Source organism: Mycobacterium sp. NGS59 (assembly GCF_059812345.1).
The window spans coordinates 1-115343 of record NZ_JCALCN010000013.1 but is presented as its reverse complement, the minus strand read 5'-3'; the positions used below and the strand labels follow the sequence as shown (position 1 = coordinate 115343).

The window sequence follows — 115343 nt, the reverse complement described above, 5'->3', positions numbered from 1 at the left end:
CTTACCGACCATCATCAGGAAAAGGATGATGCCGAGCACTGCTATCACTGCCTTCGGAGGCACGCGCGGTTTCGGTGGCTTGTTTGGGTGCTGGTATTGGCTAGTCCATTTGGTCCCGTCGAAGTACCGCTTCCCGCCAGCAACGGCGGGGTCCGGGTACCGGCCCGGACCAGCTTTCGGCGGTAGCGGCTGCGTAGGTGCCATCGCTCCATCCCGAAGGGTCGTTGGTGAAACCGGCAAGGGTGAGGCTATCGCTAAGCATGGAACGAAAAAAGCCCCCGGCTGCCGTCGAGGCACCGGCCGCTTTTTCGTCTTCTTATGTAGCAAGGTGGACCCATGACAAACCGGACTGCGGTTCCGCCGCTACCTGTTGAGATCGTCAACCACACTGACTGGTTGATTCAGTGGCTACCGGCGTTCTCGTCGGTGACTGTCGCACTCGTTGCATTCGGCGGGGTCCTTCTGTCTAACCGCAGGGCAGACAAGCGTGCCGTGCAAGACAGAGAGGATGCACGGCACCGGGCGTTTCTGGACTGGAAGCGTGAGCAGATCCTGCGCGTCGGGAGTGATGCGGTGGCGGCTGCAATGACCGCGACGGACACTTACCGCAAGTACTCCTATACAGGTCAAGAGGTAACGTACGAATTCTTCGTTCCGGCGGAAGAGGCATTGCGCCGAATGCAGATGGCCATATCCAGCTTTGAGTTATTGAAGGCCGAGGACGCCGCCCAGAGGTGCGTCCAGATGCGAGATGCGGTGCACGACACGGAAATGCTTGCGGCGGCAGACAAGTGTCGCGATGCTCGCCACAACGAGCCTGCCAGCCTGGCCGCCGCCGAAGCGAAATTCAAGGGATATAGACGCGCGCGCCCATCCGGCGGCGGCTTCGAGTTCTGCCACGGTGGTGGTAGCGATGATGGTGACCGGCAGGCCGCGGTGGCGGCCCAGTTCGCCGGAGGCCAGCAGTGCGCGTAGCCCGGGAGCCCGCATCCGCTAAGGGGTGGTGAACACATCAAAAGACAACGCGCACAAACGATCCACATCCGCATCGAGTGCGTCGAAGACCTCCACGATCTCTTCCCGCGTGCTCGTCGCCATACCTCAAATTCTAGGAACGGACACCGACAACTCCCCGGCCCCGACGACGCGCCTGTGGATAAACCTTCAACTGTGGACAAATCAACTTGGCCCGACCCGACACGACGCTGAAGTGCTTGCCGCACAGCGCATTTTCCTCGGACACGCTGCCTACGACGACTACTCGGCTTCGCATACTGGCGCACCTGCGCCGCATCACCTTTCGGTGAAAACACGGACACGGCCCGGCGTCACTTTGCTGCGACAGCCGATAAGTCGGGGTCCGCGAGCTAGTGTGCTGCGTGATCGGGAAGGGAAGCCGATTGACGTCGGGTGAGCCAACAAAGGAAACGCCGGAGAGCGGCAGTGCTCCGGCCAGAAGGCGCGCCGGTCGCTTCCTGTCCCGGATACGCTTCCGGGTGAGCATCCAGTCCAAGATCCTGGTGGCGCTGCTGCTTTCGTCCATATTGTCGGTCGCGGTCATCGGCCTCATCGGGGCGCTTTCCGGTCGCAGCGCTCTGCGCGAAGTCGAATCCGAGCGACTGATCGAACTGCGCGAATCCCAGAAGCGCCAGATCGAGGCATTGTTCGCCGAAGTGACGAACTCGCTGGACGTCTACAGCGGCGGCTTCAGCGTCAGCCAGGCTGTCATCGCGCTCACCGCCGGGTTCAACCAGCTGGCTACGTCGACCATCACCCCGGCGCAGCAGCAGGCGATCACCAACTACTACGACAACCAGATGATCAAACCGATCAAGCAGGTGACGGGCGAAGAGATCGATCTCAATGCGGTTCTGCCGAACACCAACGCGCAGAAGTACCTTCAGGCCCATTACACCGCCGTCCAGGCTCCGAACTCCGAGCCGCCACTGGACGCCGGTGACGGCAGCGCGTGGTCGGCAGCCAATGTCCGCTACGACTTCTACATGCGCGACATCGTCAACCGATTCGACTATCGGGATGCGCTGCTGTTCGACATGGACGGCAATGTCGTCTACTCCGTCAAGAAGGGCCCGGATCTCGGCACCAACATCCTGACCGGTCCTTACCGCGAATCCAACCTACGCGATGCATATCGAAAAGCGCTGCGCGCCAACGACGTTGAATATGTATGGATAACCGACTTCCAGGCTTACCAGCCGGCATTGGGAGCTCCGACGGCGTGGGCGGTCTCGCCGATCGGCATCGACGGCAAGGTCGACGGGGTCATGGCCTTGCCGCTGCCGATTGCCAAGATCAACAAGATCATGACCGCCGACAAAAAATGGCAGTCCGCCGGCATGGGTCCCGCGACCGAGACGTATCTGACCGGCACGGACGACTTGATGCGCTCGGACTCAAGGATTTTCCTGGAAGACCCGAAGGCATACCGCCGCGAGGTCATTGCCGCGGGGACCTCGTCGGAAATCCCGGATCGGGCGATGAAGCTGGGCGGCACCACATTGGTGCAGCCGATCAAGAGCGCCGGCGCGCGTGCCGCGCTACGTGGTGAGACCGGCGTCATGGTCGGCACTGATTACACCGGCAACCAAGAGTTGGAAGCGTTCGCGCCGCTGGACATCCCCAACTCCGATCTGCACTGGGCGATTCTGGCCACCCGTGACGATTCTGATGCGTTCGCGCGGTTGGGCCGGTTCAGCAAGACGCTGGCGGTCGCGGTCACCGCGATGATCTTCGTCATCAGTGTGGCTTCGATGCTGATCGCACAGGCCGCCGTTCGGCCGTTGCGGCGCCTGGAAGAAGGCACGCAAAAAATCAGCTCCGGCGACTACGAAGTCAACATCCCGATCACCTCCCGCGACGAAATCGCGGACCTCACTGGCGCTTTCAACGAGATGAGCCGCAACCTGGCGATCAAAGAGGAGCTGCTCAACGAGCAACGCAGAGAGAATGACCGGTTACTGCTGGCCCTGATGCCGGAGTCGGTGGTCCAGCGCTATCGCGAAGGCGGGACCACGGTCGCGCAGATGCACCAGGATGTCGCCATTGTCTTCGCCGATATCGTCGGCGTAGACGAGATTTCCAACGAGTTGTCCGGACAGGAACTGGTCGAGATCGTCGACGACCTGTTCCGTCAGTTCGACGCGGCCGCCGAAGCTCGTGGCGTGGAACGGATCCGGACGTTCCACAACGGCTATCTCGCCAGTTGCGGCGTGATCACACCACGACTCGACAGCATCCACCGCAGCATCGAGTTCGCGCTCGAAATGCGCCGCATCATCGATCGTTTCAACAACAAGAGCAGACACGTTCTCGGTCTGCGGGTCGGCATCAACACCGGAAACGTCGTCAGCGGGCTGGTCGGCCAGTCCGGCCTCGTCTACGACATGTGGGGCGCTGCAGTCAGCCTGGCCTACCAAATGCACAGCGGCGCACCACAACCGGGTATCTACGTGGCGGCGCAAGTGTATGAGGCGATGCGTGACACCCGCAATTTCACACCGGCGGGAACCATCCTGGTCGGCGGCGCCGAACAAACCATCTACCGGTTGGTGGAGCGGCAATGAACCCGCTGCACTCCTCGTGGTTCTACTGGGCTCTCGCGGTGGCGATCGGGTTCCCGGTCGGTCTGATCCTGTTGACCGAACTGCAGCATTCACTCGTCCGGCGCAGGAGCCGCCTGGCCCGGCAGGTCAGCATGCTGCGCAACTGGCTGCTGCCGCTCGGAGCGCTGTTGCTGCTGCTGGTCAAGGCATCACAGGTCCCGGCCGGTGACGTCCCGGTGCGCCTGCTCACGACCGTCTTCGGCTTCTTGGTCCTGGTGCTGTTGCTGTCCGGACTGAATGCGACGGTCTTCGAGGGGGCTCCCGAAGAAAGCTGGCGCAAACGTGTTCCGGCGATCTTCCTCGACGTCGGCCGCTTCGCGCTGATCGGTGTCGGCCTCGCGGTGATCTTGTCCTACATCTGGGGCGTTCGCGTCGGTGGGGTGTTCACCGCCCTGGGCATCACGTCGGTGGTCATCGGCCTGATGTTGCAGAACTCCGTCGGCCAGATCGTCTCGGGTCTGTTCATGCTCTTCGAGCAGCCCTTCCGGATCAACGACTGGCTGGACACCCAGACGGCCCGGGGACGCGTCATCGAGGTGAACTGGCGAGCGGTGCACATCCAGACCGGTAGCGGACTTCGGATCACGCCGAACTCGGTGCTGGCCGCCACGGCGTTCACCAACCTCAGCCGCCCGGCGGGCCCGCACAAGTGCACGATCACCACGACGTTCGCCGTTGAGGATCCGCCCGACAAAGTGTGCGCGATGCTGTCGACGGTGGCCGCCGCGCTGCCGCTGATGCGGCCCGGCAGCACGCCGGACTCGGTCGCGCTGGGTGGCGGTGAGTACCGGACGACGATCAGGGTCAGCTCGCCCGCCGACGAAGGAGCCACGCAATCGACGTTCCTGCGTTGGATCTGGTACGCGGCCCGTAGGGAAAAGCTCCACCTGGACGGCGCCCAAGACGACTTTTCGACGCCAGAACGGGTGACGGAGGCGTTGCGCACCGTGGTTGCGGACGAACTGCGACTCACTCTTGTCGACCAGCAGTTCCTCGCCCCGTACGCCAGGATCGTTCGGTACGGCGCCGACGAAGTCGTGCAGTATCCCGGGTCGGTCCCCACGGTGATGACGTTCCTGGTCGCCGGCAGCGTCCGACTGGTCGTGACCGACGACGACGGGGTCATGGTGCCGTTCTCGACCCTGGACGAGGGATCGTTCATCGGCATCACCGCGCTGACTCGGCAACCCAACGTCGCCGGTGCCTACGCCCTCGAGGAAGTGACCGCCCTGGAGATCGACCGCGAACATGTGGAAAAAATCGTGATGAACAAGCCGACGCTGCTACAGGATCTGGGTCGGCTCATCGATGAGCGGCAACGGAAGGCTCGGCGGGTGACCCGCCGCGAGGCGGTGAGCTGACCCGCCCGGTGGGGTGCCGGCAGAGCGGCAAAGCGCGGATGACTCCCCGCGAGCCAGTCCACCGACCCACGTTTGGACTTTTTCCACGAAAACCGTCGCGGTAGACAAGCCGTTGGAGTTACCGTTTGCCACATGGGTCGGCGACCAAGTCGCATGACCTGCTGTACGGGCTTCTATCCGAGCGGAGGTTGTTTGCCATGGTCCAATTCACCCGCGGGGCGAGAGTGTTCGTGATGGTCGCGGTTCTCGGTTGTGGAGCCGCCGTACCGGGGGTTGCGTCGGCCGCGCCAAGCAAATTGATGGGGATGCTGCCCGAGGGTTTCTCGTCGAGTAACTGCGAGGCGCAGACATCGACAGGACTCGCGGTCGAGAAGGTGAACTGCGACCAGAGCACCGTCGCAGGCGGTCCGACCGCGGCTTCGTTCGCGCTTTACCGAAGCGTCGACGACCTGGCGACGGGGTTCAGCAGCGCCAAGATCGATCTGGCATCGAGTTGTCCGGGTGATCAGCAGTCGCCGGGGCCGTGGACCAGCCAAGGTCAGGTCGGCGGGCAGGTTGAGTGCGGGACCGTCGTCGCCGGCAACGGCAAGGTCTCTGTCGTGGCCTGGTCGGACAACGCCAAGCTGCGGGCCGCCGCGGTCCAGGGCAACGACATCAGCAGCCTCTACCAATGGTGGAAGACCAAGTCCGGCTGAGCTGACCCGACCCGACTGAGCAGCGCTAAGCCCGATATCCTGGGCTGATGAGTCTGCCAGCTCCGGCGATGCCCGACCTGCGTCAAGAGGTGCACGACGCCGCTCGGCGTGCCCGGGTCGCCGCTCGCGTCCTGGCCGTGACGCCCACCGCGGTCAAGAACCGCGCACTGCACGCCGCAGCCGACGAGGTACTGGCCCGCGTCGACCAGATTCTGGCCGCCAACTCCGAAGACCTGAACGCCGCGCGGGAGGCCGGCACTCCGGCTGCCATGCTCGACCGGCTGGCGCTGAACCCACAGCGGGTCGACGGCATCGCTGCCGGGCTGCGGCAGGTGGCGGGTCTGCCCGATCCGGTCGGTGAGGTGCTGCGCGGGTCGACGCTGCCCAACGGTCTGCAACTGCGCCAGCAGCGGGTTCCGCTCGGCGTGGTCGGAATGATCTACGAGGGCCGTCCCAACGTCACCGTCGACGCCTTCGGGTTGACGCTCAAGTCCGGCAACGCCGCGCTGCTGCGGGGCAGCTCGTCAGCCGCCAGGTCCAATGAGGCACTGGTCACGGTCCTGCGCGGCGCCCTGGTCGCTCAGGACCTGCCCGCGGACGCCGTCCAGCTGTTGTCATCGGCAGACCGCGCCACCGTCACCCACCTGATCCAGGCGCGTGGCCTGGTGGACGTGGCGATCCCGCGCGGGGGAGCGGGACTGATCGAGGCGGTGGTACGCGACGCACAGATCCCGACCATCGAGACCGGGGTCGGCAACTGTCACGTCTATGTGCACGAAACCGCCGACCTCGACGTGGCCGAGCGGATCCTGCTGAACTCCAAGACCCGCCGGCCGTCCGTCTGCAACGCCGCGGAGACCCTGCTGGTGGACGCCGCGATCGCCGAGCATGCGCTGCCGCGACTGCTGAATGCGTTGCAGAGTGCGGGCGTCGCCGTCCATCTCGACGCCGACGACGACGACCTGCGCCGCGAATACCTCGCGATGGACATCGCGGTGGCGGTGGTCGACGGCGTCGACGGCGCCATCGCGCACATCGACGAGTTCGGCACCGGGCACACCGAAGCCATTGTGACCACGAACCTTGCTGCAGCACAGCGCTTTACCGCACAGGTTGATGCGGCCGCGGTGATGGTGAACGCGTCGACCGCGTTCACCGACGGCGAGCAGTTCGGTTTCGGCGCCGAAATCGGCATCTCCACCCAGAAGCTGCACGCCCGCGGCCCGATGGGGCTGCCGGAACTGACCTCGACCAAATGGATCGTGTGGGGTGACGGCCACACCCGTCCGGCCTGAACTGTATTTTTTTCGAAGGAGACCTCCGATGAGCGTGCCCGCGCGCCCCGTGCCGTTGTTCGCCGACATCGCCGACGTCTCGCGGCGGCTCGCCGAGACCGGCTACCTGCCCGACACCGCCACCGCCACGGCGGTGTTCCTGGCCGACCGACTGGGCAAGCCGTTGCTGGTCGAAGGCCCGGCAGGCGTCGGCAAGACCGAATTGGCCCGCGCGATCGCTCAGGCCACCGATTCCGGTCTGGTTCGGTTGCAGTGCTATGAGGGCGTCGACGAGGCCCGAGCGCTCTACGAGTGGAACCACGCCAAGCAGATCCTGCGCATCCAGGCCGGATCGGGCGACTGGGAAGCGACCAAGGACGACGTGTTCAGCGAAGAATTCCTGCTGCAGCGCCCGCTGCTGACCGCGATCCGGCGCACCGAGCCGACCGTGCTGTTGATCGACGAAACCGACAAGGCCGACATCGAAATCGAGGGTCTGCTGCTGGAGGTGCTCTCTGACTTCGCAGTCACCGTCCCAGAACTCGGCACGATCACCGCGACCCGGACGCCGTTGGTGGTGCTGACTTCCAATGCCACCCGTGAGCTGTCCGAGGCGCTCAAACGTCGTTGTCTGTTCCTGCACATCGACTTTCCGTCGCCAGATCTGGAACGCCGCATCCTGTTGTCCCGGGTGCCGGAGCTTCCGGAGCATCTGGCCGAGGAACTGGTGCGCATCATCGGAGTGCTGCGCGGCATGCAACTCAAGAAGGTGCCGTCGATCGCCGAGACCATCGACTGGGGACGGACGTTGCTCGCCCTGGGGCTGGACACCATCGACGACGCGGTCGTCGCCCAAACGCTCGGCGTCGTTCTCAAACATCAGTCCGACCAGCAGCGCGCGGCCGGAGAGTTAAGGCTCAACTGATGGCCACCCGACGCATCCGACCCAGCCGGCCGCTCGCCCCGCACGGGCTGCCCGGACATCTGGTCGGCTTCGTGGAAGCGCTTCGCGGCAGCGGGATTTCGGTCGGTCCGTCGGAGACGGTGGACGCCGGGCGGGTGATGGCCACGCTGGGTTTGGGCGATCGGAAGGTGCTGCGCGAGGGCCTGGCGTGCGCGGTGTTGCGGCGGCCGGAGCACCGGGACACCTACGACGCGATGTTCGACCTGTGGTTTCCCGCCGCGCTGGGTGCCCGCGCCGTCGTCATCGACGGTGACGGCGCCGAGGACCCCGACTCGCTGCCGCCCGACGACGTCGAGGCGATGCGCCAGATGCTGCTCGATTTGCTCACCGACAATCCCGAGCTCGCCGACATGGACGAGCGCCTCGTGCAGATGATCGCCCGGATCGTCGAGGCGTACGGGAAATACAGTTCCAGCCGCGGCCCGTCGTTCTCGTCGTATCAGGCCCTCAAGGCGATGGCGCTGGACGAACTCGAAGGCAAGCTGCTGGCCGGGTTGCTCGCCCCGTACGGCGACGAGCCCACGCCGACTCAAGAGCAGATCGCCAAAGCACTTGCCGCGCAACGTATCACACAGTTGCGCAAGATGGTGGATGCCGAGACCAAGCGACGCACCGCCGAGCAACTGGGCCGTGAGCATGTCCAGATGTACGGCATTCCACAGCTTTCCGAGAACGTCGAGTTCCTGCGCGCCTCCGGCGATCAACTACGCCAGATGCGCCGCGTGGTCGCTCCGCTGGCGCGCACGCTGGCCACCCGGTTGGCCGCCCGGCGGCGCCGGTCCCGCGCCGGATCGATCGACCTGCGCAAGACGCTGCGCAAGTCCATGTCCACCGGCGGCGTGCCGATCGACGTCGTACTGAAGAAGCCCCGCCCGGCCCGCCCGGAGTTGGTGGTGCTCTGCGATGTGTCCGGTTCGGTCGCCGGGTTCAGTCACTTCACCCTGCTGCTGGTTCACGCTCTGCGGCAACAGTTTTCGCGGGTAAGGGTGTTCGCCTTCATCGACACCACCGACGAGGTGACGCACATGTTCGGCCCCGAGGCCGACCTGGCGGTGGCGATCCAGCGGATCACCCGCGAAGCGGGGGTGTATGCCCGGGACGGCCACTCCGATTACGGCAACGCGTTCATCACGTTCCAGCAGGCCAACCCGAATGTGCTGTCGCCACGCAGTTCGCTGCTGATCCTCGGCGACGGGCGCACCAACTACCGCAACCCGGCCGTCGACGTGCTGGACGACATGGTGACCGCCGCGAGGCATGCGCACTGGCTCAATCCTGAACCCAAACACCTGTGGGGCAGCGGTGATTCGGCGGTGCCGCGCTATCAGGACGTGATCACCATGCACGAATGCCGGTCGGCCAAACAGCTGGCCGCGGTGATCGATCAGCTGCTGCCGGTTTAGCGGCAGCCGTCGGCCCTCAGTGTGAAATTCCCGACGCGTCGTCGGCGAGTCGCGTCGTGAGATTCACACCCGGCAATTGAGGCGGCAATTGACCCGGCAATTGAGCGCTAGGTGCGTCGAGCGTCACGCTAGCGTGACACTCGACGCCGAGCGTCACGCTAGCGTGACAGTCAGCGGGTCTTGCGGAAGACCAGCCAGCGCATCTCGATCGGGCTGTCCTCGCGTTCGACCGGGAACACGTCGAGACCGCTGACCCACGCGGCGTACCAACTGGTCTGCGGCCACGCGCCGGGCGGCAGGTGGGCCTGCTCGTACTCGTACACCGAATCGTCGGAGACCAGTTCCAGCGGTAGTCCGGCCGACGCGTCGGACACCTCTTGCCGCGAGAACATGCCGGTGTACGCCTGCTGGCCGAACTCGCGTGCGGCGTCGTCGATTTCGTAGCCGTGCCGCGGCAGGAAGGTGTTGAACACCAGTCGTGCGCCGGGCGCCAGGCAGTGCGCGGCCAATTCGAACAGGCCACGCAATTGGTCGGTGGTGCGGAAGTCTGGCACCACTTCGGACAGCAGGATCAGCTGGTAGTCCTGGCGCAGGTCGTCTTTGGTCTCGAAGACGTTGCGCACGATGATCCGCACATCGAGCCCGTCGCGCTGCGCCTCAGACCGGATGATCTCGGCGAATTTCGGGGTGAGCTCCACCACGTCGACGGGATGACCGCGGCGCGCGAGCGGCAGCGCGTTTCGACCGGTGCCGGCGCCGATGTCGAGTACCCGGTATGTGGTGGGGTCGGCGGCTTCGTTCGCCAATGCCCACACGCGGGCGTCGGGCTGGGTGCCGAACAGCGGTGGTTCGCGAGTGGCGACCCAGTTCTCGTACGACTCGGCCACGGTGAACCAGCGGGCATTGACCTGGTAGTGCAGGGTCGGGCCGACGGGGGCGTTGTAGGAGATGACGATATTGGAGCGTTGGGATATGGAGTACGCCTCTGCGAGTTGGCCTTCCAGGACCTTGCGCAGGTGCGCGAGTTCCTCGTCGTTGAACTGCCGGCCGACGCTGGCGAAGATGTTGCTGCACATCTCCACGTAATGGTCGAGCATGCTGGGTACGGCCGGAAGCGAGATCTCCCCGGTGACCACCGAGCGGCTGAAGAAACGCCGGGCCATGGCGTCCTTCCACTGTTGCGTCTGATCTACCGAGCCCGTCGTCGGAGTTTCCACAGACTCCTTCTACACGATCGACGGCGCGGGTGGACGGTATCGGGCCAAAAGGACGTTGATGGCGGTCGCCAGCGCGCGGCGCGAGCGGGAGCGGCTGCTCAAGTAAGCTGGCAAACCATGCAAAAGCAGGTGCGCAGGCTGGGGGTGATGGGCGGGACGTTCGATCCCATCCATTACGGACACCTGGTCGCGGCCAGCGAGGTCGCGCACCAGTTCGAGCTCGACGAGGTGGTGTTCGTGCCCAGCGGCCAGCCCTGGCAGAAGGAACGCGAAGTGTCCCCCGCTGAGGACCGCTATCTGATGACGGTGATCGCCACCGCCTCCAATCCGCGCTTTTCGGTGAGCCGGGTCGACATCGACCGCGGCGGCCCCACCTACACCAAGGACACACTGCGGGAACTGCGCGAGCTCAACCCGGATGCGGAGCTGTACTTCATCACCGGCGCCGATGCGCTGGCCACGATCCTGTCCTGGCAGAGCTGGGAGGAACTCTTCGAGCTCGCCCGGTTCGTCGGGGTCAACCGACCCGGTTACGAACTGCGCCACGACCACATCACCGGCGTCCTGAGCGACCTGCCCGCAGAAGCGTTGAGACTGTTCACGATTCCCGCGCTGGCGATCTCGTCGACCGACTGCCGGCAACGTGCCGCGCAGCGTCGACCGCTGTGGTACCTGATGCCCGACGGGGTCGTGCAGTACGTGTCCAAGCGCCGGCTGTATCGCCAGCCTGCGGCGAGCGTGGCCGCCGGGAACAGCGCATGACCGCGAACCAGGAAGCCATCGACATGGCCACGGTCGCCGCGGCCGCCGCGGCATCCAAACTCGCCGACGACGTGATCGTGATCGACGTCTCCGGGCAGCTGGTGATCACCGACTGCTTCGTGATCGCCTCGGCATCCAACGAACGGCAGGTCAACGCGATCGTCGACGAGGTCGAGGAGAAGATGCGCCGGGCCGGTTACAAACCGGCGCGCCGCGAAGGTGCCCGCGAAGGCCGCTGGACGCTGCTGGACTACCGCGACATCGTCGTGCACATCCAGCACCAGGACGACCGCAACTTCTATGCGCTGGACCGGCTGTGGAGCGACTGCCCGGTGATCCCGGTGGACCTGGACGGCGAGCCCGATGAGGCGGGCACGCCGTGAGGGCGCGCCGGCTGGTGATGTTGCGTCACGGGCAGACCGATTACAACCTGGGCAGCCGGATGCAAGGTCAGCTCGAGACTGATCTGAGCGAGCTGGGCCGCGCCCAAGCGGTTGCCGCGGCCGAGGTGCTGGGCAAATTGCAGCCAGCACTGATCGTGTCGTCGGATCTGCGCCGCGCCTACGACACCGCGGTCAGGCTGGGGGAGCGCACGGGTCTGCCGGTGCGGGTGGACCCGCGGCTGCGGGAGACACACCTGGGTGACTGGCAGGGTATGACCCACGCGCAGATCGACGCCGAGCTGCCGGGCGCCCGATTGGCCTGGCGCGAGGACGCCAGCTGGGCACCGCACGGCGGCGAGAGCAGGGTCGACGTGGCAGCCCGGAGCCTGCCGCTGGTCGCCGAACTGTTGGTCGATGAGCCCGAATGGGGTGCCCCGAGCCAGCCGGAGCGGCCGATCGTGCTGGTGGCGCACGGCGGATTGATCGCCGCACTGTCGGCCGCGCTGTTGGGTCTGCCGGTCGCCAACTGGCCGGTCCTGGGTGGTTTGGGCAATTGCAGCTGGGTGCAGCTCAGTGGTCACTCCGACGACGATGTCGGATTCGGGGCAGGGTTGGACGAGATCCGCTGGCGGCTGGACGTGTGGAACGCTTCGGCGCAGGTTTCCGACGATGTCCTCTGACCACCGGCCCACGTTGCTGATCTTCGCCGACTCGCTGTCCTACTACGGTCCCACCGGCGGGCTGCCCGCCGACGACCCGCGTATCTGGCCCAATATCGTTGCAGCGCAGCTAGATTGGGATGTCGAACTGATCGGCCGGATCGGCTGGACCTGCCGGGACGTGTGGTGGGCGGCGACCCAGGACCCGCGGTCATGGGCGGCGCTGCCCAGGGCCGGTGCGGTGATCTTCGCGACCAGCGGCATGGATTCGTTGCCGTCGGTGTGGCCGACCGCGCTGCGCGAGCTCATCCGCTACGTGCGGCCGCCGTGGCTGCGGCGCTGGGTGCGCGACGGCTACGGGTGGTTGCAGCCGAGGCTGTCGCCGGTCGCCAGGTCAGCACTGCCGCCGCACCTGTCCGCGGAATACTTGGAAATGACCCGTGGCGCAATCGATTTCAACCGACCCGGTATTCCGGTGGTCGCGTCGCTGCCGTCGGTGCACATCGCCGAGACGTACGGCAAGGCACACCACGGCCGCGCGGGCACGGTTGCAGCGATCACCGAATGGGCGCAACAGCATGACGTTCCGCTGGTGGATCTCAAGGCCGCTGTCGCCGACGAGGTGCTCAACGGGCGCGGCAATCCCGACGGCATCCACTGGAACTTCGAGGCCCACCGGGCGGTCGCGGAGTTGATGCTCAAAGCGCTGGCCGAAGCGGGCGTGCCGAGCGAGAAAACCCGCTGACATGCCGGTCGTGGTAGTCACCGACAGCGCGGCGCGGCTACCGGCCGAGGTGCGCGACAAGTGGGCGATACGCGAAGTGCCGCTGCATATCCTGCTCGACGGCGCCGATCTGCGCGACGGCGTCGACGAGGTCCCCGACGACATCCACAAGCGCCACGCCACCACCGCTGCCGCCACCCCCGCCGAGCTGTGCGCGGCTTATCGGGAGGCGTTGGCGGCCAGTGACGGCGATGGCGTTGTGGCAGTCCATATCTCGTCGGATCTGTCCGGGACCTGCCGTGCCGCCGAGTTGAGCGCTGAGGAGTTCGGCTCGGCGGTCAGGGTCGTCGATTCCAGGTCGACGGCGATGGGGACCGGTTTCATCGCGTTGGCCGCTGCCCGGGCGGCGGCCACCGGTGTCGATCTGGATGCCGTCACCGCCGCCGCGGCCGGGGCGGTGGACCGCACGCACGCGTTCATGATCGTGCAGCGACTGGACAACCTGCGCCGCAGTGGACGCATCGGTGGCGCCAAGGCGTGGCTGGGCACGGCGTTGGCACTCAAGCCGCTGCTGCACGTCGACGCCGGAAAACTCGTTCTGGCACAACGAATCCGCACCGCCAAGGGGGCTGTCACCGCGCTGGTCGACCAGGTCTGCGAGGTGGTGGGGGAGCGCGCGGCGTCGCTGGCGGTGCTGCACGTCGCCAATCCCGACGGCGCACGCGAAGTGGCGGCGATGCTGGCCGACCGGCTACCGGCGGCGGAGCCGGCGATCGTCACACCACTGGGTCCAGTGCTGGCGGTGCATGTCGGTGCGGGTGCGCTGGCGGTGTGTCTGCAACTGGCCGAATAGATTTCGCGTCAGATCTGCCGGACGAACACCGTCGTACCCACCGCGTCGTTGTTCCAGATGTAGATGGGCAGTTGTGAGAACGGGTAGGACCCGGTGTTGAAGACGTAGAAATTATTGGGCGTCGCCGACGCGACGACGAACGGGCTGTGGGCCGCGGTGACCGTCTGCGTGTAGAGGGGCACACCGTTGATCGTGGAGACGGTGATGACTGTCCCGGCCGGCAGGTGGTTGCCGACCGCCAGGCCCGGCACCAATGACTGTGGGATCGCGCCCAGCTCGCCCCCGGAATCGATGAATGCGCCCACGGTTTGCGGCAATTCGTTGTTGATCTGCACCTGCACAACGGTTCTCGGGGCACCGTCCATCTCGACCAGCGGGGGCAGCGGATTGGGCCCGAACTCCAGCAGACCGCGGGGCAGATTGATCAGCACGCCCTGATTCATGTTGGCCGGCAAGGCGGCGTTCACGGGGCTGCTGAACGGGAAGTCGTTGTTGGGGCCCACGCCGAGATAGGCCGGCAGCGACGAAACCGGGATCGGGTTTGCAGGAGTGCCGACATACGCCGAGGTGGCGACGCCGACAGTCGTTGGCGCGGTGACGATTCCGTTCCCGAAGTTCACTGTCGTCTGATACGTCTGGTAGCTGACGAAGACGGTCCCACCGTACGTGACATTGCCGGAGGAGATGGGCGTACCAAGCTTGGTCAGATCGACGAATTGCGGCGGTACCACCAGACCGCTGGCGCCGGAGTCGACGGTGACGGGCACACTCGGTCCGCCGCCGACCGAGATGTTCACGATCGGGCTGCCCCACTGGCCGGGATGGATCAGCGTCTGGTTCGGCCCCAGCGCGGTGCTGATTCCGGCGGTGCCGGGCAGTCCCAGCAACCCGCCGCGACCGCCCGCCCCGCCCACGCCGCCCGGCCCACTGGCTCCGCCGGTGCCGCCGATACCGATCAGACCGGCGGACCCGCCGTCGCCACCCGGCATGCCGCCGTAGAGGTTGCGTCCGCCGGTGCCGCCGTTGCCCAACAACAGACCGCCGGCGCCGCCGTCGCCGCCGGCCGCCCCGTATCGGACGCTGACGCCGCCGGTGCCGCCGTTGCCGAACAACCACCCGCCGGGCCCGCCTGGGGTTCCCACGCCTTGTGCGTCGGTGTATCCGTTCGCGCCGTCGCCGAACAGCTGGCGTCCGGTGATCTGCAGGATGGGGTCGTTGACGAAGTGCGACGCGCTGGCGACCAGGTGATTGGCAACGGCGATCTCGGCGTCCGCGTAAGCACGTGCGGTTTCCAGCAGCCTGAGCACGACCTGCTCGTAGGACGTGGCGAACTGCCCGGCCGCCGCCTGGTACTGCCGCCCGTGCTCGGTGAAGAACGTCGCCGCCGCGGCCGAGATCTCGTCGGCGCCGGCGGCCACCAGGCCGGTGGTGGGAACGACCGCCGCGGCGTTGACTGAATGCAGCGACGAACCGATGCGTTCCAAAACAGTTGTCGCCGAACCGAATTGGTCAGGAGAAACCAGCAGAAATGACATGCCCGGCCTCCTCGTCGCGTCAATCACTCAAGAGAGTAACCGGCAACGGCTTACTTGGTGTGCCGAATAGCGCAGCTAGGCCCGCCGGGCATGTACCAGAGCGTTGTCCCCGCGCGGGTGCACCACCATGGGCCACCAGAACCACCGCCCGAGCAGCGTGGCGATCGACGGCATCAACAACGTGCGCACGATCAGGGTGTCGAGCAGCAGACCGATGCACACCGTCGACCCGAACTGACCCAGCACCCGCAGGTCGCTGCCCAGCATCGAGGCCATGGTGAACGCGAAGACCAGACCCGCCGCGGTCACCACACCACCGGTTCCGGCCATCGACCGGATGATCCCGGTTTTGAGCCCGGCGTGGATCTCTTCTTTGAACCGGGACACCAGCAACAGGTTGTAATCGGACCCGACGGCCAACAGGATGATGACCGACAACGCCATCACGATCCAGTGGATCTTGATGCCGAACAGGTCCTGCCAGATCAGCACCGACAACCCGAAGGACGCGGCGATCGAACTGGCCGCGGTGCCCACGATCACCATCGCCGCCACCACGCTGCGAGTGAGCAGCAGCATGATCATGAAGATCAGCGTCAGCGCCGACACCACCGCGATCATCAGGTCGTATTTGGCGCCGTCGTGCATGTCCTTGAATGTCGCGGCGGTGCCGCCGAGGTATACCTTGGCGTCGGACAGCGACGACTGCTTGAGTCCTTCCTGTGCAGCGGTCCGCTCGGCTTCGACGCGCGAAATCCCTTCCGGGGTCATCGGATCGCCCTGGTGGGTGATGAAGAACCGCGCCGACTTCCCGTCCGGCGACAGGAACATCCGCAGGCCGGTCTGGAAGTCCGGGTTGTCGAACGCCTCCGGCGGCAGGTAGAACATGTCGTCGTTCTTGGACTGGTCGAAACTCTGCCCCATCACCACCGCGGTATCGCTCAACGACTTCATCTGGTCCAGCATCGCGGAGAAGGTGGCCTGCATGGTCAGCGTGAGCGCCTTCGTCGTCTTCATCGTCGTGATCATCGGCGGAATCAGCACCAACATCTGGTGCGTGGCCGCGGCGGTGCGCTGAATGTCCTTGGTGAGTTCGTCGAACTGCCCGGCCAGCTGGTCGAATCCGTCCAACGACTCGAACAGCGAGCGCAACGACCAGCAGATCGGAATGTCGAAACAGTGCTTCTCCCAATAGAAGTAGCTGCGGATCGGGCGCCAGAAATCGTCGAAATCGGCGATGTGGTCACGCAACCGGTTGGTGATCTCGGCGGTCTCGGCCGTGGTCCTCGCGCTGTCGTCGGCGGCGCTGGAAAGCTCCTGCGTCACTTTGTACATGCGCTCCATGGTCTCGATCATGAACTGCATCTGGTCGGCCATCTTGGTGATGTCGGCCATCCGGTCCTGCAGGAAAGCCATGTTCTGCATGGTGGTCTGGCTTTGCATGCTGTTCTGAAAAGGTATGGAGCTGTGCTGGATTGGAATGCCCAACGGCCGGGTGATGTCCTGGACCATGGCGATTCCGACCGTGCGCATGACGTTCTTGGCCACTCGGTCCAGCACCAGCATGTCGGCCGGATTGCGCATGTCGTGGTTGGCTTCGACCATCAGCATGTCGGGATTCATCCGGGCCTCGGAGAAGTGCCGGTTGGCAGCTTCTTGTCCCTGATTGGACGGGGCCGAGGTCGGCAGGTAGAAGCGGTCGTTGTAGCTCGTGACAAAGCTCGGCAGCGCGACCATGCCGATCAGCACGATCGCGGTACTGACCGCCAAAATCGGTGCGGGCCAACGCACCACCGCGGTGCCGACCCGCCGCCACAGCCGTCCTTGCCCGGTGGCGCGCTTGGACTCGAACAGGTGCAGCTTGCTGCCCACGAGCACCACTGCGGGGCCCAGCGTCACACCGGCCAGCACCACCACCAGCATCCCGATCGCCACCGGCCAACCCATGGTGTTGAACCACGGCAGCCGGGTAAAGCTCAGGCAATAGGTGGCCCCCGCGATCGTCAGGCCCGACCCCAGCACCACCGGCGCAACCCCGCGAAAGGTCGTGTAGTAGGCGGTTTCCCGGTCCTCGCCGGCGCGTAGCGCTTCCTGATACCGGCCCACCAGAAAGATCCCGTAGTCGGTGCCGGCGGCGATCGCCAGCATGGTGAGGATGTTGGCCGCGAACGTGGTGAGCCCGAAGGCGTTGTTGTACGCCAGCACCGCGACGACTCCGCGCGCCGAAGCCAGCGCGATGAACGTCATGAACAGCTGGATCAGTGTGGTGACGATCGAGCGATAGACCAGCAGCAGCATGATGGCGATCGCGCCCAGGGTGAACAGGGTGATCTTGGCCAGGCTGGCGTTGCCGATCACGTGCATGTCGTCGCTGAGCGCGGCCGGGCCGGTGACGTAAACCTTCAGCCCGGGTGGTGCCGGATTCTTGTCGATGACCTTGCGCACCGCTTCGACCGAATCGTTGGCCTCGGTGGTGCCCTGGTTGCCGGCCAGGTTCAGCATCACGTAAGCGCCCTTGGCGTCGGCGCTTTGGGCTCCGGCGGCCGTCAGCCGGTCGCCCCAGAAGTCCTGGATGTGCTGGACGTGCTTGGGCTGCTCGCGCAGTTGGCGGATCAGGTTGTCGTAGTAGTCGTGCGCCGGCTGACCCAGCGGCGCATCGCCTTCCAGGACGATCATGACCGTGCTGTTGGAGTCGAACTCCTTGAAGTTGTGTCCCAGCCGCATCATCGCCTGCATGGACGGCGCGTCCAACGGGGTCATCGGTGCGGAATGCTGCTCGCCGACGACCTCCAGGGAGGGGACGGCGACGTTCACCAGCACCGTGACGAACACCCAGGCCAGGATGATCGGAATCGCGAAGATGCGGATGAAGTGGGGGATAGCGGGCCGGTGTGGTCGTTCGGCGGGCGGCGGGGCCTCGGCGGGCTGCACAGCGATCGGGCCGGTGGTCGCGTCCCGCGTGTCTTCTGCGCCGCTCATGCGGACTTGACCAGGCAGAAGGTCTGCGGGTTGACGCCGCCAGACTTCTTCTCTTCCTTGACGATTCCGTCGACCGTGATGCGGCAGCCGACGTTGCTGCCGTCGGACTGGGCCATGATGTTGGCGCTTACCGAAGGCAACGTCGTGGAGATCGTGACCGACCACGGCAGTGCTGCCGAGTTCACCTGGTGGGTGTTGGCGTCGGCGTCCCAGTAGTTGATGTTCGCGGTGGCCCCGGACGACCCGAAGATTTCGTAGACCACGACTTTAGGGTTGAACTGCACGATCTCTATCCCGGCACCGGCATTCGCGTTGAGGTCCTCGGAGCCGAAGACCTTGTGCAAGCGCGACACGACCAGACCCGCGACGGCGAGGACAACCACCAGAACCAGCGGTATCCAGATTCGTTTGAGCAGGCGGGTTGCGGTGCCCGTGACCGAACCATTCCTCATCGTCACTGCCTTTCGCACGCCGATACTGGGGTTGCAACACCCAATCGGAGAGCTTGCTTCCCACCCACCCGTCGGCGGCGCGGAAATCTTTGCTCGGCTAAGTACCCTAACCCTTAGTGCACGGAAGCGTTCCTCGGGGTGACCGCAATGTGCCGGACGACACAGTCTCAGCGCGCCAGGCGACCGGTGACCGGCGGAAGGTCGGCCAGCGTCACGATGCCCGGACGAGCGGCGACCACCGCCGGGACCGCGTTGGTCACCGGCATGGCGGTGTAGATCATGCCCAGGCCCATGAACCCTGGTTCCTTCCAGTCCCGGGGCGGCAGGCAGTGCAGGACGGTGCGCATGTTGGGCAGGCCGAACACCTGGATGACATGTCCGTGCTCGAGCGGTTTGGGCGGGACGACGTGATCGCCCATGGTCCAGTTGAATCCGACGCTGACGACGTTGCGGTCACCCTCCCAGCCGCGGTGGTAGCCGTGCACGCCGGCGACGGTTCCCGCCGGGATCGTCATGAAGCCCAGGTCGGAGTCGCCGGTGGCGGCGGTGAAGGTGACGTCGAAAGTCATCCGGTCCAGTCGCGCGCCGATCGCGTCGGCCATCATGGCCGCGGACTCGGCGAACACCTCGCTTTCCCGCCGCACGCTCTCGGCCAGTCCGGGGGTGTCGGGCGACTGCGAGAAGCCCATGGCTGTTTGGGTTTCCGCCGATTCGTAGGTCGAGCAATCCACCGATTCGGTGATCCGGATCTCGTCGACGCGCTCGCAGGCACCGCTGAGCACCATGCCGACCATGTTCGTCATACCGGGGTGCGCGCCGCTGCCGAAGATCGTGGAGTTGCCTTTCGCGCAGGCCGCCAGAATGCGTTCGCGGTCCTGCGGTGTCTGCTTGCCGCCGGTGATCCAGGCCGCGCTGGAACATACGTTGACCCCGGACTCCAACAGCCGCACCAGCTCATCGATGTTGGGCCACAACGGGTTATAGCAACACGCGTCGGCACCCAACGCGATCAGCGCGTCGACGTCACTGGTGGCGTGCACACCCGTCGGCTCCGGCCAGCCGGCCAGATCGGCGGCGTCGAGACCGACCTTGTCAGCACCGTGCGCATACACCCCGACCAGTTCCATGTCCGGCCGTCCGATGATCGCGTGCAGCGACCGTCGCCCGATGTTGCCGGTGGTCCACTGGATGACCCGCAGCCGACGGTCGGCGCTCATCGGGCGCTGACCCGCACTGCGGCAGTGGGTGGCCGCCCCGGCGTCAGTGTTGCCACTGGTTGAAGGCGTACATCGCACCGGACAGGATCTGTGAGATCGGATCCGCGCCGCCGCCGAAGGTGGCCTGAGTGGCCGGGGCGGTGACAGCCGCGGGGTCGTAACCGTTGACCGGGTCCACCTGCACCGGAGCGGTCAGCGGGTCGTCGTTGCGGGAGTAGCCGGCGTTGACCGAGGGCAGCAGCACCGTGTCGAGCTTGTTCAGCGTCCCCTCGTCGACCCCGAGATATTGGAAGGGCAGCACCAGCGGAAGGTGCCGTTCGGGAATCAGAAAAGTGGTGGTCGTCGCACCGCGGGAGTTGACCGTGCTCCGGATGTTCTGCGGCGGCACCACGCTGGGGTTGGTGAACGCGACCGCCGTGTGCCCGGTCATCAGCCCCACCAGGGTATTGGCCAGCGACATCCAGTTGTCCGGCCGGTCGGGGAAGTCGGCGATCGAGTCGTATGCGGAGATGAACATCCTGGTGTCGTACTGGCTCTCGACCGGTGGCGGCACCGGATAGTCGAGCGCGGGGACGATGCTGCCGACCGGGAACATGGCGGTCAGGAAACTCTCGCCGAACGCGTGCCGAGCAACCGGATCACCAAACGTGTTGAATGTCAAGTGATCTGGCGGCGGAGCGTTGGGATCGGTGGCGAGCCGTGCCTGCACTTCGTCGAGCACCAGCGCACCCTCGGACAACCCGATCACGGTGCCGGGACCGCCTCGACCGATCGCCGCAGTGAGATTGTCCGCGCCGACCAGGACCGATTCGCCGACGCTCGGACCGTCCGCGCCCAACCCGGGCATCATCTCGTCCAGCTTGGCGATGCCGGGGAAGAGGCGTCCCAGGACGTGGCCCTGGACCTGGCCTGCGGGGTAGTCGACGATCTGGCGGCGCCGGGTGGGGAGCCAATCAGCCCCCTCGCGACGGATGTATTCGTCGTACGGGATGCCCAGGACGTGCGCGCCGCCCAGGGCGTACGCCAACTCGTCCGTCGGCGTCGGAACCAGCGGCGTTTCGTCGGCTCTGGCAACCGGTGTGCCGAAAGATGCTGCGGCAGAGTCGATTACCAAAGTCATTGCCAGCGCGACAGCCCCCGCGAGTAGTTTCTTCATCCCTACTCCTCGCCTGCTCGATTCGGTTCGTAGTCTGTCACACGTCACGCGTCCGTGCCGACCCGGCGTGGTCTCGGCCGGGATGGCCACCAGCTGGCCTGCCCGATCAGCGCAGCGACCGCCGGGACCAGCACGGTGCGCACCACGAAGGTGTCGAGCAATATGCCGACACCGATGATGAAGCCGCCCTGCACCACGGTGCTGATGGTGGAGAACAACAGACCGCACATCGAAGCGGCGAAGATCAAGCCTGCCGCGGTGATCACGCCCCCGGTCGAGCCCAGCGCGCGGATCACGCCGTACCGCATGCTGCGTGGCGACTCGTCACGCATGCGCGAGACGAAGAGCATGTTGTAGTCGGCACCCACCGCGACCAACACCACGAAGGCCAATGGTGCCACGCTCCAATGCAATTGCTGGTGCAGCAGGTATTGAAAGACCAACACAGCGATACCCAGCGCAGACAGGTACGAGATCACCACGGTGCCGACCAGGTAGAGCGGAGCGATCACGGCTCGCAGCAATGCCATCAACGTCAGCAGTACGACGATGATGGTCACGGCGATGATGAACCGGATGTCATGGTCGTAGTAGTTGCGCGTATCGCGCAGCGTCACAGGGTATCCCGCCATCGAGACCTTGGCGTCCGCCAGTGCGGTATTCGGCTGGGCGCCCCGGGCGGTGGCGGTGATGGTATCCACCTGATCCATCGCCTCGGCGCTGAACGGATTGAGCTTGGTCTGCACCAGATACCGCACCGTGTGCCCGTCCGGGGACACGAACATCTTGGCGGCCTTCTTGAACTCGTCCAGTTGCAGCAACTGAGCCGGGATGTTGAAGCCGGCCATGGACGGTTGTGCCGCCTCGTCTTTCATCGCCAGCAGAAACGCCGACGCCTCACCCAGCCCCGCGCCCAGTTGTTTGACTTGCTCGACGAGCTGCTCCACCCCGTCAGCCAACTGTCGGCTGCCACCCGCGGAGCGGTCGGCGCCCTGTTGGAGTTTGGTCAGGCCGCCCTGGACTCCACCGGGCTGATCCAGTCCCGCCGCATGCACGGCCTTGTTCAACTGGGTGAGCGTTGCGCGCAACCGCGTTACCGTCGCATCGAGGGTCTGCCGATCCTGGAACGTCTGCATCTGTCGGGCCAGATCGTTGATCCGGTCGATGCTTCCGTCGCCGCTCACCTGCATCATGCGCTCGAACTGGGCACGGGTATTGCTGCAGGACGGGTCCGCGTTGCACACCATGTTGTTCTGCAGGGCGGCTAGTACCGGTCCGATCCAGCCGAACATGTCTCGTACGGCCATGAAGTTCAGCCCCATCGCATTGCCCAGCGCGTTGACGCTGTTGACGAGCTTGGCGGCGGTCTCGACTTCCGCAACCAGCCTGTCGCCCCCGTATTGGCTTCGCATCGAGGCGAACTCGTCGATCAATCCTTGGAAGCTGGACACGATCTGGGTCACCTGGCCGCGGGCGTCGCGGAGGTTGGTCGCCAGCAGATCGGCGCCGTTCACCAGGCGATTCAGGTCGTCGGTGTGGTCGCTGATCAAATCTGAGGCACCGCCCAGCCGAGCCCCGATGGCTCCGGCCTGATACGTGGCCCGCAACTGTTCCGGCACGACCCCGGTGGGCCGGGTGACGCCGCTGACCGCAGCGACATTCGGCAGTTGGCTGACACGCTCGGCCAGCTGTTCCAGGTCGGCCAGCGCGCGCGGCGTGCGCAGGTCATGCGGTGAGGAGATCAGGATGAATTCCGGGATGGACTGGTTGACCGGGAAATGATTCTCCAGGGCGGCATAACCGATCGAACTGGGAGCAGAGGCCGGCACGGCCTTGCGGTCGTCGTAGTTGTAGCGCACCAAACCCGCGCAGCCGGCCAGGATCGCCAGGACCAGCACGCTGGCAACCAGGTGCGACGTCGGGCGCCGCACGATGCGAATGCCCGAACGCCGCCACCACCGGGCGGTGAGCTCACGGCGCGGCTTGACCCAGCCGCGCGGACCGGCGATCACCAGGATCGCGGGCAGCAAGGTCAACGCAGCCAGGAATGCCACACCGATCCCGATCGCCGACGCCACCCCGACGGTCGAGAAGATCCCCATCCGCGAGAAGCTGATCCCGAGAAAGGTGATTCCCACCGTGGCGGCGGATGCCGTGATCACCTTCCCGATCGAGACCAGCGCCTTGCGGACCGCATCGTCGCAGTCCGCGCCGGAGCGCACATAGTCGTGATAACGGCTGATCAAGAACACCGCGTAGTCCGTCCCCGCGCCCGCGATCATCGCGCTGAGGAAGACGATCGACTGATTCGACACCCCCAGACCGGTCAACTGCGAGACACCGGCCACCACGGCTTGGGCGATCACCAGCGAACCCCCGATGGCGATCAACGGCAGCAACATGGTCACCGGATTGCGGTAGACCACCAGCAGGACGAGGAGCACCAGGACGCCGATGGCGATCTCGATCGGCAGCCGGTCGTGCTGACCGGCTGCGGTGAGGTCGGCGACGGTGGCCGCGGGTCCGGTGAGATGCACTTTCAGCGAGGTTCCGGCCGGCGTTTGGGCAACGATGTGCCCGACGGTGTCGGAGACCTTGTTAAAGGCGGCGTAGGACTTGGGAGTGCCCAGTTCGCCTGCCAGGCCCACCGGCAGCACCCAGGATTTGCGGTCCTTGCTGGTCAGGGCGGGACGTAAGGCGGGAGTGCTCACGAAATCCTGCACCATCACGACGTTGCGGGTGTCCTGGCGCAGCGCGTCGACCACCTTGCGGTAAACGGCTTCGTCGGCAGGACCGAGGCCGCGCTCGTTGGTCAGCACCACCAGTAGCAGGTCTTCCGAACCCGATTCGTGGAACGCCTCGGTCATCTGCCGGGCGGCGACGCTTGACGGCGCATCCTCGGGCAGGATCGCGATCGGGTGACGCTCGGCCATCTCGTTGAGGGAAGGCAACGTCAGCGGAAGCGCGACCGCGATCGCGACCCACAGTCCGATCACCACCCAGGGCCACCGCACCACCAGATCTGCTAGCCGTCGCATTTCGTCCTCCTATGCAACGCGTCCCCAGTGTCCGCTGTCGGCGACCTGCGCGCACACGGCTCGCATCGCCTCCATGTAGCGGGCTACGGATTTCTGGGCGACCGGATTGTCCGGGTACATCACCGCCATCGCGGTGCCCTCCCCGTATTTGAAGACGTAGATGGTGAGCTGGTAGGAATACCTGCCGTCGCCGTAGATGCCGATGCTGTCCGCATATCCCATGTCGGCCGCGGCGAGGACGGCGTTGAGCGGCGCGGCGTCGGCGTGCAGGAAATTCGTCACGGGGAAGTTAGGGCGGGGCCAACTCAGCCAAGGGGCCAATTCCAGGGCGCGGTAATAGGGCACCCGTGCCATGTCCAGGCCGGAATCGAAGGATGCTTGTGCTGCCCACGCCGCGTCGCCGAACGATGTCGCCGCGATCGGCACGGTGATGGGCACCAACCCGGTGAACCATCCCTGAGTCATGAAATTGTCCGCACCGGTGCGGGAGTCGCGCGGGGTGAGTCCGTAATAGGTGGCCGCACCGGTGAACTCGTGTTCCACCAGCGCGATGCAGGCGAACAGGCCACCGACGAAGCGGGCGCCGGCGGCGGTGCAGGCCGACTCGAACCGGACCGTCTGCTCGGGGTTCATCAGGATCTCGGTGACCATATCGCTGGTGCACGGCGTCGACGGGTCACCCAGCGGCAGCGGGAAGTCGGGGAGGCTGCCGTTGTTGTTCTCGGCGAAGTCGATCCAGGCCTGGACCTGCGGTGCATCGACGGTCAACGTCGAGGTGTACTCGCGCTCCCGCACGCAGAAGTCGTCGTAGCTGCCGGCCTCGGGCAAGGCGAGGGTCTGCCCGCTTGTCGTCAACGTGGTGTACATGCCGTGCGACTCGAGCATGGTGATCCCGATCAGCGTCGCGTCGCCGTGGACGTGGTCGATGCAGGCGTAGAAGGTGAAGTGGTTTTCGCTCTGCACGATGCCAAACGTGAAGCAACCCCATTCGAACGCATTCGGCGTGGCCACCACGTGGTCGTGAATCTGCGAGACGGTCATCTCGCCGTGGTCCACCGGCATGAATTCGATGTCGGCGGGATCGCTGATGGTGCGCCTGACGATGTCGCCGTCCGAGTGGTATTCGAACCAGCTCCGGTAGGTGTCGTGCCGGCGCAGATAGGCGTTGAGCGCACGGTCCATGACGCTGATGTCGCATTCGCCCGGGACCTCGCACGTGGCGATGATCTGGCGCGAGTAGTCGAGCCCGGCGGCGGGACGTTCATAACACCCACGAAGATGCTGCGCCTGCATGTAACTGACCGGCACCGGGCTGACCGGCGCCTGACGCGCCTTCTCGCGCGCCTCCGCGGTCGGGTGCCAGGTGGTGACTACGCCGGGGCGCACCGCCCAATCGTTGATTGAGCCGATCGTGATCTTCCCGATACGCAATGAATTCTCCTTGGTTGGGACCGCTTAGACAGGCCCGCCGGTAGCGACATCAAGATAACCCTTGGCCGTGCGCCGCCGGCGAAATGCGCGGTCACGCGACCGATCGCGAGTGGCCCGGAGCAGGCTCGCGGGGACGGCTAAAGTGTCAACCGGTATGACGTGGATATGAATCGGCACTGCAGCGGGTGCCAATCGCGTGATGCCGACCCGGTACAGCGTCCTTCGTTGTAATACTTGCCGTTGGGAGTAATCCTGCCGCGCAACCAAGCGGCGGTGATGCACTCGGCTACGAACCGTTCGTGGCTACGAAGCCCGGCGCCGAGAGGCCAGCCCAGGGCGCTCGGAGCGATCGCACTCCAGGCAGAGAGGACACATGCATGGCAACCGTCGAGAACCCGGTCGAGCCTGCCTCGGGTTTCGCGATAGTCGGTTACGCGATTCGCGTTCCCGGCGCTGCCGATGCGGACGAGTTCTGGGACGTGTTGCGACAGGGGCGGGACGCGATCTCCGAGGTGCCGCCGGACCGCTGGAGTGTCGAGGAATTCTTCGATTCCGATCCTGACGCGCCGGGCAAGATGGCGACCCGCCGGGCCGGGTTCATCGACGACGTAGCCGGGTTCGACGCACCGTTCTTCGGGCTGTCCGCCCGCGAAGTCCGGCTGATGGACCCCCAGCACCGACTGCTGCTGGAGACGGCCTGGCGCGCCGTGGAGCATTCGGGCACCGCCCCAATGTCGTTGGCCAACACCAAGACCGGTGTGTTCGTGGGTCTGTCCACCCACGACTACCTGGGGATGGCCTCCGCGGAGTTGGACTACCCGGAGATCGAGGCCTACATGGCCATCGGGACAGCGGGTGCCGCCGGCGCGGGACGGATCAGTTATCGGCTGGGGCTGCAGGGCCCGGCCGTCACCGTGGACACCGCGTGCAGTTCGTCGTTGGTCGCGGTCCACCAGGCTTGCCAGGCGTTGCGGCTGGGGGAGTGCGATCTCGCGCTCGCCGGCGGCGCCAACGTGCTGATCAGTCCGGCGACCATGATCACGTTCTCGCAGGCGCACATGCTGGCTCCGGACGGCCGGTGCAAGACCTTCGACGCGGCCGCCGACGGGTACGTACGCGGCGAAGGCTGCGGTGTCGTCGTGGTGAAACGGTTGGCCGACGCGATCCGCGACGGTGACCGGATCCGCGCGGTGATCCGGGGCAGCGCGGTGAACCAGGACGGCGCCTCGGGTGGGTTGACGGTGCCCAACGGTGTCGCCCAGCAGCGCTGCATCAGCGAGGCGCTGCAGCGCGCCGGGGTGGCACCGCGCGACGTCGGATACCTGGAGGCGCACGGAACCGGGACATCGCTGGGTGACCCGATCGAGGTCCAAGCCGCGGGCGCGGTGTTCGGCGACGGACGCGAGGCCGACCGGCCGCTGCTGATCGGATCGGCGAAGACGAACATCGGTCACCTCGAAGCCGCGGCGGGAGTAGCCGGCCTGGTCAAGGTCATCCTGGCCCTCGAGCACGGGGAACTGCCCAAGCACTGCAACTTCCGGAACCCGTCGCCGCACATCCCGTGGGACCGGCTGGCGGTGCGGGTGGTACGAGAGACCATCCCGTGGGAACGCAACGGTACGTCCCGGATTGCCGGAGTCAGTTCGTTCGGGTTCTCCGGAACCAACGCGCACGTCATCCTCGAGGAGGCCCCGGCCCCGGCTCCGGTTGCGGGGCCCGAGTCGGTCGAGCAGCCCGAACACCGCCGGTTCGACGTGCTTCCGTTGTCGGCACGCAGCCCGGCCGCGCTGATCCAGATCGCCGATCAGTACCGCACCTGGTTGGCCAAGCATCCCGGAGCCGCCCTGTCGGACGTGTGCTTCACCGCCGGGGCGGGACGAACTCATTTCGAACACCGGGCCGCGTTGGTGGTGAATTCGAAGGAGTCGGCCGGAGAGTTGCTTGGTGCCCTCGCCGACGACCGCCCGGCCCCGGGGCTGGTGCGCGGTGTGTGCGCCGACGCACCCAAGACGGCCTGGGTGTTCCCGGGTCAGGGCAGCCAATTCGCGGGGATGGCCCGCGAGTTGTTCGAGACCGAACCGGTGTTCGCCGAGACGATGACCCGGTGCGCGGCCGTGGTCGACGACGTACTCGAAAAGCCGTTGCTGGACGTGATATTCGACGTCGACGACGAATCCACCCTGCGCCAGACCAATTACGCCCAGCCCGCCCTGTTCGCGGTGGAGATGGGCCTGGCCCGGTTGTGGCAGTCGTGGGGTTTCGAACCCGACGTGGTGCTGGGCCACAGCGTCGGCCAGTACTCGGCGGCCTGCGTCGCCGGCGTCTTCAGTCTCGAGGACGGCGCGTTGCTACTTGCCGAACGTGGCCGACTCTTCGGCAGCCTGCCGGCGGGCGGTCGGATGGCGGCGGTCTTCGCCGCGGCCGAACGGGTGGAAAGCCTCACCGACGAGTTCCCCCGTCTGTCCGTGGCGGCCTACAACGGAGCGAATACCGTGCTGTCGGGACCCGCGGAGGATCTCGACCAGGCGGTGGCCAGGTTGACAGCCGACGGCGTGCGGTGCGATTGGCTCGATACCAGCCACGCCTTCCACTCGGCGCTGTTGGACCCGGTCCTCGACGAGTTCGAGGCGTTCGCGGGTCGCTTCGAATACAGTGCGCCGCAACGCATTCTGGTGTGCAACCGGACCGGCGCGGCATTGGGCAGGAGCGTGCGACTCGACGGGGCCTACTGGCGCAGGCACGCCCGTCAGCCCGTCGAATTCGCCAAGAGCGTGAGCACGCTGGCGGACCTGGGCTGCGCCCTGCTGTTGGAGGTGGGCCCGCAGCCGGTGCTCACCGCCGCGGCCCTGCGGGCCTGGCCGGACCCGGCCACCGCGCCACGGGCCATCGCGTCGATGCGGCGCAACGGCAACGACCACCGCCAGCTCGCCGAAGCCCTCGCCACCGCCTACACCGCAGGCCACCTACCCGACTTCGCCGCCCTGGCGCAACGTCCGGCGCGCAAACTGGACCTGCCCACCTACCCGTTCCAGCACCGCGAGTACTGGTTCCGGGACAAAAGGGTGGCCGCCGCCGCGTCGCCGCACCAGGTGGACGCCGCGCGCACCGAGGCCGTCCGGCTTCTCGAGGACGGCAAGATCGAGGAACTCGCCGCCCTGCTGGATGGCGCCGGCGGCAACCAGCAGACCGCCGAAGTGTTGAACAAGCTTGCGGCGCAACATAACCGGCAACGTAGTGCGCAGTCCATCGCCGACGCCCGCTATGAGATCCGGTGGGAGAAGGCCGCGGCCACGCAGACCGGTGAGGACTCGTGCTGGCTCCTGGTCGGTGGCGAACCCGACGTCATCGAACCCCTCGTGGCAGCCCTGACCGGGCGCGGGCACCGCCACCGGATTCTCGCTCTGCCGCTCTCGGACGGTGACGAGCAGGTGGCCGAAGCGGCGTTGCGCGCTGCGGCAGCAGAAGAGCCGTCGCTGCGGATCCTGCATCTGGCCGCGCTCGACTCGGACCGGGTCCCGTCGACCCGGTCGCTGTTGCGGATGCAACATCGAGTGCTCAGCGGAACCCGGCGCCTGTTCCGCGCCGCGGCCGCCGCCGAACTGCGCACCCCGATCTGGTTGTTGACGCAGGGTGCGCAGCGGGTCACCGACGCCGACACCGTGTCGCCGGTGCAGAGCTGTCTGTGGGGTTTCGGTCGGGCCGCCTCCCTGGAACATCCGCAGATCTGGGGCGGACTCGCCGATCTGCCCGACGACGGGGTCGACGACTGGACTCGGCTGGTCGACCACATGGCCGTACCCGGTGCGGAAGACCAGCTGGCGCTGCGGGATCAGGCGATCTATGTGCCGCGGTTGACCCGCCGCGCCGGGTTGCCGGTCGCGACACCGCTCGAATTGCGCGCTGACGCAACGTATCTGGTGACCGGAGGGCTGGGGTCGGTCGGTCTGGAGATCGCCGGGTATCTCGCGGCGCACGGTGCCCGGCAACTGGTGCTGACCAGTCGACGCGCACCCGGCGAGGCGGCGCAGTCACGCATCGAAGCCATGCGCGAACAGTTCGGCTGCGAATCCCGGATCGTCACGGCGGACGTCGGCAATCCGCACGACGTGGCCCGTCTGGTGGCCACGCTACAGGCGGAGCTGCCGCCGCTGGCCGGTATCGTCCATGCCGCCGGCGAGATGGGCACCACCCCGCTGCGCGCCCTGGACGACTCCGAAGTCGACCGGGTGTTCGCCGGAAAGGTCTGGGGCGCTTGGAATTTGAGCGAGGCCACCACTGACCTCCGGTTGGACTTCTTCCTCAGCACCTCCTCGATCGCCTCGGTGTGGGGCAGCTTCGGCCAAACCGCCTACAGCGCGGCCAACGCATTCCTGGACGGCCTGTCCTGGCGGCTGCGTGAGCAGGGTGTGCCCGGGGTCAGTGTCAACTTCGGTCCGTGGATGGCGGGGATGGCCGACGAGGACGCCCGCGCGCGGCTGGATCAGCGCGGAGTCAAGACGTTACAGCCCGCTGACGCGCTGGCCGGGATGGCCGAATTCATGGCCGCCGCGGCGGCGCAGGGCGTGGTCGCGCGCATCGACTGGGCGCGCTTCCTGCCGCTCTACCAGCAGGCCGGCAAACGGGCATTCCTGGCCGAGGTGGAACGTGAGGTGCCCGATCAGGTATCGGCACCGACCTCCTCGGGAACCACCCGCCTGGTCGAACAACTCACCGTGGCCCCGGTGCAGCAGCGGAAGAGAATCGTCCTGCAGCATCTGCGCGACACCGTCGCAGAGGTGACCCACACCGACGGTGCCGAAATCCGTGAGGACGCCGGTCTTTTCGATCTCGGCATGGATTCGTTGATGGCCGTCGAGCTGCGGCGCAAGCTCGAGCAGGCCGTCGGTAAAGAGCTGCCGGCGACCTTGGCGATGGACTATCCCCGGATCACCGACGTCGCCGATTATCTGCTCGACCAGGTCCTGGGTCTCAGTGCACCGGCCTCCGCGCCGTCCGGATCCGCGGCCCCGGCGGCCTCGTCGGCTCCGGCGGCGAATGCGTCGGACGAGCCGATCGCCGTTGTCGCGGTGGCGTGCCGTTTCCCCGGTGCGCCCGACCCCGATGCCTACTGGGACCTGCTGTCCGGCGGTGTCGACGCGATCCGCGAGATCCCCGACGACCGCTTCGACATCGACGAGTACTACGACCCGGATCAGGAGACCCCGGGCAAGATCTACACCCGCTCGGGCGGATATCTCGACGCGATCGACGGATTCGACCCGGAATTCTTCGGCATCTCCCCGCGTGAGGCGGTGTGGATGGATCCGCAGCAGCGGCTGATGCTGGAAATCGCCTGGGAAGGCCTGGAACGGGCCGGGTATTCGCCGGCGACGTTGCGCGGCAGCCGGAGCGGCATCTTCGTCGGGGTCGCGGCCAACGAATACTCGCATCTGCTTTCCAGCGACACGGTCGAGACGATCGAGGCCCACTTCATCACCGGCAACGCGCTCAACGCGATCGCGGGTCGGGTCGCTTTCGCGCTCGGCCTGGAAGGACCCGCGGTCGCCGTGGACACCGCGTGCAGTTCGTCGCTGGTGGCCGTGCATCAGGCTTGCCAGGCTCTGCATTCCGGTGACTGCGATCTGGCGCTGGCCGGCGGGGTCAATGTCTTGCTGAGTCCGGCGTCCATCGTGGCCGCATCGCGGGCCAGGATGCTTTCCCCGGACGGCCGGTGCAAGACCTTCGATGCCGCGGCCGACGGCTATGTGCGCAGCGAAGGCTGCGGCATCCTGGTGCTCAAGCGGCTCAGTGACGCGGTGCGGGACGGCGATCGGATCGCCGCGGTCATCCGCGGTACCGCGGTCAACCAGGACGGCGCGTCCAGCGGCTTGACGGTGCCCAACGGCGGTGCGCAGCAACGGCTTATCACCGCCGCGCTGGCGCGTGCCGGTCTCGGTGGCGGTGACGTCGACTACCTGGAGGCGCACGGAACGGGGACCGCGCTGGGCGACCCGATCGAGGTGCAGGCCGCCGCGGCCGTCTACGGGGCGGGCCGGGATCCGAACCGCCCGCTGCTGATGGGGTCGGCGAAGACCAACATCGGGCACCTCGAATCGGCCGCCGGGGTCGCGGGGCTGGTCAAGGTCGTGTTGTCGCTGCAGCACGAAACCCTGCCGCAGAACCTGCATTTCCAGAATCCGTCGCCGCACATTCCGTGGGACAGCCTGCCGGTGCGCGTGGTCGACGAGGCGTTGCCGTGGCAGGCCAACGGCCGGCCGCGCCGGGCCGGAGTCAGTTCGTTCGGCTTCACCGGCACCAACGCCCACGTGCTGATCGAGGAGGCGCCGGCACCGGAACAGCGCCCCGATGACGTTGTCGCCGAACCGGATCCGGCGGTCGAGCCGGAACCGGTCAACGTGTTGCCGTTGTCCGCGCGGTCACCGCAGGCGCTGATCGAATTGGCGCAGCGGTACGAGTCCTGGCTGGCTGCCCACCCAGACGTCGACATCAACGACGTGTGCTTCACCGCCGGGGTCGGCCGTTCGCACTTCGAACACCGGGCGGCACTGGTCTTGGATAAAGACGCCTCGGTTCAGGGTGCCCGTGAGTCCTTGCTGGACCTGGCGGACAACCGGTTGCGTCCGGGGGTGGTGCGCGGCGAGTGCACCGACCCTCCGACGACGGCGTGGCTGTTCACCGGCCAGGGCAGCCAGTATCCGGGGATGGCGCGCGAGTTGTTCGACGCCGAACCCGTTTTCGCCGAGACCCTGACCCGTTGCGCGGAAGCGGTCGACGGGATGCTGCCGCGTCCGCTGCTGCAGGTGCTGTTCGCCACCGATCGGGAAACCGGCGGAGAAGCCGGGAAAACCTTGCGGCACACCTCTTTTGCGCAGCCCGCGCTGTTCGCCGTCGAGATGGGACTGGCGCGGCTGTGGCAGTCGTGGGGTGTCGAGCCCGACGTGGTGCTCGGGCACAGTGTCGGCCAGTACGCGGCGGCCTGCGTAGCCGACGTCTTCAGCATCGAAGACGGCATCCGGTTGATGGCCGAGCGTGGCCGCCTGTTCGGCAGTCTGCCCGAGGGCGGCCGGATGGTGGCGGTATTCACCGAGGCCGAACACGTCGAGGAGGTCGCCGACAGGTACCCACGGGTTTCGGTGGGTGCCTACAACGGCCCCAACACCGTGCTGTCGGGTCCCGGTGAGGATCTGGAACAGGTCGTCGCCGCATTCAGTGCCGAAGGAATTCGCTGCACCTGGTTGGAGACCAGCCACGCTTTCCATTCGGAGTTGCTCGAGCCGGTTCTGGGCGAATTCGAGTCCTACGCTGCCGGTCTGACGTTCGCCGTGCCGACCCGGCCGCTGGTCTGCAATCGGACCGGTGCGGTCCTGACCGCGGAAACCCCGCTCAATGCCCAGTATTGGCGACGTCATTCCCGTCAGCCCGTGCAGTTTGCCGAAAGTGTGCGCACCGCGGCCGGGCTGGGTTGCTCGGTGTTGATGGAGATCGGCCCGCAGCCGGTGTTGACCGCGGCCGCGCTGCAGGTCTGGCCGGAGTCGTCGGCGACCCCCCGGGCCATCGTGTCGCTGCGCAAAGGCGCCGACGCGCGACGTCAGATGGCCGAGGCGCTGGCCGCGGCCTACGTCTCCGGCCATCGGCCGAATTTCGCTGCGCTGCAACATGTACCGCGGCGCCGACTCGAACTGCCCACCTATGCCTTCCAGCGTCGTAGGTTCTGGCCCAGAACCTCGGCAATCGCGGGCACCGACGTCGGGGGTACCGCTGCCTCCGGAATCGCCGGCAGCGCCAAAGATCTCGCGTCCGGTGACGTCATCTACACCAGTCGGCTGTCGGTCAAGTCGCAGCCGTGGCTGTCCGATCACGTCATCTACGGCACCGTCGTCGTTCCCGGCGCCACCTACGCGGCGATGGCACTGGCCGCGGTCGGGCCCCCGGCGCGGGTACAGGATGTCTTCTTCTACGAGCCGATAATACTGCCCGACAAGCACTCTCGCGAAGTGCAGCTGACGTTGCATCCGCTGGAGGACGGCGGTGGCTACACCTTCAAGGTGCACAGCCGCCCGTATGGAGTGCGCGAAGCCGAATGGTCGTTGAACGCCGACGGAACGGTGGTCACCGGTGTCGAGGAGGAGCCCGCAACCGATCCCGCGGACACGGTGGACGTGGCCATCGAGCGGTTGAGCCGTACCCGTCCGCAACAACTGTTCGACACCTTCGCCGACATGGAACTGGCCTGGGGGCCCACCTGGTCCACCTCCCTGAAATCGCTGTGGGTCGGCGACGGCGAGGCGATCGGCGACGTCGTCGTCGGTGAGGAACTGGCCGAACAGCTCGGCAGTGAACCGATCCACCCGGTGCTGCTGGACCTGTGCACCGGTGTCGCCTTTCCCGCCTTCCCCGCACTGATGGCAGCGACCCTGGATGCGCAGGCTCTGCCGGATCTGTTTCTCCCGTTGCGCTACGGGCGGGTGGTGCTGCGGGAACGCATGCCGCGACGGTTCTATTGCCGCGCCACTTGGCAGGCCGGGGGAACGGACAGCGAGACACAGGTATTCGATCTCGACTTCCTGGACCGAGATGGACGTCACCTCGGCGGAATCCGCGAATTCACCGTCAAACGCGCCCCGCGGGAAGCGTTGCTGCGTGGCCTCGGCGGCGACGCCGCACGGCTGCTGTACACCGTCGGCTGGCACGAAGTACCGCCTCCGGCCGACGACGCGACCGATGCCGACAACGCCACCTTGCTGGTGGCCGGTTTCGACAAGCTCGCCGCCGCCCTGCCGGGCTGCCTGGTGTCCGACCGGAGTACCGATCCCGAGCATTGGCAGCGGCTGTTCGCAGCGGCCGAGGAAAGCGGCGCGCCGATCTCGGGAATCGTCTGGCGCAGCGACACGCAACCGGACGTGGCGGAGTCCAGCGCCGAGTTCGCCGCGCGGTTGGAGGACGAGATCGCCGCGCTGCTCGCCGCGGTGCACACGCCGTTGACGAACGAGTCGGTCAAACTCCAACGCGGACTGTGGATCGTCACCGAACGAGGCGTGGCAACCGAGCCCGGCGAGCCGGTCGACCCGGTCCAGGCGGCGCTGTGGGGGCTGGGCCGCACCATCATCGCCGAGCAGCCCATCCTGCGTTGCCGACTCGTCGACCACGACGGGTCCGAGGATGCCGTGCGTCTGCTCACCCGCCTGCTCGCCAACCCCGGTGAAGAACCCGAACTCGCACTGCGACAAGGGAAGTACCTGGTGGCACGGTTGATGCCGTGGGCACGCAGCGGCCACTTGGCGCTGCCGCGTTCGGATGACTACGTCCTTGCGCCGACCGAACGGGGTGCCATCGACAACCTCCGGCTCACCGAGGCGCAGATGTCGCCGCCCAAGGCACACGAAGTCCAGATCCGGGTGGAGGCAGCCGGTCTGAACTTCCGCGACGTGCTCAACGTGCTGGGCCTCTACCCGGGTGACCCGGGACCGATCGGCGGCGACGTGTCCGGGATCGTCGCCGAATTGGGTTCCGACGTCACCGGTTTGGAAGTCGGGCAACGCGTGATGGGCTTCATGCCGGGTGCGTTCGCCAGCCGGGTCAACGTGCCGGCCCAGTTGCTGGCGCCGGTGCCCAAAGGGATGAGCGCGGTGGACGCGGCGACCATTCCCGCCGCGGCGCTCACCGCACGGCTCGCGTTCGACTGGGCCAAGCTGCGGGCCGGCGACCGGGTGCTGATCCACGCCGCCAGCGGCGGTGTCGGGCTGGCCGCGGTGCAAATGGCCAGGCAGTGCGGTGCCGTCGTCTTCGCCACTGCCAGCAACTACAAGCGCGCGACGCTGCGCCGAATGGGTGTGGAACACGTCTACGATTCGCGCAGCACGGATTTCGCGGATCAGATCCTCGCCGACACCCAGGGCGCGGGCGTCGACGTGGTGCTCAACAGCCTCACCAACGAGGGCTTCGTCGCCGCTACCGTGCGGGCGACCGCTCAGGGCGGCCGGTTCGCCGAGATCGCCAAGCGCGACATCTGGACGCCGGAGCAGATGGCGGCGGAGCGTCCCGACATCGAGTACGAGATCGTGGCGCTGGACGGGACCATCGTTGCCGACCCGGCGCACATCCAGCGTCTGCTTTGCGAGGTCTCGGACGGATTGGGCAATGGCGAGTGGGCACCGGTGCCGGCCGAGATCTATCCGCTGACCGAGGCCAAGGCCGCCTTCCGCCGCATGCAGCAGGCGCGCCATATCGGCAAGATCGTGGTGCAGATGCCCAATTCGCTTGCTCCGCGCGGTGATCGGAGTTACCTGATCACCGGGGGCTTGGGTGCGCTCGGCCTGCACACGGCCGCGTACCTGGCGCAACTCGGGGCCGGTGACATCGTGTTGACCAGCCGACGCGCACCCGATGCGGACGCAGCCCGGACGATCGCCGACATCGCCGAGCGGTTCCACTGCCGGATCCACACCTTCGCCACCGATGTGGGTGACGAGTCTCAGGTGGCCGCGCTGCTGGAGCAGATCCGCGCCGAGTTGCCGCCGCTGGCGGGGGTGGCGCACCTGGCGGGCGTGCTCGACGACGCGCTGCTGCCGCAGCAGACCATGGAGCGTTTCCGCACCACGTTGGCGCCCAAGGCTTTCGGCGCGCACTACCTGCACCGGATGACCGAGAACGACGATCTCGACTTCTTCATCGTGTACTCGTCGGCGTCCAGCGTGCTGGGTTCACCGGGTCAGGCCAACTACGCCACAGCTAACGCATTGCTCGACGGCCTTGTCGCGCAACGCAAATCGCAGGGGCTGCCCGCGACCGGTGTCAACTTCGGCCCGTGGGCCAAGGGCGGCATGGCCGCATCGCAGGCCGCGCGGGCCAATCTCGGTGCCCAGGGCATGATCGCGCTGGACCCCACCGCCGCGCTGAACGCGCTGAGTGAGGTCATCGGTCACGGGATCGGGCAGGCCACGGTGATCAAGGCGAACTGGCAGCGGGCGGCCAAGATGCTCGGTGGTGCGCGCCCGCCGCTGCTCGACCATGTCCTGCCCAGTGCTGTCGCGGCCACCCCCGGCGACAGCGAGCTGCTGCGGCAGTTGCAGGACATACCCGAGGCGCAGCGGGCCGACTTCCTCACCGAATATCTGCAACGGGAAGTGCAGGGCTTCCTTCGGCTCGCCCAACCCCCGTCCGCGAACAGCCGGTTTTTGGACCTGGGCACGGACTCGCTGATGGCCGTCGAACTGCGCAACCGGTTGTACAGCCAGTTCGGCGGCGCGTTCACCATCAGCGCCACAGCGGTATTCGACTATCCGACGATCAGGGCGCTGGCCGAATACCTGGCCGAGCAGCTGCCGGAGTTCCTCGCTGCATCCGGTGCCGCCGAGTCTGCTGCCGCACCGGAGGTGGAAGCCGCGCCCGCGACGGAGCCGCAGTGAGCCGCAGCGTCAGAGCTTGGCCAGGTCGTACTCGCCGATGCGGTCGATCAGGACGCGCAACTGATCCTGGGTGGAACCCAAGGTGTTGTCGATCGCGGTGAGTCGCGCCGTGTAGTGCCCCACCGGGTATTCGGCGGTCATCCCGATGCCGCCGTGCAATTGGATCGCTTCCTGCCCGATGTGCCGGCCGGAGCGACCGACCTGCAGCTTGGCGCGGGCGGCGATCACCGGGTCGTAGTTGCCGTCCGCGATCGACATCGCGGCGTACAGGTTCATGCTGCGCGCTAACTCCAGTGACACGTACATGTCGGCCGCACGCTGGGTCAGTGCCTGGAATTTGTTGAGGGTGACCCCGAACTGCTTGCGGGTCTTCAGGTAGTCGGTGGTCAATCGCAGCGCTTCCTCCATCGCGCCCAGCGCTTCGGCGCACAACGCCGACTGGATCCGGATGACGGCGTTGCCGATGGCTCCGGAGACATCAGCGGCATCCTCACCCAACGGTTCGGCCGCGGCCTCCTCGAAGTCGATCTGGGCGCCGCGCTGGCCGTCGAACGTGGGATAGGACTTGCGCTTGACCGTGTCCGCGTCGACCAGGAACAGGCCGGTGCCGCCGTCGGGCAATGCCGCGCTGACCACCAGAGTCTGGGCGCAGTCACCGGCCAGGACGGGGTTCTTGCGTCCACTGACCGTCCACGAATCACCTTGTCGCGCCGCGCGAGTGGTGATCTCGGCGGACGGGCTGCGGTGGCCGGGCTCGAGGTGGGCGAAGGCCAGCAAGCGCTCGCCGCCGGCGACCTCGTCCAGCAGTTCCTGCTGCGCGTCGCTGCCCAACTCGGCGATCAACGCCCCGGGTGCCAGCGCGGCATGCAGCACGGGTTCGGGTGCCAGGCGGCGTCCGATTTCGGTGAGCACCACCGCGATCTCGAGCTGACCGGCTTCGTCCGGGTCGAAGCCGAGACCCAGGATCCCGGTGTCGGCCAATTGGCTCCAGACTTCCCGGCTCCAGCCCAGTTCGGTGTCGATCACTTTGTTGCGGCTCTCGGTGTCGTAACTGCGCGACAGCAGCTCCCGGGTGGTGTCGCGCAGCAGCACCTGCTCTTCGCTCAACTGAAAGTCCATGACTGCCTCACAATCCGAGAATGGTGGACGCGATGATGTTGCGCTGAACTTCGTTGCTGCCGCCGTAGATCGAGGTCTTGCGGTAGTTGAGGTAGTGCGGCGCACTGGATTGCGCCCAGTCCGGCGACGCGATCCCGTCCCCGTCGACCGGTAGCGCGTCGGCACCGGCGACTTCCACCATCAGCTCGGTGGAGATCTGCTGCAATTGGCTGCCGCGCAGCTTGAGCACCGAGGAAGCCGGATTGGGTTTACCGCCCGAGGAACCCGAAACCACCCGGGCCTGGGTGAGTTCCAGCGCCAGCACCTCGTTTTCGGCTTCGGCCAGCCGAGCGGCGAACAGCGGGTCGTCGAGCAGTCCGTTCTTGGCGGCGTGCCGCTTCACTTCGGCCAGACGCACTTTGGTCCGGCCCACTTGGGCGATGCCGGTGCGCTCGTTGCCCAACAGGAACTTCGCATACGTCCAGCCCTGGTTCTCTTCTCCGACAAGCTGATTCGCGGGTACGCGAACTTCGTCGAAAAACACCTCGTTGACTTCGACGCCGCCGTCGATCAGCTTGATCGGACGCAGAGTCACCCCCGGTGTGTCCATCTCGAAGAGCAGGAACGAGATACCGGCCTGACGCTTGGGCGCCTGCGGGTCGGTACGGACCAGGCAGAAGATCCAGTCCGCGTACTGGCCCAACGTCGTCCATGTCTTCTGACCGTTGACCACGTAGCTGTCGCCGTCGCGGACCGCGGTGGTGCGCAGCGAAGCCAGGTCCGAGCCGGCTTCGGGCTCGGAGAAGCCCTGGCACCACCAGATGTCCAAGCTGGCGGTCGGAGGCAGGAAACGCTGTTTGATCTCGTCCGATCCGAACTCGGCGATCACCGGTCCGACCATCTTGGTGTTGAAGTTCAACGGCTCCGGAACGCTGGCGAGTTGCATCTCGTCGGTCCAGATCTGCGACTGGGTCGGCGTCCAGTCTTTGCCGCCCCATTCGACGGGCCAATTGGGTACCGCGAGTTCGTTTTCGTGCAGCAGCTTGTGATTGGCGACGATCTGCTCGCGGGTCAGCGACTTGCCTTCCCGGACCCGGTCCCGGATCTCGGCGGGGACCTGGGTGGTGAAGAAGGTCCGAAGTTCGTCGCGGAACGCGGCTTCCTCAGATGTGAGTGCCAGCTTCATTGGCAGCCTCCTTTGTCCGGGTGACCGCCGGGACGGGGGCCGCGGCAGTCCTGCACTGCACGTTAGGCGCTGCGTGGCGGCAATCCTCAACCGGGTAGTGCGCAGTCGAAGCCAACACGGCGTCAGCGGCGGCGGCGCCGCCACCACAGCAGGCCGACCAGCGCGATGCCGGCTATCGAAGCCGCCAGCACGATCGTCGGCGTGGCGGCTTCCACCTTCTCCTTCGCCCGCTCCGGCACGTCGACCTTGGCGGCCAAGGCCTCGACGGTGTCGCCCAGCTGGGCGCGGGTCTGGTTGATGTCGGCCCGCAATTCGACGATGTCGGCGTCTGGTCCCGGTTCGGGTGGGGTGGGCTCAACTCCGGTCATGGCGGGCGTCTTTCACTTGCTGGATGTCCTTCTTGACGCTGGCGACGGTCTGCGGGGCCGCCGGTGTCGCTTCTTTGACCTGGCGTCTGCTGACCAGCGCCGCCACCCCGGCCATCGCGAACAGCACGGCGGCCACGATCAGCGCCGCCGCCCAGGTCGGCACAACCAACGCCAGCCCCGCGATAGCGGACGCGATCACACTGGCCAAACCGAAAAACCCCAGCAGTCCCGCCGCGCCGAACAGGCCGGCGCCGGCGCCGGCGTGCTTGGCCGACTCTACGAGTTCCCGCTGCGCCAAACGCATTTCGTCGCGGACAAGGCGTGATGTCTGCGAGGAGAGCTGCGCCAGCAACTCGCCGATCGAGGCATCCTCGGGCGTCGCATTCACGCTCATCGGTGCATCCTCCGTTCTACTGGTCGCCCACCGGCGCGGACATCAGCCCGCTGGCGGCGGTAATCAAAACCAGGCCCATGGCGACCCGGCTACCCGCGAGATGGGCCGCCAAACCTGCTCGACAACGGGCTTTTCCACAGTTTCGTATCGATCCACAAGCGGGCCGTCCGGCGGGTGCGGCACGGCCTGGACGACGGTGGCCGCGCATACGGTCGCGACATGCGAACAGAACTCCCCGCCGAGCGGCTGCAGCGACGGCTGGCCGGCAATCCGGATCCCGAACCAGACGACGATGCCGAAGCCGATGTGGAAGACGACGACCAGGACGACCCGAACTCGCTGTTGCCGCGGTGGATTCCCGACCCGTCGAAGGGTCGAGGCTGGTTGGACAGGGTGCGGGCGGATCCGGGACGGTCCGGTGCCATCGCGCTCGCGGTGATCGCCGCGCTGGCGGTGCTGATCACGATCTTCACCCTGGTAAGCGATCGGCCGTCGCCGGTTACTTCGGCGAAACTGCCACCGGTAGAACGGGTTTCGTCCGCACGGTCGTCGGCTGGCACCGCTCCGCCGGCCGGACCGGTGGTGGTCAGCGTAGTGGGACTGGTACACAAGCCGGGCTTGGTCACATTGGCACCGGGCGCGCGCATCGCCGACGCGCTGCAGGCCGCCGGGGGCGCGGTCGACGGTGCGGACACCGTCGGCCTGAACATGGCCCGCCCGCTCGGTGACGGCGAACAGATCGTCGTCGGGCTGGCGCCGCCGTCGGGCAAACCCGCGGTGCTCGGCAGCTCCGTCGGCACCGGCAGTCCCGCCGGGCCGCCCGCCTCAAGCGTGCCGCCGAGCTCAGGCAAACCGAAGGCGCCGCGGGAGGCGCTCGACCTGAACAGCGCAACCGTCGAGCAACTGGACGCGCTGCCCGGGGTGGGTCCGGTCACCGCCGCAGCGATCCTGTCGTGGCGCCAGACCCACGGCAGGTTCACCACCGTCGACCAACTCGCCGAGGTCGACGGCATCGGCCCGGCGCGGTTGGACAAACTGCGCGCCCTGGTACGTGTCTGACCGCGGGGCGACCGGCGGTGGGGACGGTTCCGGACCCGCCGGCACCGCTGGACGTGCGGCTGGTCCCGGCGGCGCTGACTGGGTGGGTGGTGACGGCCGCCGGGATCGTCTGGCCGATCGGCCGGTCGCTGTCGGGATGCTGTGTTGTGCTCGCGGTCGGTGGGGGCCTGCTGTGGTGGCGGATGCGGCGCGATCCGCGGGCACGGACGGCCGCGGTCAGCGCCGGCCTGGTGGCGGTCGGTGTGGTGGGAGCCGGATACGGCCTGGCGATCGCGCTGCGCACGGACGCGGTCGGGCACCACCCGATCACCGCGGCGTTCGGCACCGTCGCGCCGGTGACGGTGACGCCCAGCGAAAGCGCACTGGCGCTGGGACGTAGCCGGTTGATGTTCCGGGCAACCCTGCAACGGTTGCATGACGACGAATCCTCCGGTCGCGTGGTGGTTTTCGCGCGGGTGCCGGAAGGCGGCGGCGAGTTCGACGAGCTGATGGTCGGTCGGCCGGTGCGGTTCACCGCACGCATCACCCGTCCCACCCGCCATGACCTGACGGTCGCGGTGCTGACCGTGACAGGGCAACCGACCATGGGGAGTGCGGGCTCGGTGCAGCGGGCCGCCCAACTCGTTCGCGATCGGTTCGGCACGGCCGTGCACCAGGTGTTGCCCGCTGACGAGGCCGCCATGTTGCCCGCCCTGGTTCTCGGTGACACCGCGCTGGTCGGCGCGGCTACCAGCGGCGAGTTCCGTGCGGCGGGCATGACGCACCTGACCGCGGTATCGGGAGCCAACGTCACGATCGTGTGCGCGGCCGTGCTGCTGTCGGCACGGTTGATCGGGCCGCGGGCCGCCGTGGCGCTGTCCGGGCTGGCGTTGGTGGCATTCGTGATCGTGGTGCAGCCGACGGCCAGTGTGTTGCGCGCCGCCGTGATGGGCGCGATCGCGCTGGCAGCGATACTGTCCTCGCGGCGGCGACAAGCCATGCCGGCGCTGGCGACCTCGGTGCTGGTGTTGCTGGCCGCGGCTCCGCACCTGGCGGTCGACCTGGGCTTTTCCCTGTCCGTGGTGGCGACCGGCGCGTTGGTTGTCGTCGCGCCCGCCTGGTCACGGCGGCTGGTGGGCCGAGGCTGTCCGAAACCGCTGGCCGACGCCCTCGCCGTCGCCGCGGCGGCTCAGGTCGTGACCGCCCCGCTGGTCGCGGCGATTTCCGGCCGGTTCAGCCTGGTCGCAGTGGTCGCCAACCTGGTGGTGGCGCCGGTGATCGCGCCGATCACGGTGCTCGGCACAGCCGCAGCGGTGTCAGCCGTCTGCTGGCCGGCCGTAGCGCAGCTGCTGATCCGGTTCACCGGGCCGGAAGTGTGGTGGGTGCTGCGCGTCGCGCACTGGGCTGCCGGGGTGCCGGGCGCCGGCGTGCCGGTGCCGTCGGGTGTCGCCGGCCTGGTCGTGGTCGGTTGCAGCAGCGTGCTGGTGGCTGCGATGTGGCGGTGGCGCTGGTTCCGCCTGGCCGCGGGTTCGGCGGTGGGAACGGGCACCTTTTGCCTGGTGGCGTGGTGGCTGTCTCGAGCGGTCCAACCCCATGGTTAGGAATCAGGGGCTGGGTGCAACCGCGGCCTCGTCGATACCCGGCACATCCCCGACGATTTCTTTGATCTTCGCGACGAGCGCGGCTGGTGTAGTGAAGTCGTATTGCTGGCCGTTTATCCTGACCGTCGGCGTGGCGCGGATGCCCGCGGCGTCGGCGGCCGAGGTGACCTTCGACAGGTACTTTCCGCTGTCGATGCAATCCGGGACCGTGCCGGCCGCGCCGGCTTGCCGGGCGAATTCGATCAACCACGCATTGTCGGGAAACGAGGTGCCGGTTTCCGACGGCTGAATGCCCTTGCTGAACAACGCGCCGTGAAATCGGCGGAACGCATCGACAGATTCATCGGCGACACACAGGGCAGCCGCGCCTGCCCGCGACGAATAGTTCTGCGTCCGCGCACTGTCGAGGATCGACACCATCGAATAGTCGGCGGCGATAGCGCCGATATCGATCAGTTTGGACACCGACGGCCCGAACGTCTGCTCGAAACGGCCACAAGCAGGACACAGGAAGTCTTCGTAGAAAGCCACCACGGCCTTGGGTTCAGTGGTGTCGGGGCGGGTGACCAGCGTGTTCGACGCCACCCGCACCGCAGAACTGGGAGGGGACCCGGCGTTTTGTCCCGATGCGGTCTGGGGCGACTCCGACGGCTGCTGCTTGCCCCAAAGATAAACGCCGATGGCCGTGACAAGCACTGCCACCAGGGCGACAGCGCCCGCGACGAGTGCCGCCCGTCCGGGGCTCAGTCCGTTCTTGTTCGCGGCTTGTCGCGGTGGCGCACTGGTGAAAACGTGCTGATTTGCCGGCGCGCTCGGTGCCCAGGTCGCCGGCATAGGACTGGCGGCGGGGGCTTGCGCCTGTCTGATGGGTGGCGGTGTCGGACCCGGCGGCGGCGGGGCGGTGGTGTCGCGAAGCGCCTGGCGGGCGGCGTTGGCCAACTCGCCCGTCGTCGCATACCGCTGATCGGGATCTTTGGCCATGCCCCGCGCGATGACGTCGTCGATGGAGGCTGGGATATGCGCATCGTTGGTCGAGGCTCGCGGTGGCGGGGTACTCAAGTGTGCTGCCACCAGTTGCGGGATGGTGTCGCCCGGGAACGGCGGCCTCCCGGTCAGGCACTCGAAGAGGACACAGGCGAGTGAGTAAATGTCGGCGCGGGCGTCCTCGTCGGCCCCGATGGCCAAGCGCTCCGGTGCGATGTAGTGGAAGGTGCCGATCGTGCTGCCCGTTTTGGTCATGCGCGTCTCGTCTACCGTGCGGGCAATCCCGAAGTCGATCAGATAGGCGAAATCGTCTTCGTCGAGCAGCACATTGGCGGGTTTGATGTCGCGGTGCAGCAACCCGACCCGATGGCCGGCGTGCAACGCTTTGGCCACCTGGCTGACGATCTCAACTGCCCGCGCCGGATCCAGCGGTCCGTCGGCGAGCAGGCTGGCCAGGTCGCGGCCCTCAATCAGCCGCATTTCCAGGTAGAGACGGCCGTCGATCTGACCATAGTTGTGGATCGGGACGACGTGCGGGCTGTTCAGCCGGGTGGCCGCGTGAGCTTCCCGACGAAATCGGCGCTGGAACTCCGCGTCGTCGGACAGGTGCGCTGACAACACTTTGATCGCCACGACTCGGTCGGTCTCGGTGTCGTAGGCGCGCCAGACCTCGCCCATGCCGCCGCGGCCCATCAATTCGACCAAGCGGTAGCGCCCGAACTTCGTTTCCGCCACACCAGCCTCCTAGGATCCGCGGCCCGCGGAACTCCCGACGACCAACCGAGGACAACTGTCGCATGTCCGACTCGCAACCGCGGCTGTCGCAGGCTCGTGACACCATCGTGGCGTGAGCGAGGTTTCGCCGTTGCACCTTGTCCTGGGGGAAGAGGAACTGCTGATCGAGCGGGCCGTCGCGCAGATACTGCGGTCGGCCCGACAACGCGCGGGCACCGGAGCCGAGACGGGGATAGCCGATGTCCCGGTGAACCGGATGCGGGCCGGCGATGTCAGCACCAACGAGCTCGCCGAACTGCTGAGCCCGTCCCTGTTCGCCGAGGAGCGAATCGTGGTGCTCGAGGCAGCGGGAGAAGCCGGCAAGGATGCGGCCACCTTGATCGCGTCGGCCGCCGCGGACCTGCCGCCGGGCACCGTGCTGGTGGTGGTGCACTCCGGTGGCGGCCGGGCCAAGGCGCTGGCGGGGGAGCTGCGGTCCCATGGCGCCCAGGAGCATCCGTGCGCCCGCATCACCAAGGCGAGCGAGCGCACCGACTTCGTCCGGCGCGAATTCCGCTCGTTGAAGGTCAAGGTCGACGAGGAGACGGTGACGGCCTTGCTGGACGCCGTCGGCTCCGATCTCCGTGAGCTGGCATCGGCGTGCTCGCAGCTGGTCGCCGACACCAACGGCTCAGTCGATGCCGCCGCGGTCCGGCGGTATCACAGCGGCAAAGCCGAGGTGAAGGGATTCGACATCGCCGACAAGGCGGTGACCGGCGACGTCGCGGGTGCCGCCGAGGCGCTGCGCTGGGCGATGATGCGCGGCGAACCGCTGGTGGTGCTGGCCGACGCGCTGGCCGAGGCCATTCACACGATCGGGCTGGTGATGGCGCAGTCCGGTGACCCCTACCGGCTGGCCGGGCAGCTGAAAATGCCCCCCTGGCGGGTGCAGAAAGCGCAGAAGCAGGCCCGGCGCTGGTCGCGCGATCGGTTGGCCGTCGCCATGAAGGTGGCGGCAACCCTCAACGCAAATGTCAAAGGGGCCGTCGCCGACGCCGACTACGCGTTGGAATCAGCGGTGCGTGAGGTCGCCGAATTGGCGGCAGACCGGAACTGAGAGCTCAGCCGAGCTTGTGCAGCGCGCGGGCCAGCGCCGACTTCTTGTTGGCGGCCTGGTTCTTGTGGATCACGCCCTTGCTGGCCGCCTTGTCCAATTTGCGGCTCGTCGAGACCAGCAGTTCGGCGGCCTTCTCCTTCTCACCGGCATGGGCCGCCTCACGGAACGCGCGAACAGCCGTGCGCAGCGAAGACTTCACCGACTTGTTGCGCAGCCGGGCGCGCTCGTTAGTGCGGTTGCGCTTCTGCTGCGACTTGATGTTGGCCACGCGTGAATTCCTTAGTCCGTTTCGATTTGGCTTTGCTCGGGGTACCCCTGCAACCCGACAGCGACTGCCCAGGTTATCAGTCGGTTACGTTTTCGCCCAAAACAGTAATTCTGGGTCTGCCGAGCTAGGGGGATTGAGGCAGAGTGACACAGGTGAGTCTTGCCAACCAGGTCGAACCACCGAGGGGGCGGCCCAGCGTCCGTTCCGAACGCATCTTCCAGGGTTACAACACCTCAGATCCGGTGTACGCGCTGGCCTTCGACGAGATGTTCGACGCACAGGGCAACGTTCGCGGCCCCTACAAGGGCATCTACACCGAGTTGGCGCCCACCGATGCGTCGGAGTTGAAGGCGCGCGCCGACGCATTGGGCCGGGCGTTCATCGACCAGGGCATCACGTTCTCGCTCTCGGGTCAGGAGCGCCCGTTCCCGTTGGACCTGGTCCCACGGGTGATCTCGGCCGCTGAATGGACCCGTTTGGAACGCGGCATCACCCAGCGCGTCAAGGCACTCGAGATGTACCTCGACGACATCTACGGCGACCAGGAGATTCTGCGCGACGGCGTCATCCCACGGCGGTTGATCACCTCCTGCGAGCATTTCCACCGCGAGGCGGTCGGCATCGTCCCACCCAACGGGGTGCGGATCCACGTCGCCGGCATCGACCTGATCCGCGACGAAAAGGGCGACTTCCGGGTACTCGAGGACAATCTGCGCTCCCCGTCGGGGGTGTCGTACGTTGTGGAAAACCGGCGCACCATGGCGCGCGTTTTCCCCAACCTGTTCGCCACCCACCGGGTGCGCACCGTCGATGACTACGCGTCACACCTGTTGCGGGCGCTGCGCAACTCGGCGGCCACCAACGAGGCCGACCCGACTGTGGTGGTGCTCACGCCCGGCGTCTACAACTCGGCCTACTTCGAGCACTCCCTGCTGGCCCGCCAGATGGGCGTCGAGCTGGTCGAGGGGCGCGACCTGTTCTGCCGCGACAACCAGGTGTACATGCGCACCACCGGGGGAGAGCGCCAGGTCGACGTCATCTACCGGCGCATCGACGACACGTTCCTGGACCCGCTGCAGTTCCGGGCCGACTCGGTGCTGGGGGTAGCCGGGCTGGTCAACGCCGCCCGCGCCGGCAACGTCGTCATCTCCAGTTCGATCGGCAACGGCGTCGGCGACGACAAGCTGGTCTACACCTACGTGCCGACCATCATCGAGTACTACCTGGGGGAGAAGCCCCTGCTGGCCAACGTCGACACGTATCGCTGCTGGCTCGACGACGAGCGCGAGGAAGTCCTCGACCGGATCCACGAGTTGGTGGTCAAGCCGGTGGAGGGCTCGGGCGGCTACGGCATCGTGTTCGGCCCCGAAGCCTCCGACAAGGAACTCAACGCCCTGGCCAAGAAGATCCGCGACGATCCGCGGGCCTGGATCGCGCAACCGGTGATGGAGCTGTCCACCGTGCCGACCCGGATCGGCGACTCGTTGGCGCCGCGCTATGTCGACCTGCGCCCGTTCGCGGTCAACGACGGTGACGACGTGTGGGTGCTGCCCGGCGGCCTGACGCGCACGGCTTTGGTCGAGGGATCCCGGGTGGTCAACTCCAGCCAGGGCGGCGGGTCCAAGGACACCTGGGTGCTGGCGCCCCGTACGTCGGTGGCCGCTCGCGAGCTGGGGCGGGCTCAGGTGGTGCGCTCGCTGCCGCGGGCCGTTCCCGAGCCCCGCCCGGACCATGCACTGTCATCGGTTCATCAGCCGCAGGACGAGCAGCAGCAACAGCAGAAGGCGGTGGACTGATGCTCGCCCGCAACGCCGAAGCCTTGTATTGGATCGGGCGCTACGTGGAACGTGCCGATGACACCGCGCGCATCCTGGACGTGGCCGTACACCACCTGCTCGAGGATTCCAGCGTCGACCCGGACCGGTCCTCCCGATTGTTGCTCAAGGTGCTGGGCATCGAGCCCCCCGAGCACCGACTGGACGTCTGGTCACTGACCGACTTGGTCGCGTTCCGGCCCAACACCGAGGGCGGCTGTTCGATCGTCGACGCGATCTCGGCGGCACGCGAAAACGCAAGGTCGGCAAGGGAAGTCACCTCCAGCGAAACCTGGGAGTGCATCAACACCACTTACCACGCGCTGCCCGAACGCGAACGCGCGGCCAAACGCCTTGGGCCGCACGAGTTTCTGTCGTTCATCGAGGGCCGCGCGGCGATGTTCGCCGGTCTGGCCGACTCCACGCTGTCCCGCGACGACGGCTACCGGTTCATGGTGCTGGGTCGCGCGATCGAGCGGGTAGACATGACGGTGCGGTTGCTGCTGTCCCGGGTCGGTGACAGCGCGTCGTCGCCCGCCTGGGTGACACTGTTGCGTTCGGCGGGTGCGCACGACACCTATTTGCGCACCTACCGCGGCGCACTGGATGCGGCGCGGGTGGTGGAGTTCATGTTGTTGGACCGGCTTTTCCCGCGCTCGGTCTTCTACTCGCTGAAACTGGCCGAACACAACCTGGAAGAACTCCTGCACAATCCGCAGAGCCGGGTCGGCGCGACCACCGAAGCCCAGCGACTACTCGGTCAGGCGCGCAGCGAGTTGGAATTCCTGCAGCCGGGAGTGCTGCTCGAGACGCTGGAGAACCGCCTGGGCGGTTTGCAGAGAACATGCCGCGAGGTAGGAGATGCGTTGGCGCTACAGTACTTTCACGCCGCTCCGTGGGTGGCTTGGACGGATGCCCGACAGCGTGGCGAACTCGTGCAAAGCCAGGGAGACTCCTGATGTGGCGGATGCGGGTGGTGCACAACACCGGGTACGCATACCAGTCGCCGGTGACGGCGTCCTACAACGAAGCCCGGCTGACGCCGCGGTCCAACACCCGGCAGAACGTCATCCTCAACCGAGTCGAGACCATCCCGGCCACCCGGTCCTACCGCTACATCGACTACTGGGGGACCGCGGTCACGGCCTTCGACCTGCATGCGCCGCACACCGAGCTCACCGTGACGTCCTCGTCGGTGGTCGAAACCGAACCCCCTGAACCGCCGGCGGAGAAGGCCAGTTGGAAAGAACTGGAATCGATGGCCGTGATCGATCGGTTCGACGAAGTGTTGCGCCCCACCGACTACACCCCGACCAGCAAACGTGTTGCGGCCGTGGGTAAGCGGATCATCAAAAATTATGATCCCGCGGAAGCCGCCGTCGCAGCGTCCCGATGGGCGCGCAGCGAGTTGGACTACCTGCCCGGCACCACCGGTGTGCAGTCGTCCGGGCTGGATGCGTTGGAACAGGGCAAAGGGGTATGCCAGGATTTTGCGCACCTGACCCTGATTCTGTTGCGCAGCATGGGGATTCCGGGACGGTATGTGTCGGGGTATCTGCACCCCAAACGCGACGCCGCGATCGGCAAAGCCGTAGCCGGACGCAGCCACGCCTGGATTCAGGCCTGGACCGGTGGTTGGTTCAACTACGACCCCACCAACGACACCGAGATCACCGAGCAGTACATCAGCGTGGGCGTCGGCCGGGACTACGCCGACGTGTCACCGCTGAAAGGTATCTACTCCGGGCTGGGAGCCACCGATCTCGACGTGGACGTCGAAATCACCAGGCTCGCCTAGCCGGGGCCGCCGCGGCCTGGTCACGCGGCTGCCGGCATCCCGGCGGACGAAACCCCGATCCGGTCAGTGACCCAGCAGGTGCCTGGCCGGCGCGTTGATCGCGTCGAGCCGGCTACCCAGCGATTCGGCCGCAGCCGCCTCGGCGCCGGCGTAGGACGCGCCGGACGCGGTCAAGCCTCGGACGATTTGCTCGTGGAAGGCCGCCATCTGCGCGCCGATCCGCTGATAGCCCTCTGCGTGAGCACCCCAGAACGCTGCGACCACGGCCGAGACCTGATCGGCGGCGGCAGCCGGCACGCCGGCCGTCTGCAGTCGCGCACTGACGTTGGCTTCGCTGATCGTCGAGCCGATGTCGGCCAGGTCCCTGGATGCAGCGGCCATCCCCTCCGGCCCCGCTGCAAACCACGTCATCACGCACCTCTTGAACTCAAGAACGGCAGGCCCGGATCGTACCTCGCCGGCAGTTTGAATACGTGCGTTTTCGCCGGGTCGCCTCGGGTGGCGGACCGTGCCGGCTGAGCTGCCGTCAGCGCGCGTGCACCTCGACCCGGTGCAGGTCGTCGCCGAGTTCGATCTGCCCGCCGAATTCGGTTGCCGCCAGAGCCCGCCACTGCTCTTCCTGGCCCGGCACGATGCCCGGCACATAGTGCGTCATCACCAGGGTGGCGACCCCGGCGCGGGCCGCGGTGGCAGCCGCCTCCGGTACCGACGAGTGATAGTCGCAGATGTCCTTCAGCCGTTGCTGGGGGACGTGGGAGACGATGTCCTTGCGTATCACGGTGTGCACCAAAGCGCCTGCACCGGCGGCTAATTCGTCGAGACTGGCGCAGGGCACGGTGTCGCCGGCAAGTACCACCGACGCGCCTTCGAACTCGACGCGGAACCCGATCGTCGGCGCCACCGGACGGTGATCGGTGGGGGCAACCCGGATCGTCACACCGTCGCGATCCCATACTGGCCCGTCGGTGTGCTCATGAACCTCGACCGGTGGCGGCGAGTTCAGGTCGGCGTGGTGCGCGATCCGGTAGCCGATGTCGTGACCGAATGCCTTGAGCATCGCGTCCACCACCTGTGCGGTGCCGGGCGGCCCGATGATCTGCAGCGGCGCCGGATCCGGCGCGAAGTTGGTGATCCAGCTGGTGATGAGGACGTCGCCGAGCTCGGCGATGTGGTCGCTGTGCAGGTGGGTGAGCAGCACTGCGCTCAACCCCGCGGCACCCACGCCCACCGCGGCCGCGCGTTGCAGTACTCCGCGCCCGCAGTCCACCAGGAAAGCCTGTCCGCCCGCGCGTACCAGGGTGGCGGGCCCGGCCCGGTTCGGGTCTGGAACAGGGCTGCCGGTGCCGAGCAGGGTGACCTCGATCATGGCTCTATCCTCGCAAGCCGAACGCATCGAGACGTAGTGCTCGGCAGTCAAGATGGCATGACGGTTTCGCTGCAGCGGATCACGGCTTCGGATGCTGGCTTTTGCGCCGACCGCGTACGTCGTAGCCTGGTGTGAATCGGATCACAACCCACGGGAGGCTAGATGCGGATCTCGGATGTCTTGCGCAACAAGGGGGCGGCGGTGACGACGATCAACCCCGACGCGACGGTCCGGGAATTGCTGGCCGGCCTGGCGGAGCAGAATATCGGCGCGATGGTGGTGGTCGGCGACGAGGGAGTGGTCGGCATCGTCTCCGAGCGCGACGTGGTGCGCCAACTGCACACGCACGGCGCCAGCGTGCTGTCGCGTCCGGTGTCCAAGATCATGACCAGCGCCGTGGCCACCTGCGCGAAGACCGACACGGTCGACGAGATCAGCGTGCTGATGACCCAGCACCGGGTGCGACACATACCCGTGCTGGACGGCAGGAGGCTGATCGGGATCGTCAGTATCGGCGACGTGGTCAAGACCCGGATGGGCGAACTGGAGGCCGAGCAGCAGCAGCTGCAGTCCTACATCACGCAGGGCTGAGTGTTTGGGCGTTGAGTCTGCGCTGAGGGCGGGGTCTTCTCACACTTTGTCGCCGTAGGCGCAGAGTCAAATTGGGCAGGGCGCTCAGCGCCAGGCGTACTCGGTGCGCAGCCGGGCGGCCACCAGATCGAAGGTCTCGCGGTTCAGGATCGCGCCCTCGCGGCGGATGCTCTCTTCGGGCACGTCGAGCACGCGGTCCAGCCGCACCCAGCTCGGTCTGCCCTCGTAATCCCAATCGCCCGAACCGATCCCGACCCAATGCCGATCCTCGGCGTGCTGCTCCTGGCTCGACAGCATCAGTCCCAGCAAGACGCTGCGTTCGCGGCCCACCACGAGCACCGGCCGGTCCTTGCCGCGGGTCGGGTCGTCCTCGTAAACCACCCAGGTCCAGACGATCTCGCCGGGGTCGGCCCGACCGTCCAGATCTGGGGAATAGACCACCCGGCGAGCCCGCTGCGCAGTCGGGAAGCTCGTCTTCGTCACCGGACGGCCGGTGGTGATCTCGGCCGGCGGCGCCGGCAAACCCATCGCGACGATGTTCGCGGTGATCTTCACGGCTTGCTGGATGGTCCGCAGTGTCTCCTGCGTGTTCTGCAGGCGCTGCACCACTTTCGGAGCCTCGCTGACGAGGTTCTCCGCAAAGCGCTGGAACGTCTTCCACTGTGACTTGCCGGACGACTTCTTACCCGGTGCCATGCTCGCAGCATAACCGCGTGATTGTGTCCCGGTTGTTGTGCACGGATACGCTGGGCATACCCGCCAACCGCCCAACCAGGAGATTCCCATCAGCAGTTTCGCCGACAAGACGTTCACGCCGCCGGCGCAGATTCGGAACTTCTGCATCATCGCTCACATCGACCACGGCAAGTCGACGCTGGCCGACCGAATGCTGCAGCTGACCGGCGTAGTCGACGAACGCTCGATGCGGGCCCAGTACCTGGACCGGATGGACATCGAGCGGGAACGCGGCATCACCATCAAGGCCCAGAACGTCCGGCTGCCCTGGACCTTGAAGGACGGGGCCGGCGCAGGCGACTATGTTCTTCACCTGATCGACACCCCCGGTCACGTCGACTTCACCTACGAAGTGTCCCGTGCGCTGGAAGCCTGCGAGGGCGCGGTGCTGCTGGTCGACGCCGCCCAGGGCATCGAGGCGCAAACGCTGGCCAATCTCTACCTGGCGCTGGACCGTGACCTGCACATCATCCCGGTGCTGAACAAGATCGACCTGCCCGCTGCCGATCCGGACCGCTACGCCGGTGAGATCGCTCACATCATCGGCTGCGAGCCGACCGATGTGCTGCGGGTCTCCGGCAAGACCGGCGAAGGCGTCGGCGACCTGCTCGACCACGTGGTGCGCGAGGTGCCGCCGCCGCAGGGCGACGCCGACGCGCCCAGCCGGGCGATGATCTTCGACAGCGTCTATGACATCTATCGCGGAGTGGTGACCTACGTCCGCGTGGTCGACGGCAAGATCAGTCCCCGTGAGCGCATCGCGATGATGTCCACCGGCGCCACCCACGAACTGCTCGAGGTCGGCATCGTCTCGCCGGAGCCGAAAGCCAGCGCGGGCCTGGGCGTGGGCGAGGTGGGTTACCTGATCACCGGCGTGAAGGACGTGCGGCAGTCCAAGGTCGGGGACACGGTGACCACCGCCCGGCACGGCGCCAAGGAAGCGTTGACGGGCTACCGGGAGCCCAAGCCGATGGTCTATTCGGGCCTGTATCCCGTGGACGGCAGCGACTACCCGAACCTGCGCGACGCGCTGGACAAGTTGCAGCTCAACGACGCCGCGCTGACCTACGAGCCGGAAACCTCGGTGGCTCTGGGTTTCGGCTTCCGGTGCGGCTTCCTGGGGCTGCTGCACATGGAGATCACCCGCGAGCGACTCGAGCGCGAATTCGACCTGGACCTGATCTCGACCTCGCCCAACGTCGTCTACCGGGTGGAGAAGGAAGACAACACCGAGATCGTGGTGACCAACCCCTCGGACTGGCCGGAGGGCAAGGTCCGCACCGTCTACGAACCGATCGTCAAGACCACCATCATCGCGCCCAGCGAATTCATCGGCACCATCATGGAGCTGTGCCAGTCGCGGCGCGGCGAACTGGGCGGCATGGACTATCTGTCGCCCGAGCGGGTGGAGCTGCGCTACACACTGCCGTTGGGCGAGATCATCTTTGACTTCTTCGACTCGCTGAAGTCGCGCACCCGTGGTTACGCCAGCCTCGACTACGAAGAGGCCGGCGAACAGGAAGCCCAATTGGTCAAGGTCGACATCTTGCTGCAGGGCGAAGCCGTCGACGCGTTCAGCGCGATCGTCCACAAGGACGGCGCCTCGGCCTACGGCACCAAGATGACCACCAAACTCAAGGAACTCATCCCGCGCCAGCAGTTCGAGGTGCCGGTACAGGCCGCGATCGGCTCGAAAATCATTGCGCGCGAGAACATCCGGGCGATCCGCAAGGACGTGCTGTCCAAATGCTATGGCGGTGACATCACCCGCAAGCGCAAACTGCTGGAGAAGCAGAAGGAGGGCAAGAAGCGGATGAAGACCATCGGGCGGGTCGACGTGCCGCAGGAAGCCTTCGTCGCCGCACTGTCCACCGATGCCGCGGGGGACAAAGGCAAGAAATAGCCGCAACCAGGGCTACGCGAGGAAGGTCTCGAGCAGATGAAGTCCCGCTGGATCGTCGGTTTCGGGCTCTTGGCCGTGCTGACCGGCTGTACGCAATCCGTCACCGGTACCGCACACCCCGCACCTGGATTGAAACCGCGCCCGCTCGGTGGCGACAGCGTCAAACAGGTGCTGCTCGACGACGCCGCGCTGGAGCGGATACTCGCCCAGCCGTTCAAGGTCGACTCGCAATTCCCGCCCCGTTACGGTGACCGCGACAAGTTGGCGCACGCGTACGGACCCGCGTCGCCGGTCGAGTGTGTCGGCGTCGTGACGACCATGGAGAAGGGCGTCTACGACTCCGCGCCCGTGCAGGACGTCGCACGCCAAACCTGGTGGCATGCAACCGATTCCGTCAAGGTGATCAGCGTGACCGAAGGCGTGGTGACGTTCCCCAAGATCTCTGATGCCGCTGCGCTCTTCGACCAGTTCACCACCCAATGGAAGAACTGCGACGGCACCGCCGTGGAACTGCCCGGCGCCACGCTCAGTTTCACCGACACCATCGGCAGTGTGCGTGTCGCCGATTCCGTTCTGGCAGCGACGATTTACGACCAGGCCAGCTTGTCCAGCTCCACTCCCATGCCGGTGGCACGCGCTGTCGGCGTGCGGGGGAACTGCCTGGTCGAGGTGGAGGTCGCTTTCTTCAGCACCGACAATCCGTCGGATCGGGGATCTGCCAATCTGGGCACCAGCGCGATCGAAATCGCGCACACGGTGATGGACAAGATCACCGCGGCGACGTGACAGCCGGCGGCTAGACGGGCGCGTTGGCGGGCTGGAACGCGCCCGAACCGTCGGCCTCCTCCTCGGCCCGGATCACGTGCACCACCGCATTGATCAGGGCCAGGTGGGTGAACGCCTGCGGGAAGTTACCCAGCTGCCGACCGGTGCGAGGCTCGATTTCCTCGGCATACAGATGCAGCGGGCTGGCATAGGCCAACAGTCGTTCGCACAGCCGCTTGGCTCGCGCCACCTCGCCGATCTCCACCAACGCCGACACCAGCCAGAACGAACAGATGGTGAACGTGCCCTCCTCGCCGGACAGCCCGTCGTCGGTCTCGTGCACGCGGTAGCGCAGCACCAGTCCTTCCTCGGTGAGCTCGTCGGCGATGGCCAGCACGGTGGCACGCACCCGCGGGTCGTCGGGCGGCAGGAACCGGGTCAGCACCACCAGCAACAGCGAGGCGTCCAGGGCGTCATCCCCGTAGCGCTGGGTGAACACGCCGCGGGAGTCCACACCGTGCTCCAGGATGTCGGCCTTGATCTCCTCGGCGATCGCACGCCACTGCTGGGCGTAGCTCTTCTCGCCCTGCCGCTCGGCCAACTTGGCCCCGCGGTCCAGCGCCACCCAGCACATCACCTTCGACGACGTGAAGTGCTGCGGCTCCCCGCGCACCTCCCAGATTCCCCGGTCGGGTCCCCGCCAGTGCTTGATCGCCTCTTCCACCTGCTTCTTCAGTACCGGCCACAGGTTTTCCGGGACCTGCTCGCGGGATTTGGCGTGCAGGTAGAACGAGTCCAGTACCGAGCCCCAGATGTCGTGCTGGACCTGGTCGTAGGCCCCGTTGCCGATGCGCACCGGACGGGCATGGTCGTAGCCGGACAAGTGGTTGAGTTCTTCTTCGACGAGGCTTCGCTCGCCACCGACGCCGTACATCACCTGAAGCGGATGGCGCTCGTCGCTGTTGGCCCCGGACACGTCGGCGATGAACGCGAAAAAGTCGTCGGCCTCACGGTCCAACCCGATCGTGTAGAGACCCCATAACGCGAACGTCGAGTCCCGGATCCACGAGTAGCGGTAGTCCCAGTTGCGTTCGCCCTGCGGCGTCTCCGGCAGCGAAGTGGTGCTCGCCGCCAGCAGCGCGCCGGTCGGGGAGTAGGTCAACCCCTTCAACGTGAGTGCGCTGCGCTGCAGGTACGCCCGCCACGGGTGATCGGGGAAGTTGCCGATGTTGATCCACTGCCGCCAGCACTCCGTGGTCTGCCACATCTTCTCGGCGGCCTCTTTGTAGGTCTGCGGCGCCGGGTGCTTGGTCCAGCTCAGCGCGACGAACACGTCGTCGCCCTCTTTCATCCGGGTGCGGGCGCGCGCCTCGCGGCCCTCCAGGCCGATGTTGAGGTTGGTGGTCAGCCGCAGCGTCGGGTGCGCGTCCGGTTGCTTGGTGGCGCGGGCGATGGCCTCGCCGTAGGCGTTGGCCGAGTACTCCCACGTCGCCCCGAGACGGTGGTAGTCGAAAGCCGGTTCGCAGCTCATCATCAGCTCGACGGTGCCGCTGACGCAGCGCACGGTGCGCAACAGGATGTGCTCGGCGTCCCAGTCCATCGGGGTGCGACGGTGTGTCCGGGAGCGGCGTTCGATGTCGTGCCAGGGGCCCATCACCAGCGCGTCGCGCACGATCAGCCAACCGGTGTGGGTCTGCCAGGTGGTCTCCATGATCAGGCTGCCGGGTAAATAGCGCCGCGCCGACGGCACCGAGACGCCGTACGGACCGAGCCGGAAATGCCCGGCGCTGCGGTCCAAGATCGCACCGAACACGCTCGGGGAATCCGGCCGTGGCACACACAGCCACTCCACGGATCCTGCCGGTGAGATCAGGCACGTGGTTTCCCAGTCCGACAGGAAGGCGTAATCGGCGATGGGCGGGAACGGGTTGCGCGACGGCGAACTGGACACATAGGGGCCGGTCGACTCGAGTTCGACTGCCACCGCGTCGAGAGTGGCCAGCTCAGTGGCGGGTTCGTCGAGCGGGACAAGCTGGTCGTTAGCTGAATCAGCGGCATCGGCATGCAGGACCATCCCGACATCATCGACTGTTCACCGGCCGCTCGTCCACTTCGCGACCGAGGTGTTACCCGGTGGGAGGCGCGTTGGTTTCAGGGGCCGTGCCGCATAGGGTGGGCCCGGTGAACGGGTTCCTGAGTTGGTGGGACGGCGTGGAGCTCTGGCTCTCCGGGCTGCCGTTCGTGCTGCAGGCGCTGGCGGTGATGCCAGTGGTGTTGGCCCTGGCGTATTTTCTGGCGGCATCGTTGGATGCACTGCTCGGCAGGGGAATCCAACTGATGCGCCGGGTTCGCCACTCCGATGAGGCGTCCGGATAACTTCGATGCCGCGTTCGCACGTCACCCTGATTCTGGTCGCTCTGGTGGTGCTGGTGCTTGTCGCGTGGCTGCTCACGCACTGAATCGGCTCTCGAATTGCCGCTTGCGCGAACTCTGTTAGGCTTCGCCACATGCACGCAGCAGCCGATGTTCTGAAGCGCGATATCTTCGCGCTCGGCTGCGTTGACTCCGTCGTGGCTTGCTCCGCGGCACGCGTGCACTGTTGTCGCTGACTCCTGCCCCGTGCGCGGCCTGGTGTGGAGTTTGTGAATCGCCCTGATTCTCATTGATCGCCTATCCGCAGTCACGGGACCGCAATCACAAGTCCCGCACCGGAAGGCCACCAACCGTATATGTCCATAGGGTTTAAGAGCGTGCCGCGCTGGCAACAGCTGGTGGCGACCGTGCTCCTCGTCGGAGTTGTGGCGGCGTGCCGCGGTGGTCCCAGCGACGTCGTGGGCGGCGCAGGACTCGGCAACGCGAAGTCCAGCATCACCCTGGTCGCCTATTCGGTCGCCGAACCCGGTTGGAGCAAGGTGATTCCGGCGTTCAACGCGTCCGAGGAAGGTAACGGCGTGCAGGTGATCAGTTCCTTCGGGGCCTCCGGTGACCAGTCACGCGGCGTCGGGGAGGGCAAGCCGGCGGACCTGGTGAATTTCTCGGTCGAGCCCGACATCACCCGGTTGATCAAGAGCGGCAAGGTCGCCAAAGACTGGAATACCGATGCCACCAAGGGCATTCCGTTCGGCTCGTTGGTCACCTTCGTGGTGCGCAAGGGCAATCCGAAGAACATCAAGGATTGGGACGACCTGTTGCGTCCCGGTGTCGAGGTCATCACCCCGAGTCCGCTGAGTTCGGGTTCGGCGAAGTGGAATCTGTTGGCGCCGTACGCAGTGAAAAGCGAAGGCGGCAGGAACAACCAAGCGGGCATCGACTTCATCAACCGACTGGTGAGGGAACACGTGAAATTGCGTCCAGGTTCGGGACGAGAAGCCACGGACGTTTTCGTCCAGGGCAGTGGTGACGTCCTGGTCAGTTATGAGAACGAGGCCATCGCCGCCGAGCGGGCCGGCAAGCCGGTCGAACACGTCACCCCGCCGCAGACGTTCAAGATCGAGAACCCGATCGCCGTGATCACAACCAGCACGCATCTGCCGGCAGCGGTCGCCTTCAAGAATTTCCAGTACACCGCGCAGGCACAGCAGCTGTGGGCGCAGGCCGGTTTCCGGCCGGTCGATCCATCCGTCGCCGCGGCGTTCCGCAATCAGTTCCCGCAGCCGGCGAAGTTGTGGACCATCGCCGACCTCGGCGGCTGGGCCACCGTGGACCCGAAACTGTTCGACAAGAGCGCCGGCAGCATCACCAAGATCTACACGCAGGCCACCGGATGACCGTGACCGTTACTCCTGACCCAGAGGCGATCCGTCCCGAGCTCGAGCAGCCCGGCACCGAAGCGCCGCAACCGGTGCAGCCTGGTGGCGGCCGGATTCGCACCACCTCACTGCGCGTCGGTGTAGCCACGCTGTGGCTGTCGGTGATCGTGCTGCTGCCGCTCGGGGCGATTGTGTGGCAGGCGGTTGGCGGTGGCTGGCAGGCATTCCGGATCGCGGTCACCTCGCACGCCGCGCTGGAATCGTTGCGGGTGACCCTGACGATCTCAATCGGGGTGACCTTGCTCAACACGGTGTTCGGCCTGCTCATCGCCTGGGTGTTGGTGCGGGACAACTTCTTCGGTAAGCGGCTCGTCGACGCTGTCATCGACTTGCCGTTCGCGTTACCGACGATCGTGGCCAGCTTGGTGATGCTTGCGCTCTACGGCAACCACAGCCCGGTGGGCCTGCAACTGCAGCACACCGAATGGGGCGTCGGGGTGGCGCTGGCGTTCGTCACGCTGCCCTTCGTGGTGCGCGCGGTTCAGCCGGTGTTGTTGGAGATCGACAGGGAGACCGAGGAGGCGGCAGCGTCGCTGGGCGCCAATGGCCCCAAGATCTTCACCTCCGTCGTGCTGCCGTCACTGCTGCCCGCGTTGTTGTCCGGTGCGGGCCTGGCCTTTTCCCGCGCCATCGGCGAGTTCGGATCGGTGGTGTTGATCGGCGGTGCGGTGCCCGGCAAGACCGAAGTGTCCTCGCAATGGATACGAACGCTGATCGAGAACGACGACCGCACCGGGGCGGCGGCGATATCGATTGTGTTGCTGTCGATTTCGTTCGTCGTGCTGTTGATCCTGCGGATCATCGGTGGCCGGGCAGCCAAGCGCGAGGAGATGTCCCGGTGAAGCCGTCACGCGCAATCCGCTACCTTCTTCGATACAGCGCGTTGGCATATGTCGCTGTGCTGCTGATCATCCCGGTGATCCTGATCCTTTGGCGCACGTTCGAGCCAGGGCTGGGTCAGTTCTACGACTGGATCAGCACCCCGGCCGCGGTGTCGGCGCTGAACCTGTCGCTGCTGGTGGTGGCCATCGTGGTGCCGCTGAATGTGGTGTTCGGGATTCCGACGGCATTAGTGTTGGCGCGCAACCGGTTCCGCGGTAAAGGCATCCTGCAGGCAATCATCGATCTGCCGTTCGCGGTCTCGCCCGTCATCGTTGGCGTGTCCCTGATCGTGCTCTGGGGCGCGAGCGGCGCACTGGGATTCGTCGAGCGTGATCTCGGCTTCAAGATCATCTTCGGCCTGCCGGGCATCGTGCTGGCCAGCATCTTCGTCACGCTGCCGTTCGTGGTGCGCGAGGTCGAGCCGGTGCTGCACGAGTTGGGCACCGATCAGGAACAGGCCGCGGCGACCCTCGGTTCTGGCTGGTGGCAGACATTTTGGCGGATCACCCTGCCCTCCATCCGGTGGGGTCTGACGTACGGCATCGTGTTGACCGTCGCGCGCACGCTCGGCGAGTACGGCGCGGTCATCATGGTGTCGTCCAACCTGCCGGGGCAGTCGCAGACGCTGACGTTATTGGTGTCGGACCGCTACAACCGGGGCGCGGAATACGGCGCGTACGCGCTGTCGACCCTGCTGATGGCGGTTGCCGTGCTCGTTCTGATCGTTCAAGTGGTGCTGGACGCACGTCGGGCACGTGCGAGCAAGTAGGCCGGACAAGGAGATTCGAGGATGACCGACACTGGGACCAACCAGGGCAACGCGATTGTGGTGCGGGATGCCTACAAGCACTACGGCGATTTCGTGGCGCTGGATCACGTGGACTTCGTGGTGCCCAACGGTTCGTTGACGGCGTTGCTGGGGCCGAGTGGCTCGGGCAAGTCGACGCTGCTGCGTACGATCGCGGGTCTGGACCAACCCGACTCCGGGACCGTCATCATCGAGGGTCGCGACGTCACGCGGGTGCCGCCGCAGCGCCGCGACATCGGATTCGTGTTCCAGCACTATGCCGCGTTCAAGCACCTGACCGTGCGCAACAACGTCGCCTACGGTTTGAAGATCCGTAAGCGGCCGAAGGCCGAAATCAAGGAGAAGGTCGACCACCTGCTGGAGGTGGTGGGCCTGAGCGGTTTCCAAAACCGCTATCCGAACCAGCTTTCCGGCGGTCAGCGCCAGCGCATGGCCCTGGCCCGCGCACTGGCGGTCGACCCGCAGGTGCTGCTGCTCGACGAGCCGTTCGGCGCGCTGGACGCCAAGGTGCGCGAGGATCTGCGGTCCTGGTTGCGGCGTCTGCACGACGAGGTCCACGTCACCACGGTGCTGGTCACCCACGACCAGGCCGAAGCGCTGGATGTGGCCGACCGGATCGCCGTGTTGAACAAGGGCCGCATCGAACAGGTCGGTTCGCCGACCGAGGTCTACGACACCCCAGCGAACTCGTTCGTGATGTCCTTCCTGGGCGCGGTGTCCGCGCTCAACGGTGCTCTGGTCCGCCCGCATGACATCCGGGTGGGCCGCAATCCCGAGATGGCGATTGCCGGCGGCGACGGTACAGCGGAATCGATCGGTGTGGTGAAGGCGTCGGTCGATCGGGTGGTGACGTTGGGATTCGAGGTCCGGGTCGAGCTGACCAGCGCGGTCAGCGGGGGTCCGTTCACCGCGCAGATCACCCGTGGCGACGCTGAGGCGCTGGCGCTCAAGGAAGGTGACACCGTCTACGTCCGCGCCACCCGGGTACCGCCGATCGCCGACGCCGTGTCCGACGACGAGGACGACAAGGAACTTACCTCGGCCTAGCGGTCCCGGTACGCCACCTGCGGATCGAACGGACTGTGGACAACTGCGACAGGCGCTGCGTCGTCACATGATTCGCATAAGCAGCCCAACTGCCACCACGACGAACACGACGACGAAGACGGCCAGTCCGATCAGGCTGGCCACGGCAACCGGGGTCAGCCTGCGCCCTGGGCGCTCCTGCTGCTCGGACAGACCGGATGTCTGCGCGGAGTCCGGCGGAGTGGATCCGGGCGGGACGCCCCCTCCGGGTTCGAGACCGGGTACTTGAGCGGGGTCCGGGTCCGGTGGTGTCGCGGTCATGGTCGCGAGTACCCCGTCGTGCTCAGGTCACACGGTTACGCGGCAATACGCTGCGCCACGACCTGATCGAAGCGATCCAGCACCGTGGCAGCAACCAGTCGATGCGCACCCAGCGGCGCCGCCATCTCGACGCCGGCATTGATTGCGAACCGCTCGACCCGATCCGGGATGCGTCCCGGCGCAAGGAACCAGGGCGCGATGATTACTCGTCGGGCACCCCGGTCGCGCAACCGCTCGAGCGCTGCATCCATCGGCGCCTCCGGGCGGGTGGCGAACGCGGTTGTCACTGCAGCCCAACGAGTTCCGATCGCCAGTCGAGGCGCGACCTCGCCGGTGCGAGCGTTGGCCACCGGGTTCGACGAGCCGATCGCCACCACCAGCACACCGGTGGTGTCGTCGAACCGGGACACCCGTCGCTGACCAATCCGATGACGCAGCACCGAGACCAGCCGCTCGTCTTCACCGAGCACTGCTGCCTGGCGCACCCTGTCCCCGACACCGGATGCGGCGATCTGGGCCGGGATATCCACCCGGGCGTGGTAGGCGTCGGCCAACAAGAACGGAGTGACCACCGCCTGGCCCGGACACTCGCGCAGGACGTCGGCCAGCCCCGGCGAATTGTGCTCGCAGAACGCAACCCGCACATCGAGGCCGGGACGAAGCAGCGTCACCCGGCGGGCGACCGCGCGCGCATTCGCCGCCGACCGCGGGTCCGCACTGCCGTGCGCCGCGAGAACCAGAGACGTCACGACGCGTGCAACCCGCATTCGGTCTTGGCCTGCCCCTGCCAACGTCCGCTGCGGGGATCCGCGCCCTCCAGCGGCTTGGCCGTGCACGGAGCGCAACCGATCGACGGATAACCCTCGTAGACAAGGGGATTGACCAACACGTCGTGCTCGTCGATGTACTCCTGCATATCCTGATCCGACCATGCCGCCAGCGGGTTGATCTTCACCAGCTTGAAAGCCTCGTCGAAGCTGATCAGCGGGGCGTTGGCGCGGGTGGGCGCCTCGACCCGCCGGATGCCGGTGACCCATGCGGAGTAACCGCGCAACGACTTGCCCAGCGGCGCCACCTTGCGCTGCCGGCAGCACTCGCCAGGATCGCGGGCGAACAAGTCCTTGCCGTACAGCCGGTCCTGCTCGGCCACCGAGTGCTCAGCGGTGACGTTGAGAACGCGGATGTCGTAGACGGACTCGACCGCGTCGCGGGTGCCGATCGTCTCCACGAAGTGGTAACCGGTGTCCAGGAACAGCACCGGCACGCCCGGCCGGATCTTGGCCGCCAGGTCAACCAGCACCGCGTCCTGCATGTTCGAAGCCACCACGTAGTTGCACGTCGCCCAGCCACGTGGGCCGTTGACGCCGCCGAAGTTCTCATCGGTCCACCGCAGCAGCTCGCTGGCGCTGGCGCCTTCGAGTTCGACCGCGCCGCGTGCCGCCACCTCCCGCAGCTCGCCTTCGGTCAGCTTGGTGGCTTCGCTCATCGCAGGTCGTCCTCCTCGGCCCGAATGGCCCACTGGGCAAAGCGTTCACCGTCGTTGCGGTGCTTGAGGAAGTTGCGCGTCACCCGGTCGATGTAGTCGCCCAGCTCGTCGCTGGTGACCTTGTGCTGACGCAGTTTCCGGCCGAATCCGCTGTCCAGACCGAGGCTGCCACCCAGATGCACCTGGAAGCCCTCGACCGGGTTACCGTCGCCGTCGTCGACCATCTGGCCCTTGAAGCCGATGTCTGCGACCTGAATCCGCGCGCACGAGTTGGGGCAACCGTTGATGTTGACGGTGATCGGCACGTCCAGCTCAGCGTTGATGCCTTCCAGGCGAGCTTCCAGCTCCGGCGCCAAAGTCTGTGCCCTGACCCGGGTTTCGGCGAACGACAGCTTGCAGTACTCGATCCCGGTGCACGCCATCAGGTTTCGGCGCCAATGCGACGGACGCGTGTGCAGATCGAGCTCTTCCAATCCGGCGATCGTCTCGTCGACCTTGTCGTCGGGGATATCCAGAATCACCAGCTTCTGGTAGGGGGTGAACCGAATCCGGTTCGAACCGGCCCGCTCGGCCAAATCTGCCACCGCCGAAAGGATGGTGCCCGACACCCGCCCGGCGATCGGAGAGGCGCCGATGGCGTTCAGCCCGTTCTTGAGTCGCTGCACGCCGACGTGGTCGATCGGATGCGCGACCGGTTGCGGCGCAGGTCCGTCGAGCAACGGACGCTTGAGGTACTCGGTCTCGAGGACTTCGCGGAATTTTTCTACGCCCCAGTCCTTGACCAGGAACTTCAGCCGCGCCTTGGCGCGCAGTCGCCGGTAGCCGTAGTCGCGGAACAACGACGTCACCGCCTCCCAGACCTCGGGCACCTCTGCCAGCGGGACCCACACGCCGAGACGTTGGGCCAACATCGGGTTGGTGGACAGTCCGCCACCGACCCACAGGTCCAGCCCGGGTCCGTGCTCGGGATGGTTGACGCCGATGAACGAGATGTCGTTGACCTCGTGCACCACATCCTGCAGGCCAGAGATTGCGGTCTTGTACTTGCGGGGCAGGTCGGCGTATTCGGGCTTGCCGATGTAGCGCTTGACGATCTCCTCGACGGCCCAGGTGGGGTCCAGTACCTCGTCGAGCGACTCACCGGCCAGCGGCGAGCCCAGCACCACACGCGGGCAGTCGCCGCACGCCTCCGTCGTCCGCAACCCGACCTCGTCCAGTCGCCGCCAGATTTCCGGGACGTTCTCCACCTCGATCCAGTGGTACTGGATGTTCTGCCGGTCGGAGATGTCGGCGGTGTCACGGGCGAATTCGGTCGAAATCTGGCCCAGCGTGCGCAGCGCGGTCGTCGACAGCGCGCCGCCGTCGCACCGCACCCGCATCATGAAGTAGCGGGCCTCCAGCAGATCGGCGTTGTCGTCGCCGGTGAACGATCCGTCGTAGCCCTGCTCACGCTGGGTGTAGAGGCCCCACCAGCGGAACCGGCCGCGCAGGTCGCTCTTGTCGATGCTGTCGAAGCCGCCCCGGGCGTAGATCGTCTCGATGCGCTCCCGCACATCCAGCGGGGCGCCGGCGTGCTTCATCTCTTCGTTGGGATTGAGCGGCTCGCGATTACCCAGCGCCCACTGGCCCTCGTTGCGAGGTGCCTTGGCGGGACGTGCTGCGGTCATGCGGGGAATCTCCTTCGCGAACATGCCGACTTCGAACACGCGCAGCTCACCGTTGATTCCGGCGGCGCAGATCCGGCAGCCAGCAGGTGGTACGGGTGGGCTGGGTCTACGACATCAAGGCAGACAGCAACAGCTGCAAACGCGCTTGAGGTCGATATGCCGCCGCGCCACCAGCACTACACGCTGAAGCGAATTGGCGGCGGACACGGGTGCCATTCTGCCATGAATCGTCGGCCACCATGTCACCAGGTCAAATTTGATTTCACGGTGATTAAAAGTGCGTCCAAATCTGGGTGATCGGGTGAACAAAACCGGGAATGCGCTGGGAAAACTCCTCGAGCACGGCCGTCGTGTCAAGATTTGGCATGCCTTCTCGCACGGCGCCGGTGGATCTGCCGGTCATGCAGCCGATTCCAGGTCGGCCGTTCGGCCTCTACGTGCACGTGCCGTTCTGCATAACGCGTTGCGGCTATTGCGACTTCAACACCTACACCCCGGCCGAGTTGGGCGGTGTCAACCCCGACGCCTGGCTGACCGCGCTGGGAACCGAACTCGAGCTGGCGGCCGCGCGGTTGGCCGACCCCACGGTCAGCACCGTGTTCGTCGGCGGCGGGACGCCCTCGCTGTTGGGCGGTGCGCGGCTGACGACCCTGCTGGACCGGGTGCGTGAGCACTTCACGCTGGCACCCGACGCCGAGATCACCACCGAGGCCAACCCGGAGTCGACCTGGCCGGAATTCTTCGAAGAGGTACGGGCGGCCGGCTACACCCGGGTGTCGCTGGGCATGCAGTCGGTGGTCCCGCAGGTGCTGGGCGTGCTTGACCGGGTGCACACGCCCAATCGGTCGGCGGCGGCTGCCCGTGAGGCGCTGGAGCTGGGCTTTGAGCACGTCAGTCTGGACCTGATCTACGGCACCCCGGGGGAGACCGACGACGACCTGCTGCGTTCGGTGGACACCGCGATCGAGACCGGCGTCGACCATGTGTCCGCGTACGCGCTGGTGGTCGAGGAGGGCACCGCGATGGCACGCCGGGTCCGCAACGGCGAGCTGGCCGCGCCGGACAACGACGTGCTGGCGCACCGCTACGAACTCGTCGACGAACGCCTTTCGGCGGCCGGGCTGCGCTGGTACGAGGTGTCCAACTGGTCGCGGCCCGACGGCGAATGCCGGCACAATCTGGGCTACTGGAACGGCGGCCAGTGGTGGGGTGCGGGACCCGGCGCGCACGGGTTCGTGGGCGCGACCCGGTGGTGGAACGTCAAGCACCCCAACGCTTATGCGGAGCGACTTGCCGATCGGGCGTTGCCGGTCGCGGGTTTCGAGGAGCTGAGCGCTGACGCGCTGCACACCGAAGAGGTGATGCTGCAGATCCGGTTGCGGCAGGGCCTGCCGCTGGCCATCCTGGATGCCGCCGAACGCGAGCGCGCCGAGACGGCGGTGGCCGACGGGTTGTTGATTCCCGACGGCGATCGGCTCGTTCTGTCCGACCGCGGGCGGCTGCTGGCCGACGGCGTCGTTCGAACCTTGTTGGGCTGAAACCGAACGGTGGCCGGTTGGGCCGCTCGCTGACCCCTGCGCATGCCGGGACCGGCGTGGCCCGCTGGGATCCCCGCAAATCGGGCGCGAGAAATAAGGGCGACGCGCCCTCAGTGCATAGGTTAGGCTACATTTACTTCTGTGATGGAGGCCAGCGTCGACACGAGTTCTGCCAGCACCACGTCACTGGCCATCCCCATGCCTGCCGACATCGACCCCGCCGACCTCGCGGCCGAGTTGGCCACCGAACTCACCGAGCCGGTCGGCGAGGAGTACCTCGTCTACGAGCATGACGGGCAGTGGGTGCTGGCAGCGGGTGTCCAAGCGATGGTGGAGCTGGACAGCGACGAGATAAGGGTCATCCGCGACGGTGTGACGCAGCGGCAGCAATGGACCGGCCGACCGGGTCCGGTATTAGGCGAAACCGTCGACCGGCTGCTGCTGGAGACCGACCAGCTGTTCGGTTGGGTGACGTTCGAATTCGGTGTCTACCGCTTCGGGCTCCAGCAGCGGCTGGCCCCGCACACGCCGCTGGCCCGGGTCTTCTGGCCCCGCACTCGTATCGTCCTGACGCGGAGCGAGATTCGACTGTACGGCGCCGGGGCTCAGGAGCATGCGGTGGTGCACCGTTTGCTTCGCGAGGGTTTACGCGACGTGCCGCCGGCGCGGGCGGTGGATCTGTCCGTGGACCCCTCCGACTACCGCGAGCGGGTGGCCAAGGCCGTCGGCGAGATCACCGCGGGCAGCTACGACAAAGTGATCCTGTCCCGTTGCCTCGAGGTGCCATTCGCGCTCGACTTTCCCGAGACTTATCGACTCGGACGTCGCCACAACACGCCAGTGCGGTCGTTCCTGTTGCGGCTCGGCGGTGCTCGTGCGCTGGGCTACAGCCCCGAACTCGTGACGGCCGTGCAACCAGACGGGGTGGTGGTCACCGAACCGTTGGCCGGCACCCGCGCGCTGGGCCGTGGTCCCGTGAACGACCGCCAGGCTCGTGACGACCTGGAGTCGAACTCCAAAGAGATTGTCGAGCATGCAATTTCGGTCCGGACCTCACTGCAGGAGGTGAGCGAGATCGCCGCACCGGGAACAGCGGCCGTCGTCGACTTCATGGCGGTGCGCGAGCGGGGCAGTGTGCAGCACCTCGGATCGACCGTGACCGGGCGACTGGACCCGGCCAGTGACCGGATGGATGCGCTGGAAGCGCTCTTCCCGGCGGTCACCGCATCGGGAATCCCCAAAGCGGGCGGTGTGGAAGCCATCCTGCGTCTCGACGAAGGTCCGCGTGGACTGTATTCCGGTGCCGTGGTGATGTTCTCGGCCGATGGCGGGCTCGACGCGGCGCTGACGCTGCGGGCGGCCTACGAGCGCGACGGCCGCACCTGGCTGCGGGCCGGCGCGGGCATCATCGAGGCGTCCGACCCCGAACGGGAGTTCGAGGAGACCTGCGAGAAGCTGTCCACCCTGACCCCGTATCTGGTGGAGCGGCGCTGACGCCTCCCTGTCCTGGCTGACGCGTAGTCCTGGTTGCCCAGACCCGGTGACCACCGTTTGTCCAGCGCGGGACTTTGGTCCCTAGTCGACCCAGGTGTCGACCCGCAAGGCTTATTCAGCAGTGGCAGTTGATGTCGCTGCTCTTGAATAACAAAGAAAGCGGGGTCGCTGCGCATGGGTGCACCCGAGCCGCTGCTGACGCGACAGCGTCACGTTTGTCCCCCGGGGTGGGTGTGGTCGCCGGAGATCTCCGGTCCGCCGGGTGCGCTGATCGTGAATCCCCGTGCGGCGCCGGTTCTTTCCGGGGACGCCGCGGTACGCCGCGCGTGCGGGCACGGCTTGCGGCACCTGTTCTGCACCGACGCCGCCACTGGATAGGCCGGTTGGCCGATAGCACCTCGCCACTTCGACCGATAACTGGGAGACAACTGTGTCCAAGGAAATGACCAACCTACAGCTACTCGAAGAACTGCAGCCGACGGTGGAGCAACTGCTCAATCGCCACCTGTCGAGGTTCAAGGAGTGGAGCCCGCACGACTACATTCCGTGGTCGGACGGCAAGAACTTCTACACCTTGGACGGCCAGGACTGGGAGCCGGAGCAGAGCCGGCTGTCCGACGTCGCCCAAGTGGCGATGGTGCAGAACCTGCTGACAGAGGACAACTTACCGTCCTACCACCGCGAGATTGCGATGAACTTCAGCATGGACGGCCCGTGGGGACAGTGGGTCAACAGGTGGACCGCCGAGGAGAACCGGCACAGCACCGCACTGCGTGATTACCTGGTGGTGACTCGCGCCGTCGATCCGGTCGAGCTCGAGAAGCTACGCATGGAGCAAATGACCCGAGGCTTCAGCCCAGGCCAGAACCAGCAGGGCGACATGTTTGCCGAGAGCGTGTTCGACTCGGTCATGTATGTGTCGTTCCAGGAGTTGGCCACTCGCGTTTCGCATCGCAACACCGGCAAGGCCTGCAACGAGAGCATCGCCGACCAACTGCTTGCCAGGGTTTCGGCCGACGAGAACCTGCACATGATCTTCTACCGCGACGTGAGCGCGGCGGGGCTGGACATCGCGCCGAATCAGGCGATGAAATCGGTGCATCGGATCCTGCGCAACTTCAAGATGCCGGGCTTCACGGTGCCGGAGTTTCGGCGCAAGGCGGTGATTATCGCCGTCGGCGGCGTCTACGACCCCCGCATCCATCTCGACGAGGTCGTCATGCCGGTGCTGCGCAAGTGGCGGATCTTCGAACGCGAGGACTTCACCGGCGAGGCGGCGTGGATGCGCGACGACCTCGCTCTGCTGATCAAAGAACTGCAGGAAGCGTCGGAGAGATTCGAGGAGTCCAAGCAGCGCTATCTGGAGCGGGAAGCACGCAAAGCCGAGCGGATCACCGCCAGCCGAGTGCTTAGAACCCAAGGGACACTGACACTTAGCGGGCGCTGACGATCGTCACTGGGGCAGCGCGGATCCGGCCGCATTCTCCAGGTATTCCGACAGCAACCGGCCAGCCAGTGTTTCGATGGTCGACTCGATCGACGAGGCCAGGGTGGCGGTGACGGTCGCGACAGCCTGGGTGCGAAACCGCACCAGCATGGTGATCAACTCGGCGATCTCGGCGTCCGCGGGCAGCGCCTCGCCCGGCTTGATCCGGTTGCCGACGTGTTCGAACCCGGCCTGCACCAGCAGGTCACTGATCTCATCGATCTTGGGCAGGATCTGCTCGTGCAGGTCGATGAGTTTGTCCGCGCTCACTCCGTAGCCGCGTACCTCGTTGAACGCCTCGATGAGTTTGGGTCGCAGCAGCGTGGCTTGGTCCCCCTCCACGCGAATGACGTGCAAGCCCACCATGCGGTCGAAAGCGCTTGCGTCACCGACAAGTTGACGGGCCTCGTCCAGCGGCATCGTCTGCGGTTTCTCGGTGGTCCAGGTACCCATCATCGCCGTTTCCAGCCCGAGCACGTCGCCGAGGTTCTTGCCCTCCTCCCACGCGGACAGCATTTCCCGCACGTGGGCCAGGGTGTACCCGCGGTCGAGCATCGAGGTTATGAGCCGCAGCCGGGTCAGGTGCGTGTCGTTGAACAGCGCGATCCGGCCCACCCGCATCGGCGGCGGCAGCAGGCCACGGTCGCGGTACACCCGGATGTTGCGCGTCGTGGTGCCGGCCAACCGCGCGAGTTCCTCGATCCGGTACTCACCCGAGGAGTCGTCGTGAGGGTGGTGCACCGCGGCGTCGAAGAGTTGGGTCACCGCCGCCTCGACGAACTCGCGGGACTGACGCCGAACACGGTTGGGCGCGCGTCGCACGTTGTGCAACACGCTGGCGATCGTGCCGGGTTCGGGCCGTCCCGGACGTTCGGCGCCCAAAGCGCTACGCCCTAGGCCGGTGCGCTGACGCGGTTCCGAACGTCGCAGGCAACCGCGTCATAGTGCTCGTATCTGAAGTCACGCATCTGACGAAGATACTGCGTTGCGGTTCCCGGGTACATGGAGGCGTTGAAGCCGTCCCTGGTCAGATACCAACTGCGGCAACCCGACATCCAGGTGGTCCTGGTCAGCCGGCGTTGCAGCTGCTCGTTGTGTTGCCGTTGCACGTCCTCGCGCACGTCCAGATAGCGCAGGTCGTCGTTGAGGATGGTGGTGATGCCGCGCACCACGTAGTCGAGCTGGCCTTCGATGTAGACCAGCAGCGAATTGTGTCCGGGGCCGGAGTTGGGGCCGGTCATGAAGAACAGATTCGGATAGCCGTGCGCGTTGATGCTCTTGTAGGCCTGGCCGCCGCCGGCCCAATCGTCGGCCAGCGATCGGCCGCCGAGGCCGGTCACCTGGAACGGCGGCCCGGTCAGGTGAACGTCGTACCCGGTGGCGAAGACGATGCAATCCAGATGGTGTTCGATGCCGTCGCTGGTGCGGATACCGACCGGGCTCAACGTCGCGATCGGCCAGTCGATGAGTTTGCAGTTGTCGCGTTGCAGCGCGGGATAGTAGTCGCTGGAGACCAGCATCCGCTTGCAACCCGGCGCGAAGTCCGGGGTCAGCTGCCGGCGCAGCCACGGATCCTTGACCGTGGCACGGATATGGGCCTGGCCGAGCCGGGCCACCAGCGAGGTCAGCGGCGTGTTCCACACCATCGCGGTGGCGGTGGCCTCGTGCCCCCAGAACAACACCTGACGCGCGAGTTGTTGAGTGGCAGGGACTTTCGCGAACAGTGCCTGCACCGCCGGTGGGGTCGCGACGTCGAGCCGGGGCAGCACCCAGCCCGGGGTGCGCTGGAACACCTTGACGAACCCGGCCTGCTTGACCAGTTCGGGAATGATCTGAATCGCGCTGGCCCCGGTGCCGATGACGGCCACCCGCTTGCCGGCGAAGTCGTAGTCCGAATCCCAGCGGGCGCTGTGGATCTTGTGCCCTTCGAAGCTGTCCAGGCCGCGGATGTCCGGAAGGCTGGCGTCGGACAACGGACCGGACGCCAGCACCACGGTGCGGGCGCGAAAGCGCTTGCGGTTCTTGGTTTTCGCGGTCCATACGCCGGCGTCCTCGTCGAACGTCAGGCCGCTGACCTCGTGGCCGAACCGGACGTGCCTGCGGATGTCGAACCGGGTGGCCATCTCCTCGATGTGCCGGTAGATCTCCGGGGCGGGGGAGTATGTCCGCGACCATTTCGGGTTCTTGACGAACGAATACGAGTACAGCAGCGACGGCACGTCGCAGCTGGCCCCCGGATACTTGGTGTCGCGCCAGGTGCCGCCCACCCGGTCTGAGCGTTCCAGGATGACGACATCGTCGACACCGGCTTCGGCCAGTCGGATTGCCGCGCCGAGACCGCTGAACCCGGCCCCGATAATGAGGGTCTGATAGACGTGGTCTGCCATGGTCAGGCCGCCGGCTCGTGGGTGAGTTCCCTGGACCAGCTGGGCATCGGCCGCAGCAGCGGTTTGGGGTAGAAGTCCGACAGCCACACCATGGAATTGGCCAACAGTTGGTAGGGATGGCGCGGGTTGACCACCCAACCGGCGTGGCGCTTGAGCAACTTGTAGGTAGGCACCCGATGGGTGTGTTCGCCGCGCTCGCCGAGTTGTTTGAAACGCTTGACCGCGTTGAAAAGCCGCTCCGGCTCCATCCCCATCCCGGCCATCTCGTTGCGCACCCGGTTGAGCAGCGGCACGTACATCAGGACGCCGAGGATCAGGCCGGGCGACGCGAAGCGACCGACGGCTTCGATGACCAGGCGGCGCGTGGCGGCATGTCCGATCATGTCCAGCACCGCGAAATCGACTGCGATGTGGCGTGATTCGTCATTGTTGATCTTCTCGAACACCTGGTGGCAGACGGGGTCCTCCACCGTGTCCAGCAGGAACTTGAGCAGCGCGCCGTCCAGTGCGACCTCGAGCATCGGGATCACGGTGCCCAGCACCGACAGCGGCATGTCGTCGGAGTAGGTGTCCAACCACTCGATCGCCAGCCGGATGTTGACGTTGGGGGTGGGAACTTCGCCGTCTTCGAGCATGCCCCAGCGCTTCATCAGCGCCAGTTCGGCGTTGGCATGACGCTGCTCCTCGGCGTGGAAATAGCGGTAGATCTCGGCGATCGTCGGGTCGGGTGCCTTCTTGGCCAGCGCCGCGAAGCCACGGGCGCCGATGTTCTCGATCCAGCACAGGTCGGCCATGAACGACTTGAGCTTCGGGCGGAACTCCGGCCGGATGGTCTCGGCGCCCGGTGCGTCCCAGTCGATGTCGGCAAGCGCCCACTGCCGATCCTTGATCTTGGCGAGCATGTTTTCCATATTGACGGCCATCAGAGCCTCCCTTTCATATGGACGGGTGATTCAGATACTGGCAACCCGTGAGATCAGACCAACCGCGCGCGTATATGCGCCCGGCGCCAAACGTTTGATGTTCCAACCGATCTTGGCCTCCAGCTGCGGCATGCAGTAGAGGTCGCCGCGGTCGTGGGCGTCCAGACAGATCCGCGCCACCTTCTCCGCGGTGTATCCGGTCCAGCTCATCAGCTTGGCGGCGAACTCGCTGGTCTCGTCGTTGATGCGTCCGGAACCGACGATGTTGGTCTTGACGAATGTCGGGCACAGCACGGTGACTTTGACTGCGGTGCCGGACAATTCGGCCGCCAGTGTTTCCGACAGGGATAGTACGCCGGCCTTGCTGACGTTGTAGGCGGCCATGCCGGGAGCGGCGCCGAACGCCGCCGCCGACGCGACGTTGATGATGCCGCGAGGCGCTCGGGACGGATCTGCCTCGCGCAGGATCGGGGTGAACACCTGGCAGCCGTGTATCGGCCCCCACAGGTTGATACCGAGTACCCATGTCCAATCTTCCAGCGGCACTTCGCCGATGAGCGTGCCACCCGCACCGACGCCGGCGTTGTTGATCACCAGGGTGGGTGGTGCCCCGAACCAGGCTTGAGCCTCCTGCGCCAGGGCGGCTACCTCGTCGTAGTTCGACACGTCGCAGCGCACCGCCACCGCCTTGGCGCCCAGCTCGGTGAGCGCGTCCACCGTGCGTTGGGCGGCCGCTTCGTCGATGTCGCTGCATACCACCGCGCCGCCACGGCGGGCGAGTTCGACCGCGAAGGCGGCGCCGATGCCGCTGCCGGCGCCGGTCACCACCGCCAGAGCGTCGTGGCTGGCGGACTTCTTGTTCAGCAATTTGTCCAACGGACCGAACATCAAACCGCCTCCGTCGCAGTGATCGTGCGCAGTGAGTCCGCGATGAACCGGCTGACGTGGGCCATCGCTTTGGGAGCTTCGGGGGACATGCGGGGCAGCGCCTGGAAGACGTGCATCTGGTCGGGCCAGATCTGCAGTTCGCAGCTGCCACCGGCGGCCCGGATGTCGGCGGCCAGCTGCCGCGCATCGCCTTCTAACATCTCGGCGCCGCCCGCCTGGATCAGAGTCGGGGGCAGCGACGGTCCGTTGACGACGTCGAGCCGCAAGCGCTCGTGGCCGGGATCTACCCCGGTGTGATACAGCGCCACCAGCTTTGCCGCGGCGGCCGCCCGGATGGCCGGATCCGGGCGCTGCAGTTCACGCGCGAGACACAGCTCGAAGGTGAGGTCGATCAGCGGGGAGAACAACACCATGGCGGCGGGCGGGTCAGCAGCAACTCCAGTCTGCAGCAGTAGGTCCACCGAAAGGTGCCCGCCCGCCGAATCCCCGGCGACCACAATGCGTTCCGGGTCGAAACGCTCTTGCAGATAGTCCCAGCCGGTCCGGACGTCGTCGGCGGCGGTGGGGAAGCGGTGGCGCGGTGCCAGCCGGTAGTCGACGCAGAACACCGGCAGCCCGGTCAGTGACGAAAGCCAAGACGTCAGCCTGCGGTGGGTCCGGGGTGAACACATCGCGTAGCCGCTGCCGTGTACGTAGTAGATCGCATCGGTGCAGACGCGCGCAGTGTTGGCGCCGTATACCCATTCACCCTTGAGCCTGCGCCCATCGGGCAGCACGGTATCCACGTATTCGACGTGGGTGCCGGCCAGCGATGGACCGAGGGCGTTCATCAGCCCGGCGATGATCTGCCGCGACGCCCAGATGCCCCAGGCGCGTTCGGGTGGCAGCAGCGCAGTGACAGGCCGCAGCATCAGGGTGCTGAAAGCGATGGCACTGCGCGAGCGCAGTGAGCCGCGCGCCGGAACGTCGTCGTCCATGCAACGGAGTCAACAACAAATGGTGACATTCGTCAATGGCAGGTTTTGTCGAGCCGTTCAGCCCGGCTGTGCCCCGCCGAGGGAAGCGATGATCGCCTTCTTGTCGATCTTGCCGATCGGGGTGGTGGGCAGTGACGGCAACGCGACCAACTGGTCGAGTCGGACATGGGCCGCCACGCCGCGCTGGTCCAGATAGCCGTTCAACTCCGCGATGGTTGCCGGTGCGCCAGCGAAAACCACTGCGGCGCAGATCTTTTCACCGACGCTGGGGTCTGGTAGCGGCACCGCCGCGACCGACCAGATCGACGGGTGGTGCAACAGGTGCTCCTCGAGATCCTGAGCGGAAATGGTCTCGCCGGCCCGGCAGATGACGTCCTTCACGCGCCCGGTGACCACCAGGTTGCCGTCGTCGCGCAATCGGACCAAATCGCCGCTGCGGTAGAAGCCGTCGGGATCAAAGCAGCGCTCGTTGTCCCGCGCGGCACGGAAGTAACCGTTCAGCGTGTAGGGCCCGCGCGCCAGCAGCTCGCCCTCCCGGCCCGGCGCCACGGGCGCCCCGTCTGCATCGACGATGCGCAGTTCGTCGCCCGGACTCAGTGGCCGCCCCTGGGTGTGCTCGAGCACCTCCGGCGGATCGTCCAACCGGGTGAAGTTCAGCAACCCCTCGGCCATCCCGAACACCTGCTGCAGACCCGGTGTCAGCGCCGCACGCACCTGCGCGGCGTCCTCGGCTTCGAGCTTGGAGCCACCGACTTGCAACAGCCGCAACGATTTCGGGGTCACCGGCTCCCAATCACAGGCCTGCGCCCACAATTTGGCCAATGCCGGCACCAGGGCGGTGACGGTGACATGGTGCCGCTCGATCGTGTCGAACGCCGCTTCGGGACTGGCGTCGGCGCCGAAAACCGTTGTGGCGCCGACACTCACGGCACCCAGAAGGCCGGGACAGGCCAACGGGAAGTTGTGTGCCGCCGGGAGTATCGCGAGATAGACGTCGTCGTCGGACAGGTGGCAGAGTTCGGCGCTCGCGGTCGCGTTGTAGACGTAATCGTTGTGAGTGCGGGGGATCAGTTTCGGCGTGCCGGTGGTGCCGCCGGAGACCAGCAGCAACGCCGGCGCCGCGGTATCGACCGTGATCTCCGGTACGGGGCCGTCGGGCAGCTCCGTCCAGGACAGGAACGGGCCGGGATCGCCGTCCACGACGACGTGACGGAGCCCGGCGTGCGCCGCGACGAGTTGTTCGGCCATCGGGCGGTAGTCGAAGCCCCCCGCCGTCGCGGCGACGATCAGTCCGACCGCTCCGCTGACTTCGGCGAAGTGGCCCAGTTCGGCCAACCGGTGCCCCGGCAGGCACATCACCGGGACGGCGCCGGCGCGCAACAGGCCGAAGAACGCCACCGCGAACCGGCACGAGTTGGGCAACGCGAGCAGCATCCGGTCGCCGGGCCCGATCCCGAGCGCGGCCAGTCCCGCGGCGGCGCGGTCGGCAAATCGATCCAGCTCAGCGTAGGTATGGCGACCGTTCGCGTCGACGACGGCGACGTGGTCGGGCCACGTCGTCGCGGACTGCCGAAGCAGCCCGTCCACCGTACGGTCCGTCCAGTAGCCGGCGCCCCGATACGCACTGGCCCGGTCTCCGGGAAAAGGGGTGAATCCGTCCACGGTGGTTGTTTCGGACGGGTGTGACGAACGGACAGGCACTCGGCAGCTCCCTCGGGGTGAGCGTGTCAGTCCTTCGAATATAGGGTAGCGTACACAAAAGTTAGGACAGCCTGAGCTAAGACGGGGGTGGGTCGTGGGCGGCGCGTCTTTCGCCGGTAAACCGGCGGACCGGCATCAGCCCCCGACTCCGTGGTGCGGCGACGGTGCCCGATGAGCGCAACGCTGGCGATCGTCGGAGCTGGCGCCAAGGCGGTAGCGGTGGCGGCCAAAGCCGCGGTGCTGCGCGAAATGGGCGTAGACACACCGGAAGTCGTCGCCGTCGAACGCACTGAGGTCGCCGCTAACTGGCTGCCCGGCGGGGGTTGGACGGACGGGCGGCAACGGTTGGGCACCAGTCCGGAGAAGGACGTCGGGTTCCCGTACCGGTCTGCTCTGGTGCAGGGCCGCGATTCGGAAATCGACGAGCAGATGATGCGATTCAGTTGGCAGTCGTATCTGGTCGCCACCGACCAATTCGTGGGCTGGATCGACCGCGGCCGCCCGGCGCCGGCGCACGACACCTGGGCCCGTTACCTGCGCTGGGTTGCCGAGGTGGCGGGTCTAAAAGTCGTTCAGGGTGAGGTGCGCAGGATCGCGATCAAGGATTCCCGATGGGTGGTCGACACGCCCGATGCCACGGTGTCGGCCGATTCGTTGATGATGACCGGGCCCGGTCAGCCGGAGCGGTCCATCCTGTCCGGCGACCCGCGGGTCTTGTCGATCGCGCAGTTCTGGGCCCGGGCCGGGCAGCACGACCGCATCGTCGCCGACAGCGTCGCGGTCATCGGTGGCGGCGAGACCGCCGCCTCGATCCTCAATGAGCTTTTCCACCACCGTGTTTCGGCGATCACGGCGATCTCCCCGCAGGCCACCCTGTTTACCCGCGGCGAGGGTTTCTTCGAGAATTCGCTGTTCTCCGATCCCGCGGGCTGGTGCAGCCTGAGTCTGGCCGAGCGTCGCAACTGCATTGCCCGAACCGACCGCGGCGTATTCTCCGCGCGGGTCCAGGAGTCGCTGCTCGCCGATGAACGGATCAGGCATTTGCGTGGCCGCGTCGCCCGGGCAGTCGACCGCGACGATCGGATCTGGATCACGCTGTCTACCGATCGCGGCGGCGAACAGCAGGAAACCTTGCACAGTTTCGAATTGGTGATCGACGGATCTGGCGCCGACGCACTATGGTTTCTGCCGCTGTTGGACCAGAGCGCCGTCGAGCTGCTCGAGCTGAGCTTGCCTGGTCCGCTGACCGGCGACCGCATCGAGGAGTCGATCGAAGATGATCTCTCCGTCGCCGGGATCACTCCGAAACTGTTCCTGCCCAATCTGTCCGGCCTGAACGTCGGGCCGGGATTCCCCAACTTGAGCTGCCTCGGGCTCCTTTCGGACCGGATCCTGGGCGCTGACCTGCGCGCCACCGGGGCGCAACCCGATCTGCAGCATGGAAGAAGTGATGAATACCAATCCGTTTGACGACGACAACGGCACCTTCTACGTGCTGGTCAACGACGAGGATCAGCACAGCCTCTGGCCTGCGTTCACCGCGCTGCCGGCCGGGTGGCGGGTGGTGTTCGGCGAGGATAGTCGGACGAATTGTCTTGCCTACGTGGAACAGAATTGGACGGATATGCGGCCCAGGAGCCTGCGCGAGGCGATGGCCGCGAAGTAACTGCAGACCGGATGCCGGAAAAGGTCAGGCGTCCAGCTTGGCCAGCAGGTCGGCGATGGACGCTCCGCCGAGCAGATCCGATACCGCCACGTCGTGGTCGAACTCGAGCTTGACGCGACGCCGTAATTCGAGTGCCTGCAACGAATCCAGGCCGATCGCAACCATCGGGATAGTGGTGTCGATCTTGTCGGCGTCGTCAGCCCCGATGGCAACCGCAAGCAGGTCGACCAAGCGTTGTGACAACGCGGTTGTCTCCGTGCGCGGTTGGGGATCGGGGGCGGGGGCGGTGATCTGGGCGTCGCTCAATTGCGATAGGAGTGCGCGCTGACCACACGTGTCCAGCACCGAGCGGGCTCGATCGAGGTCGAATGCTGCCACGATGGCGTTCTGGCCAAGTGGAGCCATTCCCAGCGCCAGGCCAGCGTCGCTCGACATCGGCAACAGCCCGGTGAAGGCCAGCTTCGATAGGCCGGGGTCGTCGGGGTTCGCTTCGACCTGCCACTGACCCCATTGCACCGACGCGCAGTCCACGCCTTCGGCGCGGAGTCGGTGCGCCATCGCGTCGAGCATGCGGTTCGAGGCTGCGTAGACGATCAGGCCGCGGCCGCCCACTGTCGCGGCGACCGATGAGCACAACAAGACCCGGCAGCTACCGGTGCGGGGAATTGCGTCCAGTACTCGCGAGATGCCGAGGACTTTGGCCCGCAGGGCAACGTCGGCCTGCGCTGTGGTGATCTGGGCCAGTTCCATACCCGTGTACTGCACCGCAGCATGAATGATCAAATCCGCTGGGGTGTCACGGTTCTGCTCGGCCAGCTGCGCGACCGCAGTGTGATCGCCGACGTCGCACCGACTGACCTCGATGTGTGTGCTGGTCGCAGCACGGATGTGGCGCAGCCGGTTGGCGACGGCGGCGGTCTCTCCCGACCGGTTGACCAGGGTGATTCGCCGCACGCCACCGCGGGCGAAGTGTGCACAGAACTCCAGCCCGAGATTTCCCGTGCCGCCGATGATGAGCACATGCTCGGGGATGGCCGAACCCGCAGTGGCAGCAGTGATTTCGACGGCCCGCTTCGCATACAGGCTGCCGCCGCGAAGCGCGAGCGCCGATTCTCCCGCGGTGTGCAGCGCCGAGACCACAGTGGCCGCGGCTTCCAGTGGCGTGAATCCGACGGGTAGATCGAGATTGCGGAAGTTCACGCCCGGATGCTCCGAGCCGACGCAGCGGAAACCCGAGATCAGCGCCGCGTGCACCAGATCCGGAGGGGTATCGTCGGCGACCACCGCTTCACCCCCGACCGTCACCAGCCAGTAGTCGGAGATCCCGTCGACCCCACGCCACCACGACCGGTCCGCGAAGAAGCCGGCGACGGCCGCCGCCGCGGCCGAGTCGTCCGACCGCGCGGACCGCGGCATCAGAACGACATAAGTGTCGAATGCCGGCCCTTCGTAGCTGTTTTCGCCATCGATGATCCTAGCCGCGCCGCCGATGTTGGAGGCTGCGGCGCTGAGCGCGTCGGCCAGCTCGCCACAGTCCCCGGTGTGGTCGATGATGCCGATGGACCGGGGCGGCAGCAGCGAGCGCTGCGACAAGCGGATCCACTGCTCGGCGAGCAGACGTGGCGGTGCAGTAGATGTCGGGGCCGTCGGGACCACCGTTGTGGCCGTGGCGGATTGGGCCGGGCCGCCCGCGTAGGGCACCCATAGCTTGGTCTCGTCCAACACGGTGTTCGGAAAATCGAGGAGCGGCAGCGGGGTGGGGCCGTCGCATTCGGTGCGCAGGCTGTCCCAGGAGTAGTCCAGATCATGCACCGCAAGCTGGGCGAGGTTGCGGGTGAATTGGTAGAGGTCGGTTGCGGTGCGGTCGGAGGTGCCGATCACCATCGCCGGATGAGCGTCGGCATCGCCGGTCGAATCGTCCAAGTTCTCTTGGATCGCCAGTTGCAGCGTCGGATGCTCGGCCAGCTCGACGAAGGTGTCGACGCCAAGCTGCAGCGCGGTCGCGATGGCCTTGTCGAAGCGGACGGTGTTGCGCAGATTCCAGAACCAGTACCGGTCCACCGGCACGTCTGAGGTGATGGCGGCGCCCAGAGTCCCTCCGACGCAGTCGATCTCCGAGTCGGCGAAATGAGTGTTGTCCAGGTCTTGCGCAATCCCCAGCATCGTGTCGCGCAACTGGTTGATCATGCTGGTGTGTGCGGGGAATTGGACGCGGATCACCTTTGCGAAGACGTCCCGGCTGGTGAACGTGTCTACGACGCTCTGGACGGTCTGTCGGTCGCCGGAGATTCCGACCATGTTGGGCGAATTCACTACCGACAACTCCGCCCAGCCCGTACAGCGAGCCAGTGCGCCTTCGCAGGAGTCACGGTCCGCGGCGATCACGGCCATCGCGTAGTCGGCGGAGACGAATTCGTCTGCGGCGCCGGCACGTAGGGCAATCGTGCGGACCGCATCTGACAGCGTGATCGAGCCCGCCACATAGGCCGCGGCCAGCTCGCCCTGACTGTGCCCGATGGTGACCACGGGCCCGAGGCCCAAGGACTTCCACACCGCGGCCAACCCGACCATCTGGGTGAACAACGCAGGCTGGACGGTTCGGGCGTTGTCCTGGGCCGGAAAGTCCTCGTGGAGAAGGTAGTCCAGGGGAGATTCGCCGGTCAGGATCCCGAATGCGTCCGAACAGCGGTCCACCTCGGCCCGGTAGGCTGCGAACGCTTCGTAGAAGAGCCGTCCCATCCCGGGCCGCTGGCTACCCTGGCCCGGGAAGACGTGACCGACACGGCGTGATGTGGCAGCCGAATCAGACCGAACCACGGCGGGGTGCGTCACGCCGTCACCGACGGCCCGCAGCGCGTCGAGTAACTCGTCGCGATCGGTCACCATCAGCAGGGCGCGGTGTTTGCGTGCGCTCCGCGTGCGAAAGAGCATACCGGCGATCGCCTGCGCATCGGTCTCCGGATGTGTTGCCGTGTAACGGAGTACGGCGGCGGCCTCGGCCCGCAGTAGTGCAGCTGCCTCGGCGCTCAGCAGGACGGGGATGGTGCCGTCGGGGAGCCGGTAACGGGAGATGGTCACTGCTGTCCCTCGAGAATCTCCGGCATGGCGATGATTGCGTGCGCGTTCGCGCCGCCGGCGCCGAACGACGAGACGGCGCCGTAGCGGACACCGTCCTTCGGGTCCCACGGGTGCAATTTGGTAGCCAGCCGGATACCGGACATGTCCCACGGCAGTTTCGTAGTCGGGTTGTCCGCGAACAGGGTTGGCGGAATGTGCCGATGCTGCCCAGCGAGTAGCAATTTGATCAAGCCCAGTATTCCCGCCGCGGCCTGCGCGTGCCCGGCGTTGGACTTGATGGAACCCAGTAACGCTTCGCTTCCGGCCGCACCGTAAGTCTGGAACAACGCAAGCAATTCCGCCGGATCGCCCGCACGCGTCCCGGTGCCGTGACCCTCGATCATTTCGACGTCGGCCGGATCGATGCCGGCGGCGTCGATCGTCTTCTGGACGACCTGTGCTTGCGCACGCACCCGGGGCACCAGGATCGGCTTGCCCTTGCCGTTGTGGTTGGTACGCACGGCCAGGACCCGCCCATAGATGCGGTGTCCCAGCTGGCGGGCCCGCGATTCCCGTTCCAGGAGAACCATTCCCGCGCCTTCACCCCAGACCGTGCCGGTGGCGTCGTCGGCATAGGAGCGGCAGTGTCCGTCGTCGGAGAGAGCATTGAGCTTCGCGAATTCATAAAACCCGGTCGGTTCTCCCAGCACACACGCGGCTCCCGCCAACGCCCATTCGCACTCGTCCATCGCTATTGCATTGCTGGCCATCTGCACCGCGGTCAACGACGACGCACACGCCGTGTCGACACTGATCGACGGCCCGGTCAGCCCGAGTGAGTGCGAGATACGCGCGGCACCGCCCAATTGCCCCATGGCGACCGTTCGTAGTCCGGTGTAGGCGTCGATGGTCGTGGTACGCGGGCCGTATTCCGTCATCGACATTCCGACATAGCAGCCACCGAATTCGCCTGCCAGCGAACCGGGATTGACGCCGGAGTTCTCCAGCGCCCGCCAGGCCACTCGCATCGCCACCCGCTGCTGGGGATGCATCACCGCCGCCTCGCGATGGGTGATGCCGAAGAAGGGAGCATCGAATTGCGTTGCACCGGACAGGAATCCGCCCGAATCGCAAACCCTGCCCCAACCGTCCATATCGGATAACGACAACAGTTCGTCGATGCTCCAGCCGCGGTCGCGGGGGAATGGACCGAGTAGTTCGCGCGACTCGGCCAGTGCCGTCCACAACAGGGCCGGAGTGTCGATCCCCCCGGGCAGTTCGACCGCCATTCCCGAGATGACGACGGGGTCGGTGGTCACGACGTGCCCTGGCGCATCCGGTGCGCTCCGACATCGAGTTGCGCGGCCGACGTCAGCAACTCGGCGATTTCGTCGATGTGGTCGTTGAGGTAGAAGTGCCCGCCGTCGAACAGTGTCACCTGAACGGTTTGCGTGTGCTTGCCCCAGCCGTATAGGTCGCCGAGTTGGACGATCGGGTCTTGGTCGCCGCCGAGCGCGTGCACGGGCGCCGATATCTTCACATCCTCGGAGCAGCGGTATGCGTCGAATGCTTCGTAGTCGGCCTTGATGACCGGCAGCGCCAGCCTCATCAGGTCGCTGTTGGCGTAGACCGCGGAATCGGTGCCTTCGAGCATCGCGACGTGTCGCAGGATTTCCTCGTCGGTCTTCGGGTGTTCCGGCTTGGACTCGGCGTAGCAGGGGGCCACCGCGGCGGAGATGGTGACTTGGCGTACGTCGATGCCGTGCGCTTCGGCGAGGCGGACGAATTCGAACGACACCATCGCACCGAGACTGTGGCCGAAGGTGATGACCGGCGCCCCGCAATTGTGTTCCGAGCCGAGGAACCCGTCGAATGCCCCGGCCGCGATCTCGGGGATGGAACGCAGCAGGGCTTCGGCGGCCCGATCCTGACGGCCGGGGTACTGGAAGACGACGACCGTGAAGTTCGGGCTGAGCGCCTTGGAGAATGCGCGATACGCCGACGCGCCGGCTCCGGCGTGGGGAAAGACCAGCAGTAGTGGATTGTCGGGTGAATCCGCGCGATGAAATTGCCTGGTCCACCCCAAGTTGCGCGGCATGCACTACTACCTTTCGTGACTCGGTGTGTGGTTGCGCGAGGCGATCGGCAGGTTGGCCCGGTTCCGCAGCGCCAGCCGCGGTAGCCGCGAGAGCCATCAACCGGCCGCATGAGTCTTGCAACTTAGCGAAGGCTAACATAATTGTCTTGGGTCGCCCTTGTCTCGGGCACAGCCGGGAAACGCCGACCCGCCGACGGAAACCAGGAAAGGTTCGCCCACATGCGCGTGGTGTTTTTCGGCTTTCAGACGTGGGGCCAACGCACCTTGCAGGCGCTGATCGACCTGGATCACGAGGTCGTGCTGGCCGTCACGCATCCGACCAGCGAGCAGTCCTACAAGGCCATCTGGTCGGCGTCGGTCGAGGATCTCGCCCGGGATCACGGTATCGCTGTGCACATCGCCGAGAAGGTGGACGCCCACACCATCGAACTGGTCAAACACGCCGAACCCGACGTGATCGTCGTCAACAGTTGGTACAGCTGGATGCCGCCCGAGCTGTACACCCTGCCGCCGCACGGCACGCTGAACCTGCACGACTCGCTGCTGCCGAAGTTCACCGGGTTCTCGCCGGTGCTGTGGGCGTTGATCAGTGGTGAATCCGAGTTCGGTTTGACCGCGCACCGCATGGACGAGAACCTCGACACCGGGGACATCCTCATCCAGCGTTCGCTGCCCATCGGACCGACTGACACCGGCACCGAGTTGGTCCTGCGGGGCATGGAGCTGATCCCGGGTGCACTGCGGGATGCGCTGCACGCCCTGGAAACCGGGACTGCGCAATTCCGGCCGCAGAACAAGGCTGAGAGGACGTACTTTCACAAGCGCTCCGAGCGCGACAGCCTGATCGACTGGAACTGGCCGGCCGAAGACCTCGAGCGGTTCGTGCGCGCGCTGTCGGATCCGTATCCGCGGGCCTTCGCGTTCTACCGCGGCGAACGCGTCGAAGTGATCGAGGCGACGGTGTCGGAGGCTCGTTACGGTGGCACGCCGGGGCGGGTCATCGTGCAGGAAGGGGGCGGCGCCGTGGTATGCGGGCCGGATGCCTACCGCGGCCGCAACCGTGCGCTGGTGATCACACGGGTCCGTGCCACAGACGGGACCGAACACGCTGGGGACAAGTTCTTCCTGCCCGGCGGCTACCTGGCAGTGACCGGCGAAAAGCGATCCTAGGAGTGAAATAAGCCATGGCAGACGATGCCAAGACTTTGCAGGAACGCCGTCGGGAACTGTTGCGTAGGCGCATCGCCGAAAGTGGCTTGGCGGCAGATCAATTCACCGAAAGGCGGCGCGTACACACCGGACGGCGCTATCCGCTGTCACCGGGCCAGCGCCGGATGTGGTTCCTGCAGACCATGGACGCCGACGACTCCACGCTGAACATCTGCGTTTCCTATCAATTGACGGGCAAGGTGGATGAGGAACGTCTGCGCGCAGCGTTCAACGCCGTCGTCGCAAAGCATTCCATCTTGCGTACCAACTACGGTGTGGACTCCGAAGGCGACCCTTATCAGATCATTCAGGACCACGTCGAAATCACCTGGCAAAGCAGTGATTTCACCGACCTCGATGAGCAGCGGAGGTCGCAATGCGTGGCCGCCGCTGCCGGTGATCTGTTCGGCAGGACCTTCGACCTCACTACGGATATACCGCTGCGGATACACCTGATTCGCACCCGCGCAGCGGAATTCGTACTGCTGTTGGTCGTGCACCACATCTGCTGGGATGACGACTCGTGGGAAGTTTTCTTCACCGACATCAGTGCGGCCTACAACGGCGGTGACATCCCGACCGATCCGCCTCAGTTCGTCGCGGTCGAAGTGCTTGAAGCCGCGCCGGAACCGTCGATCGGCGACGTCAGTTACTGGGCGGAGGTGTTGCGTCCGTCGCCGGAGCCGCTGGAGTTGCCCGGGTTTGCCACCGCCAATCCGTCCCGGCTGGCGCAGCGTCGGACGCGGCCACTGTCTTCTGAATTGTTCGGCCGCGTCGAGGAATTCGCCCGCGCACGCTCCGCGTCGCCGTTCATGGTGCTGCTCGCGGCCTACGGTTCGCTGGTGCGCCGCTACACCGGCGCCGACGACTTCCTGGTCTCGGTGCCGATCACCAACCGCAGCGCCGCAGCCCAAGCGGCTCTCGGGTACTTCGGTAACACCTTGTTGCTGAGAATCACGGCCCGACCAAACGACACCTTCGCCTCCTTCCTCGACGCGGTGCGTGAAACCTGCCTTGACGGCTTTGCTCATCAGTCCGTCGGGATCGACCGCGTTGTCCGGGAAGTCAACCCGGAGCGGATGGGGCACGACGGGATGGACCAGCTCGTCCGCCTGGGCTTCAGCGTTCGCAAGCCCGCGAGCGGGTTTGGCCTGGACGGTGTCACGGTGCGACAACTCGAGCTCGGCGCGGTCACGGCGCATCTGCCACTTGCGCTGGCGGTAGTACTCGACCCCGGCCGCCCGATGGCCGAGTTCGAGTTTCAGACCGACGTATTGAGCGGCGCGCTAGTCGAACAAATGCTGGCGCATTACCTGCAGCTGCTGGACAACGCGCTGGCTGCGCCCGGCACGCCGCTCGCAGCCCTGGACATGCTTCGCCCCGGAGAGCGGGAAGTCGTACTGGCACAATCCCACGGCGAACTCGTCGCGGCTCCAGCCACCACGATGGTTGCGGTGCTCGAAGCTGCGGCGGCGAACACCCCCGACGCGGTCGCGCTTGTTTCCGACGAAGCGCAACTGACCTACGCCGAACTGCACAGTCGTGCGAATCGGTTGGCGCGCTGGCTCATTGGTCAGGGGATCGGTGTCGACGATCTCGTCGGCCTGCGGATGAACACGTCGATCGAATTCCTTGTCGCCATGCTTGCCGTGCTCAAGTCGGGCGCGGCGTATCTGCCGATCGATCCGGCCTATCCCGACGAACGCATCGAATACCTCGTCAGCGACGCGCTCCCGCAGCGGGTCATCGCACACCATGAAGTGCAAATCGCCGAACACGAAGCGGCACAGTTGTCAGACGGGGCGATAACTGACGCGGACCGGTTGGATGCGTTGCATCCGGAGCACCTCGCGTACGTGATCTACACGTCGGGCTCCACCGGCAAGCCCAAGGGTGTGGCTGTTTCGCACCGCGCGATCGCCGAGCACGTGCAGAGTTTCGGCGCCGAGTGGGGCATGACCGCCGAAGACCGGCTGCTGCAGTCGTCGTCGGTGAGTTTCGATGCGTCGCTACTGGATATCTTCGTCACCTTGTCGCTCGGTGCACAGCTGATCGTGCCGAAGCCGGATGCGTTCGGTGACATTCCGTACGTGGCGGATCTGATCAGCCGCCATCGCGTCACCGTGCTGCACATGGTGCCGTCCATGCTCAGCACCCTGCTGCTGCTGCCGCAGGTTAAAGAGTGGCGCCAGTTGCGGCACGTACCGGTAGGCGGCGAGGCGCTGCGCGGTGAAATCGTCGACAAGTTCGCCGACTATTTCAGCGCCACGTTGCGTAATCACTACGGTCCGACCGAGGCTGTCGTCTCTGCGACGCATTTCGAGGTCGAAGAGGCATATGGCGCGCGGGTGGTGCCGATCGGCGTGCCGAACCGCAACGTCTACGCCTACGTTCTCGACGAACAATTGCAGCCGGTGCCCGCGGAGGTGATCGGCGAACTCTATCTCGGCGGTGTGCAGTTGGCGCGCGGGTATCTGAGGCGCCCCGGCTTGACCGCGCAGCGTTTTGTCGCCGATCCGTTCAACCCCGGTATGCGTTTGTATCGGACGGGAGATCTGGTTCGCCGCAACATTTCCGGTGCACTGGAGTTCATCGGACGCGCCGATGAACAGGTCAAGGTGCGCGGCTTCCGCATCGAACTCGGCGAGGTCGAGTCGGTGATTTCGACGCATCCGTCGGTCCGGCACTGCTTGGTGATCGCGACGGACACCGATGCCGGGCCGATGCTCGCGGCTTACCTGGTGCCCGCGTTCGGTGACGACGGAAACATCGGTGCCGGAATCGATGTGGACGAGATCCGCGGCCACGCCGCGGCACAGTTGCCGGAATACATGGTGCCCGCCGCATTCGCGGTGATCCCGGAGATTCCGCTGACCGTCAGCGGCAAGCTGGACAAGCGCGCGCTACCCGCACCCACCCCGGTGGCGGTGCGCGGCTACCGAGAGCCGGCAACAGCGGCCGAGCGCCGGATCTGCTCGATCTTCGCCGGACTGTTCGGGTGGGAGCGGGTCGGCGCGGACGACTCGTTCTTCGGACTAGGTGGCCACTCGCTGCTCGCGGCACGGCTGGTGGCACAGATCCGTGCTGAGTTCGGCGTGGAGCTCACCGTACGAGCGGTGTTCGACTCCCCGACGCCGGCCGGTTTGGCGGCGCGTGTGGCAGGGCAGTTGCGCGCCGTGCTGGGCCAGGAGACGACTCTGGGCGCGCCGGGCGGCGAGCACCACTCTGGTCGCACGCCGATAGGCGGCACGGCTCGACCGGAGTATCCTCCCCTGTCGTATTCCCAGCTGGCCATGTGGTTTCAGTACCGCATGCGCGGCGCGAACGACGTCTTCAACATGGCGCTGACACTTCGGTTCAACGGTCCGCTGGACCGTGCCGTCCTTCGTGACGCGCTCAACGACGTGGTGGCTCGCCATGAATCGTTGCGCACCAATGTCGTTGACCACGAAGGCGTTCCGTATCAGCGCGTGCGTCCGGAACTGAGACTGGACCTGCCGGTCATCGACACCACCACCGACCGGGTCGACGACACGATCGCAGAACTGCGCCGCTACGTGTTCAATCTGGAAACCGAACCGTTGATCAGGCCCACATTGCTGACGCTGGGTGCCGAGTCGCAACTGCTGGTGTTGCTGGTCCATCACCTCGCCACTGACCATGTCTCGCTCGGCATCGCCTTCGAGGATTTGCTTCACGCCTACCGTGCGCGGGTGGAAGGCAGGGCGCCGGTCTGGGCCACCGAGCCCCTGCAGTTCGCGGATTACGCGGTGTGGCAACGAAACACCTTCGATGCGCCGGCCGGCTGGGCGCAGGCGCAGCTGGACTACTGGCAAACCGCGCTCGCGGATCTGCCGCTGGACATCTCGGTCGTGCCCGACCACACCCGTCCACTGGTGCTCGGGAGGCGCGGGGAAGTGGTGAACTTCAGGGTGTCCGCGGACCGCCGGGCTGCTCTGGCCCGGGTCGCTGAACGTTGCGGGGCCACCGAATTCATGCTCTATCAAGCCGTTTTGGCGGTGTTACTGCACAAGCTCGGTGGTGGCACGGACATTGTGATCGGCAGCCCAATCGCTGCCCGTGGCGACGTCACTCTCACGGAGCTCAGCGGCCCGTGCGCCAACGTGGTGGTGTTGCGGATCGACCTGTCCGACGACCCCACACTGTCCGCCGTGGTGGGGCGCAGCCGCAGCGCGGTGCTGGAAGCGTTGGTGCACCAGGAACTCCCGATCGAGCGGCTCGTCGAGGCGCTCAATCCGCCGCGCTCGCCATCGCGCAACCACCCCTTGTTCCAGAACTCGATCCACTTCCGGGGCGAGGACTGGGCGCTGATGCCGCGCGACCTGACCGGATCCGGCGATACGACGGTAGTTCCGGTGCCCATGGACTTCGAAATCTCGCTGCTGGACCTGAACGTCGCGGTGAACGTCACACCGGATGCGGAACTCGACGTCCGCGTGGTCGCCAACGCCGACCTCTATCGGCCTGCGACCGTTGCGCTCATCGCCGAGGCTTTCAGCGCCGCACTCGAGGCGTTCGCGACGACGCCGGATGCGCCCGTTTCGACGGTGGAATTGCTGCCCGCAGCGGATTTGGCGAAGTTGCTCGAACCGCCGACCGCGCCGCGCGAGCAGAAGACCCACCCCGTGGCAGACGGCTCACCGGAGACCGAGCACGCCATCATCGCCCTCCTCGAGGAACTGCTGGACATCACCGACGTCGATCGGGAGGACAATTTCTTCGCGATCGGCGGGGACAGCATCATCTCCGTTCAGCTGGCCGCCCGCGCCAATGCACAAGGGCTGGCGTTGACCCCGGCCATGGTGTTCGAATACCTGACCATCACCGAACTGGCCGCGGCCGTCGATGCCGCCGGCGAACAGCCTGCGGCCCAGCCGGATTCGGAGCCGGCCGCCGCGCCGATGAGCGCCTCGGGACTGGACGCCGATGCATTGGCGGCGCTGACCGCGTCGTGGGAGAGCCGCTCGTGAGGCCACAGTGACCACGGCGCCGCCCCGCATCGAGGACGTCCTCGCGCTCAGTCCACTGCAGGAAGGGCTCTTCGCGCTGTACCGGATGGCCGAGGACAGCGTCGACCTCTACACCATGCAGTTGCGGGTCGACATCGACGGGCCGGTCGATCTCGACCTGCTGCGCCGCAGCGGCGCGGTGATGTTGCAGCGGCACCCGAATCTGCGGGCCGCGTTCTGGGACCAGGATGTGCCCAAGCCGGTGCAGATCGTGCCCTCGCACGCCGAGCTGCCGTGGACCGAACGCACCGCAACGCCAACCGAATTCGACGCGATCGCCCGCTCCGAGCGGCACCGGCCGTTCGACTTGAGCCGCGGCCCCGCGCTGCGGGTCGTTCTGATCTCGGTACCGGGCGAGACCAGGCGCCGGATGATCTTCACCGCGCACCACATCCTGATGGACGGGTGGGCGCTGGCGGTGTTCTTCACCGAGATGCTCGCGATCTACCGGGCCGGGGGATCGGCCGACGGGCTGCCGACACCACGTCCGTATCGCGACTACATCGCCTGGCTGACAAAGCAGGACACCGCGGAGGCGCTGACCAGGTGGACCGAGTACCTGGGGGCGGTGTCGGGGCCGCTGATGGTGGCCGACGGCGCCGTCGACATCCGGGGTTCGGTGCCGGAGCAGACGAAATCGCTGCTGTCGGCCGCCGACACCGCGCGACTGCGGGCCTGGGCCGGGCGCAACGGCCTGACCCTGAACACCGCCGTGCTGTTCGCCTGGGCCGTGGTGCTCAGCCGGCTCACCGACCGGCGCGACCTGGTGTTCGGCACCGTCGTGTCCGGGCGGCCGGAAAACCTGACCGGAGTGGAAAGCATGGTGGGGTTGTTCATCAACACCATGCCGGTCGTGCACCAGATCAGTGGCGCAACTCCGATCGTCGAGCAATGCGCACGGCTGCAACGTGAATCCTCGGCGATGCGCGAGATCGGCTACCTCAGCCTGTCGGAACTGCAACGCGCGCACGGCCAAGGGGCCATGTTCGACAGCCTCTTCGTGTTCGAGAACGCGCCGATCGAGGACTCGATCCGCACGGTCACCACACCCGACGGCGCCAGCTTCAGTCCCGTCGAGATGGACAGCCTGACGCACTACCCGCTTACCGTCGTCTCGCACATGGCCGGCGACGAACTGGTGGTGGTCGTCGAGGCGATCCGGGCGGCGCTGCCGCATCTGCCCGCCACCGAGATCTGTGAGCGACTGGTCCACGTCCTGCTGCAACTGCCCGAGATCGTCGACGAGACACCGGAAGCGCTGGATGTGCTCACCGCGGACGAGCGCGCGGCGTTCGCCGACATCGCCAGCGCCAGCCCCGCCGTTTCCGGCGACACGGTCTGGGAGGTCTTCGAGCGACAGGCACGCACCACACCCGAAGCCGTCGCCCTGACCACCAGCGCCGGTGAGCGCTACACGTATGCCGAATTACACACGCAGGCAACGAGGTTGGCTTCGGAACTGGCTCTCCGCGGGGTCGGCCCGGAAACGGTGGTGGCGCTGGTGCTGCCCCGCTCGTCGCGGTTTGTTGTCGCCATCCTCGGTGTGCTGGGCGCCGGCGCCGCCTATCTGCCCGTCGATGTCACGTTGCCCGAGGCGCGCATCGAGTCGATCCTGCGCCAGGCCGATCCCGTTCTCGCAATCACCGAATCGGGTCACGCCGGACCGGTCAGCTCCACCGTGCCGACGCTGGTGATGGACGATGCGGCTGTCGGCGAACGGATTTCGGCACACCCGCCAGTCACCCCGGCGGTGCGGCGTCATCCGCAACAGTGCGCCTACGTCATCTTCACCTCCGGATCCACCGGCGAACCCAAAGGCGTGATCGGCACCAACGCGGCGATCCTCGGCTATTTCGCCGACCACCGCGAACGCGTGTACGCACCGGCGGTCAGCCGACTGGGACGCCCGCTGCGGATCGCGCACGCCTGGTCGTTCAGCTTCGACGCGTCCTGGCAGCCGATGGTCGGCCTGCTCGACGGTCACGCGCTGCACCTGTTCGACGCCGACGAAATGCGCGACGCCGACCGGCTTGTCAAGGGCATGGCCGGGTATCAGGTGGACATGATCGACACCACCCCGTCGATGTTCACCCAACTCAGCGCGGCGGGTCTGCTCGACAACGGCCTCGCGGTCTTGGCGCTGGGCGGTGAGGCCATCGACAGCGCGCAGTGGAGCCGCCTGCGCGAACTGCCGATCCCGGTCTACAACTGTTACGGGCCAACGGAAATGACCGTCGAAGCCGTAGTAGCCGCCGTCAACGACTACCCGTCGCCGACCATCGGCACGCCGAACACGGGCACGTTCGGCTACGTTCTGGATTCGGCGTTGCGGATGGTGCCCGATGGTGTGGTGGGCGAACTCTATTTGTCCGGGGCGCAGTTGGCCCGAGGCTACATCGACCGCGCCGCGATGACCGCGTCCCGCTTCGTGGCGGACCCGTTCCGTCCGGGCGCCCGCATGTACCGCACCGGTGACCTGGTGCGCCGACTGCCACACGGCGGATACGCATATCTGGGACGCGGCGACACCCAGGTCAAGATCCGCGGCTACCGGGTGGAGATCGGCGAGATCGAGGCCGCGCTCCGCAACCACGCCGAAGTGCACGACGCCGCGGTGTCCGTGCTGCGCCGCGACAGCGGGACCACTCTGGTGGGATTCGTTGTCTGGCAACAGAATCAGGACGGCGACCCAGCCCGGCTGCGGGCGACGCTGACCGATCAGTTGCCGTCGTACATGGTTCCAGCCAAGATCGTCGCGTTGCCGCAGCTTCCGGTCAACGCCAACGGCAAGTTGGACGGCCACGCGCTGGACGGGCTGGCGGAAGCCGCGCTGGCGCGCCCGAGTGGGCCCGCTTCGGCTTCGACCGACACCGAACGCACCCTGTGTGAACTCTTCGGTGAGCAGTTCAACGGCTCGGTGCCGCACATCGACGACGACTTCTTCACCTTCGGTCTGGACAGTATTGTGGCGATCTCGTTGGCGCACAAGGCCCGACGGCGTGGCCTGTCGCTGAGCCCGCGAATGGTGTTCGCGGCTCCGACGATTCGGGAGCTCGCCGCCGCGATCGACGCGGCGGTCGATTCCGATCTGTCCGCCGGGACCGCGGAATACGGCGAAGTGCTGCCGCTGCCGATGGTGTCGTGGGTGTACGAGCACGGGAATTTCCGGCGCTTCACCCACACCGTGCTGCTGCGACTCCCCGAAGGGATCGACCGCACCTCGCTGGAGTCGATGCTGCAGTTGATGCTCGACGGGCACGACACGTTGCGGTCGATCCTGACCGCCACCCCGGACGGTCCACGTCTGGTCACGCGGGAGCCCGGCGCGGTCCAGGCCACCGACATCCTCACCCGGGTCGAACTCGCCGGTGCCGCCGACGACGAGTTGGTCGCGGCCATAGCGGATTCCGCGCCGCGGGTGATGGACGAGATGGATCCGCCGACTGGGGCGATGGTGCGTGCCGCGTGGTTCAGCGGCGCCCAGCAGGGAGACGCGCTGCTGCTGGCCGCGCACCACCTCACCGTCGACGTCGTCTCTTGGCACATCATCCTCGGTGACCTCGCCGAGGCGTGGCGGTGCGTCAGCGCGGGTGCGGCGCCGAAGATGTTGCCGGAGTTCACTTCATACCGGCGTTGGTGCGAATTGATGTGGCAGCGTACCGCCGAACCGGAGGTGCAGGGTCAGCGGGATTATTGGATGGCGCAGGTCTGCCGTCCCGACGAGCCGCTGGGGATGCGGCATCCCGACCCGACCCAGGATACCTGGTCCACCCTGCGGGTCGCCCAGGTGGTCAGCCCGGTCGACGTCACGGCACGGGTGCTGGCCACCCTCACCAGAGACGAAGGCGTACGCGAATTCCTGCTGGCCGCAACGACGATGACGATCGCCAGCTGGCGTCGGTCTCGTGACCAGGACCCGGAAGCGGGCACGCTCGTCGCGCTGGAGGGGCACGGACGCGCCGATGCCGTGCTCGACACCGACACCACCAACACCGTCGGGTGGTTCACCACCGCCTTCCCGGCGCGGTTCGGGGCGGGCGGGGCAGCGGTCGATGTCGAACGGGCCGAGCGGGATCCGGCGGCGGCGCTTGCCCTGGTCGAGTCGGTGGTCGCCCACCTCGGTGAGGTCCCCAACGACGGTATGGATTACGGCCTGCTGCACTACGTCGACCGTCTTCCGGAATTACAGCAAGCTGCCGAACCGCAGATCCAGTTCAGCTATCTGGGTCGGCTCGATCTCGGCGGCACCAGCGACGAACCGTGGTCACTGCTCACCGGACCGTACATCCAGGCGCTGCCCGACGCTCCCGAACCCGACCTGCCGCTGCGTTTCGCGCTGAACATCAGTGCGTTCGTCGCGAAGACACTTGACGGCACCCAACTCATCAGCAACTGGCGCTGGAGCGACGTGCTGTTCACGCCGTCCGACATCGAGCGCCTGACCGGCTTCTGGTTGCGCGCAATCGCCGCGCTGACAGCCGGATTGGATAGCAGCGATGCCTGAATTGTTCAGCCGCGACGAGATCAGGGCGACGATCGCGTCCCAACTGGGCTGTTCCGCAGCCGAGGTCGCGGACCACGACGACTTGATCCAGCTTGGGCTGAACTCCATCCGGATGATGGCGCTGGCGGGCGGTTGGCGCAAACGCGGTGCCGACATCACCTTCGCGCAACTCGCCGCCAGCCCGACCGTCGACTCGTGGTACGACCTGCTCGCCGACGACGAGATCCATCTCCCGACACAGCCGGCCGAGTCCCCGTCGGTCGCTGCCGCGGAAGAGGAACCGTTCCCACTGGCCACCATGCAGCATGCGTACTGGGTAGGCCGCTCCGACGAACAGGAGTTGGGCGGCGTCGCGGCCCACCTCTACGTCGAATTCGACGGCGGTGCAATAGATCCCGGCCGTCTTGAGCGGGCCGTGACCGATCTGGTGGGGACCCACCCGATGCTGCGCACCCGATTTCTGCCGGACGGGACCCAGCAGGTGATGCCCGCGCCGGGCCGACAGGTCTTCACGCTGGTGGATCTGCGCGGACAAGACACCGGAAGCGCGGAAGCTGAGCTGACCCGACTGCGTGACACCAAAACACATCAGCGCCTGGCCATCGAAGACGGCCAAGTCCTCGACGTGACCCTGACGCTGCGCGACGGTGACCGGAGCCGGCTGCACCTCGACATCGACATGCTGGCCGGTGACGCGATGAGCTACCGGATTCTGGTGGCGGATCTGGCCGAGTTGTACCGGGGCGCAACGTTGCCCCCGCCCGGCTACAGCTACCGGCGCTACCGCACCGAACGTCGCACCGACACCGCGGCGCGCGAACAGGATCGGCAGTGGTGGCAGCAGCGGCTCGCCGAGTTGCCCGGCGCGCCCGAACTGCCCACCGCCACAAAGGGTGACGACCGCACCGTGCGCTACGACCACTGGCTGGCGCCGGCAGCCAAGGACCGGCTGGTGGCCGGCGCCCACGCGCGCGGCGTCACCCCGGCCAACGCGCTCGCGGCGGTGTTCGCCAACACCATCGGCGGCTGGTCGGCCCAGGACCGGTTCCTGCTCAATGTGCCTTTGTTCCAACGTGAACCGGTGCATCCGGACATCGACCGGGTGGTCGGCGACTTCACCTCCTCGATCATGCTGGAGGTGGACGTCAGCGACAATGTGTCGGTGGCTGAACGGGCCCGCGACATTCAGCGCCGGATGTACGAAAGCGGTTCGCACTCCGGCTATTCCGGTCTGGAGGTGCTCAGAGATCTGGGAAGGCACCGCGGTGAGCCGGTACTCGCGCCCGTCGTCTTCACCAGCGCGCTCGATCTCGGTGAACTGTTCGCCGACACCGTGATTCAGACTTTCGGTGAGCCGGTCTGGATCATTTCCCAGGGGCCACAGGTGTTGCTCGACGCCCAGATCACCGAGTTGCGAGGCGGTTTGCTGATCAATTGGGATGTGCGGGAGTCGGCGTTCCCACCGGGTTTGGTGGACGCGATGTTCCGCAGGTTCACCGGGGCCGTGGAGCGCCTCGCCGAGGGAGACGCGGGCTGGGAGGCAGAGGCGGCGGTCCGCCTGCCGTGTGCGCAGGCGACGGTACGTGCCGCGGTCAACGCGACCGACGGTCCGGTCAGCGGACGGTGCCTGCACCAAGGTTTCTTCGAGCATGCCGCGGCGAAACCCGATGCCCAGGCCGTGGTCTGGGGCCTCGACAGCGGTGAAGGCAGTTTGACCTACGGCGAACTTGCCCGGTACGCGCTCGCGGTGGCCGGGGCGCTGGCAGCGCACGGCGTGCGACCCGGCGACGCGGTGGGCGTGCAGCTACCCAAAGGCCGGGATCAAATCCTGGCGGTGCTCGGGGTCCTCGCGGCAGGCGCGACGTATGTGCCGATCGGATTCGACCAGCCGGCCGCGCGTCGCGCCAAGATCCTGCAGACCGCCGACGTCGCCGCCATGATCACAACGGACGGCGCGTTGTCCATCGACGCCGCACGCAGTCATCCAGAACCGTTGCCGGCGCCGGTGTTCGGCGGCACCGACGAGATCGCGTACGTGATCTTCACCTCCGGCTCCACAGGCCTGCCCAAGGGGGTCGACGTCCCGCACAGCGCGGCGATGAACACCATCGACGCGGTCAACGACTGGTTCGACGTCGGCAGCGCCGACCGGGTGCTCGCGCTGTCCGCGCTCGAATTCGACGCCTCCGTGTACGACATCTTCGGCATGTTCTCGGTGGGTGGATCGGTGGTCGCCGTCGATGCACAGCAGAAGGCAGCGGCCACCAGCTGGGTGGAACTGCTTCGCCAGCACCGTGTTTCGATCCTCAACTGTGTGCCGAGCATGCTCGACATGATCCTTGAGCTCGGCGGCGACCGGCTGGGCGACTCCTTGCGCGCGGTCACCCTCGGCGGTGACTGGGTGGGGGCCGACCTGGCTCGCCGGCTGGCCCGTCAGGTGCCGGGCTGCCGATTCTCCGGCCTGGGTGGGGCGACCGAGACCGCCATTCACAACACCATCTGCGAGGTGGTAGGCGAACCCCCCGCGCACTGGACGACTGTGCCGTTCGGTGTCCCATTGCGCAACGTGCGCTGCCGGGTGGTTTCCCCGTCCGGCCGCGACTGCCTGGACTGGGTGCCGGGCGAATTCTGGGTCGGCGGGGCCAACGTCGCGGCCGGTTACCGCAACGACCCGGAACGTACCGCGCAACGCTTCGTCGACCACGACGGGCTGCGCTGGTACAAGACGGGGGATCTGGCCAGGTACTGGCCCGACGGCACCATCGAGTTCCTGGGACGTGCCGACCACCAGGTGCAGATCCGGGGGTACCGGGTCGAACTCGGGGAGGTCGAAAGCGCGCTGCGCACCGTGCCCGGCGTGCGCCACGCGGTTGCCGCCGTCGTCGGCGCCAGTGCCCCGAAGCTGGTGGCCGCCGTCGCCGGCGACCCCGTCGACACCGAGGCTGTCACGTCGGCCGTCGCCGAGCTGTTGCCCGGTTACATGGTGCCGACCCGAGTCGTGTTCCTGGAGCGAATCCCGTTGACCTCCAACGGAAAACTGGACCGGCGCGCGGTGGTGGCACTGCTGGAGCCGGCGGCCGCGCCGGGTGCCCTCGACAGCGCTCCGCGCCACGACCTGGACACCGCTTTGGCCGAGATCGTCGCCGAAGTACTCGGTGTGGAACGGATCGGAGTGCACGCCGACTTCTTCGCGCAGGGCGGCGACTCAGTGCTGGCCACCACAGTGATCGCCCGGGTACGCGAGTGGCTGGATGTCGATCATGCGGTGGTGAGCGACCTGTTCGCCACCCGCACCGTCGCCGGTCTCGCCGACCGACTGGAACACCGCGAGGCGCAGCGCGGGACACCGCAGCGGCTCGCCGTGATCGCGGGGCACTATCTGGAGGTGGCGGCATTGAGCGACGAGGAGATCCTGGCTCAGGGATGACGGGTGGGCTTGCACACGTTGTGGTTAGACCACGCGTGGCACCGGGCACAGCTATTCATGTCCGCTACACAGCTGGCGCACAGCCGCTCGGCGTTGTCGCGCACTAGCCTGTAACGCAACTCGTGAAACAACCGACACATCAGTCACACCGTGCACCGCGCACGTGAACCCAGGGGGAGAGAACACTCATGCGGATCAAATCCATCGTCTTGGCAGCAGCGGCCGTCGCCGCCGTCGGCGCAGCCGGTGTCACCGTCACCGCTCCGGCGCCGTACCAGGTGCAACCCGTCGTCTTCGGCGCGCCGCTTCCGCAGGACCCGGCGCCGGCCACCGCGGTCCCGACGGCTGGGCAGCTCACCGGCATCCTGACCAACCTCGCCGACCCGAGTGTGTCGTTCACGAACAAAGGCAACCTGGTCGAGGGCGGCATCGGCGGCACCGAAGCGCACCTCGCCGACCACCAGCTGAAGAAGGCGGAGAAGAACGGTCAGCTGCCGTTGTCGTTCAGCATCGCCAACATCCAGCCGGCGGGCGCCGGTTCGGCCACCGCCGATGTCTCGGTTTCCGGCCCCAAGCTCTCGCCGCCGGTCACCCAGAACGTGACGTTCGTCAACCAGGGCGGTCAGGGCGGCTGGGTGCTGTCGCGTGGTTCGGCGATGGAACTGTTGCGGGCCGCCTCCCACTGACCCGGAGTACCGACGCGCTACGCCATATCCATGTCGTAGACCCGCGCATGCAAAACGGTGCGGTTACGCAGCGCGGCCCGCACCGCCCGGTGCAGGCCGTCCTCCAGATAGACGATGCCTCGCCACTTGACGGCGTGCGGGAACAGGTCGCCGTAGAACGTCGAATCCTCGGACAGCAGGCGGTCGAGTTCGAGCACCCTGGTCGTGGTGACCAACTCGTCGAGGCGGATCTGCTGCGGCGGTATCTGGGACCAGTCCCGGTACGACAGCCCGTGTTCGGGGTACGGCTTGCCCTCGCGCACGCCTTTGAAGATCACCTGCAAAGGCTAACCGCCGCGCGGCGCTGACGAGGTGTCGGCCACCGAACGCCCGTTGGCGGGATGAGCGCTGCTGAGACCGTAAAATAAACGCGGTCGGGGAGTCCCCAGGTCGCGTTCTAGGAGGTGAACGGTCGATGGGAAGCGCGGACGAGCGTCGCTTTCAGGTGTTGCACGCCATCGTCGCCGACTTCGTCGCCACCCACGAACCGATCGGCTCGAAATCCCTGGTGGAACGGCACAACCTCGGTGTCTCCAGCGCGACCGTCCGCAACGACATGGCGGTGCTGGAGGCCGAGGGTTACATCACCCAGCCGCACACCAGCTCCGGGCGGGTGCCCACGGAGAAGGGATACCGCGAGTTCGTCGACCGCCTCGACGACGTCAAGCCGCTGTCCTCGGCCGAGCGCCGCGCCATCCAGAGCTTTCTGGAATCCGGTGTCGACCTCGACGACGTGCTGCGCCGCGCGGTGCGCCTGTTGGCCCAGCTCACCCGGCAGGTGGCCGTGGTGCAGTACCCGACACTGTCGACGTCGACCGTCCGGCACCTGGAAGTGATCGCGCTGACCCCGGCCCGGTTGCTGATGGTGGTCATCACCGATTCCGGGCGGGTGGACCAGCGCATCGTCGAACTCGGTGACGTCATCGACGACCATCAGCTCTCCCAACTGCGGGAGATGCTCGGGCAGGCGCTGATCGGTAAGCGGCTCGCCGCCGCTTCGATCGCGGTGGCTGACCTGGCCGGCCGGCTGCACGGCGGCGACGGCCTGGGCGACGCGGTCGGACGCTCGGCGACGGTGTTGCTGGAATCGCTGGTCGAACACACCGAGGAGCGGCTGCTGTTGGGCGGTACCGCCAACCTGACCCGCAACTCCGCCGACTTCGGCGGATCGCTGCGGTCCATCCTGGAAGCTCTCGAGGAACAGGTCGTGGTGTTGCGGCTGTTGGCGGCGCAGCAGGAAGCCGGCAAGGTGACGGTGCGCATCGGTCACGAGACGGAAGCCCAGGAGATGGCCGGCACCTCGATGGTGTCCACTCTCTACGGCAGTCACGACACCGTCTACGGCGGCATGGGGGTGCTGGGGCCCACCCGGATGGACTATCCGGGAACTATGGCCAGTGTGGCTGCGGTTGCCATGTATATCGGCGAAGTGCTGGGTGCTCGATGATCGCGCACCCCCAACAGGTTTCGAGGACAGCCGCCGCCGCGGCGGTCTAGTCCCGCATAGGAGAGGTCAAACGTGGCACGCGATTACTACGGGTTGCTCGGAGTCAGCAAGGGCGCCAGCGATGCGGACATCAAGCGCGCCTACCGCAAGCTGGCGCGCGAGTTGCATCCCGACGTCAACCCCGACCAGGCGGCGCAGGCGAAGTTCCAGGAGATCAGCGCCGCCTACGAGGTGCTGAGCGACCCGGAGAAGCGCCGGATCGTCGACCTGGGCGGAGACCCACTGGAAAGCGCGGGCGCCGGCAACGGCTTCGCCGGTTTCGGTGGCCTGGGCGACGTGTTCGAAGCGTTCTTCGGGGGCAGTGGCTTCGGCGGAGGCGGAGGTTCCCGCGGTCCGATCGGCCGGGTCCGTCCGGGATCGGACTCGCTGCTGCGGATGCGCCTGGACCTCGAGGAGTGCGCCACCGGCGTCACCAAACAGGTCACCGTCGACACCGCCGTGCTGTGCGACCGCTGCCAGGGCAAGGGCACCAACGGCGATTCGGCGCCCGTGCCGTGTGACACCTGCGCCGGCCGCGGCGAGGTGCAGAGCGTGCAGCGTTCGCTGCTGGGGCAGATGCTGACCTCGCGTCCCTGTCCGACCTGCCGCGGCGTGGGCGTCACCATCCCCGACCCCTGCTACCAGTGCATGGGCGACGGACGGGTACGCGCGCGCCGGGACATCACCGTCAAGATCCCGGCCGGGGTCGCCGAGGGCATGCGGGTCCGGCTCGCCGCGCAAGGTGAGGTCGGTCCCGGCGGCGGGCCCGCGGGTGATCTGTATGTGGAGGTCCACGAACAGGCCCACGACATCTTCGTCCGGCAGGGTGAGGATCTGCACTGCACGGTGTCGGTTCCCATGGTCGACGCGGCGCTGGGCGTCACGGTCACTTTGGATGCCATTCTGGACGGCGCCAGCGAGATCGTCGTCCCGCCGGGCACCCAGCCGGGCGCGACGATCACGCTGCGCGGGAGAGGGATGCCACACCTGCGCTCCAGCGCGCGCGGCGACCTGCACGTCCACATCGAGGTCGTGGTCCCCACCCGACTGGACAACCACGACACCGATCTGTTGCGGGAGCTGAAGAACCGCCGTGGCCGCGACGTGGCGGAAGTCCGCTCGACGCACTCCGGCGGCGGCGGGCTGTTCAGTCGCCTGCGCGAAACCTTCACCGGGCGTTAGTCTTTCACGCTCCCCATGGTGGCCACGCTGTTCTACGTCGACGCGTTGCCCGAACCGGAGGCGATGGCCTTCGTCACCGGTGACGAAGGATTCCACGCCGCCACCGTCCGGCGCATCCGGCCCGGCGAGGAACTGGTACTCGGTGACGGCGCCGGCGGACTGGCCCGCTGCCGGGTCGAGCACGCCGGACGTGACGGCCTCGGGGCACGCGTTCAGGAACGCTGGACGGTCGCAGCCCCGTCACCCGCAGTGACGGTCGTCCAGGCGTTGCCGAAATCCGAGCGCTCCGAACTCGCCGTCGAGCTGGCCACCGAGGCCGGCGCCGACGCGTTCCTTGCGTGGCAGGCGGCGCGGTGCGTCGCCAACTGGCAAGGCGCGCGCGTCGACAAGGGCCTGCGCCGGTGGCGGGCGGTGGCCCGCTCGGCCGCACGGCAGTCCCGGCGTGCCTACATCCCTCCGGTGGACGGCGTGTTGTCCACCAAGGCTTTGACCGCGCGGGTCCGCGACGAGCTGGCCGACGGTGGCACGGTGCTGGCGTTGCACGAGTCGGCGACCCGGCGCCTGACGGATATCGCACTGCGGCAAACGGATTCGGTGCTGCTGGTGGTGGGTCCGGAAGGCGGTATTGCTCCGGAGGAGATCACCGCGCTGGTCGACGCCGGCGCCGTGGCGGTCCGGCTCGGCCCGACCGTGCTACGCACGTCGACCGCCGCGGCGGTGGCGCTGGGGGCGCTGGGGGTGCTCACCACCCGCTGGGACGCCTCCGCCGACTGTGAATCGGACGACAAGACACGCCGGTGAGGCGTCGTCAGAATCCCACTCGGGATGCCAGTAGCGGGACGCCTATTTCGAGCGCGGGCTGGCAATCCTGCTGGCCGGCATCAAATCGCTGAGTTGTGGTCAGCGACCGGCGGTAGACTGATGCCGTTTGATTCGACACGCCAGAAAGCAGGCAACGGAAACCACGTGACGCCCCGCGAGACCCGCGCTGCTGCCAGCGACGTGCAAGTGCGCAGCAGCATTGACGTTCCGCCCGACCTCGTCATGGGCCTGCTCGGCTCGGCCGACGAGAATTTGCGCGCCCTGGAACGCGCGCTGAGCGCCAAGCTGCATGTCCGCGGCAACACCGTCAGCTTCTCCGGTGAGCCCGCCGACGTCGCGCTGGCCGAACGTGCGGTGTCGGAGTTGGTGGCGATCGTGGGCCGCGGGCAGGCGCTGACGCCGGAGGTGGTGCGGCACAGTGTGGCCATGCTGGTCGGCACCGGCAACGAATCGCCGGCCGAGGTCCTGACCTTGGACATCCTGTCCCGGCGCGGCAAGACGATCCGGCCCAAGACGCTCAACCAGAAGCATTACGTCGACGCGATCGACAACAACACCATCGTCTTCGGCATCGGTCCGGCCGGCACCGGAAAGACCTACCTGGCCATGGCCAAAGCCGTGCACGCGCTGCAGACCAAACAGGTCACCCGCATCATCCTGACCCGGCCCGCCGTGGAAGCCGGTGAGCGCCTTGGGTTTCTGCCGGGCACGCTCAGCGAGAAGATCGACCCGTATCTGCGCCCGCTGTACGACGCGCTCTACGACATGATGGATCCCGAGCTGATCCCGAAGCTGATGTCGGCCGGGGTGATCGAGGTGGCGCCGCTGGCGTATATGCGCGGGCGCGCCCAGCCGGTCTTCACAAAAGTGTTGACGCCGAACGGGTTTCGGCCCATCGGCGAGTTGGAGGTGGGGGACTTCGTCATCGGGTCGGACGGGCGGCCGACGGAGGTTCTCGGCGTCTATCCGCAAGGCTTCAAAGAGATTTATCGGGTATCGGCGCAGGACGGCTCCTCCACACTGGCCTCCGGGGATCACCTCTGGTCGGTCTACACCCGCAGCGACCGTCGGCGCGGCAAGCCCGCGCGGGTGCTGCAGACCAAGGAGATGATCGGCAATCTGCGCGCCGGGCACTCCCACCGCTACGAGTTGCCGCTATTGAGCGCGCCGGCGGATTTCGACGCTCGTCCGGTGCCGCTGGATCCGTACGCGCTCGGATTGTTGCTCGGCGACGGATGTCTCACCGGTGCGACGACGCCCTCGTTTTCGGCAGCGGATCCGGAGTTGGCCAACGCGTGGGGTCGGCTCGGTCTCGCAGGGACGCGCTCGGACACCAAGTTCATCCCGCAGGACTACCTGTTCAATTCGGCCGGCGCGCGGTTGGCCGTCCTGCAGGGTCTGCTCGATTCCGACGGCGGGTCGGTCACCCGTGGCGGACGATGGTGCCGTGTTCAGTTCACTACCCCGTCCGATCGACTGCGCGACGACGTAACTTTCGTTGTCCAGTCGCTGGGCGGCGTCGTCGACCAACGCACCAAGCCGGCCCAAAGCGCCGGGCCGAAGGGGCTGCAGCAGCGTGCCGGCGCGCACATCCTCGACATCCGACTGCCTGAGGGCGTCGTGCCTTTCCGGCTGTCACGCAACGCCGAGAAATACAACGCGACCGGGGGCGCCCGCCCGATGCGGTTCGTCGACAGCATCGAGCCAGCCGGCATCGAAGAAGCCGTGTGCATCCGGGTCGCGGCCGCAGATTCGCTGTACGTGACCGAGGACTTTCTGCTCACCCACAACACCCTCAACGACGCGTTCATCGTCCTCGACGAGGCGCAGAACACCACCGCCGAGCAGATGAAGATGTTCCTCACCCGGCTGGGTTTCGGGTCCAAGGTCGTCGTCACCGGTGACGCCACTCAGGTCGACCTGCCCGGCGGCGCGCGCTCGGGTCTGCGGGCGGCGGTCGACATTCTGGAGGACATCGACGACATCCATATCGCCGAGCTGACCAGCCAGGACGTGGTCCGGCACCGGCTGGTCGGAGAGATCGTCGACGCCTACGCGCGCTACGAGGACCCCGAGTCCGGGATGAACCGGGCGGCTCGGCGGGCATCCGGCAGCCGTCATCGTCGATGATGAGGGCGTGAGAGTCTCATGAGCATCGAAGTCTCCAACGAGTCGGGGATCGACGTCTCCGAAGTCGAGTTGGTCAGCGTCGCGCGGTTCGTCATCACCCAGATGGACGTGAACCCGGCCGCCGAACTGTCGATGGTGTTGCTGGACACCGCGGCGATGGCCGACCTGCACATGCGCTGGATGGACCTGCCCGGACCGACCGACGTGATGAGCTTTCCGATGGACGAGCTCGAACCCGGCGGTCGCCCGGATGCCCCCGATCCAGGGCCGGCCATGCTCGGCGACATCGTGCTGTGCCCGGAGTTCGCCGCCGTGCAGGCCGCCGCGGCGGGTCACACCCTCGGTCATGAACTGGCGCTGCTGACCATCCACGGCGTGCTGCATCTGCTCGGCTACGACCACGGCGAGCCGGACGAGGAGCGCGAGATGTTCGCCCTGCAGGACCGGCTGCTGGAGGAGTGGGTGGCCGAGCAGGTGCAGGCCTACCAGCAGGACCGGCAACAGGAGCGAGACCGCCGGTTGCTAGACAAGTCAAGGTATTTCGAGAATTGAGCAGCATCTCGCAACTGCTCGGTGCGGTCGTGTTGATCGGTCTGGGCGGGCTATTCGCGATGCTCGACGCTGCGGTAAGCACGGTGTCGCTGGCCCGCAGCCAGGAACTGGTGCGTGACGAGCGGCCGGGTGCGAGATCGTTGCTCAAGGTCATCACCGACCGGCCGCGTTACATCAACCTGGTGGTGTTGCTGCGCATCGTCTGCGAGATCTTCGCGACCGCGTTACTGGTGGTCTATTTCCGGGACAGCGTGAGCCAGAAGTGGGGATTGCTCTACGCCGCGGCCGTGATGGTGGTCACCAGCTTCGTCGTCATCGGTGTCGGTCCACGTACGCTAGGCCGCCAACACGCCTATTCGATCGCGTTGGCGACTGCCCTTCCGCTGCAGGTGATGTCGTGGCTGCTGATGCCGGTGAGCCGGCTGCTGGTGTTGCTGGGCAATGCGCTCACCCCCGGCCGGGGCTTCCGCAACGGCCCGTTCGCCTCCGAGATCGAGTTGCGTGAAGTCGTCGACCTGGCCCAGCAGCGTGGTGTGGTCGCCGCCGACGAACGCCGCATGATCGAGTCGGTTTTCGAGCTGGGTGACACCCCCGCGCGTGAGGTGATGGTGCCGCGCACCGAGATGGTGTGGATCGAGGGTGAGAAGTCAGCAGGGCAGGCGATCGCTCTCGCGGTGCGCAGCGGGCATTCCCGCATCCCGGTGATCGGCGAGAACGTCGACGACGTACTCGGCGTGGTGTACCTGAAAGACCTTGTGCGACAGCGGTTCTTCGCCTCCGATCGCGGACACGAGACCACCGCGGCGCAGGTGATGCGCCCGGCGGTCTTCGTGCCCGACTCCAAGCCGCTGGACGCGCTGCTGCGCGAGATGCAGCGCGACCGCAACCACATGGCGTTGCTGGTCGACGAGTACGGTGCCATCGCCGGGCTGGTCAGCATCGAGGACGTGCTGGAGGAGATCGTCGGTGAGATCGCCGACGAGTACGACGAAGCTGAGACGGCCCCGGTGGAGGAGTTGGGGGACAACCGTTTCCGGGTGTCGGCCCGGCTGCCCATCGAGGACGTCGGGGAGTTGTACGGGGTCGAGTTCGACGACGATCTCGACGTCGACACCGTCGGCGGTCTGCTGGCCCTGGAGCTGGGCCGTGTTCCGCTGCCGGGCGCCGAAGTGGTCTCGCACGGCCTGCGGATGCACGCCGAAGGCGGCCGCGATCATCGGGGACGGGTCCGGATCGGCACCGTGCTGTTGAGCCCGGTCGAGGAGGGGGACGACGATGAGTGACCGGCTCGGTGCCGACGTCGCCACGACGCCGTGAGCGAGTTCCGTTCCGGCTTCGTGTGTCTGGTGGGCCGGCCCAACACGGGAAAATCGACGCTGACCAATGCGCTGGTCGGCGCGAAGGTGGCGATCACCTCGATGCGCCCGCAGACCACCCGGCACACCATCCGCGGGATCGTGCACCGCGAGGACTTCCAGATCATCCTGGTCGACACCCCGGGCCTGCACCGGCCGCGGACCTTGCTGGGCAAGCGCCTCAACGACCTGGTCCGCGACACCTACTCCGAGGTCGACGTCATCGGGTTGTGCATCCCAGCCGACGAGACGATCGGTCCCGGCGACCGCTGGATCGTCGAACAGATCCGCTCGGTCGCGCCGAAGACGACGTTGATGGCCATTGTCACCAAGACCGACAAAGTGCCCAGGGACCGGGTGGCCGCACAGCTGGTCGCGGTCAGTGAACTCGTCCCGAACGCCGCTGAAATCGTCCCGGTGTCAGCCGTTTCCGGGGCGCAGGTCGACGTGTTGATCGAGGTGCTGGCCGCCGCGCTGCCCCCCGGCCCGGCCTATTACCCAGACGGTGAGCTCACCGACGAGCCCGAAGAGGTGCTGATGGCCGAGCTCATCCGGGAGGCGGCCCTGGAGGGTGTCCGCGACGAGCTGCCGCACTCGCTGGCCGTGGTGATCGAGGAGGTCGAACCGCGGGATGATCGCGACGATCTGATCGACGTGCACGCCGTGCTCTACGTCGAGCGGGACAGCCAGAAGGGCATCGTCATCGGCAAGGGCGGTGCCAGGCTGCGGGAGGTCGGTACTGCCGCCCGCACCCAGATCGAAAAGCTGCTCGGCACAAAGGTATACCTGGACCTGCGGGTAAAGGTCGCCAAGAATTGGCAGCGTGACCCCAAACAGCTTGGCCGGCTTGGCTTCTAACGGCGTGTGCCGTTCACCGCCGAGCGCGGCAACCGGCCGGCGCGGGAATGTCCACTCATCACGTCGCCGTTGAACACGACGTCGAAATCGAGGTTGAGCCGCATCGGCTTGCGCACCGACTGCCGCCAGGTCACCCGTGTCCCGCCGGATGCCGGGCTACTCGAAACGCCTTGTAGGTCAACCGTTTCGTCCTGGTAGGTGGCGGTGCCGGACCAGCCATCCGGTCCTTGGGTGAAGAGATATTGCACCGCGAGAGTGCCGATCGGGGTCTTGATCCGCACGTCCCAGTCGCCTGCAAAGCTCGATCCAGATCTCAACTCACACCTCCACCGGTTCCCGGCCGGCGCTGCGCCACACCACGCCCCGGCGTTCGTATTCGAAGAGCTGCTCGACGGCGTGCGCGACGCGGGGGCCGTACCACCGGTCCAGCAGGTGCAGCGCCAGGTCCAACCCGGACGTCACCCCGCCCGCGGTGACCAGGTCGCCGTCGTCGACCACCCGGGCGGGCACCGCGTTTACCCCAGCGGCGTCCAGCAGGCCCAGCCCCAGGTGATGGGTGACTGCGTGGCGCCCCTCGATCAGACCCGCCATCGCCAGGATCACCGAACCACCGCACACCGCCGTCACGGTGATCTCCGGATTGCCGAATGCCTGCTCCAGCAACGGAGTCAGCTTCGTCTGCGCCGCCTGGGCCAGCAACACCGGTATGGTTTCGACGCCGTCGTCGGGGTCGCCGCCGACCGGTCCGCTCGCTCCGGGTAGCAGCACGCAGCCACTGCGGGTCGGATCGAGCGCGGCCGTCGCCGCCAGCGTCAGGCCGCGCGTGCCACTGGTCACGTCGCGGGCGCCCTCCGCCGACACCAGTGACACCTCCAACTCGCCTCCCACGAATTCGCTTCCGGCAGCGAGCACTTCGAACGGCGCGATCACATCGAGCGGGTCGAACCCGTCGTAGAGCACTAGTTGCGCATGCATGCCACTCATCGTGGGGGGCGCCATCACTTCTCACCAGTGGCCTGATTGCCATCCTGCATCGGTATATTGCCAAGCCATGCACAAAGTGGCGGTCTTGGCTGAGCCAGATGTCATCGCGTTCGATATGGCCATCGCGATCGAGACGTTCGGCCGCGTCCGACTGGCCGACGACACGCCGGGCTACCGCGTCCGGGTGTGCGGATGTGCGCCCGTGGTCTGCGCCGGACCCGTCGGCATCACCACCGATTTCGGGCTGGACGAGCTTTGCGATGCCGACACCATCATCGTGCCGGGACGCAACGACGTGACCACACCCGTGCGGGACGATGTGGTGGTGGCACTAAAGGCGGCCCACGACAAAGGAATTCGGATAGCGTCGATATGCACCGGCGCGTTCACCCTGGCCGCCACCGGGGTGCTCGACGGCAAGCGTGCGACCACCCATTGGGTCGCGGCGGAAATCTTTGCCGCCAGGTATCCGGCCGTGCGGCTCGATCCCGATGCGCTCTACGTCGACGAGGGCCAGATCCTGACCTCCGCCGGAGCGTCAGCCGGATTGGACTTGTGCCTGCACATGGTCGCCCGAGACTACGGTTCGGCGGTGGCCGCCGACGCCGCACGCCTGGCTGTGGCCCCACTGCACCGCAGCGGGGGCCAGGCCCAATTCATCGTCCGCAACCGTCGTGTGGTCAACACCGAACTGGACGCGGTACTGGCCTGGATCGAAACCAGCGCGCACCTGCCGCTGACCCTTGCCGACATCGCACGCCAGGCATCGACCAGCGTGCGGACGTTGAACCGCGCATTCAAGCGAGAGACCGGACAGACGCCGTTGCAATGGGTCAACGGGGTGCGGATCCGGCACGCCCAGGAACTACTTGAGGCCACCGACGACGGAATCGAAACCATCTCGCGCCGAGTCGGTTTCGCGTCGACGACCAACTTCCGTGAGCAGTTCCGCCGACTCACGGGAGTGACACCGCAGAGCTATCGCAACACCTTTCGCCAAACTGCAGACAACACTCAGACGTGAGTCAAACCCCGTGCGTCGTAACAGTTTTCAACGTCGAGGTGGCGGCACACCGTGCATGGGCGGCGTGTTGTTGCCGGTGTTCCACCACACTTCGGGCTGTTTGGACGCCCAGCCGCTGACCGCCTCCAATTCGGCGGCCAACGAGATCAGCATGCCTTCACTGTTGGCCGGCCCCATCAGCTGCACCCCGATCGGCAACCCGTCGGAGGTGAAACCGGCCGGCACGTTGATGGACGGCCACCCGAGTACGTTCCACGGCCACGTGTACGGGCACGCGGCGATGATGGCGCGGTCGGTGGCCAGGCCGCTCAACCGGTCGAAGGCGCGCGCCTGCGGTGGCGGCTGGGCAGTGGTCGGCGCCAGCACCACGTCGACGATGTTGAAGATCGATCCGACCCGGCGCTGGTCGGCGATCTCGTGACGGCGCGCGCTGCGCAGGGTCGCCTGCGAGAGCATGTGGCCGGTGCGCATGTTGGACAACGTGCGGGGATCCCACTCGATACCGTCGCCGAGGCGCTCCTGCCACTCCCACAGCGCGGAGGTGGACCGGGCCAGAAAGTCCCACGACAACCGCAGCCCGTAGTCGGGGTTTCCCTTGACCACCTTGTGACCGAGTAGTTCGAGCTGCTCGCCGACCTTCAAAGTGGCGGCCAGGATCTCCGGATGCAGCTTGGCCCGGAAGAACGTGTACGGAAACCCGGTCGACAAGGCGACCTTGAGTTCGCCGGGGGCGATGCCGACGTAGTCGGAGGCGGTCAACGGTTCGGGCTTGTGCAGATCGCCCTCGACGTTGCCCGACGCCGCGTCCAGCACCAGCGCGGCGTCGGCCACCGTCCGCGCCAGCACGCCGTTGACGGTGATGCCGTTGAACGATTCCGGCTCCGGCCAGGTGGAGATGCGGCCGCGTTGGGGCTTGATGCCCACCAGGTGCGTCCAGGCCGCCGGGATGCGGACACTGCCCGCGCCGTCGGAACCGATCGCGGCGGTCACCAGGCCCGCGGCCACCGCGGCGGCGCTGCCGCCCGACGACCCGCCCGGGGTGTGCCGACGAGCCCAGGGATTTCGGGTGTGCCCGAACCCGGGCCCGCTGGTGAACGGCCACTGGCCCAGTTCGCAGGTGTTGGTCTTGCCGACAATCACCGCACCGGCCGCCTTGAGCCGGCGGACCACCTCGCTGTCCTGGGTCGCCGGCCGGACATACCCATCGGTGCCGTAGCGGGTCGGCACGCCAGCAACGTCGACGTCGTCTTTGATCGCGATCGGGATGCCCAGCAGCGGCGCCGTGTCACCGGCAGCGCGGTGCCGGTCGGCGGCGGCGGCGTCGGCCAGCGCCGACTCGGTCAGCACGACCCGGAACGCGTTCAATGTGGACTGACTCACATCGATGGCATGCAGCGATCGGCGGGCCAGTTCGGCGGCGGTGACCTTGCGGGTGGCCAGCTGGTACAACAGGTCGGTTAACGTGGGCAAGCGCTGGTAGCCGGAGCCGGACACGGCCCCGGAACCGGACTCGGAAGCGCCAACCACGGGGTACGAGACTATCGGCGCGGATACCCGCAATGTCGCGGCGGGGTGCAAAACTACGTGGCGATCGCCAGCGCGGCGGAGCCGGGCGCAGCGGGTCGCCACTAAGATCAGCGGGATGCGGCTGTATCGAGACCGGGCTGTTGTGCTGCGTCAGCACAAGCTCGGCGAAGCCGACCGGATCGTCACCTTGCTGACCCGCGATCACGGGTTGGTTCGGGCGGTGGCCAAGGGCGTGCGCCGCACCCGCAGCAAATTCGGTGCCCGGTTGGAACCGTTCGCGCACATCGACGCGCAACTGCACCCGGGCCGCAACCTCGACATTGTCACCCAGGTCGTTTCGATCGACGCGTTCGCCACCGACATCGTCAGCGACTACGGCCGCTACACCTGCGCTTGCGCGATGCTGGAAACCGCCGAACGTCTCGCCGGGGAAGAACGGGCGCCCGCCCCGGCGCTGCACCGGCTCACCGTCAGCGCGCTCCGGGCGGTGGCGGATGGGCGCCGGTCCCGCGATCTGCTGTTGGACGCCTACCTGTTACGCGCCATGGCCACAGCCGGATGGGCGCCGGCGTTGACCGAATGCGCCCGCTGCGCCACCCCGGGTCCGCATCGGGCGTTTCACATCGCAGCCGGAGGCAGCGTCTGCACGCACTGCCGTCCGGCCGGCGCGACCACTCCGCCGCTGGGCGTGGTGGACCTCATGTCCGCCCTGCACGACGGTGATTGGGAGAGTGCCGAGGCCGCGCCGCAAGCACACCGCAGCTACGTCAGCGGACTGGTAGCCGCGCACCTGCAATGGCACTTGGAGCGCCAGCTCAAGACGCTGCCGCTGGTGGAGCGGGTCTCCGCCAATCGCACCATCGCCGACCGTCGCCCCGAACCGATTGGGCAGGATGTCGAGTGTGGCTAACAGGGCCGAGCGAAAGCTGAAGTTCGCCGACTTTCCGCAACTGCCCCCGGCGCCCGAGGATTACCCGACCTTTCCCGACACCTCGACGTGGCCGGTCGTCTTCCCGCAGTTGCCGCCGTCGCCCGACGGGGGACCGCGTCGTCCGCCGCAACACACGTCGAAGGCGGTTGCACCCCGGATCCCGGCCGACCAGCTGCCCAACCACGTCGCCATCGTGATGGACGGCAACGGCCGCTGGGCTACCCAGCGTGGCTTGAGTCGTACCGAGGGCCACAAGATGGGCGAAGCGGTGGTGATCGACATCGCTTGCGGCGCAGTCGAACTCGGTATCAAATGGCTCAGTCTCTACGCGTTCTCCACGGAGAACTGGAAGCGTTCGCCCGAAGAGGTCCGCTTTCTCATGGGCTTCAACCGCGACGTGGTGCGACGTCGCCGGGAGATTCTCAACGAGATGGGCGTGCGGATTCGCTGGGTGGGTTCCCGGCCGCGCCTGTGGCGCAGCGTGATCAACGAACTCGCGATCGCCGAGGAAGTGACGAAGAACAACGACGTCATCACCATCAACTACTGCGTCAACTACGGTGGCCGCGCCGAGATCGCCGAAGCCACCAGACGGATCGCCGAGCAGGCCGCGGCCGGCAGACTCAACCCCGATCGCATCACCGAATCCACCCTCGCGCGGTACATGCAGCGTCCTGACATCCCCGACGTCGACCTGTTCCTGCGCACCTCGGGGGAGCAACGGTCCAGCAACTTCATGCTGTGGCAGGCGGCTTACGCCGAATTCATCTTCCAGGACAAGCTCTGGCCCGACTACGACCGTCGCGATCTGTGGGCGGCCTGCGAGGAATACGCCTCGCGTAACCGCCGGTTCGGGAGCGCCTAGTGCCGGCACTGCAAGAGCGACTCATGGCGATACTCGGAGAGGTGCTGGCCGTCGACGCGGAATCCGACGGGGCGCTGACAATACGGCACAACGGCACGTTCGCGTCGTTGCGGGTGGTGACCATCGCCGAGGACCTCGACCTGGTGTCGTTGACCCAGGTATTGGCCTGGGACCTGCCGCTGTCGAAGAAGATCAGCGACCAGGTGGCCAGGCACGGCCGGGACTCGAACTTCGGGTCGGTGACTCTGCTCGAAAAGGGGTCCAAGAGCGCCAAGACGGCGGACGTCTTACTGCGGTACAACTTTCCCGGCGGCGGGCTCACCGACGACGCACTGCGCACGTTGATCCTGTTGGTGCTGGACAGCGGTGCCCGCATCCGCGCCGAATTGACCGCCTGAGCGCGACCAGTGTGCGGCCGGCAGCACATTCGGCGGCCAGGGCTCAGCGGCAATCCGAGCAGGTGCCGAAGATCTCGATGGTGTGGCTGACGTCGGAGTAGCCGTGTTTGGTGGCCACTTCGGCCGCCCAGGCCTCGACCTCGTGGTCGCCGACCTCGATGGCCGAGCCGCAGCTGCGGCACACCAGGTGGTGGTGATGGTGATCCGAGCATCTGCGGTAGACCGCTTCTCCGGTGTCGGTGCGCAGCGAGTCGACCAGGCCTGCGGCCGCCATCGACTGCAGCGTCCGATAAACGGTGGTCAGGCCGATGTTCTCGCCGCGCCGGCGCAGCTCGTCGTGCAGTTCTTGAGCCGAGCGGAACTCGTCCAGCGTCTCCAACAGCGTCGAGATGGCCGCCCGTTGCCGGGTGGAGCGGACGCTTCCTGCGGTTTCGCTCATGTCACGTCCTCGCTGGCATGGGCAACCGCGTCGATGACGATGTGCGCCAGGTGATGGTCGGCCAGCCGGTACAGCACTTCGCGGCCGGACCGTTCCCCGGACACCACCCCAGCGGCCTTGAGGATCTTCAGATGCTGACTCACCAATGGTTGCGGAACACCCAGCGCGTCGACCAATTCGTGGACGCAGCGCTGAGATTCGCGCAACTGCAACACGATAGCGATCCGCACCGGGGCGGCCAGGGCGCGCAGCAATTCGCCGGCGGCATCGAGGATGTCCCGCGACGGTGGCGTCGGATAGGAGGGATGTTCCTCGAACCGGTCAGCACCGTGCTCGTGCGGACCGACCACGTCGTCGTCGGCGGCAGGAGCGGAATGTGTCCGGGGCGACGTCACCGTATGGAGTCACCACCTCTTGAAGTACCGAGCATTCGAAACAGCTTGAGACTCGCCGGAGAACCACCGTCGGCTGCAGCCAGCGACTGCCCTCCACTGTCACATGCATGATGATGCATGTCAAAGACCGGGGCGGTGGTCGCTACCATGACTGATGTTTTGCGGGCGGCGGTTGCCGTGCCCGCGTCTGCCAGATCCTCCGAAGGGAGCGCACGCCCCGTGGCGTCTGTCATCGACACCGTGGTCAACCTGGCCAAACGACGGGGCTTCGTCTTCCCGTCCGGCGAAATTTACGGCGGCACGAAGTCGGCGTGGGACTACGGCCCGCTGGGGGTCGAACTCAAGGAGAACATCAAACGGCAGTGGTGGCGTGCGGTGGTCACCGGTCGCGACGATGTCGTCGGCCTGGATTCGTCGATCATCCTGCCGCGCGAAGTATGGGTCGCCTCCGGTCACGTCGAGGTGTTCCACGACCCGCTGGTCGAATCGCTGATCACCCACAAGCGTTATCGCGCTGACCATCTCATCGAGGCCTACGAGGCCAAACACGGGCACCCGCCGCCCAACGGGCTGGCCGACATTCGGGACCCGGAAACCGGCGAGCCGGGCCGGTGGACCGAGCCGCGCGAGTTCAACATGATGCTCAAGACCTACCTCGGGCCCATCGAGACCGAAGAAGGCCTGCACTATCTGCGTCCGGAGACCGCGCAAGGGATCTTCGTCAACTTCGCCAACGTGGTGACCACCGCTCGCCGCAAGCCCCCGTTCGGCATCGGGCAGATCGGCAAGAGTTTCCGCAACGAGATCACCCCGGGCAACTTCATCTTCCGGACCCGCGAGTTCGAACAGATGGAGATGGAGTTCTTCGTCGAGCCTTCGACGGCCAAGGAGTGGCACCAGTATTGGATCGACACCCGGCGCCAGTGGTACATCGACCTCGGCATCGACCCGGAGAACCTGCGGCTGTTCGAACACCCGAGGGAAAAGCTGTCGCACTACTCCGACGGCACCACCGACATCGAGTACAAGTTCGGGTTCGCCGGTAATCCGTGGGGTGAGCTGGAAGGCATCGCCAACCGCACCGACTTCGACTTGTCGACGCACTCGAAGCATTCCGGAACCGAACTGTCCTACTACGACCAGGCCACCGACACCCGCTACGTGCCCTACGTGATCGAACCTGCCGCCGGGCTGACGCGGTCGTTCATGGCCTTCCTGGTCGACGCGTACCACGAGGACGAGGCGCCCAACGCCAAGGGCGGGGTGGACAAGCGCACGGTGCTGCGACTGGATCAGCGATTGGCTCCGGTCAAAGCGGCGGTGTTGCCGCTGTCGCGGCACGCCGATCTGAGCCCGAAGGCCCGCGACCTTGCCGCCGAGCTGCGCAAGTCCTGGAACATCGAGTTCGACGACGCCGGTGCGATCGGCCGGCGCTACCGTCGCCAGGACGAGATCGGCACGCCGTATTGCGTGACGATCGACTTCGACTCACTCGAAGACGACGCGGTCACGGTGCGCGAGCGCGACGCCATGACGCAGGAGCGCGTCGCGATCGACAAGGTAGCCGACTACCTTGCCGTGCGCTTGAGGGGCAGCTGATCTCGCGGGCGTGCGCGGTGGATAAAGCCGATCTTGTTTCGCCTTTTTCAGCGTAATTCGGCGGTTTATCCGTACGTCCGGGGATATCTCGTCAGACGAAGTTCATTCGAACTGACTTTTCAAATGTCGTGCGGAGCCGTTTCGTGGCAGACCTTTTCTGTGCCCATGGGGCCGGCTAGGCGTGACCGGTGTTGGCTGATGAGTTCAGATTTGCCGAAAATTTATCTGCGGCGGCGACGTCGGGTGCGGCCGGCGACGAGACGGGTCGTCGCGGCGTCGTCTATGGGCGGAAACGTCGGTGCCGCCTTGGATTCGGTGATGCCGCGGTCGCGACGCGGTGGTGGGAGAATCCTCGGGATGTGCATTGCGGCAGCAGAACTCCCGCGCGGGTGAACTGCGGAACGATGGTTGCGTCGGCGTCGTCTCGCGCCCTCATATTCTGGTGTCGCAAACCGTCCGCCAAACGAATCAGAAAAGCGGCCGATTACTCCGATTCGACGCCCGGTAATTCGAAAGTCTAATTCGTCGACATCGCGCTGGACAGCTGTCTGGCCCCGCACAGGATGGGCCGGACGGATGGCCGAATTCCCTCGAATGTCGGTGAAGGCGCAGACTTTCGGCCGGATTTGTTTTACGATGCGGCATGGACTGTCCTGTGTGACGGACGCCACCAAGAGTTGGAGCCGTTGACGCGGCTGGCTGGGTTGGGGTTGCGATGTTCTTGGATTTTGCGTGGTTGCCGCCGGAGATCAATTCGGCGCGGATTTTCGCTGGGGCTGGGTCGGGTCCGTTGCATGTGGCGGCGGCGGCTTGGGA

General features: G+C 66.5%; 86 protein-coding genes and 6 pseudogenes (1 of these 92 running past the window's edge). 51 read left to right on the top strand and 41 right to left on the bottom strand.

The features are described 5' to 3' along the window. The 3 genes and pseudogenes from AC5Y46_RS16035 to AC5Y46_RS16025 form a co-directional block, all read right to left on the bottom strand. On the bottom strand, positions 1 to 39 hold the 5' end (the start) of the coding sequence (locus AC5Y46_RS16035) for a DUF2510 domain-containing protein (protein WP_499992158.1). Its footprint begins 432 nt before the window's first position; 39 of the gene's 471 nt are visible here — the first part of the coding sequence; it begins with the start codon at positions 37 to 39; its stop codon lies off the left edge, out of view. A 42-nt stretch (positions 40 to 81) separates the two neighbouring features. After that, positions 82 to 204: pseudogene (locus AC5Y46_RS16030) on the bottom strand (DUF2510 domain-containing protein); the annotation flags it as partial. Between the two features lie 669 nt (positions 205 to 873). Next, a pseudogene (locus AC5Y46_RS16025) lies at positions 874 to 978 on the bottom strand (DUF222 domain-containing protein); the annotation flags it as partial. A gap of 422 nt (positions 979 to 1400) precedes the next feature. Here AC5Y46_RS16025 and AC5Y46_RS16020 point away from each other — a divergent pair. From AC5Y46_RS16020 to AC5Y46_RS15995, 6 genes are all read left to right on the top strand, one after another. Beyond that, complete coding sequence (locus tag AC5Y46_RS16020) at positions 1401 to 3584, top strand: adenylate/guanylate cyclase domain-containing protein (protein ID WP_499992120.1); 2184 nt, start codon at positions 1401 to 1403, stop codon at positions 3582 to 3584. Beyond that, positions 3581 to 4984 (top strand): mechanosensitive ion channel domain-containing protein, encoded by a 1404-nt coding sequence (locus AC5Y46_RS16015; RefSeq protein ID WP_499992118.1) that lies wholly within the window; start codon positions 3581 to 3583, stop codon positions 4982 to 4984. Before AC5Y46_RS16020 ends, AC5Y46_RS16015 begins: the two co-directional genes overlap by 4 nt. 197 nt (positions 4985 to 5181) lie before the next feature. Continuing rightward, positions 5182 to 5679 (top strand): hypothetical protein, encoded by a 498-nt coding sequence (locus AC5Y46_RS16010; protein ID WP_499992116.1) that lies wholly within the window; start codon positions 5182 to 5184, stop codon positions 5677 to 5679. A 47-nt stretch (positions 5680 to 5726) separates the two neighbouring features. Beyond that, on the top strand, positions 5727 to 6974 hold the full coding sequence (locus tag AC5Y46_RS16005; RefSeq protein WP_499992114.1) for a glutamate-5-semialdehyde dehydrogenase: 1248 nt from the start codon (positions 5727 to 5729) through the stop codon (positions 6972 to 6974). Positions 6975 to 7002: 28 nt separating this feature from the next. Further along, entirely contained in the window at positions 7003 to 7878 is an 876-nt protein-coding gene (locus AC5Y46_RS16000) for an AAA family ATPase (protein WP_499945159.1), read from the top strand. Beyond that, positions 7878 to 9320: a vWA domain-containing protein gene (locus tag AC5Y46_RS15995; protein ID WP_499992113.1), complete on the top strand. Its 1443-nt coding sequence runs from the start codon at positions 7878 to 7880 to the stop codon at positions 9318 to 9320. The genes AC5Y46_RS16000 and AC5Y46_RS15995 overlap by 1 nt, the downstream gene beginning before the upstream one ends. Positions 9321 to 9490: 170 nt before the next feature. Here the strand turns inward: AC5Y46_RS15995 and AC5Y46_RS15990 are convergent, their stop codons facing one another. Beyond that, positions 9491 to 10483 (bottom strand): class I SAM-dependent methyltransferase, encoded by a 993-nt coding sequence (locus tag AC5Y46_RS15990; RefSeq protein ID WP_499945280.1) that lies wholly within the window; start codon positions 10481 to 10483, stop codon positions 9491 to 9493. A 171-nt stretch (positions 10484 to 10654) separates the two neighbouring features. Here AC5Y46_RS15990 and nadD point away from each other — a divergent pair, with 171 nt between their 5' ends. From nadD to AC5Y46_RS15965, 5 genes are read left to right on the top strand one after another with little or no spacing between them, the layout of a single operon-like run. After that, positions 10655 to 11299, top strand: coding sequence for a nicotinate-nucleotide adenylyltransferase (nadD, locus tag AC5Y46_RS15985; protein WP_499945161.1), 645 nt, complete (start codon positions 10655 to 10657; stop codon positions 11297 to 11299). Then, positions 11296 to 11682: a ribosome silencing factor gene (gene rsfS, locus AC5Y46_RS15980; RefSeq protein ID WP_499945162.1), complete on the top strand. Its 387-nt coding sequence runs from the start codon at positions 11296 to 11298 to the stop codon at positions 11680 to 11682. Before nadD ends, rsfS begins: the two co-directional genes overlap by 4 nt. After that, a complete protein-coding gene (gene gpgP, locus AC5Y46_RS15975; RefSeq protein WP_499945163.1) occupies positions 11679 to 12362 on the top strand; it encodes a glucosyl-3-phosphoglycerate phosphatase in 684 nt (227 codons plus the stop codon). Before rsfS ends, gpgP begins: the two co-directional genes overlap by 4 nt. Continuing rightward, positions 12352 to 13086 carry a diglucosylglycerate octanoyltransferase gene (octT, locus tag AC5Y46_RS15970; protein WP_499945165.1) on the top strand — a complete coding sequence of 245 codons (735 nt, stop codon included), beginning with the start codon at positions 12352 to 12354 and terminating at the stop codon, positions 13084 to 13086. Before gpgP ends, octT begins: the two co-directional genes overlap by 11 nt. A 1-nt stretch (position 13087) precedes the next feature. Further along, on the top strand, positions 13088 to 13918 hold the full coding sequence (locus AC5Y46_RS15965; protein WP_499945166.1) for a DegV family protein: 831 nt from the start codon (positions 13088 to 13090) through the stop codon (positions 13916 to 13918). An 8-nt stretch (positions 13919 to 13926) separates the two neighbouring features. Here the strand turns inward: AC5Y46_RS15965 and AC5Y46_RS15960 are convergent, their stop codons facing one another. From AC5Y46_RS15960 to AC5Y46_RS15930, 7 genes are all read right to left on the bottom strand, one after another. Beyond that, positions 13927 to 15453: a PecA family PE domain-processing aspartic protease gene (locus AC5Y46_RS15960; protein ID WP_499945167.1), complete on the bottom strand. Its 1527-nt coding sequence runs from the start codon at positions 15451 to 15453 to the stop codon at positions 13927 to 13929. Between the two features lie 75 nt (positions 15454 to 15528). Further along, positions 15529 to 18432 carry an MMPL/RND family transporter gene (locus tag AC5Y46_RS15955; RefSeq protein WP_499992110.1) on the bottom strand — a complete coding sequence of 968 codons (2904 nt, stop codon included), beginning with the start codon at positions 18430 to 18432 and terminating at the stop codon, positions 15529 to 15531. Beyond that, positions 18429 to 18884, bottom strand: coding sequence for an MmpS family transport accessory protein (locus AC5Y46_RS15950; RefSeq protein ID WP_499992109.1), 456 nt, complete (start codon positions 18882 to 18884; stop codon positions 18429 to 18431). The genes AC5Y46_RS15955 and AC5Y46_RS15950 overlap by 4 nt, the downstream gene beginning before the upstream one ends. 167 nt (positions 18885 to 19051) lie before the next feature. Beyond that, the gene (locus AC5Y46_RS15945) at positions 19052 to 20101 is read right to left on the bottom strand and encodes an NAD(P)H-dependent amine dehydrogenase family protein (protein ID WP_499992108.1); all 1050 of its coding nucleotides are present in this window, start codon (positions 20099 to 20101) and stop codon (positions 19052 to 19054) included. A 43-nt stretch (positions 20102 to 20144) separates the two neighbouring features. Further along, positions 20145 to 21257: an acyltransferase PE gene (pe, locus tag AC5Y46_RS15940; protein ID WP_499945171.1), complete on the bottom strand. Its 1113-nt coding sequence runs from the start codon at positions 21255 to 21257 to the stop codon at positions 20145 to 20147. Between the two features lie 44 nt (positions 21258 to 21301). Beyond that, positions 21302 to 24295, bottom strand: coding sequence for an MMPL/RND family transporter (locus AC5Y46_RS15935; protein WP_499992107.1), 2994 nt, complete (start codon positions 24293 to 24295; stop codon positions 21302 to 21304). 9 nt (positions 24296 to 24304) lie between these two features. Further along, positions 24305 to 25726 carry a condensation domain-containing protein gene (locus tag AC5Y46_RS15930; RefSeq protein WP_499992106.1) on the bottom strand — a complete coding sequence of 474 codons (1422 nt, stop codon included), beginning with the start codon at positions 25724 to 25726 and terminating at the stop codon, positions 24305 to 24307. A 377-nt stretch (positions 25727 to 26103) separates the two neighbouring features. On the opposite strand from AC5Y46_RS15930, the gene AC5Y46_RS15925 reads away from it, so the two are divergent. After that, on the top strand, positions 26104 to 37131 hold the full coding sequence (locus AC5Y46_RS15925) for a type I polyketide synthase (protein ID WP_499992105.1): 11028 nt from the start codon (positions 26104 to 26106) through the stop codon (positions 37129 to 37131). A 9-nt stretch (positions 37132 to 37140) separates the two neighbouring features. Here AC5Y46_RS15925 and AC5Y46_RS15920 read toward each other — a convergent pair whose 3' ends face one another. The 4 genes from AC5Y46_RS15920 to AC5Y46_RS15905 all read right to left on the bottom strand — a co-directional run bounded on the left by AC5Y46_RS15920 (position 37141) and on the right by AC5Y46_RS15905 (position 40177). Continuing rightward, positions 37141 to 38250: an acyl-CoA dehydrogenase family protein gene (locus AC5Y46_RS15920; RefSeq protein WP_499945175.1), complete on the bottom strand. Its 1110-nt coding sequence runs from the start codon at positions 38248 to 38250 to the stop codon at positions 37141 to 37143. A 7-nt stretch (positions 38251 to 38257) separates the two neighbouring features. After that, positions 38258 to 39415: an acyl-CoA dehydrogenase family protein gene (locus tag AC5Y46_RS15915; RefSeq protein WP_499945176.1), complete on the bottom strand. Its 1158-nt coding sequence runs from the start codon at positions 39413 to 39415 to the stop codon at positions 38258 to 38260. 122 nt (positions 39416 to 39537) lie between these two features. Then, entirely contained in the window at positions 39538 to 39783 is a 246-nt protein-coding gene (locus AC5Y46_RS15910; protein ID WP_499945177.1) for a DUF3618 domain-containing protein, read from the bottom strand. Then, entirely contained in the window at positions 39770 to 40177 is a 408-nt protein-coding gene (locus AC5Y46_RS15905; protein WP_499945178.1) for a phage holin family protein, read from the bottom strand. The genes AC5Y46_RS15910 and AC5Y46_RS15905 overlap by 14 nt, the downstream gene beginning before the upstream one ends. 219 nt (positions 40178 to 40396) lie before the next feature. Here AC5Y46_RS15905 and AC5Y46_RS15900 point away from each other — a divergent pair, with 219 nt between their 5' ends. Both AC5Y46_RS15900 and AC5Y46_RS15895 read left to right on the top strand, forming a co-directional pair. Next, entirely contained in the window at positions 40397 to 41236 is an 840-nt protein-coding gene (locus tag AC5Y46_RS15900) for a ComEA family DNA-binding protein (protein WP_499945179.1), read from the top strand. A gap of 17 nt (positions 41237 to 41253) precedes the next feature. Continuing rightward, positions 41254 to 42816 carry a ComEC/Rec2 family competence protein gene (locus AC5Y46_RS15895; protein ID WP_499945180.1) on the top strand — a complete coding sequence of 521 codons (1563 nt, stop codon included), beginning with the start codon at positions 41254 to 41256 and terminating at the stop codon, positions 42814 to 42816. Between the two features lie 3 nt (positions 42817 to 42819). Here AC5Y46_RS15895 and AC5Y46_RS15890 read toward each other — a convergent pair whose 3' ends face one another. After that, positions 42820 to 44535 (bottom strand): serine/threonine protein kinase PknE, encoded by a 1716-nt coding sequence (locus tag AC5Y46_RS15890; RefSeq protein WP_499945181.1) that lies wholly within the window; start codon positions 44533 to 44535, stop codon positions 42820 to 42822. Between the two features lie 112 nt (positions 44536 to 44647). Between AC5Y46_RS15890 and holA the strand changes: the two genes are divergently transcribed. Next, positions 44648 to 45631 (top strand): DNA polymerase III subunit delta, encoded by a 984-nt coding sequence (gene holA, locus AC5Y46_RS15885; RefSeq protein WP_499945182.1) that lies wholly within the window; start codon positions 44648 to 44650, stop codon positions 45629 to 45631. A 4-nt stretch (positions 45632 to 45635) separates the two neighbouring features. Here the strand turns inward: holA and rpsT are convergent, their stop codons facing one another. Beyond that, complete coding sequence (gene rpsT / locus AC5Y46_RS15880; protein ID WP_499945183.1) at positions 45636 to 45899, bottom strand: 30S ribosomal protein S20; 264 nt, start codon at positions 45897 to 45899, stop codon at positions 45636 to 45638. Between the two features lie 143 nt (positions 45900 to 46042). Here rpsT and AC5Y46_RS15875 point away from each other — a divergent pair, with 143 nt between their 5' ends. Genes AC5Y46_RS15875 through AC5Y46_RS15865 form a run of 3 tightly spaced genes read left to right on the top strand, consistent with a single transcriptional unit; the run spans position 46043 to position 49511 of the window. Next, the gene (locus tag AC5Y46_RS15875) at positions 46043 to 47695 is read left to right on the top strand and encodes a circularly permuted type 2 ATP-grasp protein (RefSeq protein ID WP_499945184.1); all 1653 of its coding nucleotides are present in this window, start codon (positions 46043 to 46045) and stop codon (positions 47693 to 47695) included. Continuing rightward, entirely contained in the window at positions 47695 to 48672 is a 978-nt protein-coding gene (locus tag AC5Y46_RS15870; RefSeq protein ID WP_499945185.1) for an alpha-E domain-containing protein, read from the top strand. Before AC5Y46_RS15875 ends, AC5Y46_RS15870 begins: the two co-directional genes overlap by 1 nt. Further along, positions 48672 to 49511, top strand: coding sequence for a transglutaminase family protein (locus AC5Y46_RS15865; RefSeq protein WP_499945186.1), 840 nt, complete (start codon positions 48672 to 48674; stop codon positions 49509 to 49511). Before AC5Y46_RS15870 ends, AC5Y46_RS15865 begins: the two co-directional genes overlap by 1 nt. A gap of 63 nt (positions 49512 to 49574) precedes the next feature. Here the strand turns inward: AC5Y46_RS15865 and AC5Y46_RS15860 are convergent, their stop codons facing one another. Both AC5Y46_RS15860 and AC5Y46_RS15855 read right to left on the bottom strand, forming a co-directional pair. Further along, on the bottom strand, positions 49575 to 49922 hold the full coding sequence (locus AC5Y46_RS15860; protein ID WP_499992102.1) for a PE family protein: 348 nt from the start codon (positions 49920 to 49922) through the stop codon (positions 49575 to 49577). Positions 49923 to 50037: 115 nt separating this feature from the next. Continuing rightward, on the bottom strand, positions 50038 to 50877 hold the full coding sequence (locus AC5Y46_RS15855; RefSeq protein ID WP_499992101.1) for a ribonuclease Z: 840 nt from the start codon (positions 50875 to 50877) through the stop codon (positions 50038 to 50040). Between the two features lie 162 nt (positions 50878 to 51039). Between AC5Y46_RS15855 and AC5Y46_RS15850 the strand changes: the two genes are divergently transcribed. After that, positions 51040 to 51468, top strand: a complete 429-nt coding sequence (locus AC5Y46_RS15850) for a CBS domain-containing protein (protein WP_499945189.1) — start codon at positions 51040 to 51042, stop codon at positions 51466 to 51468. 84 nt (positions 51469 to 51552) lie between these two features. On the opposite strand, the gene AC5Y46_RS15845 is transcribed toward AC5Y46_RS15850, so the two are convergent. Further along, a complete protein-coding gene (locus AC5Y46_RS15845) occupies positions 51553 to 52164 on the bottom strand; it encodes a type II toxin-antitoxin system PemK/MazF family toxin (protein WP_499992099.1) in 612 nt (203 codons plus the stop codon). Between AC5Y46_RS15845 and lepA the strand changes: the two are divergent. Next, a pseudogene (gene lepA, locus AC5Y46_RS15840) lies at positions 52158 to 54106 on the top strand (translation elongation factor 4). The gene AC5Y46_RS15845 and the pseudogene lepA sit on opposite strands and share 7 nt — an antisense overlap. 36 nt (positions 54107 to 54142) lie before the next feature. Next, positions 54143 to 54892 carry a sensor domain-containing protein gene (locus tag AC5Y46_RS15835; protein WP_499945191.1) on the top strand — a complete coding sequence of 250 codons (750 nt, stop codon included), beginning with the start codon at positions 54143 to 54145 and terminating at the stop codon, positions 54890 to 54892. A gap of 10 nt (positions 54893 to 54902) precedes the next feature. Here the strand turns inward: AC5Y46_RS15835 and AC5Y46_RS15830 are convergent. Beyond that, positions 54903 to 56807, bottom strand: a pseudogene (locus tag AC5Y46_RS15830) (glycoside hydrolase family 15 protein); the annotation flags it as partial. Positions 56808 to 57043: 236 nt separating this feature from the next. Between AC5Y46_RS15830 and AC5Y46_RS15825 the strand changes: the two are divergent. The 5 genes from AC5Y46_RS15825 to AC5Y46_RS15805 all read left to right on the top strand — a co-directional run bounded on the left by AC5Y46_RS15825 (position 57044) and on the right by AC5Y46_RS15805 (position 61417). Next, entirely contained in the window at positions 57044 to 57247 is a 204-nt protein-coding gene (locus tag AC5Y46_RS15825) for a hypothetical protein (protein WP_499945281.1), read from the top strand. A gap of 353 nt (positions 57248 to 57600) precedes the next feature. After that, positions 57601 to 58638, top strand: a complete 1038-nt coding sequence (locus AC5Y46_RS15820) for a sulfate ABC transporter substrate-binding protein (protein WP_499945192.1) — start codon at positions 57601 to 57603, stop codon at positions 58636 to 58638. Further along, complete coding sequence (gene cysT / locus AC5Y46_RS15815; RefSeq protein WP_499945193.1) at positions 58635 to 59522, top strand: sulfate ABC transporter permease subunit CysT; 888 nt, start codon at positions 58635 to 58637, stop codon at positions 59520 to 59522. Before AC5Y46_RS15820 ends, cysT begins: the two co-directional genes overlap by 4 nt. Beyond that, positions 59519 to 60331 carry a sulfate ABC transporter permease subunit CysW gene (gene cysW / locus AC5Y46_RS15810; protein ID WP_499945194.1) on the top strand — a complete coding sequence of 271 codons (813 nt, stop codon included), beginning with the start codon at positions 59519 to 59521 and terminating at the stop codon, positions 60329 to 60331. The genes cysT and cysW overlap by 4 nt, the downstream gene beginning before the upstream one ends. A gap of 21 nt (positions 60332 to 60352) precedes the next feature. After that, entirely contained in the window at positions 60353 to 61417 is a 1065-nt protein-coding gene (locus AC5Y46_RS15805) for a sulfate/molybdate ABC transporter ATP-binding protein (protein WP_499945196.1), read from the top strand. 63 nt (positions 61418 to 61480) lie between these two features. Here the strand turns inward: AC5Y46_RS15805 and AC5Y46_RS15800 are convergent, their stop codons facing one another. From AC5Y46_RS15800 to AC5Y46_RS15780, 5 genes are all read right to left on the bottom strand, one after another. Then, positions 61481 to 61717 carry a DUF6480 family protein gene (locus AC5Y46_RS15800; protein ID WP_499945199.1) on the bottom strand — a complete coding sequence of 79 codons (237 nt, stop codon included), beginning with the start codon at positions 61715 to 61717 and terminating at the stop codon, positions 61481 to 61483. A 35-nt stretch (positions 61718 to 61752) separates the two neighbouring features. Continuing rightward, the gene (locus tag AC5Y46_RS15795) at positions 61753 to 62484 is read right to left on the bottom strand and encodes a sirohydrochlorin chelatase (RefSeq protein WP_499945201.1); all 732 of its coding nucleotides are present in this window, start codon (positions 62482 to 62484) and stop codon (positions 61753 to 61755) included. After that, complete coding sequence (locus tag AC5Y46_RS15790; protein ID WP_499945204.1) at positions 62463 to 63203, bottom strand: phosphoadenylyl-sulfate reductase; 741 nt, start codon at positions 63201 to 63203, stop codon at positions 62463 to 62465. The genes AC5Y46_RS15795 and AC5Y46_RS15790 overlap by 22 nt, the downstream gene beginning before the upstream one ends. Beyond that, positions 63200 to 64870: a nitrite/sulfite reductase gene (locus AC5Y46_RS15785; protein WP_499945207.1), complete on the bottom strand. Its 1671-nt coding sequence runs from the start codon at positions 64868 to 64870 to the stop codon at positions 63200 to 63202. The genes AC5Y46_RS15790 and AC5Y46_RS15785 overlap by 4 nt, the downstream gene beginning before the upstream one ends. A gap of 114 nt (positions 64871 to 64984) precedes the next feature. Continuing rightward, on the bottom strand, positions 64985 to 65086 hold the full coding sequence (locus tag AC5Y46_RS15780) for an Ms4527A family Cys-rich leader peptide (protein ID WP_499945282.1): 102 nt from the start codon (positions 65084 to 65086) through the stop codon (positions 64985 to 64987). A 149-nt stretch (positions 65087 to 65235) separates the two neighbouring features. On the opposite strand from AC5Y46_RS15780, the gene hemW reads away from it, so the two are divergent. The 4 genes from hemW to AC5Y46_RS15760 all read left to right on the top strand — a co-directional run bounded on the left by hemW (position 65236) and on the right by AC5Y46_RS15760 (position 69349). Then, positions 65236 to 66408, top strand: a complete 1173-nt coding sequence (gene hemW, locus AC5Y46_RS15775; RefSeq protein ID WP_499945208.1) for a radical SAM family heme chaperone HemW — start codon at positions 65236 to 65238, stop codon at positions 66406 to 66408. A 141-nt stretch (positions 66409 to 66549) separates the two neighbouring features. Beyond that, positions 66550 to 67902 carry a salicylate synthase gene (locus tag AC5Y46_RS15770; protein WP_499945210.1) on the top strand — a complete coding sequence of 451 codons (1353 nt, stop codon included), beginning with the start codon at positions 66550 to 66552 and terminating at the stop codon, positions 67900 to 67902. Between the two features lie 174 nt (positions 67903 to 68076). Further along, a complete protein-coding gene (locus AC5Y46_RS15765; protein WP_499945212.1) occupies positions 68077 to 68280 on the top strand; it encodes a hypothetical protein in 204 nt (67 codons plus the stop codon). Between the two features lie 52 nt (positions 68281 to 68332). Further along, complete coding sequence (locus tag AC5Y46_RS15760; RefSeq protein ID WP_499945213.1) at positions 68333 to 69349, top strand: acyl-ACP desaturase; 1017 nt, start codon at positions 68333 to 68335, stop codon at positions 69347 to 69349. A 6-nt stretch (positions 69350 to 69355) separates the two neighbouring features. Here the strand turns inward: AC5Y46_RS15760 and AC5Y46_RS15755 are convergent, their stop codons facing one another. From AC5Y46_RS15755 to AC5Y46_RS15730, 6 genes are read right to left on the bottom strand one after another with little or no spacing between them, the layout of a single operon-like run. After that, complete coding sequence (locus tag AC5Y46_RS15755) at positions 69356 to 70270, bottom strand: MerR family transcriptional regulator (protein ID WP_499945214.1); 915 nt, start codon at positions 70268 to 70270, stop codon at positions 69356 to 69358. Between the two features lie 11 nt (positions 70271 to 70281). Continuing rightward, complete coding sequence (locus AC5Y46_RS15750) at positions 70282 to 71781, bottom strand: flavin-containing monooxygenase (protein WP_499945283.1); 1500 nt, start codon at positions 71779 to 71781, stop codon at positions 70282 to 70284. Beyond that, positions 71778 to 72698 carry a ferritin-like domain-containing protein gene (locus AC5Y46_RS15745; RefSeq protein WP_499945216.1) on the bottom strand — a complete coding sequence of 307 codons (921 nt, stop codon included), beginning with the start codon at positions 72696 to 72698 and terminating at the stop codon, positions 71778 to 71780. Before AC5Y46_RS15745 ends, AC5Y46_RS15750 begins: the two co-directional genes overlap by 4 nt. A gap of 30 nt (positions 72699 to 72728) precedes the next feature. Further along, positions 72729 to 73586, bottom strand: a complete 858-nt coding sequence (locus AC5Y46_RS15740) for an SDR family NAD(P)-dependent oxidoreductase (protein ID WP_499945217.1) — start codon at positions 73584 to 73586, stop codon at positions 72729 to 72731. Beyond that, positions 73586 to 74563: an alpha/beta hydrolase gene (locus AC5Y46_RS15735; protein ID WP_499945219.1), complete on the bottom strand. Its 978-nt coding sequence runs from the start codon at positions 74561 to 74563 to the stop codon at positions 73586 to 73588. Before AC5Y46_RS15735 ends, AC5Y46_RS15740 begins: the two co-directional genes overlap by 1 nt. A 57-nt stretch (positions 74564 to 74620) precedes the next feature. Then, positions 74621 to 76264, bottom strand: a complete 1644-nt coding sequence (locus AC5Y46_RS15730) for a (2,3-dihydroxybenzoyl)adenylate synthase (RefSeq protein ID WP_499945220.1) — start codon at positions 76262 to 76264, stop codon at positions 74621 to 74623. 171 nt (positions 76265 to 76435) lie between these two features. Here AC5Y46_RS15730 and mbtG point away from each other — a divergent pair, with 171 nt between their 5' ends. Beyond that, positions 76436 to 77734, top strand: a complete 1299-nt coding sequence (gene mbtG, locus AC5Y46_RS15725; protein WP_499945222.1) for an NADPH-dependent L-lysine N(6)-monooxygenase MbtG — start codon at positions 76436 to 76438, stop codon at positions 77732 to 77734. After that, positions 77715 to 77930 (top strand): MbtH family protein, encoded by a 216-nt coding sequence (locus AC5Y46_RS15720; RefSeq protein ID WP_499945284.1) that lies wholly within the window; start codon positions 77715 to 77717, stop codon positions 77928 to 77930. The genes mbtG and AC5Y46_RS15720 overlap by 20 nt, the downstream gene beginning before the upstream one ends. 24 nt (positions 77931 to 77954) lie before the next feature. Here AC5Y46_RS15720 and nbtC read toward each other — a convergent pair whose 3' ends face one another. From nbtC to AC5Y46_RS15705, 3 genes are read right to left on the bottom strand one after another with little or no spacing between them, the layout of a single operon-like run. Continuing rightward, positions 77955 to 81008, bottom strand: a complete 3054-nt coding sequence (nbtC, locus tag AC5Y46_RS15715; protein WP_499992091.1) for a nocobactin polyketide synthase NbtC — start codon at positions 81006 to 81008, stop codon at positions 77955 to 77957. After that, the gene (locus tag AC5Y46_RS15710) at positions 81005 to 82306 is read right to left on the bottom strand and encodes a beta-ketoacyl [acyl carrier protein] synthase domain-containing protein (RefSeq protein ID WP_499945226.1); all 1302 of its coding nucleotides are present in this window, start codon (positions 82304 to 82306) and stop codon (positions 81005 to 81007) included. Before AC5Y46_RS15710 ends, nbtC begins: the two co-directional genes overlap by 4 nt. After that, positions 82303 to 83085 (bottom strand): thioesterase II family protein, encoded by a 783-nt coding sequence (locus AC5Y46_RS15705; RefSeq protein ID WP_499945229.1) that lies wholly within the window; start codon positions 83083 to 83085, stop codon positions 82303 to 82305. Before AC5Y46_RS15705 ends, AC5Y46_RS15710 begins: the two co-directional genes overlap by 4 nt. A 219-nt stretch (positions 83086 to 83304) precedes the next feature. Here AC5Y46_RS15705 and AC5Y46_RS15700 point away from each other — a divergent pair, with 219 nt between their 5' ends. The 5 genes from AC5Y46_RS15700 to AC5Y46_RS15680 all read left to right on the top strand — a co-directional run bounded on the left by AC5Y46_RS15700 (position 83305) and on the right by AC5Y46_RS15680 (position 97941). Further along, on the top strand, positions 83305 to 84255 hold the full coding sequence (locus AC5Y46_RS15700) for a methionyl-tRNA formyltransferase (RefSeq protein ID WP_499945232.1): 951 nt from the start codon (positions 83305 to 83307) through the stop codon (positions 84253 to 84255). A gap of 14 nt (positions 84256 to 84269) precedes the next feature. Further along, positions 84270 to 89285, top strand: coding sequence for an amino acid adenylation domain-containing protein (locus tag AC5Y46_RS15695; protein ID WP_499945233.1), 5016 nt, complete (start codon positions 84270 to 84272; stop codon positions 89283 to 89285). 7 nt (positions 89286 to 89292) lie between these two features. After that, positions 89293 to 93828 (top strand): amino acid adenylation domain-containing protein, encoded by a 4536-nt coding sequence (locus AC5Y46_RS15690; RefSeq protein ID WP_499945234.1) that lies wholly within the window; start codon positions 89293 to 89295, stop codon positions 93826 to 93828. Further along, on the top strand, positions 93821 to 97255 hold the full coding sequence (locus tag AC5Y46_RS15685) for a non-ribosomal peptide synthetase (protein WP_499945235.1): 3435 nt from the start codon (positions 93821 to 93823) through the stop codon (positions 97253 to 97255). Before AC5Y46_RS15690 ends, AC5Y46_RS15685 begins: the two co-directional genes overlap by 8 nt. A gap of 188 nt (positions 97256 to 97443) precedes the next feature. Beyond that, positions 97444 to 97941 carry an MTB12 family secreted protein gene (locus AC5Y46_RS15680; RefSeq protein WP_499945236.1) on the top strand — a complete coding sequence of 166 codons (498 nt, stop codon included), beginning with the start codon at positions 97444 to 97446 and terminating at the stop codon, positions 97939 to 97941. 17 nt (positions 97942 to 97958) lie between these two features. Here AC5Y46_RS15680 and AC5Y46_RS15675 read toward each other — a convergent pair whose 3' ends face one another. Further along, positions 97959 to 98258, bottom strand: a complete 300-nt coding sequence (locus tag AC5Y46_RS15675) for a type II toxin-antitoxin system VapB family antitoxin (RefSeq protein WP_499945237.1) — start codon at positions 98256 to 98258, stop codon at positions 97959 to 97961. Between the two features lie 137 nt (positions 98259 to 98395). On the opposite strand from AC5Y46_RS15675, the gene hrcA reads away from it, so the two are divergent. The 8 genes and pseudogenes from hrcA to era all read left to right on the top strand — a co-directional run bounded on the left by hrcA (position 98396) and on the right by era (position 106365). Further along, positions 98396 to 99427, top strand: a complete 1032-nt coding sequence (gene hrcA / locus AC5Y46_RS15670; RefSeq protein ID WP_499945238.1) for a heat-inducible transcriptional repressor HrcA — start codon at positions 98396 to 98398, stop codon at positions 99425 to 99427. A gap of 72 nt (positions 99428 to 99499) precedes the next feature. Next, the gene (dnaJ, locus tag AC5Y46_RS15665) at positions 99500 to 100648 is read left to right on the top strand and encodes a molecular chaperone DnaJ (protein WP_499945239.1); all 1149 of its coding nucleotides are present in this window, start codon (positions 99500 to 99502) and stop codon (positions 100646 to 100648) included. 15 nt (positions 100649 to 100663) lie between these two features. Further along, positions 100664 to 101449, top strand: a complete 786-nt coding sequence (locus AC5Y46_RS15660) for a 16S rRNA (uracil(1498)-N(3))-methyltransferase (RefSeq protein ID WP_499992084.1) — start codon at positions 100664 to 100666, stop codon at positions 101447 to 101449. Positions 101450 to 101614: 165 nt separating this feature from the next. Then, positions 101615 to 102316, top strand: a pseudogene (locus AC5Y46_RS15655) (PhoH family protein); the annotation flags it as partial. Positions 102317 to 103258: 942 nt separating this feature from the next. Next, a pseudogene (locus AC5Y46_RS15650) lies at positions 103259 to 103600 on the top strand (PhoH family protein); the annotation flags it as partial. An 18-nt stretch (positions 103601 to 103618) separates the two neighbouring features. Then, complete coding sequence (gene ybeY, locus AC5Y46_RS15645) at positions 103619 to 104152, top strand: rRNA maturation RNase YbeY (protein WP_499945241.1); 534 nt, start codon at positions 103619 to 103621, stop codon at positions 104150 to 104152. Then, entirely contained in the window at positions 104149 to 105435 is a 1287-nt protein-coding gene (locus AC5Y46_RS15640) for a hemolysin family protein (protein ID WP_499992082.1), read from the top strand. Before ybeY ends, AC5Y46_RS15640 begins: the two co-directional genes overlap by 4 nt. 30 nt (positions 105436 to 105465) lie before the next feature. Then, entirely contained in the window at positions 105466 to 106365 is a 900-nt protein-coding gene (era, locus tag AC5Y46_RS15635) for a GTPase Era (RefSeq protein ID WP_499945243.1), read from the top strand. Here the strand turns inward: era and AC5Y46_RS15630 are convergent. Together AC5Y46_RS15630 and AC5Y46_RS15625 are read right to left on the bottom strand one after the other, a co-directional pair. Next, complete coding sequence (locus tag AC5Y46_RS15630) at positions 106362 to 106682, bottom strand: hypothetical protein (protein WP_499992081.1); 321 nt, start codon at positions 106680 to 106682, stop codon at positions 106362 to 106364. The genes era and AC5Y46_RS15630 overlap by 4 nt on opposite strands. A 1-nt stretch (position 106683) precedes the next feature. Further along, on the bottom strand, positions 106684 to 107340 hold the full coding sequence (locus AC5Y46_RS15625) for a DJ-1/PfpI family protein (RefSeq protein ID WP_499992080.1): 657 nt from the start codon (positions 107338 to 107340) through the stop codon (positions 106684 to 106686). Between the two features lie 76 nt (positions 107341 to 107416). On the opposite strand from AC5Y46_RS15625, the gene AC5Y46_RS15620 reads away from it, so the two are divergent. Further along, complete coding sequence (locus AC5Y46_RS15620; RefSeq protein WP_499992079.1) at positions 107417 to 108373, top strand: GlxA family transcriptional regulator; 957 nt, start codon at positions 107417 to 107419, stop codon at positions 108371 to 108373. Positions 108374 to 108400: 27 nt separating this feature from the next. Here AC5Y46_RS15620 and AC5Y46_RS15615 read toward each other — a convergent pair whose 3' ends face one another. Next, positions 108401 to 109900: an amidase gene (locus AC5Y46_RS15615; protein ID WP_499992078.1), complete on the bottom strand. Its 1500-nt coding sequence runs from the start codon at positions 109898 to 109900 to the stop codon at positions 108401 to 108403. Positions 109901 to 110015: 115 nt separating this feature from the next. Between AC5Y46_RS15615 and recO the strand changes: the two genes are divergently transcribed. Genes recO through AC5Y46_RS15600 form a run of 3 tightly spaced genes read left to right on the top strand, consistent with a single transcriptional unit; the run spans position 110016 to position 112094 of the window. Beyond that, positions 110016 to 110810 carry a DNA repair protein RecO gene (gene recO / locus AC5Y46_RS15610; RefSeq protein ID WP_499992077.1) on the top strand — a complete coding sequence of 265 codons (795 nt, stop codon included), beginning with the start codon at positions 110016 to 110018 and terminating at the stop codon, positions 110808 to 110810. After that, positions 110803 to 111696, top strand: a complete 894-nt coding sequence (locus AC5Y46_RS15605) for a decaprenyl diphosphate synthase (protein WP_499992076.1) — start codon at positions 110803 to 110805, stop codon at positions 111694 to 111696. Before recO ends, AC5Y46_RS15605 begins: the two co-directional genes overlap by 8 nt. Further along, positions 111696 to 112094, top strand: coding sequence for a hypothetical protein (locus tag AC5Y46_RS15600; protein WP_499992075.1), 399 nt, complete (start codon positions 111696 to 111698; stop codon positions 112092 to 112094). The genes AC5Y46_RS15605 and AC5Y46_RS15600 overlap by 1 nt, the downstream gene beginning before the upstream one ends. Before the next feature lie 43 nt (positions 112095 to 112137). On the opposite strand, the gene AC5Y46_RS15595 is transcribed toward AC5Y46_RS15600, so the two are convergent. Continuing rightward, the gene (locus AC5Y46_RS15595; protein WP_499945252.1) at positions 112138 to 112533 is read right to left on the bottom strand and encodes a Fur family transcriptional regulator; all 396 of its coding nucleotides are present in this window, start codon (positions 112531 to 112533) and stop codon (positions 112138 to 112140) included. Continuing rightward, a complete protein-coding gene (locus tag AC5Y46_RS15590) occupies positions 112530 to 112928 on the bottom strand; it encodes an ArsR/SmtB family transcription factor (RefSeq protein WP_499945253.1) in 399 nt (132 codons plus the stop codon). The genes AC5Y46_RS15595 and AC5Y46_RS15590 overlap by 4 nt, the downstream gene beginning before the upstream one ends. Positions 112929 to 113105: 177 nt before the next feature. On the opposite strand from AC5Y46_RS15590, the gene AC5Y46_RS15585 reads away from it, so the two are divergent. Together AC5Y46_RS15585 and AC5Y46_RS15580 are read left to right on the top strand one after the other, a co-directional pair. Beyond that, a complete protein-coding gene (locus tag AC5Y46_RS15585) occupies positions 113106 to 114527 on the top strand; it encodes a glycine--tRNA ligase (protein WP_499992155.1) in 1422 nt (473 codons plus the stop codon). Positions 114528 to 115242: 715 nt separating this feature from the next. Next, positions 115243 to 115343: PPE domain-containing protein (locus AC5Y46_RS15580; RefSeq protein ID WP_499992153.1), on the top strand; the 101-nt coding region annotated here is incomplete at its 3' end.

Excerpts from the sequence above, each read along its gene's own strand:
- AC5Y46_RS15835 (WP_499945191.1), top strand. The coding sequence starts at position 54,143 with ATGAAGTCCCGCTGGATCGTCGGTTTCGGGCTCTTGGCCGTGCTGACC.
- AC5Y46_RS15995 (WP_499992113.1), top strand. The coding sequence starts at position 7,878 with ATGGCCACCCGACGCATCCGACCCAGCCGGCCGCTCGCCCCGCACGGG.
- AC5Y46_RS16000 (WP_499945159.1), top strand. The coding sequence starts at position 7,003 with ATGAGCGTGCCCGCGCGCCCCGTGCCGTTGTTCGCCGACATCGCCGAC.
- AC5Y46_RS15820 (WP_499945192.1), top strand. The coding sequence starts at position 57,601 with ATGTCCATAGGGTTTAAGAGCGTGCCGCGCTGGCAACAGCTGGTGGCG.
- AC5Y46_RS15790 (WP_499945204.1), bottom strand. The coding sequence starts at position 63,203 with ATGAGCGAAGCCACCAAGCTGACCGAAGGCGAGCTGCGGGAGGTGGCG.
- mbtG (WP_499945222.1), top strand. The coding sequence starts at position 76,436 with ATGAGCGCAACGCTGGCGATCGTCGGAGCTGGCGCCAAGGCGGTAGCG.
- AC5Y46_RS15625 (WP_499992080.1), bottom strand. The coding sequence starts at position 107,340 with ATGCATGCGCAACTAGTGCTCTACGACGGGTTCGACCCGCTCGATGTG.
- AC5Y46_RS15595 (WP_499945252.1), bottom strand. The coding sequence starts at position 112,533 with ATGAGCGAAACCGCAGGAAGCGTCCGCTCCACCCGGCAACGGGCGGCC.
- AC5Y46_RS15720 (WP_499945284.1), top strand. The coding sequence starts at position 77,715 with ATGAATACCAATCCGTTTGACGACGACAACGGCACCTTCTACGTGCTG.
- AC5Y46_RS15855 (WP_499992101.1), bottom strand. The coding sequence starts at position 50,877 with ATGATCGAGGTCACCCTGCTCGGCACCGGCAGCCCTGTTCCAGACCCG.
- AC5Y46_RS16005 (WP_499992114.1), top strand. The coding sequence starts at position 5,727 with ATGAGTCTGCCAGCTCCGGCGATGCCCGACCTGCGTCAAGAGGTGCAC.
- AC5Y46_RS15965 (WP_499945166.1), top strand. The coding sequence starts at position 13,088 with ATGCCGGTCGTGGTAGTCACCGACAGCGCGGCGCGGCTACCGGCCGAG.
- hrcA (WP_499945238.1), top strand. The coding sequence starts at position 98,396 with ATGGGAAGCGCGGACGAGCGTCGCTTTCAGGTGTTGCACGCCATCGTC.
- AC5Y46_RS15960 (WP_499945167.1), bottom strand. The coding sequence starts at position 15,453 with ATGTCATTTCTGCTGGTTTCTCCTGACCAATTCGGTTCGGCGACAACT.
- pe (WP_499945171.1), bottom strand. The coding sequence starts at position 21,257 with ATGAAGAAACTACTCGCGGGGGCTGTCGCGCTGGCAATGACTTTGGTA.
- AC5Y46_RS15695 (WP_499945233.1), top strand. The coding sequence starts at position 84,270 with ATGGCAGACGATGCCAAGACTTTGCAGGAACGCCGTCGGGAACTGTTG.
- AC5Y46_RS15910 (WP_499945177.1), bottom strand. The coding sequence starts at position 39,783 with ATGACCGGAGTTGAGCCCACCCCACCCGAACCGGGACCAGACGCCGAC.
- AC5Y46_RS15850 (WP_499945189.1), top strand. The coding sequence starts at position 51,040 with ATGCGGATCTCGGATGTCTTGCGCAACAAGGGGGCGGCGGTGACGACG.
- cysT (WP_499945193.1), top strand. The coding sequence starts at position 58,635 with ATGACCGTGACCGTTACTCCTGACCCAGAGGCGATCCGTCCCGAGCTC.
- AC5Y46_RS15685 (WP_499945235.1), top strand. The coding sequence starts at position 93,821 with ATGCCTGAATTGTTCAGCCGCGACGAGATCAGGGCGACGATCGCGTCC.
- AC5Y46_RS15780 (WP_499945282.1), bottom strand. The coding sequence starts at position 65,086 with ATGGCACCCGTGTCCGCCGCCAATTCGCTTCAGCGTGTAGTGCTGGTG.
- AC5Y46_RS15680 (WP_499945236.1), top strand. The coding sequence starts at position 97,444 with ATGCGGATCAAATCCATCGTCTTGGCAGCAGCGGCCGTCGCCGCCGTC.
- AC5Y46_RS15990 (WP_499945280.1), bottom strand. The coding sequence starts at position 10,483 with ATGGCCCGGCGTTTCTTCAGCCGCTCGGTGGTCACCGGGGAGATCTCG.
- AC5Y46_RS15915 (WP_499945176.1), bottom strand. The coding sequence starts at position 39,415 with ATGAAGCTGGCACTCACATCTGAGGAAGCCGCGTTCCGCGACGAACTT.
- AC5Y46_RS15860 (WP_499992102.1), bottom strand. The coding sequence starts at position 49,922 with ATGACGTGGTTTGCAGCGGGGCCGGAGGGGATGGCCGCTGCATCCAGG.
- AC5Y46_RS15705 (WP_499945229.1), bottom strand. The coding sequence starts at position 83,085 with ATGCCGCGCAACTTGGGGTGGACCAGGCAATTTCATCGCGCGGATTCA.
- AC5Y46_RS15920 (WP_499945175.1), bottom strand. The coding sequence starts at position 38,250 with ATGGACTTTCAGTTGAGCGAAGAGCAGGTGCTGCTGCGCGACACCACC.
- AC5Y46_RS15955 (WP_499992110.1), bottom strand. The coding sequence starts at position 18,432 with ATGAGCGGCGCAGAAGACACGCGGGACGCGACCACCGGCCCGATCGCT.
- AC5Y46_RS15660 (WP_499992084.1), top strand. The coding sequence starts at position 100,664 with ATGGTGGCCACGCTGTTCTACGTCGACGCGTTGCCCGAACCGGAGGCG.
- AC5Y46_RS15900 (WP_499945179.1), top strand. The coding sequence starts at position 40,397 with ATGCGAACAGAACTCCCCGCCGAGCGGCTGCAGCGACGGCTGGCCGGC.
- AC5Y46_RS15745 (WP_499945216.1), bottom strand. The coding sequence starts at position 72,698 with ATGGCCGTCAATATGGAAAACATGCTCGCCAAGATCAAGGATCGGCAG.
- AC5Y46_RS15740 (WP_499945217.1), bottom strand. The coding sequence starts at position 73,586 with ATGTTCGGTCCGTTGGACAAATTGCTGAACAAGAAGTCCGCCAGCCAC.
- recO (WP_499992077.1), top strand. The coding sequence starts at position 110,016 with ATGCGGCTGTATCGAGACCGGGCTGTTGTGCTGCGTCAGCACAAGCTC.
- AC5Y46_RS15785 (WP_499945207.1), bottom strand. The coding sequence starts at position 64,870 with ATGACCGCAGCACGTCCCGCCAAGGCACCTCGCAACGAGGGCCAGTGG.
- AC5Y46_RS15935 (WP_499992107.1), bottom strand. The coding sequence starts at position 24,295 with ATGCGACGGCTAGCAGATCTGGTGGTGCGGTGGCCCTGGGTGGTGATC.
- AC5Y46_RS16010 (WP_499992116.1), top strand. The coding sequence starts at position 5,182 with ATGGTCCAATTCACCCGCGGGGCGAGAGTGTTCGTGATGGTCGCGGTT.
- AC5Y46_RS15870 (WP_499945185.1), top strand. The coding sequence starts at position 47,695 with ATGCTCGCCCGCAACGCCGAAGCCTTGTATTGGATCGGGCGCTACGTG.
- AC5Y46_RS15845 (WP_499992099.1), bottom strand. The coding sequence starts at position 52,164 with ATGGCACCGGGTAAGAAGTCGTCCGGCAAGTCACAGTGGAAGACGTTC.
- AC5Y46_RS15925 (WP_499992105.1), top strand. The coding sequence starts at position 26,104 with ATGGCAACCGTCGAGAACCCGGTCGAGCCTGCCTCGGGTTTCGCGATA.
- AC5Y46_RS15805 (WP_499945196.1), top strand. The coding sequence starts at position 60,353 with ATGACCGACACTGGGACCAACCAGGGCAACGCGATTGTGGTGCGGGAT.
- octT (WP_499945165.1), top strand. The coding sequence starts at position 12,352 with ATGTCCTCTGACCACCGGCCCACGTTGCTGATCTTCGCCGACTCGCTG.
- rsfS (WP_499945162.1), top strand. The coding sequence starts at position 11,296 with ATGACCGCGAACCAGGAAGCCATCGACATGGCCACGGTCGCCGCGGCC.
- AC5Y46_RS15945 (WP_499992108.1), bottom strand. The coding sequence starts at position 20,101 with ATGAGCGCCGACCGTCGGCTGCGGGTCATCCAGTGGACCACCGGCAAC.
- AC5Y46_RS15865 (WP_499945186.1), top strand. The coding sequence starts at position 48,672 with ATGTGGCGGATGCGGGTGGTGCACAACACCGGGTACGCATACCAGTCG.
- hemW (WP_499945208.1), top strand. The coding sequence starts at position 65,236 with ATGCCTTCTCGCACGGCGCCGGTGGATCTGCCGGTCATGCAGCCGATT.
- AC5Y46_RS15950 (WP_499992109.1), bottom strand. The coding sequence starts at position 18,884 with ATGAGGAATGGTTCGGTCACGGGCACCGCAACCCGCCTGCTCAAACGA.
- ybeY (WP_499945241.1), top strand. The coding sequence starts at position 103,619 with ATGAGCATCGAAGTCTCCAACGAGTCGGGGATCGACGTCTCCGAAGTC.
- AC5Y46_RS15905 (WP_499945178.1), bottom strand. The coding sequence starts at position 40,177 with ATGAGCGTGAATGCGACGCCCGAGGATGCCTCGATCGGCGAGTTGCTG.
- nadD (WP_499945161.1), top strand. The coding sequence starts at position 10,655 with ATGCAAAAGCAGGTGCGCAGGCTGGGGGTGATGGGCGGGACGTTCGAT.
- AC5Y46_RS16015 (WP_499992118.1), top strand. The coding sequence starts at position 3,581 with ATGAACCCGCTGCACTCCTCGTGGTTCTACTGGGCTCTCGCGGTGGCG.
- AC5Y46_RS15735 (WP_499945219.1), bottom strand. The coding sequence starts at position 74,563 with ATGGACGACGACGTTCCGGCGCGCGGCTCACTGCGCTCGCGCAGTGCC.
- AC5Y46_RS15800 (WP_499945199.1), bottom strand. The coding sequence starts at position 61,717 with ATGACCGCGACACCACCGGACCCGGACCCCGCTCAAGTACCCGGTCTC.
- AC5Y46_RS15765 (WP_499945212.1), top strand. The coding sequence starts at position 68,077 with ATGGGTGCACCCGAGCCGCTGCTGACGCGACAGCGTCACGTTTGTCCC.
- AC5Y46_RS15620 (WP_499992079.1), top strand. The coding sequence starts at position 107,417 with ATGCACAAAGTGGCGGTCTTGGCTGAGCCAGATGTCATCGCGTTCGAT.
- AC5Y46_RS15700 (WP_499945232.1), top strand. The coding sequence starts at position 83,305 with ATGCGCGTGGTGTTTTTCGGCTTTCAGACGTGGGGCCAACGCACCTTG.
- AC5Y46_RS15795 (WP_499945201.1), bottom strand. The coding sequence starts at position 62,484 with ATGCGGGTTGCACGCGTCGTGACGTCTCTGGTTCTCGCGGCGCACGGC.